General features: G+C 60.5%; 111 protein-coding genes, 1 tRNA gene and 2 pseudogenes (2 of these 114 running past the window's edge). 67 read left to right on the top strand and 47 right to left on the bottom strand.

Translation table 11 applies throughout. The features are described 5' to 3' along the window. A protein-coding gene (gene nadB, locus BLU46_RS09000) for an L-aspartate oxidase (RefSeq protein WP_063032633.1) crosses the window boundary here: on the bottom strand, nt 1-1377 show its 5' portion. The gene continues 240 nt to the left of window position 1, outside the view; only the first 1377 of its 1617 coding nucleotides appear in the window; it begins with the start codon at nt 1375-1377; its stop codon lies beyond the left edge, outside the window. 467 nt (nt 1378-1844) lie between these two features. Here nadB and rpoE point away from each other — a divergent pair, with 467 nt between their 5' ends. The 4 genes from rpoE (at nt 1845) to BLU46_RS08980 (ending at nt 5701) form a co-directional block, all read left to right on the top strand. Next, the gene (gene rpoE / locus BLU46_RS08995; RefSeq protein WP_003172477.1) at nt 1845-2426 is read left to right on the top strand and encodes an RNA polymerase sigma factor RpoE; all 582 of its coding nucleotides are present in this window, start codon (nt 1845-1847) and stop codon (nt 2424-2426) included. 31 nt (nt 2427-2457) lie between these two features. Beyond that, the gene (locus BLU46_RS08990; protein WP_003172479.1) at nt 2458-3045 is read left to right on the top strand and encodes a sigma-E factor negative regulatory protein; all 588 of its coding nucleotides are present in this window, start codon (nt 2458-2460) and stop codon (nt 3043-3045) included. Nucleotides 3046-3061: 16 nt separating this feature from the next. Further along, nucleotides 3062-4018: a MucB/RseB C-terminal domain-containing protein gene (locus BLU46_RS08985; protein ID WP_093200750.1), complete on the top strand. Its 957-nt coding sequence runs from the start codon at nt 3062-3064 to the stop codon at nt 4016-4018. Nucleotides 4019-4264: 246 nt separating this feature from the next. Next, entirely contained in the window at nt 4265-5701 is a 1437-nt protein-coding gene (locus BLU46_RS08980; protein ID WP_093200747.1) for a DegQ family serine endoprotease, read from the top strand. Between the two features lie 67 nt (nt 5702-5768). Here the strand turns inward: BLU46_RS08980 and BLU46_RS08975 are convergent, their stop codons facing one another. Further along, entirely contained in the window at nt 5769-7202 is a 1434-nt protein-coding gene (locus BLU46_RS08975; protein WP_017479253.1) for a M48 family metalloprotease, read from the bottom strand. A 95-nt stretch (nt 7203-7297) separates the two neighbouring features. On the opposite strand from BLU46_RS08975, the gene BLU46_RS08970 reads away from it, so the two are divergent. Together BLU46_RS08970 and BLU46_RS08965 are read left to right on the top strand one after the other, a co-directional pair. Next, nucleotides 7298-7537 (top strand): sulfurtransferase TusA family protein, encoded by a 240-nt coding sequence (locus BLU46_RS08970; RefSeq protein WP_003211989.1) that lies wholly within the window; start codon nt 7298-7300, stop codon nt 7535-7537. Nucleotides 7538-7577: 40 nt separating this feature from the next. After that, nucleotides 7578-8648, top strand: coding sequence for an AI-2E family transporter (locus BLU46_RS08965; RefSeq protein ID WP_003211986.1), 1071 nt, complete (start codon nt 7578-7580; stop codon nt 8646-8648). Nucleotides 8649-8779: 131 nt separating this feature from the next. Here BLU46_RS08965 and BLU46_RS08960 read toward each other — a convergent pair whose 3' ends face one another. Further along, a complete protein-coding gene (locus tag BLU46_RS08960) occupies nt 8780-9253 on the bottom strand; it encodes a peroxiredoxin (RefSeq protein ID WP_063032625.1) in 474 nt (157 codons plus the stop codon). Nucleotides 9254-9263: 10 nt separating this feature from the next. Continuing rightward, on the bottom strand, nt 9264-9824 hold the full coding sequence (locus BLU46_RS08955; protein ID WP_003172487.1) for a glycine cleavage system protein R: 561 nt from the start codon (nt 9822-9824) through the stop codon (nt 9264-9266). Nucleotides 9825-10085: 261 nt separating this feature from the next. Between BLU46_RS08955 and dapA the strand changes: the two genes are divergently transcribed. The 5 genes from dapA to BLU46_RS08930 all read left to right on the top strand — a co-directional run bounded on the left by dapA (nt 10086) and on the right by BLU46_RS08930 (nt 13775). Further along, nucleotides 10086-10964 carry a 4-hydroxy-tetrahydrodipicolinate synthase gene (dapA, locus tag BLU46_RS08950; protein ID WP_063032623.1) on the top strand — a complete coding sequence of 293 codons (879 nt, stop codon included), beginning with the start codon at nt 10086-10088 and terminating at the stop codon, nt 10962-10964. A gap of 17 nt (nt 10965-10981) precedes the next feature. Further along, nucleotides 10982-12097 carry an outer membrane protein assembly factor BamC gene (gene bamC / locus BLU46_RS08945; RefSeq protein ID WP_017479250.1) on the top strand — a complete coding sequence of 372 codons (1116 nt, stop codon included), beginning with the start codon at nt 10982-10984 and terminating at the stop codon, nt 12095-12097. A gap of 4 nt (nt 12098-12101) precedes the next feature. After that, nucleotides 12102-12860: an MBL fold metallo-hydrolase gene (locus BLU46_RS08940; protein ID WP_093200744.1), complete on the top strand. Its 759-nt coding sequence runs from the start codon at nt 12102-12104 to the stop codon at nt 12858-12860. Nucleotides 12861-12888: 28 nt separating this feature from the next. Next, nucleotides 12889-13602: a phosphoribosylaminoimidazolesuccinocarboxamide synthase gene (purC, locus tag BLU46_RS08935; protein ID WP_003211975.1), complete on the top strand. Its 714-nt coding sequence runs from the start codon at nt 12889-12891 to the stop codon at nt 13600-13602. A gap of 83 nt (nt 13603-13685) precedes the next feature. Further along, a tRNA-Ser gene (locus BLU46_RS08930) sits at nt 13686-13775 on the top strand. A gap of 56 nt (nt 13776-13831) precedes the next feature. On the opposite strand, the gene BLU46_RS08925 is transcribed toward BLU46_RS08930, so the two are convergent. Further along, nucleotides 13832-14203 (bottom strand): helix-turn-helix domain-containing protein, encoded by a 372-nt coding sequence (locus BLU46_RS08925; protein ID WP_063032619.1) that lies wholly within the window; start codon nt 14201-14203, stop codon nt 13832-13834. A gap of 3 nt (nt 14204-14206) precedes the next feature. Continuing rightward, a complete protein-coding gene (locus tag BLU46_RS08920; protein ID WP_063032617.1) occupies nt 14207-14509 on the bottom strand; it encodes a type II toxin-antitoxin system HigB family toxin in 303 nt (100 codons plus the stop codon). Nucleotides 14510-14746: 237 nt separating this feature from the next. Here BLU46_RS08920 and BLU46_RS08915 point away from each other — a divergent pair, with 237 nt between their 5' ends. From BLU46_RS08915 to BLU46_RS08900, 4 genes are read left to right on the top strand one after another with little or no spacing between them, the layout of a single operon-like run. Further along, a complete protein-coding gene (locus tag BLU46_RS08915) occupies nt 14747-15304 on the top strand; it encodes a cytochrome b (RefSeq protein ID WP_063032615.1) in 558 nt (185 codons plus the stop codon). Nucleotides 15305-15347: 43 nt separating this feature from the next. Then, the gene (locus BLU46_RS08910; RefSeq protein ID WP_017479232.1) at nt 15348-15899 is read left to right on the top strand and encodes a tetratricopeptide repeat protein; all 552 of its coding nucleotides are present in this window, start codon (nt 15348-15350) and stop codon (nt 15897-15899) included. 59 nt (nt 15900-15958) lie between these two features. Continuing rightward, on the top strand, nt 15959-16456 hold the full coding sequence (locus BLU46_RS08905) for an RNA polymerase sigma factor (RefSeq protein WP_050555085.1): 498 nt from the start codon (nt 15959-15961) through the stop codon (nt 16454-16456). Further along, nucleotides 16453-17220 carry an anti-sigma factor family protein gene (locus BLU46_RS08900; RefSeq protein WP_063032613.1) on the top strand — a complete coding sequence of 256 codons (768 nt, stop codon included), beginning with the start codon at nt 16453-16455 and terminating at the stop codon, nt 17218-17220. The genes BLU46_RS08905 and BLU46_RS08900 overlap by 4 nt, the downstream gene beginning before the upstream one ends. 2 nt (nt 17221-17222) lie before the next feature. Here the strand turns inward: BLU46_RS08900 and BLU46_RS08895 are convergent, their stop codons facing one another. From BLU46_RS08895 to BLU46_RS08885, 3 genes are all read right to left on the bottom strand, one after another. Further along, entirely contained in the window at nt 17223-18251 is a 1029-nt protein-coding gene (locus tag BLU46_RS08895; RefSeq protein WP_063032611.1) for an AraC family transcriptional regulator, read from the bottom strand. A 26-nt stretch (nt 18252-18277) separates the two neighbouring features. Continuing rightward, nucleotides 18278-19099: an SDR family NAD(P)-dependent oxidoreductase gene (locus BLU46_RS08890; RefSeq protein WP_063032609.1), complete on the bottom strand. Its 822-nt coding sequence runs from the start codon at nt 19097-19099 to the stop codon at nt 18278-18280. Nucleotides 19100-19211: 112 nt separating this feature from the next. Further along, on the bottom strand, nt 19212-20153 hold the full coding sequence (locus BLU46_RS08885; RefSeq protein ID WP_063032607.1) for a LysR family transcriptional regulator: 942 nt from the start codon (nt 20151-20153) through the stop codon (nt 19212-19214). 159 nt (nt 20154-20312) lie between these two features. Between BLU46_RS08885 and BLU46_RS08880 the strand changes: the two genes are divergently transcribed. The 5 genes and pseudogenes from BLU46_RS08880 to BLU46_RS33495 all read left to right on the top strand — a co-directional run bounded on the left by BLU46_RS08880 (nt 20313) and on the right by BLU46_RS33495 (nt 25717). After that, nucleotides 20313-21623 carry an MFS transporter gene (locus BLU46_RS08880; RefSeq protein WP_063032605.1) on the top strand — a complete coding sequence of 437 codons (1311 nt, stop codon included), beginning with the start codon at nt 20313-20315 and terminating at the stop codon, nt 21621-21623. Between the two features lie 22 nt (nt 21624-21645). Further along, nucleotides 21646-22875: a Zn-dependent hydrolase gene (locus BLU46_RS08875; RefSeq protein ID WP_093200740.1), complete on the top strand. Its 1230-nt coding sequence runs from the start codon at nt 21646-21648 to the stop codon at nt 22873-22875. 11 nt (nt 22876-22886) lie between these two features. Further along, nucleotides 22887-23912, top strand: coding sequence for a histone deacetylase family protein (locus BLU46_RS08870; RefSeq protein WP_063032601.1), 1026 nt, complete (start codon nt 22887-22889; stop codon nt 23910-23912). A gap of 155 nt (nt 23913-24067) precedes the next feature. Then, nucleotides 24068-24859: pseudogene (locus tag BLU46_RS33500) on the top strand (MCP four helix bundle domain-containing protein); the annotation flags it as partial. Then, nucleotides 24854-25717, top strand: coding sequence for a methyl-accepting chemotaxis protein (locus BLU46_RS33495; protein ID WP_408003275.1), 864 nt, complete (start codon nt 24854-24856; stop codon nt 25715-25717). The pseudogene BLU46_RS33500 and the gene BLU46_RS33495, both read left to right, overlap by 6 nt. On the opposite strand, the gene BLU46_RS08860 is transcribed toward BLU46_RS33495, so the two are convergent. From BLU46_RS08860 to BLU46_RS08850, 3 genes are all read right to left on the bottom strand, one after another. Beyond that, entirely contained in the window at nt 25686-26537 is an 852-nt protein-coding gene (locus BLU46_RS08860) for an SMP-30/gluconolactonase/LRE family protein (protein WP_063034043.1), read from the bottom strand. The genes BLU46_RS33495 and BLU46_RS08860 overlap by 32 nt on opposite strands. A 127-nt stretch (nt 26538-26664) precedes the next feature. Further along, on the bottom strand, nt 26665-26985 hold the full coding sequence (locus tag BLU46_RS08855; protein WP_063032596.1) for a type II toxin-antitoxin system RelE/ParE family toxin: 321 nt from the start codon (nt 26983-26985) through the stop codon (nt 26665-26667). Beyond that, nucleotides 26982-27263, bottom strand: coding sequence for a ribbon-helix-helix domain-containing protein (locus tag BLU46_RS08850; protein ID WP_063032594.1), 282 nt, complete (start codon nt 27261-27263; stop codon nt 26982-26984). The genes BLU46_RS08855 and BLU46_RS08850 overlap by 4 nt, the downstream gene beginning before the upstream one ends. A gap of 194 nt (nt 27264-27457) precedes the next feature. On the opposite strand from BLU46_RS08850, the gene BLU46_RS08845 reads away from it, so the two are divergent. Then, nucleotides 27458-28360: a LysR family transcriptional regulator gene (locus tag BLU46_RS08845; RefSeq protein ID WP_093210143.1), complete on the top strand. Its 903-nt coding sequence runs from the start codon at nt 27458-27460 to the stop codon at nt 28358-28360. Here the strand turns inward: BLU46_RS08845 and BLU46_RS08840 are convergent. Continuing rightward, entirely contained in the window at nt 28352-29110 is a 759-nt protein-coding gene (locus BLU46_RS08840; RefSeq protein ID WP_063032592.1) for a substrate-binding domain-containing protein, read from the bottom strand. The genes BLU46_RS08845 and BLU46_RS08840 overlap by 9 nt on opposite strands. Nucleotides 29111-29122: 12 nt before the next feature. Continuing rightward, nucleotides 29123-30415, bottom strand: a complete 1293-nt coding sequence (tcuC, locus tag BLU46_RS08835; protein WP_010176562.1) for an MFS transporter — start codon at nt 30413-30415, stop codon at nt 29123-29125. A gap of 198 nt (nt 30416-30613) precedes the next feature. On the opposite strand from tcuC, the gene BLU46_RS33050 reads away from it, so the two are divergent. Beyond that, on the top strand, nt 30614-30760 hold the full coding sequence (locus BLU46_RS33050) for a hypothetical protein (protein WP_003211914.1): 147 nt from the start codon (nt 30614-30616) through the stop codon (nt 30758-30760). 133 nt (nt 30761-30893) lie between these two features. Here BLU46_RS33050 and BLU46_RS08830 read toward each other — a convergent pair whose 3' ends face one another. Continuing rightward, nucleotides 30894-31283 carry a VOC family protein gene (locus BLU46_RS08830; RefSeq protein WP_093200734.1) on the bottom strand — a complete coding sequence of 130 codons (390 nt, stop codon included), beginning with the start codon at nt 31281-31283 and terminating at the stop codon, nt 30894-30896. A gap of 134 nt (nt 31284-31417) precedes the next feature. Between BLU46_RS08830 and BLU46_RS08825 the strand changes: the two genes are divergently transcribed. From BLU46_RS08825 to BLU46_RS08800, 6 genes are all read left to right on the top strand, one after another. Then, nucleotides 31418-32140, top strand: coding sequence for a GntR family transcriptional regulator (locus BLU46_RS08825; RefSeq protein ID WP_003211913.1), 723 nt, complete (start codon nt 31418-31420; stop codon nt 32138-32140). Beyond that, entirely contained in the window at nt 32137-32925 is a 789-nt protein-coding gene (locus tag BLU46_RS08820; protein WP_017479221.1) for an SDR family oxidoreductase, read from the top strand. The genes BLU46_RS08825 and BLU46_RS08820 overlap by 4 nt, the downstream gene beginning before the upstream one ends. A gap of 83 nt (nt 32926-33008) precedes the next feature. Continuing rightward, nucleotides 33009-33941 (top strand): BKACE family enzyme, encoded by a 933-nt coding sequence (locus tag BLU46_RS08815; protein ID WP_093200731.1) that lies wholly within the window; start codon nt 33009-33011, stop codon nt 33939-33941. Between the two features lie 69 nt (nt 33942-34010). Next, nucleotides 34011-34889, top strand: coding sequence for an SMP-30/gluconolactonase/LRE family protein (locus BLU46_RS08810; protein ID WP_093210142.1), 879 nt, complete (start codon nt 34011-34013; stop codon nt 34887-34889). Between the two features lie 74 nt (nt 34890-34963). Then, nucleotides 34964-36286, top strand: coding sequence for an MFS transporter (locus tag BLU46_RS08805; RefSeq protein ID WP_003211904.1), 1323 nt, complete (start codon nt 34964-34966; stop codon nt 36284-36286). A 59-nt stretch (nt 36287-36345) separates the two neighbouring features. Continuing rightward, entirely contained in the window at nt 36346-37671 is a 1326-nt protein-coding gene (locus BLU46_RS08800; RefSeq protein ID WP_093200728.1) for an MFS transporter, read from the top strand. Here the strand turns inward: BLU46_RS08800 and BLU46_RS32830 are convergent. Beyond that, complete coding sequence (locus tag BLU46_RS32830) at nt 37626-37871, bottom strand: hypothetical protein (RefSeq protein ID WP_023659101.1); 246 nt, start codon at nt 37869-37871, stop codon at nt 37626-37628. The two genes, BLU46_RS08800 and BLU46_RS32830, sit on opposite strands and share 46 nt — an antisense overlap. Before the next feature lie 61 nt (nt 37872-37932). Between BLU46_RS32830 and BLU46_RS08795 the strand changes: the two genes are divergently transcribed. The 3 genes from BLU46_RS08795 to BLU46_RS08785 all read left to right on the top strand — a co-directional run bounded on the left by BLU46_RS08795 (nt 37933) and on the right by BLU46_RS08785 (nt 40515). After that, nucleotides 37933-38868, top strand: coding sequence for a LysR substrate-binding domain-containing protein (locus BLU46_RS08795; protein WP_063032584.1), 936 nt, complete (start codon nt 37933-37935; stop codon nt 38866-38868). A gap of 26 nt (nt 38869-38894) precedes the next feature. Beyond that, nucleotides 38895-40082 carry a low temperature requirement protein A gene (locus BLU46_RS08790; RefSeq protein WP_093200725.1) on the top strand — a complete coding sequence of 396 codons (1188 nt, stop codon included), beginning with the start codon at nt 38895-38897 and terminating at the stop codon, nt 40080-40082. Between the two features lie 70 nt (nt 40083-40152). Further along, complete coding sequence (locus BLU46_RS08785; protein WP_063032580.1) at nt 40153-40515, top strand: 5-carboxymethyl-2-hydroxymuconate Delta-isomerase; 363 nt, start codon at nt 40153-40155, stop codon at nt 40513-40515. A gap of 47 nt (nt 40516-40562) precedes the next feature. Here BLU46_RS08785 and BLU46_RS08780 read toward each other — a convergent pair whose 3' ends face one another. From BLU46_RS08780 to BLU46_RS08765, 4 genes are all read right to left on the bottom strand, one after another. After that, nucleotides 40563-41498, bottom strand: coding sequence for a LysR family transcriptional regulator (locus BLU46_RS08780; RefSeq protein WP_063032578.1), 936 nt, complete (start codon nt 41496-41498; stop codon nt 40563-40565). A 137-nt stretch (nt 41499-41635) separates the two neighbouring features. Continuing rightward, on the bottom strand, nt 41636-42823 hold the full coding sequence (locus BLU46_RS08775; protein ID WP_093200721.1) for a cyanate transporter: 1188 nt from the start codon (nt 42821-42823) through the stop codon (nt 41636-41638). Between the two features lie 232 nt (nt 42824-43055). Beyond that, the gene (locus tag BLU46_RS08770) at nt 43056-44498 is read right to left on the bottom strand and encodes an aldehyde dehydrogenase family protein (RefSeq protein ID WP_093200718.1); all 1443 of its coding nucleotides are present in this window, start codon (nt 44496-44498) and stop codon (nt 43056-43058) included. Next, nucleotides 44495-46120 (bottom strand): 5-guanidino-2-oxopentanoate decarboxylase, encoded by a 1626-nt coding sequence (locus BLU46_RS08765; protein WP_093200716.1) that lies wholly within the window; start codon nt 46118-46120, stop codon nt 44495-44497. Before BLU46_RS08765 ends, BLU46_RS08770 begins: the two co-directional genes overlap by 4 nt. Nucleotides 46121-46231: 111 nt before the next feature. On the opposite strand from BLU46_RS08765, the gene BLU46_RS08760 reads away from it, so the two are divergent. Next, a complete protein-coding gene (locus BLU46_RS08760; protein WP_093200713.1) occupies nt 46232-47110 on the top strand; it encodes a LysR substrate-binding domain-containing protein in 879 nt (292 codons plus the stop codon). Nucleotides 47111-47227: 117 nt separating this feature from the next. Here the strand turns inward: BLU46_RS08760 and BLU46_RS08755 are convergent, their stop codons facing one another. Together BLU46_RS08755 and BLU46_RS08750 are read right to left on the bottom strand one after the other, a co-directional pair. After that, entirely contained in the window at nt 47228-47842 is a 615-nt protein-coding gene (locus BLU46_RS08755) for an NAD(P)-dependent oxidoreductase (protein WP_093200710.1), read from the bottom strand. A 34-nt stretch (nt 47843-47876) separates the two neighbouring features. After that, the gene (locus tag BLU46_RS08750; RefSeq protein ID WP_093200707.1) at nt 47877-48749 is read right to left on the bottom strand and encodes an MBL fold metallo-hydrolase; all 873 of its coding nucleotides are present in this window, start codon (nt 48747-48749) and stop codon (nt 47877-47879) included. A 104-nt stretch (nt 48750-48853) separates the two neighbouring features. Here BLU46_RS08750 and BLU46_RS08745 point away from each other — a divergent pair, with 104 nt between their 5' ends. Together BLU46_RS08745 and BLU46_RS08740 are read left to right on the top strand one after the other, a co-directional pair. Next, the gene (locus BLU46_RS08745; protein ID WP_093200699.1) at nt 48854-49759 is read left to right on the top strand and encodes a LysR family transcriptional regulator; all 906 of its coding nucleotides are present in this window, start codon (nt 48854-48856) and stop codon (nt 49757-49759) included. Between the two features lie 19 nt (nt 49760-49778). Further along, nucleotides 49779-50036 carry a hypothetical protein gene (locus BLU46_RS08740; protein WP_063032562.1) on the top strand — a complete coding sequence of 86 codons (258 nt, stop codon included), beginning with the start codon at nt 49779-49781 and terminating at the stop codon, nt 50034-50036. Here BLU46_RS08740 and BLU46_RS08735 read toward each other — a convergent pair. Further along, a complete protein-coding gene (locus BLU46_RS08735; protein WP_063032560.1) occupies nt 50020-50916 on the bottom strand; it encodes a helix-turn-helix domain-containing protein in 897 nt (298 codons plus the stop codon). The two genes, BLU46_RS08740 and BLU46_RS08735, sit on opposite strands and share 17 nt — an antisense overlap. A gap of 189 nt (nt 50917-51105) precedes the next feature. On the opposite strand from BLU46_RS08735, the gene pobA reads away from it, so the two are divergent. Together pobA and BLU46_RS08725 are read left to right on the top strand one after the other, a co-directional pair. Continuing rightward, nucleotides 51106-52290, top strand: coding sequence for a 4-hydroxybenzoate 3-monooxygenase (gene pobA, locus BLU46_RS08730; RefSeq protein WP_172834580.1), 1185 nt, complete (start codon nt 51106-51108; stop codon nt 52288-52290). Between the two features lie 73 nt (nt 52291-52363). Then, the gene (locus BLU46_RS08725; protein WP_093200692.1) at nt 52364-53875 is read left to right on the top strand and encodes an MDR family MFS transporter; all 1512 of its coding nucleotides are present in this window, start codon (nt 52364-52366) and stop codon (nt 53873-53875) included. A gap of 819 nt (nt 53876-54694) precedes the next feature. Here BLU46_RS08725 and BLU46_RS08705 read toward each other — a convergent pair. From BLU46_RS08705 to BLU46_RS08695, 3 genes are read right to left on the bottom strand one after another with little or no spacing between them, the layout of a single operon-like run. Continuing rightward, nucleotides 54695-55534 carry a cache domain-containing protein gene (locus BLU46_RS08705; protein WP_093200680.1) on the bottom strand — a complete coding sequence of 280 codons (840 nt, stop codon included), beginning with the start codon at nt 55532-55534 and terminating at the stop codon, nt 54695-54697. A gap of 55 nt (nt 55535-55589) precedes the next feature. Next, on the bottom strand, nt 55590-56060 hold the full coding sequence (cynS, locus tag BLU46_RS08700) for a cyanase (protein ID WP_003210659.1): 471 nt from the start codon (nt 56058-56060) through the stop codon (nt 55590-55592). Nucleotides 56061-56089: 29 nt separating this feature from the next. Beyond that, nucleotides 56090-56731: a carbonic anhydrase gene (locus BLU46_RS08695; RefSeq protein ID WP_063032552.1), complete on the bottom strand. Its 642-nt coding sequence runs from the start codon at nt 56729-56731 to the stop codon at nt 56090-56092. 112 nt (nt 56732-56843) lie between these two features. Here BLU46_RS08695 and cynR point away from each other — a divergent pair, with 112 nt between their 5' ends. Beyond that, the gene (gene cynR / locus BLU46_RS08690; RefSeq protein WP_093200675.1) at nt 56844-57710 is read left to right on the top strand and encodes a transcriptional regulator CynR; all 867 of its coding nucleotides are present in this window, start codon (nt 56844-56846) and stop codon (nt 57708-57710) included. On the opposite strand, the gene BLU46_RS08685 is transcribed toward cynR, so the two are convergent. Then, entirely contained in the window at nt 57685-58461 is a 777-nt protein-coding gene (locus BLU46_RS08685) for a transporter substrate-binding domain-containing protein (protein WP_093200672.1), read from the bottom strand. The two genes, cynR and BLU46_RS08685, sit on opposite strands and share 26 nt — an antisense overlap. Nucleotides 58462-58847: 386 nt before the next feature. On the opposite strand from BLU46_RS08685, the gene BLU46_RS08680 reads away from it, so the two are divergent. From BLU46_RS08680 to BLU46_RS08655, 6 genes are all read left to right on the top strand, one after another. After that, nucleotides 58848-60221: a glutamine synthetase family protein gene (locus tag BLU46_RS08680; RefSeq protein ID WP_017479194.1), complete on the top strand. Its 1374-nt coding sequence runs from the start codon at nt 58848-58850 to the stop codon at nt 60219-60221. Nucleotides 60222-60366: 145 nt separating this feature from the next. Further along, nucleotides 60367-61017: a class I SAM-dependent methyltransferase gene (locus BLU46_RS08675; RefSeq protein WP_093200667.1), complete on the top strand. Its 651-nt coding sequence runs from the start codon at nt 60367-60369 to the stop codon at nt 61015-61017. 122 nt (nt 61018-61139) lie between these two features. Continuing rightward, a complete protein-coding gene (rnd, locus tag BLU46_RS08670; protein ID WP_063032544.1) occupies nt 61140-62273 on the top strand; it encodes a ribonuclease D in 1134 nt (377 codons plus the stop codon). Next, the gene (locus BLU46_RS08665) at nt 62270-62563 is read left to right on the top strand and encodes a YcgL domain-containing protein (protein ID WP_003210667.1); all 294 of its coding nucleotides are present in this window, start codon (nt 62270-62272) and stop codon (nt 62561-62563) included. Before rnd ends, BLU46_RS08665 begins: the two co-directional genes overlap by 4 nt. A gap of 116 nt (nt 62564-62679) precedes the next feature. Then, the gene (locus tag BLU46_RS08660; RefSeq protein WP_063032542.1) at nt 62680-63612 is read left to right on the top strand and encodes a D-2-hydroxyacid dehydrogenase; all 933 of its coding nucleotides are present in this window, start codon (nt 62680-62682) and stop codon (nt 63610-63612) included. A 121-nt stretch (nt 63613-63733) separates the two neighbouring features. Further along, nucleotides 63734-67207: an OspG family effector kinase gene (locus BLU46_RS08655; protein WP_093200662.1), complete on the top strand. Its 3474-nt coding sequence runs from the start codon at nt 63734-63736 to the stop codon at nt 67205-67207. 76 nt (nt 67208-67283) lie between these two features. Here BLU46_RS08655 and BLU46_RS08650 read toward each other — a convergent pair whose 3' ends face one another. Beyond that, on the bottom strand, nt 67284-67883 hold the full coding sequence (locus BLU46_RS08650) for a nitroreductase family protein (RefSeq protein WP_063032540.1): 600 nt from the start codon (nt 67881-67883) through the stop codon (nt 67284-67286). A gap of 152 nt (nt 67884-68035) precedes the next feature. On the opposite strand from BLU46_RS08650, the gene BLU46_RS08645 reads away from it, so the two are divergent. Further along, complete coding sequence (locus BLU46_RS08645; RefSeq protein ID WP_010176530.1) at nt 68036-68485, top strand: YcgN family cysteine cluster protein; 450 nt, start codon at nt 68036-68038, stop codon at nt 68483-68485. 12 nt (nt 68486-68497) lie between these two features. Further along, nucleotides 68498-69733 carry a hypothetical protein gene (locus BLU46_RS08640; RefSeq protein ID WP_093200657.1) on the top strand — a complete coding sequence of 412 codons (1236 nt, stop codon included), beginning with the start codon at nt 68498-68500 and terminating at the stop codon, nt 69731-69733. A 106-nt stretch (nt 69734-69839) separates the two neighbouring features. On the opposite strand, the gene BLU46_RS08635 is transcribed toward BLU46_RS08640, so the two are convergent. The 3 genes from BLU46_RS08635 to BLU46_RS08625 all read right to left on the bottom strand — a co-directional run bounded on the left by BLU46_RS08635 (nt 69840) and on the right by BLU46_RS08625 (nt 71265). Beyond that, nucleotides 69840-70190 (bottom strand): YgaP family membrane protein, encoded by a 351-nt coding sequence (locus tag BLU46_RS08635; RefSeq protein ID WP_063032538.1) that lies wholly within the window; start codon nt 70188-70190, stop codon nt 69840-69842. 69 nt (nt 70191-70259) lie between these two features. Beyond that, a complete protein-coding gene (locus tag BLU46_RS08630) occupies nt 70260-70727 on the bottom strand; it encodes an RNA methyltransferase (protein WP_063032537.1) in 468 nt (155 codons plus the stop codon). Nucleotides 70728-70890: 163 nt separating this feature from the next. After that, nucleotides 70891-71265 (bottom strand): YajD family HNH nuclease, encoded by a 375-nt coding sequence (locus BLU46_RS08625; protein ID WP_003210675.1) that lies wholly within the window; start codon nt 71263-71265, stop codon nt 70891-70893. Nucleotides 71266-71414: 149 nt separating this feature from the next. Here BLU46_RS08625 and BLU46_RS08620 point away from each other — a divergent pair, with 149 nt between their 5' ends. Next, nucleotides 71415-72329, top strand: a complete 915-nt coding sequence (locus BLU46_RS08620) for a ParB/Srx family N-terminal domain-containing protein (RefSeq protein ID WP_063032536.1) — start codon at nt 71415-71417, stop codon at nt 72327-72329. Between the two features lie 575 nt (nt 72330-72904). Further along, entirely contained in the window at nt 72905-73789 is an 885-nt protein-coding gene (rarD, locus tag BLU46_RS08615; protein WP_093210141.1) for an EamA family transporter RarD, read from the top strand. A 22-nt stretch (nt 73790-73811) separates the two neighbouring features. Here rarD and BLU46_RS08610 read toward each other — a convergent pair whose 3' ends face one another. Continuing rightward, nucleotides 73812-74498, bottom strand: a complete 687-nt coding sequence (locus BLU46_RS08610) for a spermidine synthase (protein ID WP_063032534.1) — start codon at nt 74496-74498, stop codon at nt 73812-73814. A 78-nt stretch (nt 74499-74576) separates the two neighbouring features. Between BLU46_RS08610 and BLU46_RS08605 the strand changes: the two genes are divergently transcribed. After that, nucleotides 74577-74864, top strand: a complete 288-nt coding sequence (locus BLU46_RS08605) for a hypothetical protein (RefSeq protein ID WP_017479183.1) — start codon at nt 74577-74579, stop codon at nt 74862-74864. Here BLU46_RS08605 and BLU46_RS08600 read toward each other — a convergent pair. Together BLU46_RS08600 and BLU46_RS08595 are read right to left on the bottom strand one after the other, a co-directional pair. Next, entirely contained in the window at nt 74861-75334 is a 474-nt protein-coding gene (locus BLU46_RS08600) for a cyclic nucleotide-binding domain-containing protein (protein ID WP_017479182.1), read from the bottom strand. The genes BLU46_RS08605 and BLU46_RS08600 overlap by 4 nt on opposite strands. An 82-nt stretch (nt 75335-75416) precedes the next feature. Then, nucleotides 75417-77471: a S9 family peptidase gene (locus BLU46_RS08595; protein WP_063032528.1), complete on the bottom strand. Its 2055-nt coding sequence runs from the start codon at nt 77469-77471 to the stop codon at nt 75417-75419. 21 nt (nt 77472-77492) lie between these two features. On the opposite strand from BLU46_RS08595, the gene BLU46_RS08590 reads away from it, so the two are divergent. Genes BLU46_RS08590 through BLU46_RS08580 form a run of 3 tightly spaced genes read left to right on the top strand, consistent with a single transcriptional unit; the run spans nt 77493 to nt 79402 of the window. After that, entirely contained in the window at nt 77493-78041 is a 549-nt protein-coding gene (locus BLU46_RS08590; RefSeq protein ID WP_017479180.1) for a hypothetical protein, read from the top strand. A 30-nt stretch (nt 78042-78071) separates the two neighbouring features. Further along, entirely contained in the window at nt 78072-78848 is a 777-nt protein-coding gene (locus BLU46_RS08585) for a class II glutamine amidotransferase (protein WP_003210683.1), read from the top strand. 11 nt (nt 78849-78859) lie between these two features. Next, a complete protein-coding gene (locus tag BLU46_RS08580) occupies nt 78860-79402 on the top strand; it encodes a DUF2937 family protein (protein WP_017479178.1) in 543 nt (180 codons plus the stop codon). A gap of 110 nt (nt 79403-79512) precedes the next feature. Here the strand turns inward: BLU46_RS08580 and BLU46_RS08575 are convergent, their stop codons facing one another. After that, nucleotides 79513-80451, bottom strand: coding sequence for a LysR family transcriptional regulator (locus BLU46_RS08575; RefSeq protein ID WP_063032526.1), 939 nt, complete (start codon nt 80449-80451; stop codon nt 79513-79515). A 176-nt stretch (nt 80452-80627) separates the two neighbouring features. Here BLU46_RS08575 and BLU46_RS08570 point away from each other — a divergent pair, with 176 nt between their 5' ends. Genes BLU46_RS08570 through BLU46_RS08560 form a run of 3 tightly spaced genes read left to right on the top strand, consistent with a single transcriptional unit; the run spans nt 80628 to nt 82992 of the window. Then, a complete protein-coding gene (locus tag BLU46_RS08570; protein WP_093200652.1) occupies nt 80628-81371 on the top strand; it encodes a 5-oxoprolinase subunit PxpA in 744 nt (247 codons plus the stop codon). Next, the gene (gene pxpB, locus BLU46_RS08565; protein WP_093200645.1) at nt 81368-82072 is read left to right on the top strand and encodes a 5-oxoprolinase subunit PxpB; all 705 of its coding nucleotides are present in this window, start codon (nt 81368-81370) and stop codon (nt 82070-82072) included. Before BLU46_RS08570 ends, pxpB begins: the two co-directional genes overlap by 4 nt. Then, complete coding sequence (locus tag BLU46_RS08560) at nt 82069-82992, top strand: 5-oxoprolinase subunit C family protein (protein WP_093200641.1); 924 nt, start codon at nt 82069-82071, stop codon at nt 82990-82992. Before pxpB ends, BLU46_RS08560 begins: the two co-directional genes overlap by 4 nt. A 136-nt stretch (nt 82993-83128) precedes the next feature. Here BLU46_RS08560 and BLU46_RS08555 read toward each other — a convergent pair whose 3' ends face one another. From BLU46_RS08555 to BLU46_RS08545, 3 genes are all read right to left on the bottom strand, one after another. Next, the gene (locus BLU46_RS08555) at nt 83129-84307 is read right to left on the bottom strand and encodes a vWA domain-containing protein (protein ID WP_003210689.1); all 1179 of its coding nucleotides are present in this window, start codon (nt 84305-84307) and stop codon (nt 83129-83131) included. Between the two features lie 11 nt (nt 84308-84318). Continuing rightward, on the bottom strand, nt 84319-85164 hold the full coding sequence (locus BLU46_RS08550; RefSeq protein WP_093200637.1) for an AAA family ATPase: 846 nt from the start codon (nt 85162-85164) through the stop codon (nt 84319-84321). Between the two features lie 142 nt (nt 85165-85306). Continuing rightward, the gene (locus BLU46_RS08545) at nt 85307-86383 is read right to left on the bottom strand and encodes a DUF748 domain-containing protein (RefSeq protein ID WP_063032518.1); all 1077 of its coding nucleotides are present in this window, start codon (nt 86381-86383) and stop codon (nt 85307-85309) included. Between the two features lie 123 nt (nt 86384-86506). Between BLU46_RS08545 and cysK the strand changes: the two genes are divergently transcribed. Then, nucleotides 86507-87481: a cysteine synthase A gene (gene cysK, locus BLU46_RS08540; protein ID WP_063032516.1), complete on the top strand. Its 975-nt coding sequence runs from the start codon at nt 86507-86509 to the stop codon at nt 87479-87481. A gap of 186 nt (nt 87482-87667) precedes the next feature. Continuing rightward, nucleotides 87668-88606 carry an aspartyl/asparaginyl beta-hydroxylase domain-containing protein gene (locus BLU46_RS08535; protein ID WP_017479171.1) on the top strand — a complete coding sequence of 313 codons (939 nt, stop codon included), beginning with the start codon at nt 87668-87670 and terminating at the stop codon, nt 88604-88606. A 42-nt stretch (nt 88607-88648) separates the two neighbouring features. Here the strand turns inward: BLU46_RS08535 and BLU46_RS32825 are convergent, their stop codons facing one another. Further along, the gene (locus BLU46_RS32825; RefSeq protein WP_157721293.1) at nt 88649-88828 is read right to left on the bottom strand and encodes a hypothetical protein; all 180 of its coding nucleotides are present in this window, start codon (nt 88826-88828) and stop codon (nt 88649-88651) included. A gap of 43 nt (nt 88829-88871) precedes the next feature. Then, nucleotides 88872-89414, bottom strand: a complete 543-nt coding sequence (locus BLU46_RS08530; protein WP_093200632.1) for a hypothetical protein — start codon at nt 89412-89414, stop codon at nt 88872-88874. Between the two features lie 448 nt (nt 89415-89862). On the opposite strand from BLU46_RS08530, the gene BLU46_RS08525 reads away from it, so the two are divergent. Beyond that, nucleotides 89863-90723 (top strand): DMT family transporter, encoded by an 861-nt coding sequence (locus BLU46_RS08525; RefSeq protein WP_093200628.1) that lies wholly within the window; start codon nt 89863-89865, stop codon nt 90721-90723. Between the two features lie 30 nt (nt 90724-90753). On the opposite strand, the gene BLU46_RS08520 is transcribed toward BLU46_RS08525, so the two are convergent. Both BLU46_RS08520 and BLU46_RS08515 read right to left on the bottom strand, forming a co-directional pair. After that, nucleotides 90754-91650, bottom strand: a complete 897-nt coding sequence (locus tag BLU46_RS08520) for a DMT family transporter (protein WP_063032512.1) — start codon at nt 91648-91650, stop codon at nt 90754-90756. Nucleotides 91651-91722: 72 nt separating this feature from the next. Beyond that, nucleotides 91723-93348 (bottom strand): annotated as a pseudogene (locus BLU46_RS08515) (methyl-accepting chemotaxis protein). A 411-nt stretch (nt 93349-93759) separates the two neighbouring features. Between BLU46_RS08515 and aceK the strand changes: the two are divergent. From aceK to BLU46_RS08480, 7 genes are all read left to right on the top strand, one after another. Beyond that, a complete protein-coding gene (aceK, locus tag BLU46_RS08510) occupies nt 93760-95481 on the top strand; it encodes a bifunctional isocitrate dehydrogenase kinase/phosphatase (protein ID WP_093200623.1) in 1722 nt (573 codons plus the stop codon). A 70-nt stretch (nt 95482-95551) separates the two neighbouring features. After that, a complete protein-coding gene (gene hrpA, locus BLU46_RS08505; protein WP_093200618.1) occupies nt 95552-99463 on the top strand; it encodes an ATP-dependent RNA helicase HrpA in 3912 nt (1303 codons plus the stop codon). A 228-nt stretch (nt 99464-99691) separates the two neighbouring features. Continuing rightward, the gene (locus tag BLU46_RS08500; protein ID WP_063032504.1) at nt 99692-100813 is read left to right on the top strand and encodes a beta-ketoacyl-ACP synthase III; all 1122 of its coding nucleotides are present in this window, start codon (nt 99692-99694) and stop codon (nt 100811-100813) included. 25 nt (nt 100814-100838) lie between these two features. Continuing rightward, nucleotides 100839-101453 (top strand): RNA polymerase sigma factor, encoded by a 615-nt coding sequence (locus BLU46_RS08495; protein ID WP_017479164.1) that lies wholly within the window; start codon nt 100839-100841, stop codon nt 101451-101453. Beyond that, a complete protein-coding gene (locus BLU46_RS08490; protein ID WP_093200614.1) occupies nt 101447-101680 on the top strand; it encodes an anti-sigma factor family protein in 234 nt (77 codons plus the stop codon). Before BLU46_RS08495 ends, BLU46_RS08490 begins: the two co-directional genes overlap by 7 nt. 339 nt (nt 101681-102019) lie before the next feature. Beyond that, nucleotides 102020-103354, top strand: coding sequence for an OprO/OprP family phosphate-selective porin (locus tag BLU46_RS08485; RefSeq protein ID WP_093200609.1), 1335 nt, complete (start codon nt 102020-102022; stop codon nt 103352-103354). Between the two features lie 230 nt (nt 103355-103584). After that, nucleotides 103585-104709 carry a GNAT family N-acetyltransferase gene (locus BLU46_RS08480; RefSeq protein WP_063032500.1) on the top strand — a complete coding sequence of 375 codons (1125 nt, stop codon included), beginning with the start codon at nt 103585-103587 and terminating at the stop codon, nt 104707-104709. Nucleotides 104710-104720: 11 nt separating this feature from the next. On the opposite strand, the gene aqpZ is transcribed toward BLU46_RS08480, so the two are convergent. The 5 genes from aqpZ to BLU46_RS08455 form a co-directional block, all read right to left on the bottom strand. Further along, entirely contained in the window at nt 104721-105419 is a 699-nt protein-coding gene (gene aqpZ / locus BLU46_RS08475) for an aquaporin Z (RefSeq protein WP_093200604.1), read from the bottom strand. Nucleotides 105420-105598: 179 nt separating this feature from the next. Continuing rightward, nucleotides 105599-107431, bottom strand: a complete 1833-nt coding sequence (locus BLU46_RS08470; protein WP_093200600.1) for an ABC transporter ATP-binding protein — start codon at nt 107429-107431, stop codon at nt 105599-105601. Nucleotides 107432-107514: 83 nt separating this feature from the next. Further along, on the bottom strand, nt 107515-108078 hold the full coding sequence (locus BLU46_RS08465; RefSeq protein WP_063032494.1) for a peptidylprolyl isomerase: 564 nt from the start codon (nt 108076-108078) through the stop codon (nt 107515-107517). Nucleotides 108079-108081: 3 nt separating this feature from the next. Then, nucleotides 108082-108885, bottom strand: a complete 804-nt coding sequence (locus BLU46_RS08460) for an alpha/beta fold hydrolase (RefSeq protein ID WP_093200597.1) — start codon at nt 108883-108885, stop codon at nt 108082-108084. 13 nt (nt 108886-108898) lie between these two features. Then, nucleotides 108899-109822, bottom strand: coding sequence for a LysR family transcriptional regulator (locus BLU46_RS08455; RefSeq protein WP_003210710.1), 924 nt, complete (start codon nt 109820-109822; stop codon nt 108899-108901). Between the two features lie 49 nt (nt 109823-109871). Here BLU46_RS08455 and BLU46_RS08450 point away from each other — a divergent pair, with 49 nt between their 5' ends. The 3 genes from BLU46_RS08450 to BLU46_RS08440 all read left to right on the top strand — a co-directional run. Further along, nucleotides 109872-110186 (top strand): hypothetical protein, encoded by a 315-nt coding sequence (locus BLU46_RS08450; RefSeq protein WP_063032490.1) that lies wholly within the window; start codon nt 109872-109874, stop codon nt 110184-110186. Nucleotides 110187-110337: 151 nt separating this feature from the next. Continuing rightward, nucleotides 110338-110937: an FMN-dependent NADH-azoreductase gene (locus tag BLU46_RS08445; RefSeq protein WP_063032488.1), complete on the top strand. Its 600-nt coding sequence runs from the start codon at nt 110338-110340 to the stop codon at nt 110935-110937. Nucleotides 110938-111140: 203 nt separating this feature from the next. Next, nucleotides 111141-111242 carry the 5' end (the start) of a carboxylate/amino acid/amine transporter gene (locus BLU46_RS08440; RefSeq protein ID WP_063032486.1) on the top strand. 780 nt of this gene lie beyond the right edge of the window, so the window shows 102 of its 882 coding nt (coding positions 1-102); it begins with the start codon at nt 111141-111143; the stop codon falls past the right edge of the window.

Here is a 111242-nt window from a genome sequence, read left to right as displayed (position 1 = left end):
GCGTTTGTTGGTGCGCACGATCCCCACGTAGTCCCACATGAAGCGCCGCAGCTCGTCCCAGTTGTGAGCGATGATCACGTCTTCGTCCGAATCGGTGACCTGGCTGGCGTCCCAGCGGGGCAGGGCAGCCGGCACCGGGATGCGCGGCAGTTGTTCAAGGATGTCGGCGGCGGCGGAGCGGGCGTATACGAAACATTCCAGCAGCGAGTTGCTGGCCATGCGGTTGGCACCGTGCAGGCCGGTGAAGCTGGTTTCGCCGATGGCGTACAGGCCGGGTACGTCGGTGCGCCCGTGCTGGTCGACCATCACGCCGCCGCAGGTGTAGTGCGCCGCCGGCACGACCGGGATCGGGCCTTTGGTGATGTCGATGTTGAACGCCAGGCAGCGCTCGTACACTGTTGGGAAATGGGTCTTGATGAAGGCTTCGGGCTTGTGGCTGATGTCCAGGTAGACGCAGTCGATGCCCAGGCGCTTCATTTCATGGTCGATGGCCCGGGCGACGATGTCTCGTGGGGCCAGCTCGGCTCGTGGGTCGAAGCGCTGCATGAAGCGTTCGCCGTTGGGCAGTTTCAGGTGCGCGCCTTCGCCCCGCAGGGCTTCGGTGATCAGGAAACTCTTGGCTTGCGGGTGATACAGGCAGGTGGGGTGGAACTGGTTGAACTCCAGGTTCGCCACCCGGCAGCCGGAACGCCAGGCCATGGCGATGCCATCACCGCAGGCGCCGTCGGGGTTGCTGGTGTAGAGGTAAACCTTTGCTGCGCCGCCCGAGGCGAGAATCGTGAAGCGGGCGCCGTAGGTGTCGACTTCGCCGCTGGCGCGGTTGAGTACATAGGCGCCGAGGCAGCGTTCGCCCGACAGGCCCAGGCGTTTTTCGGTAATGAGGTCGACGGCGACCCGCTGTTCCAGTAGTTCGATGTTGGGGCGTTGCCGCGCTTGGTCGAGCAGGGTCTTGAAGATTGCGGCGCCGGTGGCGTCGGCGGCGTGGATGATCCGTCGATGGCTGTGGCCGCCTTCGCGGGTCAGGTGGAACTCGAAGCCGCCGTCGTCGGTGCCGGAATGTTCATCCCGGGTGAAGGGCACGCCTTGGTCGATCAGCCATTGGATGGCTTCGCGGCTGTGCTCGACGGTAAAGCGCACGGCTTCTTCATTGCACAGGCCTCCGCCGGCATTCAGGGTGTCTTCGACATGGGATTGCACGGTGTCGGTGTCATCCAGCACCGCGGCGACACCGCCTTGGGCCCAGAATGTCGAGCCATTGGCCAGGTCGCCCTTGCTCAGAACGGCTATGCGCAGGTGGCTCGGCAGCGTCAGTGCAAGGCTCAAGCCCGCGGCGCCGCTGCCAATCACCAGGACATCGTGTTGAAACTGTTGGCTCATTTGAAGGATTCCGCAAAAAGCGATCCGAAGGGGGCGCAAACAGGACGCCTGGATCGGCGAATCAAAGGGTCACACGGCCCACTAGTATATAGAGGGGGGGAGCGGCACAATAGCCGGGCATTCGTGGCATTGTGAGACTACGGTCGACGAACTGCACGGCTTTCGTGAAACTGACAGCGATTTGGATGGGAACTTTTTGCATAAGCCCCGACTCAATAGCAGGATGCCCGAAAGCTGGGAACACGCTGGATTTGCTGATCGGCGCCTGTGTCAGGTGCGTCAGGAAACTGGCGACAGATTATTCGCGCAGCCGGCATAGCCCGCGCTGCGTTTTTCGTGTGTGCCAAATCAGTGCGTACCGGAAACTTGCTTGGAGGGGGAGAACTTTTGCGAAAAGCCCGAGTCTATGTTTGCAAGCCTGATCGATTAGTTATGCAAGCCTCCTTCAAGTACAACGAGGAGTGTTCATGCTAACCCAGGAAGAGGATCAGCAGCTGGTCGAGCGCGTTCAACGCGGTGACAAGCGGGCATTTGATCTGCTAGTGCTGAAATACCAGCACAAAATTCTCGGGTTGATCGTGCGGTTTGTGCACGACACCCATGAAGCGCAGGACGTTGCACAGGAAGCCTTTATCAAGGCGTACCGTGCACTCGGTAATTTTCGCGGTGATAGTGCGTTTTACACGTGGCTCTACCGCATCGCCATTAACACGGCGAAGAACTATCTGGTTTCACGCGGTCGCCGCCCGCCGGATAGTGATGTTAGTTCGGAAGATGCTGAATTTTATGATGGTGATCACGGCCTCAAAGATCTCGAGTCGCCGGAGCGTGCATTGCTGCGCGACGAGATCGAAGGAACCGTCCATCGCACTATTCAACAACTGCCAGAAGATTTGCGTACCGCGTTAACTTTACGTGAATTCGATGGTCTGAGTTACGAAGACATTGCGAGCGTCATGCAATGTCCGGTGGGTACCGTACGTTCCCGGATTTTCCGGGCTCGGGAAGCCATCGATAAAGCCCTGCAGCCGTTGTTGCAGGAAAACTGAGACAGCGGCGACAGCCAAGAGAGGAACCGCCATGAGTCGTGATGCCCTGCAGGAATCGCTGTCCGCAGTGATGGATAACGAAGCGGATGAACTGGAACTTCGTCGAGTGCTTAATGCATTTGATGATGCCGAAACCCGTGATACCTGGTCTCGTTACCAAGTCGCTCGGGCGGTGATGCACAAGGATCTTCTAATCCCTCGTCTGGATATTGCTGCGGCCGTTTCTGCTGCGTTGGCTGATGAAGCCGTTCCGGCAAAAGCTGCTCGCGGTCCTTGGCGTAGCCTTGGCCGTCTGGCAGTCGCTGCTTCGGTGACCGTCGCTGTTCTGGCAGGTGTTCGCCTGTACAACCAGGACGAAATCGCCGGTGCCGAACTGGCCCAGCAGACCCAGCAACCGGTCATGGCCGGTCCGCAGGTCAAGGGTCCAGCCGTACTGGCCGGCTACAAGGAAAGCTCCGATACCACCGGGCCTATGGCCAACGGTGTACTTCAAGGGCAATCCGGCTGGCAAGATCAGCGTCTTCCTGGCTACCTGCGCCAACACGCACAGGAATCGGCCTTGAAAGGCACTGAAAGCGCTCTGCCATACGCTCGTGCTGCAAGCCTGGAAAACCGCTAGTCCGCCAAGGAGCTTTATGCGCGCCATACCGCTCCTTGCGCTTTTGCTCAGTGGCTGGTTTGTAGTCCCCGCCTATGCCGACGAAGCCCAAGACTGGCTGACGCGGCTTGGGCGGGCGGAGCAGCAACAAAGCTTTCAAGGCACCTTCATCTACGAGCGTAACGGTAGTTTTTCTACCCATGACATCTGGCACCGTGTCCAGGATGGTCAGGTCCGTGAGCGGCTTCTGCAGCTCGATGGTTCTGCCCAGGAAGTTCTGCGCGTTGATGGCCGTACCCAATGCGTGAGCGGCACGCTGGTTGCCGGGCTCGGGGGCTCCCCCAACGCCACAGCACGCACCCTTGATCCGCAAAAACTCAAAGCGTTCTACGACCTTGCCGTCATCGGCAAATCGCGTGTGGCCGGTCGAAATGCGGTGATCGTCTCAGTGACTCCTCGCGATCAATACCGCTATGGTTTTGAGCTGCATCTGGATCGCGAAACCGCGCTGCCACTGAAGTCATTGTTGCTTAATGATCAGGGCCAGCTGCTGGAGCGATTCCAGTTCACCCGGCTCAATACATCGGTGCCTGACGATCGTGAATTGCTGCCCAGCGGCGAATGTACGCCGGTCGCTGTGACCAGCGCCAAGGCCCCGGAGGTCGAGATTCCTCAGGATTGGCGCCTCGATTGGTTGCCGCCAGGCTTTCAGTTAGTCAACAGCAGCGCTCATAAAGACTCCCACACCAAGGTCACTGTCAGCAGCTTGATGTATGACGATGGCCTCGCGCGTTTTTCGGTATTCCTGGAGCCGCTTAACGGCGCAACCGTGACCGAGACGCGCACCCAGTTGGGCCCGACAGTTGCCGTATCACGGCGTCTGAATACCCTGGAAGGCGAGGTGATGGTGACCGTCGTCGGCGAAATCCCGATTGGCACCGCCGAGCGAATTGCGCTGTCTTTACGCAGCGGCACCACGCCCGCCAAGCCGTGAGTTGTTAATCCTATGTTCATCCTGATATTTCAATGTTGCGCAGGAGAGAGTCGATGCCTGCCTCTACCGAGAGACATGAAATGTCTGGATCATTTTTTTCACTTGCTAAAATCTCCTATGTTTTTTATAGGTCAGGGCTTCTCGGCCCTGGCCTTGTTTTGTTCGCGGAACAAAAATGTCGGTCGCAGTTTTTTCGGCGTTTATTGAACCCTGTCGCTCAACCCTGCTCGTCGTAATGGGAGCTGTATGTCGATACCACGTTTGAAGTCTTACCTATCCATTGTCGCCACGGTGCTGGTGTTGGGTCAGGCCGTTACCGCGCAAGCGGCCGAGCTGCCTGATTTCACCCAACTGGTGGAGCAGGCTTCGCCTGCCGTGGTGAACATCAGTACTACGCAAAAGCTGCCGGATCGCAAAGTCTCCAATCAGCAGATGCCTGACCTTGAAGGCCTGCCGCCGATGCTGCGGGAGTTCTTCGAACGCGGCATGCCCCAGCCGCGCACGCCGCGTGGCGGTGGCGGCCAGCGGGAAGCCCAGTCCCTGGGCTCGGGCTTCATCATCTCGCCTGACGGTTACATCCTCACTAATAACCATGTGATTGCCGATGCCAACGAGATTCTGGTGCGCCTGGCTGACCGTAGTGAGCTGAAAGCCAAGCTGGTAGGCACAGACCCACGTTCCGACGTGGCCCTGCTGAAAATCGATGGCAAGGACCTGCCGGTGCTCAAGCTTGGCAAATCCCAGGACCTGAAAGCCGGGCAGTGGGTCGTCGCCATCGGTTCGCCGTTTGGTTTTGACCACACCGTGACCCAAGGCATCGTCAGCGCCATCGGTCGCAGCCTGCCGAACGAAAACTACGTGCCGTTCATCCAGACCGACGTGCCGATCAACCCGGGCAACTCCGGCGGTCCGCTGTTCAACCTGGCGGGCGAAGTGGTCGGCATCAACTCGCAGATCTACACCCGCTCCGGTGGTTTCATGGGCGTGTCGTTCGCGATTCCGATCGACGTGGCCATGGACGTTTCCAACCAACTGAAAACCGGTGGCAAAGTCAGCCGCGGCTGGTTGGGTGTTGTGATCCAGGAAGTGAACAAAGACTTGGCTGAATCCTTCGGTCTCGACAAGCCAGCGGGTGCCTTGGTCGCGCAGATCCAGGACGATGGCCCAGCAGCCAAAGGCGGCCTGCAAGTCGGTGACGTGATCCTGAGCATGAACGGCCAGCCGATCGTCATGTCTGCGGACTTGCCACACCTGGTGGGCGCACTTAAGGCCGGCAGCAAGGCCAAGCTGGAAGTGATCCGCGACGGCAAACGCCAGAACGTTGAGCTGACTGTTGGCGCGATTCCGGAAGAAGGCGCGGCGCTTGATGCGTTGGGCAACAGCAAACCGGGTGCCGAACGCAGCAGCAACCGCCTGGGCATTGCCGTCGTCGAGTTGACCGACGAGCAGAAGAAGAGCTTCGACCTCAAGAGCGGTGTAGTGATCAAGGAAGTGCAGGACGGCCCTGCCTCCCTGATCGGCCTGCAACCAGGTGATGTGATTACCCACCTGAACAACCAGGCCATCAACTCCACCAAAGAGTTCACCGACATCGCCAAGGCGCTGCCGAAGAACCGCTCGGTGTCGATGCGCGTCCTGCGTCAGGGTCGTGCCAGCTTCATTACCTTCAAGCTGGCCGAGTAATCCGCTAGTCCAATAAAAAGCCCCGCTCTCGATATACGAGAGCGGGGCTTTTTTGTGGCTGTAAGGTTTAGCCCATCATGTCTTTGATCATGCGTTCCTGGTCGATCAGTTCACGCTGTCGTGCATCGATGCGTGATGAGAGCGGGAAGTTGCTGCCGGCGCGACGCTTGGCGAAGTCCAGTTGCTGGATGGCCTGCTTGAAATCTCCCACCAGGGCGAAGTACTCGGCGCGGGCCTGGTGCAGGCCGATGATATTGCCCGACAAGCCACGGGTTTCTGCGACCTGGTACCAGACATCCGGATCGTCTGTGCGTGATTTAAGCAGGCCTTCCAGGGCTTTTTCCGCGTCAGCGGTACGGTTCTGCTTGAGCAGCAGGTCCACCCGCACTTGGTTCAGTGGGTAGTTGCCTGGATATTGCGTCAACATCCGGTCCGTGCGCTGCTGGGCATCCGGAAGACGATTGTTGGTCATGTCCAACTCGATCTGCGCCAGGTTGTAGGTGATGTCGTTGGGTGCCTTGGCCAGCAGCGGCTTGAGGTTTTCCCGGGCCAGGTTGAACTGCGCGCCTTTGATCTGGGCGATGGCCAAGCCATAGCGCGCCACATCATTTTTCGGGTTTTCATCCAGCTGAGCCTGGAAGCGCTTGGCTGCCAGGCCTGGAGTGTCTTCGTAATACAACTGCACGCGCGCGCGGATCAGTTGGTAGCGCAGGCTGTCTTCAATGCCGCCCGGCTTGGCTTGCTCCGCGCGGTTGCGGGTATCGGCGATCCGCGATTCGGTGACCGGGTGAGTCAGGAGGAATTCTGGTGGCTTGGCGTCAAAGCGGTACTGGCGCATCAAGCGCTCGAACATGGTCGGCATGGAGCGCGGGTCGTAACCAGCCTTCTCCAGGTTGAGAATGCCGATACGGTCAGCCTCTTGCTCGTTTTGCCGGGAAAAGCGGCGTTGCTCCTGGATGGCGGCGGCCTGGCTGCCGGCAATTGCGGCAATGCCCGCATCACCTGCACCCGCGGCGGCGGCGATGATGCCGCCGAGCAGCGCTGCCATCATCGGGATCTGCATGCGCTGCTGCGCTTCCACGCCTCGGGCGAAGTGGCGTTGGGACAAGTGAGCCAATTCGTGGGCCAGCACCGAGGCATATTCGCCTTCGGTCTGGGCATTGAGGAACAGGCCGCCATTGACCCCGACGATGCCGCCAGGTGCGGCAAAGGCGTTCAACTGCGGGCTGTTGATCAGAATGAATTCCAGGCGCCGGTCATTGACCTGGCTGGTCTCCACCAGTTTGTACACGCTGGTTTCGACGTAGTCCTTGAGTTGCGGGTCGTTGAGCTGCGAGACCTGGCCACGCAGGTAGGCCAGCCATGCCCGGCCCAAATCGTATTCCTGTTTTGGCGAGACAATGGCAGAACTGGCGTCGCCAAGTGACGGCAGGTCGTCAGCGAAGCCTGGAGAGGCCAGCAGGCAAGCCAGCGTCAGCAGGGTAGGGCGCAAAAAAGTCATGCACAAAGCCTTTCGACAAAGACCTTACTGTAGCCGGACACTGAGCTTCGGACCAGATATTCTAAGCGCCCCCGATGCCCACCCGGAGCAAAACCATGACCGACGCTGTAGCCTTCGATGCCGAACTGGATGCCAGTGGCCTTAACTGCCCGCTGCCATTGCTCAAGGCCAAGCTGGAACTCAATCGGCTGGCAAGTGGCGCGGTGCTCAAGGTGATCGCCACGGACGCGGGTTCCCAGCGGGATTTCCGTACGTTTGCCAAGTTGGCCGGTCACACCCTGTTGCATGAAGAAGACGAAGCGGGCGTCTATCGTTACTGGTTGCGCAAGGCCTGAATCGCTTGAATATGCTGTCCTTATCGCCTGAGGTTTATTGATGTTCAAAGTGTTACGTGACTGGATTCAGCGCTACTTTTCCGATGAAGAAGCCGTGGTGCTGGCCGTCCTGCTGTTTCTTGCCTTTACGGCCGTGCTCACCTTGGGCGGCATGCTGGCGCCGGTATTGGCAGGGATGGTGCTGGCGTACCTGATGCAAGGCCTGGTCTCCATCCTGGAGCGTTTGCGATTACCGGGCGGGGCTGCGGTGGGCTTGGTGTTTGCCTTGTTCATGGGGCTGTTGCTGGTGTTTATCGTGATCGTGGTGCCCTTGTTGTGGCATCAGTTGATTACCTTGTTCAACGAGCTACCGGGCATGCTCGCCAAGTGGCAGTCATTGCTGCTGCTGTTGCCCGAGCGTTATCCGCATCTGGTGTCGGACGAGCAGGTATTGCAGGCCATTGAAGTGGCCCGCGGTGAAATCGGAAAGTTCGGACAATGGGCGCTGACCTTTTCTCTTTCGAGCTTGCCGTTGCTGGTCAACATCATGATCTACCTGGTACTGGTGCCGATCCTGGTGTTTTTCTTCCTCAAGGACCGCGAGATGATCGGTCGTTGGGTGCGAGGCTACCTGCCCCGTGAGCGCGCGCTGATTACCCGGGTCGCCGAAGAAATGAATCGGCAGATAGCCAACTACATCCGTGGCAAGGTCATCGAAATCTTTATCTGCGGTGGCGTCACCTACATCGGCTTTGTCGCACTGGGGCTGAACTACGCTGCCCTGTTGGCGCTGCTGGTAGGTGTTTCAGTGGTGGTGCCATACGTCGGCGCGGTAGTGGTGACAGTGCCGGTGATGTTGATCGCGCTGTTCCAGTGGGGCTGGAGTGATCAGTTCATCTACCTGATGGCGGTGTACGGCATCATCCAGGTGCTGGATGGCAATGTGCTGGTGCCGCTGCTGTTCTCCGAGGCGGTGAACCTGCATCCGGTGGCGATCATCTGTGCGGTGTTGTTGTTTGGCGGGTTGTGGGGCTTTTGGGGGGTGTTCTTTGCGATCCCCCTGGCGACACTGTTCAAGGCGGTGCTGGATGCCTGGCCTCGGCAGGAGCCTGTTGTAGCGCCGTTACTCTGATATTTGTGGTGCCGGTGCAGGCCTCATCGCGGGCAAACCCGGCTCCACATTGACTGAGTTGTCCTGTTGAACAACGATCACAGATGGGAGCTGGCTTGCCTGCGATAGCTATTTCAAAGCCAGCAAGTGAATCAAGCCTTGTCCAGCGCTTGCGCCGCTGCCAGCACAGCATCCACATGGCCTGGCACTTTCACACCACGCCATTCCTGACGCAGCACGCCATTCTTGTCGATCAGGAAGGTGCTGCGATCAACACCCAGGTATTCCTTGCCATACAGCTTCTTCAGCTTGATGACATCAAACAGCTGGCAAACCGCTTCGTCCTTGTCGCTGATCAGCTCAAAGGGGAATTCCTGCTTGGCCTTGAAGTTCTCGTGGGACTTCACGCTGTCCCGGGACACGCCAAACACCTCGGTGTTGGCCGCCTTGAACGCTGCGTGCTGGTCACGAAAGCCCTGGCCTTCAGTGGTGCAGCCCGGGGTGCTGTCTTTCGGGTAAAAGTAGATCACCACTTGCTTGCCCTTGAGCCCGGCAAGGCTGAAGGTCTGCCCGCTGGTGGCCTGGGCTTCGAAGTCGGCTACCGGTTTGTCGATGACTACTGCCATGAAAACTTCCTTACATTGGGTTCTGTGGGCGCCAAGGCTCGATCAGTGCGTCGAGGTTCAGAGCATCGGCGAAATCCAGGAACTGGTCGCGCAGCCAGCTGATCTGCACGCCGGCCGGCAAGGTCACGGTAAAGGTGGCGTTGAGCATGGTGCCGCCGGTCTGCGGGGCCTGATAGGTGTCGCAGGTCAGGTTTTCCAGCTCGACGTTATGGTCGATAAAGAACTGGCACAGCTCGTTGACGATGTCCGAACGGTAGGCCGAGCTGACATAGGCGACATAAGGTAGAGCCTGGGGACGGTTCTCCAGGGCAGCGCTGCGGACCACGTTGACGGTGAAGTCATGCTTCTTGGCCAGGCCCGGCAGGCCGGTTTCAAGGCGAGCCAGGGCATCCCAGGTCCCGGAAATCTGCAGGACCAGCGCACTGCACTCGCCATGGCGGGTCAGGCGGGAGGTCACGACGGCGCAGCGGTTTTCATGGCTGGCGCGGCACAGGACGTTAGTCAGCTCCATGGGGTTGGCGCCAAGGGCACTGATGACAAGGAATTGTTCGCGGACTGTGGGGGTGGACATGCAGCCTTCCTAAAGCGATGAGCGGTCGATACGATGAAAGCGGTATCAATCAAAGGATGAAGGGTAGCGAAAACCATCGCCAAGGGCTAGGAGGTGGCGTTTTCATTACGTAATCAGCTTCATCAAACCCCGCTTTGGCCGAATGATGGCGTTGCTGCGAACTAAGTTGATCCAGAACGCATCCTCAGGCGGTACTTCGCTTGTACAAGCATCTTGGCGCCAGTACCATTACCGCTCTCTTTTTCCGGCAGGAGCGGTTGCATGATTGCGGGCAGTATGGTGGCACTGGTCACACCCATGGATGCACAAGGTAATCTCGACTGGGACAGCCTGGGCAAACTGGTGGACTTCCACCTGCAAGAGGGCACCAACGCCATCGTGGCGGTCGGCACCACGGGTGAGTCGGCCACACTGGATGTGGAAGAACACATCGAAGTGATCGAATTCGTGGTCAAGCGTGTTGCAGGGCGTATTGCCGTCATCGCCGGCACGGGCGCCAATTCGACCCGCGAAGCGATCGAATTGACCAGCAACGCCAAGAAAGCCGGCGCCGATGCCTGCCTGCTGGTGACCCCGTACTACAACAAGCCGACCCAGGAAGGCCTGTACCTGCACTTCCGCGCTATCGCCGAAGCGGTCGACATCCCGCAGATCCTCTACAACGTGCCAGGTCGCACCGCTTGCGACATGAAGGCCGAGACCGTGATCCGCCTGTCCACCGTACCGAACATCATCGGTATCAAGGAAGCCACCGGTGACCTGCAACGCGCCAAGGACATCCTCGCCGGCGTCAGCAGCGACTTCCTGGTGTATTCCGGTGACGACGCCACTGCCGTCGAACTGATCCTGCTGGGCGGTAAAGGCAACATCTCGGTGACTGCCAACGTCGCACCGCGCGCCATGAGCGAGCTGTGTGCCGCAGCCATTGCCGGTGATGCGGTCAAGGCCCGGGCGATCCACGAACAACTGGCACCGCTCAACAAAACCCTGTTTATCGAATCCAACCCTATCCCCGTGAAATGGGCGCTGCATGAGATGGGCCTGATGCCGGACGGTATCCGTCTGCCGCTCACCTGGCTCAGCGAAGCCTGTCATGAACCGCTGCGACAGGCCCTGCGCCAGTCCGGCGTCCTGGTTTAATTGAGGAAGCACTACGCATGAAGCGATTGGCCGGACTTTCCGCACTTGCCTTGATTATCTCCAGCACCAGTGGCTGCGGTTGGATCTGGGGCCCGGAAGGCTACTTCCGCGACCGCGGTAGCGATTACCTGGAAGCCCAACAAACCGCCCCGATGAAATTGCCGCCGGACGTCAATGTCGCCAAGCGCCTTGACCCGTTGCTGCCAATTCCGCGCAACGTGGCCGACGACACCTTCAAGGGCGAATACGAAGTGCCGCGTCCACAGCCGCTGTCGGCCGTGGCCGAGGCCAGCGACTACAGCCTGCAGAAGAGCGGCGACACCCGTTGGGTCATGGCCCAGCGCCCACCTGCCGAAGTCTGGCCGGTGGCCGTGCAGTTCTTCCAGGACAACGGTTTCCGCATTGACGAACAACGCCCGCAGACCGGTGAGTTCACCACCGCGTGGCAGCACACCAGCGAGCTGTCGGCGTCCATGGCCAAGCGCCTGCAGGCCGGCGGCGTAGCCAATGACAGCGAAGCCCGCATCCGCGTGCGTATCGAGCCAGGCGTGCAACGCAACACCAGTGAAGTCTATGTGGTGAGCGCCGAGCGTCCTGCCGGTAGCACCGCCAACGTCGACTTCACTCCACGTTCGGTCAACACCGGCGTGGACGCTGCACTGGTCGACGAAATGCTCGCCAGCATGAGCCGTATCTCCGAGAAGGGCGGTTCCGTCTCCCTGCTCGCCGCCGGTAGCTTTGACACACCTAGCCGCGTCAGCCTCAGCGAAGACGGCAGCGGTAACGTTGTGCTCAACCTGGGTGAAGACCTGGATCGCGCCTGGTCGAGTGTCGGCCGCGCGCTGGAGCACGGTGAATGGCGCGTTGAAGACATCAACCGCAGTCTGGGCCTGTACTACATCAACTTGGCCGAAAAAGCCGAGAAGAAAGACGACGAGCCAGGTTTCTTCGGCAAGCTGTTCGGCAGCAAGCCGACCAAGGAAGAGGTCGAGACTCGCGCCGAGCGTTATCAGGTTCGTTTGAGCAAGGTAGGCGAAAGCGTGCAAGTCACCGTCGAGAAGAACATCAACACCGTGGCGCCGGCAGAAGTGGCGCGCAAAGTGTTGGGCGTGATTCAGGACAACCTGGGCTGATCCGATGCGTTTTGCCGTTCTCGGCAGCGGTAGCCAAGGGAACGGCACGCTTGTAGCCCACGACGACACGTACGTCCTGGTGGATTGTGGTTTCTCCCTGCGGGAAACCGAGCGGCGCCTGCTGCGCCTGGGGGTTCACCCCGTGCAGCTGAGCGCGATTCTGGTGACCCACGAACATGCCGACCACGTGCATGGCGTGGGTTTGCTGTCTCGGCGCTACAATCTTCCGGTGTACCTGAGTCGCGGTACCTTGCGCGGGATGCGCAAACCGATCGAACCCGCAGGTTTGCTGGCCGGTGGCGAGCGATTGCAGATCGGTGCCTTGAGCATTGATGTGATTGAAGTGGCCCACGATGCCCAGGAACCGACGCAATACGTATTCAGTGACGGTGAACGGCGCTTCGGCCTGCTCACCGACCTGGGCTCCTACTGCGCCAAGGTGCTGGACGGTTATCGCGACCTCGACGCATTGATGATCGAGTCGAACCACTGCCGTGACCTGCTTGCGCGCGGTCACTACCCGGCCTTTCTCAAGCAGCGGGTCGGTGGGCAGTTTGGTCATTTGAACAACCACCAGGCGGCGTACCTGGTGTATGAGTTGGGCTGGCAAGACCTGCAACACCTGGTCCTGGCCCACCTGAGCAGCAAGAACAACCTGCCGCAGCTGGCCCGGCAATGTTTTGTCGACACCCTAGGGTGCGACCCGGACTGGCTGCAACTGGCCGATCAAGATTCAGGGCTCGACTGGCGACACATCGCCTAGCCCACCTACTTAGCAAGCGGAGCCCATCATGGAAAAACGTGAAGAACTCTACCGCGGCAAAGCCAAATCGGTTTACAAGACCGACGACGCCAACCGCTTGATCCTGCTGTTTCGCAACGACACCTCGGCGTTCGACGGCAAGCGCATCGAACAGCTCGACCGCAAAGGCATGGTGAACAACAAGTTCAACGCCTTCATCATGCAGAAACTCGAAGCGGCCGGTATTCCGACCCAGTTCGACAAGCTGCTGGGCGACAACGAATGCCTGGTGAAAAAACTCGACATGATCCCGGTCGAGTGCGTCGTGCGTAACTACGCGGCCGGTAGCCTGGTGAAGCGTTTGGGCGTGGAAGAGGGCCTCAAGCTCAATCCTTACACCTTCGAACTGTTCCTGAAGGACGACGCCAAGGGCGACCCGTTCATCAACGAATCCCACGTCGTGGCATTCGGTTGGGGCACGGCTGAACAACTGGCGCGCATGAAAGAACTGTCGCTGAAGGTCAACGACGTCCTGAGCAAACTGTTCGACGATGCCGGCCTGCTGCTGGTGGACTTCAAACTGGAATTCGGTGTGTTCCACGACGGCTCCATCGTCCTGGGCGACGAATTCAGCCCGGACGGCTGCCGCCTGTGGGACAAAGACACCCGCAAGAAGATGGACAAAGACCGCTTCCGCCAGGGCCTCGGTGACGTCATCGAAGCCTACGAAGAAGTCGCCAACCGTCTCGGCGTACCGCTGTAATCGACGCAAGCATCTGATAGCACGGAAAAAAATCGCTTTGGCGCTTTGCTTCCAGGAAACAGGCTGTTATGATGCGCGCCGTTGGAGAGATGCCAGAGTGGCCGAATGGGACGGATTCGAAATCCGTTGTACCTTCACCGGTACCTAGGGTTCGAATCCCTATCTCTCCGCCATTACATAGATAAAGCCCCGCAGTTGAATAAACTACGGGGCTTTTTCGTTTCTGGTCTCAAGCAATCTTTACCGGTTTTATCAGGCTTTCTGCCGGAATTCCAAACATCTGATGCAGCTTCCAAATCATCGGCAGCGTAAGCGCCCGCTTTCCATTCAGTACCTCATAAACCCGATTTTGTCGGCCAATAGCAGGGACCAGATCAGCCGCTGATAGCCCCGACTGCTCCATTCTGAAACGAATGGCATCCACCGGGTTGGGTAAGTCCACCGGGAAGTGCTTCGCTTCGTACACTTCAATGAGTGTAATCATCACATCCAGATAGTCGCCTTCAGGCGTCCCGGGTTCCGGCTCGTTGTCGAACAATGGCGATACAGCCTTCAGCGCGTCCCGGTAGTCTTGCTCGGTGTGTATAGGGCGAATATTCATGGCTTACTCCATTTCAACGGTATCGGCATCAATGACGTCGTACTGCTTATGCGTACCGACGAATTTGATATAGAGGGCGCCGTAGCGATAAGCCACGGCGACCACGAGCCGATAGTCGTTACCTCTGATGTTGAACACGACCCTGCGGCTTTTGAGAACGCTGGCGTGACGAAACTGAGCCTTGATATCAGCTGGAGTTTTCCAGTCTGCTTTTTTGACCTCATCAATCCAGGCGAGGAATGATTGCTCTGCATCCGGGTGTCTTTGCCAAAAGGTCTTTAGGTGGCTGACAGCTACGATTCTCATTAAAGATCCTAGTCCCGTGGTGGGACTTTTTCAAGTGCGGTTCATCCGATGGGTGATGTTCAGATAAGCCGTAAGTCTCGTAAAACGCGAAGTGGTAGGCGAGGCATTTGGTTTCTGGGTGTTTTCCTCCCAGCCTCAAAAGCGTTTTATCCGGTGGTACTCACATAAACTTTCACTCACGACTGAATAACTCCCCCCACTGCGGTGTTCACCACACAGACCACCCAGGAAACGCCCATGAACATCCCCGCCGACCGCTACGACCGCTTGACCCGCACCTTCCACTGGCTGACCGCCGCGTTGGTGATCTTCATGTTCGCCAGCGCCCATATCTGGGAAAACCTGGAAAAAGGCACTCCTTTGCGCAAGGGCCTGCAATCCGTCCATATCTCCCTGGGCATCGCCATGGCAGTGCTGATCGCTGCACGTATCCTCTGGCGGCTGTTCGGTGGTAATCATCCAAAGGCCGATAACCACCCTGCGCTTAACCTGGCCGCCAAGATCGCCCACGGCTGTCTATACCTGTTACTACTGACGCAGGTGATTCTGGGCTTCCTGTTCCGCTGGGCCCAGGGCGAGCCCTTCAACTTTTTCGGACTGTTCCCGATGCCAGCGCCTTTTGTGATTGATCACGAATTGCGCGGCACCCTGGGTGGCCTGCACAACAACGTCGCGTGGGCGATCATCGTGCTGGCGGGCCTGCATGCGTGCGCCGCGCTGTGGCATCACTACATCCAGCGCGACAGCACGCTACGCCGCATGCTGCCCGGCCCTCGGGGCGATCTTCAACACTGAGTTTGCTGCTGTACTTTCCCTATCGTTACGGAGCATGAATGCCATGAAGAATCGTCCCGAACACGCCGTTGGTTACCGCACCGCTTTGTTCTTCGGCGCCTGTATGGCCGCCGCGCTCTTGGCCGGCCAGGCCCATGCCTCCGGTGACGAATCGGCGCCGCCCAAGCCCAACTGCCCCAAAGGCCAGGTCTGGGATACCAAGACCGGTAAATGCGTGCTGCAAACCAGCAAGGCCACGTCGGACGCCGACCGCACCGACTACGCCTATCGCCTGGCCAAGGATGGGCGTTACGAAGAAGCCCTGTCACTGCTCGACACCCTGCAAAACCCGAACACCGCCAAGGCCCTGAACTACCGCGGCTACGCCACCCGCAAACTGGGGCGCACCGATGAAGGCATCAGCTACTACCTGAAGTCCGTGGCACTGGATCCCAACTACGCACAAGTCCGTGAGTACCTGGGGGAGGCCTACGTCATCAAGGGCCGTGTGGACCTGGCCCAGGAGCAACTGGTGAAGATCAAGGCGTTGTGCAGCACCACCTGCGAAGAGTACGAAGACCTGGCAGAAGCCATCGCCGCCGCGCCTCAGGCTTGAAGCTGTGAGCGAACAGTCGGGAGATCACCATCACCACAGACGCTGAGTTGCGCCGTGAGTTGAGCCAGCTATTGCCACGTTTATGGCGATACGGGTTGGTGCTGTCGCGACAAAAGCATGTGGCGGATGACCTGGTGCAAGCCACTTGCGTGCGGGCACTGGAGCGTGCAGGCCAGTTCATGGTCGGCACGCGACTGGACCGCTGGTTGCTGACGATCATGCATTCGATCTGGCTCAACGAATTGCGCTCGCAACGGGTACGGCAAGGGCAGGGGTTTGTCGATGCCGAGCAGGAGTTGTCATTCGACGGCGAAACCCTGGCTCAGGATCAAGTGCTGGCCGCGCAGGTGATCAGGCGCGTTAACGCATTACCTGAGGCCCAGCGGGAGACGGTGTTTTTGGCCTACGTTGAAGGGCTTTCATACAAGGAAATTGCCGAAGTCCTGCATATTCCCGTGGGTACGGTGATGAGCCGGCTGGCCGCTGCGCGCTTGAAACTGGCTGAAACGGCGCACTCAAGCGGCTTGTTGGATAAATCGAGCGGAGAACGACGATGACTCAAAATACACCACCGTCGGATGAACTGCTGGTGGCTTATCTGGACGGCGAGTTGGACCCTCAGCAGCGCCAGCTTATCGATAACCTGCTGGGCATCGATCCCATCGTGACCGCCCGCTTGGAGCAGCTCAAGCGTGGCGAGTTACCGTTCAAATCCGCCTTTGATTCGGTTCTCGATCAAGCCCCTGCCGAACGTTTGCAGGCGATGCTCGATGCCTTGCCGCCAGCACAAACACCCACCCTGAGTCGGCGCAGGTTTCTCGCGGTTGCGGCAAGCTTTGCGGTGGCCGGCGTGGTCGCTGATCGACTGTTCATGACCTGGCCCCGACCAGAGCCCGGTTCGGGCTGGCGTGCCTCGGTCGCTGAATACATGGCGCTCTACACGCCCCAGACCCTGGAAAACCTCAGCACTGACGCCGACTCCCATATCGCCCAACTCAGTTCGGTCGGGAGCCAACTCGGCCTGCCGTTGAGCCCGGATGCAGTGCACCTGCCCGGCGCCGAATTTCGCCGCGCACAAATCCTCGATTATGACGGCGTACTGATCGGCCAACTGACCTACCTCGACGCACGCCACGGCCCGCTGGCGCTGTGCATTACGGCGGCGAAAAAAGGTGCGGTGGCCATGGCCACCGAACAGCGCCGGGGCATGAACGTGGTGTTTTGGTCCAGCCCGTCCCATGCGTTCATGTTGATTGGCAGAAACCCGTTCGAGGATTTGCAGATCATGGCGCGCAGTGCCGAGAAGGCTTTGTCGGCATAGCTTCAATGAGACGATGAGGGCGTCTGCAACGCTCGCCACCGAGCTGGCGTTGTCCCTTCCCAGGAACGAAACGCACGATAAAACGAGTTGGTATCTTCATAGCCCACCAGGCACGCGATTTCGTCTATCTCAATCGACGGCTCGGTGAGCAGGTGCCGTACCACCTCCTGGCGCGTCTCCAGCATCAGCTGCCTGAAACTGGTGCCGGCCTCGGTAATGCGCCGTTGCAACGTGCGTTCGCTCATGCCCAGCTCCCGCGCTACCTCGACCATCTCGGGGCGGCCACTGGCCAGAAAGCGCTTGAGGGTGACCTTGACCTGATGGCTGATGCTGGCCGGTGTCGCTGCTTCGGCCAGTGCCGCCACCAGGCCGGGGTTCAGCATTTCCAGCATTTCGGGGTTGTACCCCGGAAAAGGCCGGTCCAGATCCGCGGCATCCAGCACCAGTGCATTACGCTCGGCACCAAACCGCACCGGGCAACCAAAAAACTCGGCCAATACGTTGCTGCCGTCCCCTGCGCGTGCCAGTTCGACCTTCAGAGGAACAATCGGCGTACGGGAACCCCGACGACCCAACTCGACAAACGTGGCAAACGCCGCATCCACCAGCAACGCAGGCGGCGCCTCTGGTGTGTGCAACCAGTCGATGGTCACCGTGCAGGTACGCCCATCCTCGGCAACCAGCAGGCGCTCAGGCGTGCACAGTTGTTTGAAACGGGCGAGGCGGTGCAGGCCATCGCGGTAATCCCGGGCGATAAACGCGGCAAAGCTGGAGGGCGGGAGTGCGGCGATATCCAGCCCCGTCACCAGCAAGATTCCGACCGCCGGATCAGGGTTAAGCGTGCGCACTGCCTCCCAAAGGCGAAAGAACTCCAGCGTCGTCACCTGCCGCCGGTCTCGGCGCTCGCGCAGATGCAGGGTCATGGGCAAGCGTGCCTGACGCAACACCGCCGAAGGCTCCAGGCCGAGGCTTTTCAGCGCCTGCCAAAACACGTCGGGTATGTTGAAACGGGGTTGGGTCGCGTCAGGCATTGAGCACCTTTTTCCAAACTGTGAGATTAATCCGAGGCCGACACGCTGAGGTCATGCCACTTCTTATCCGACTCGGCCAAATCTGCGGCTGCACGGGCGGCGTACTGCACGGCATCGCTGCCGATCAGCAAGCGTAGTGGGGCGTCTTTATTCAGCGCCAGCTCCAGCACGATTTCGGCAACCCGGTCCGGACCGGTGGGCAGGATGCCCGGGGAGTTGAGCAACTCAACCAGGGCGCCGACTGTTTGCTGGTAGGGCTCACTGATGGCGGGAATGGTCATGGAACTGCCCGACCAATCCGTGCGCATGCCGCCCGGCTCCAGCACGGTGACCTGGATGCCCAGCGGGGTGACTTCCTGTGCCAGCACCGTGGAAAAACCACCGACGGCCCATTTTGCGCTTTGGTACGCGGCCAGGCCTGCCATGCCGATACGTCCACCCAGCGACGACACCTGAAAGATATGCCCATTGCCTTGGGCCCGCAGCACCGGCACCACCGCCTTGCTCACGTGCACCACACCGTAGAAGTTGGTGTCGATCTGCGCCGAAAAATCCTTCAGGGTCACGTCCTCCACCGAAGCCAGATCACCGTAGCCGGCGTTATTGACCACCACATCCAGGCGGCCAAAATGTTTCACCGCAGCGTCAACCGCTTCCAGCACCTGCTGGTTGTGGGTGACATCCAGCGCGACGGGATAAACCGCATCACCGTATTCGGCCACCAGGTCATCCAGTTGCTTGGGATTGCGCGCGGTGGCAACCACACGATCACCGGCGCGCAGCGCGGCGACGGTAATCGAGCGGCCGAGGCCGCGGGAACTGCCGGTGATAAACCATATTCTGGACATTCGGACACCTCTTCGTTTGAGACCGTGGGAGCAACCTGTGAACGAATGATGGTGGACGGGCGCTTCTCATACACTAGCAAGAGGGCGCCAAGTGACTTGCGAATCACGCCATTTATTCGGCAGCCAATCGCGCCGACAGACTCTCAATAAACACCGCCTCCGCCCGGCTCATTTTCTGCTCACGGTTCCACAGCAGGTGGATATCCACGTCAGTAATCCCTTCGTCCGGCGGCAAGCGCCAGAGCAGTCCATTCTTCACATCCTCGGCCACCACATGAATCGGCAGGCAGCCCAGGCCAAACCCGGCAATCACCAAGCGCCGCACTTCCTCCAGGCTGGAGGAGGACGCCACGATGCGCCCGCTGAAGCCCTGCTGGTCACGAAAGATCGTCAACGGCGAGAGCATCCCGCCGATCTGGTCGCTGGTGAAACTCACGAAGTTCTCCGACTGCAAATCTCCCTCCGCCAGCCCGGTGCGTCCGAACAACGGGTGATGCCGCCCGCAAAAAAACGCATAACGCTGACGAAGGAACAGATGCTGCTCCAGCCGTGGCTGCGGCCGTCGATTAAGGCTTAGGCCCAACGTCGCGGTTTTCTCCAGCAGGGCAGCAACGATGTCAGAGCTGCGCATCACCTCAACGTCCAGGTCGACCCTGGGATGCTGGCGATGGAAGTCCGCCAGAAACTCATCAAAGGTGTCCGAGTTGATCCGGCTGATCATCAGCAATCGCACTTTGCCGAGCACTTCGTCGCCAGGCTTTTGCAGGGCGTTGCTCATCTGTGAGACCTGGCCATACATCTCGCCGGCGATCGCGAAGATTTGCTCGCCAGCTTCGGTCAGCACGAAACGTGGCCCGCGACGAGCGATCAGTTGGCAGTCGAGCTGCTCTTCCAGACGCTTGAGCGCCTGGCTGATGGCCGGTTGGGTCAGGTGCAGGCGCGCGGCGGCGCGGCTGATGCTCAATTCCTGGCCGATCACCCGGAAGGTGCGCAGCAGGTTCCAGTCCAGGCGGTCATTGAGCAGCGGGTGAATATCGCGGCGGTTTTCTGACATGGCGACAGCTCGATAATAAGCAGGATTTATAATCGGAATAATAAATAGAAAATTGACTAATCATAGCGCCGAGACGAAAAATCCCCCTCAACCAGCGCCATCAGAGCGCGAGCGCCAGACCTTTCTCCTGCCAAAAAAATAACCAAAGGAGCCAGCCCCATGAAGCCATCCGCTTCGCCGCAGCCTCGCCGTGCCGCGGCCGCCGCTTTCATCGGCACCATGATCGAGTGGTACGACTTTTACATCTACGCCACCGCCGCCGCGCTGGTGTTCGGTCAACTATTTTTTCCTTCCGACGACAAACTGTTCAGCACCATGGCCGCGTTCGGCACGTTTGCCGTGGGCTTCTTCGCCCGGCCGTTGGGCGGCATTGTGTTCGGGCATATCGGCGACCGTATCGGTCGCAAGAAATCCCTGGTGATCACGCTGGTGATGATGGGCGTGGTGACGGTGTGCATCGGGCTGTTGCCGACCTACGCGCAGATCGGCGTCGCGGCGCCGGTGTTGCTGGTGCTGCTGCGCATCGTGCAGGGCATCGCCGTTGGCGGCGAGTGGGGCGGGGCGGTGCTGATGGCCGGCGAACATGCACCTAAAGGCCGTCGCAACTTTTTTGCTTCCTTTGCGCAGTTGGGCAGCCCGGCGGGTTTGATTCTCTCGTTGCTGGCCTTCAGCGCGGTGACCCGTTTGCCGGAAGCCGACCTGCTCAGTTGGGGCTGGCGCCTGCCGTTCCTGGCCAGTGCGTTGCTGTTGATCGTCGGCCTGGCGATCCGTCTGGGCGTCAATGAATCGCCCGAGTTCCTCGAAGACAAAGCCAAGGCGGAAAAAGCCCGGGCCATCACCCAGGATCAGGCACCGGTGATCGAAGTGCTGAGGACTTCATGGCGCCCGCTGTTGCTGTGCATTGGTGCCAATACCTTGGGGATTGCCGGGGTGTATTTCACCAACACCTTCATGATTGCCTACACCACCCAGCAACTTAACCTGCCGCGCTCGTTGATTCTGGAATGCCTGTTTGTCGTGGCCATCATCCAGTTCTGCGTCCAGCCGCTGGCGGCCTGGGTGGCGGAGAAGGTCGGTGCCACACGCTTTTTGTGTGCGATGACCGTGCTCGCGATGGCCTCGCCGTATCCGATGTTCGTGCTGGTCAGCAGCGGCCAGGCGCCGTTGATCATCCTCGGCATCGCGCTGGCCGTGGTGTGCATGGCTTCGTTTTATGCGGTGATCGCCGGCTTCGTCAGCGGCCTGTTCGAAACCCGCGTGCGCTACACCGCCATCTCCCTGGCCTATCAAGTGTGTGGCGCGCTGGCCGGTGGACTCACGCCGTTGATCGGCACCTGGCTGGCCCATGAATACCAGGGCCAGTGGTGGCCGATGGCAGTGTTCTACAGCGCGATCGCGGCGGTTTCGCTGGTGTGCGTACTCGCGTTGTCCCGTCGTCACGCCACCGCCCACCGCCTTGAAATGGCTTGAAGCGTTTGATTGGAGAGTGTCTATGTTGAAGATTAATGGCGAGCGCCTGTGGGCCAGCCTGATGGCCATGGCCGAGATCGGCGCCACGGCCCGCGGTGGCAGTTGCCGCCTGGCGTTGAGCGCCGAAGACCAGGCGGGTCGCGCGCTGTTCAGCCGCTGGTGTGAAGATGCCGGGCTGACCTTGAGCGTCGATGCCATTGGCAACCTGTTCGCCCGCCGCGCCGGTACGGACAATGAAGCGGCCCCAGTGATGATGGGCAGCCACCTTGACACCCAGCCGGAAGGCGGGCGGTTTGATGGCGTCTATGGTGTGCTGGCCGGACTGGAAGTGATCCGCAGCCTCGACGACCACGGCATCAAGACCCGCAAACCACTGGAAATCGCGGTGTGGACCAACGAGGAGGGCGCCCGGTTTACCCCGGCCATGCTCGGCTCGGCGGTGTTCACCGGCACCTTGGCGTTGGACAAGGCGCTGGCCACCCAGGATGTCGCCGGTGTCAGCGTGGCGGATGCGTTGCACAGCACTGGCTACAACGGCGAGCGCCCCTTGGGTAGCGCGGTGGATGCGTATTTTGAAGCGCACATTGAACAAGGCCCTATCCTGGAAGACAACGCCAAGAGCATCGGCGTGGTCACCGGTGGCCAGGCGATTCGCTGGCTGGACGTGCGCGTAGAAGGCATGGCCGCCCATGCCGGGACTACGCCGATGCCGCTGCGCAAGGACGCCTTGTATGGCGCCGCGCAGATGATCCAGTCGCTGGAAAACCTGGCGGCTGATTTTGTGCCTGAAGGCCTGACGACGGTGGGCGAATTGAACATCGCCAAGTCTTCGCGCAATACCATCCCCGGCCTGCTGAATTTCACCGTCGACCTGCGCCATCACCGCGACGCCGACATCGAAGCCATGGAGCAACAAGTGCGCGTCCGTTTGCAGGATATCGCCGCGCAACGTGGCCTGAGCGTCACCGTCAGCCCGCACTGGATCAGTCCCGCCACGCCGTTTGATGCCGAGTGTGTGGCGTGTGTGCAGTCGGCGGTGGATGCGTTGGGGTATGCGCAGCAATCCATCGTCAGCGGCGCGGGCCACGATGCTATCCACCTGGCGCGGTTCTGCCCGACGGCGATGGTCTTCATCCCGTGCGTCGGCGGCTTGAGTCATAACGAAACGGAAGACGTGTTGCCCGAGGATGTTCGCCAGGGCACCGATGTATTGCTCAATGCCGTGTTGAAACGTGCTGGCCAGGTTCAGTAAGGAAAAATCCCATGCGTACTTTTTTTCATCCCGAACAACTTTTGCACCATCCTCGCAGCTACTACTCCCGTGGCCAGATGCGCACGCCGCAGGAGGTCCCGGAACGCGCCCGCAACCTGCTGCTGGCCGCCCAGACCCTGGGCTTCGAGATCCAGCAACCGCACGACCACGGCCTCGATCCACTGTTGGCTGTACACGGCGCCGCCTACTTGACCTTCCTCAAGGAGGCCCACCAGCGCTGGAAAGAAATCCCCGAAGACTGGGGCGACGAAGTCATGTCCAACATCTTCGTGCGCGAGCCCAACGCCCTGCGCGGCATCCTGGCCCAGGCGGCGCGCTACCTCGCCGACGGCAGTTGCCCGGTTGGCGAACTCACTTGGCGCTCGGCGTATTGGTCCGCCCAAAGCGCCGTCGCTGCCGCTAAAGACATCCTCGACGGCGCGCCGGCAGCCTATGCACTGTGCCGCCCGCCAGGCCACCACGCCCGTTTCGATGCTGCCGGTGGGTTTTGCTACATCAACAATGCGGCGGTGGCGGCGCAGGCGTTGCGCGATGGCTTCGAGCGCGTCGCCGTACTCGATACCGACATGCATCACGGGCAAGGCATCCAGGAGATTTTCTACGACCGTGATGACGTGCTGTACGTGTCGATTCATGGCGACCCCACCAACTTCTATCCGGGGGTTGCAGGCTTTGCTGAAGAGCGCGGCGCAACCAAGGGGGAAGGCTTCAACCTCAACCTGCCGATGGCGCATGGTGCCAGTGAAGCGGTGTTCTTTGAAAAGCTGGAGCTGGCCTTAAAGGCGGTGAAGGACTTCTCGGCGGACGTGCTGGTGTTGTCCCTGGGGTTCGATATTTACGAGCTGGACCCACAGAGCAAAGTGGCAGTGACGCGGGAAGGGTTTGCGCGGTTGGGTGAGTGTATTCGTGGGTTGGGGCTGCCGTGCGTAATCGTGCAAGAAGGCGGCTATCACCTGGAAACGCTGGACAGTAATGCGCAGGCGTTTTTTGAAAGTGCGCAGGCGTGGTCTATCTGACCTGCTGAATAAAGCGTCTCGGACTGCCTTGGAAATACCTCCAAGGCGTGTCTGTTCCGTAGGGCTTTCAGGTAGGTAATTTATATCCGCTAACTTCTGGTCAATACCCCTCAAGTCCTATCCTGGCTGGCCGAAACTCTGTCATACGATGTCGTATGCCAATAATGAGAACAATCGCCATGTCGCTTCGCAGCCTGTCCATTGCCCGCCGCGCGGGTCTCGGTTTTGCCTTGATTGCCTTGCTCGTGGCGCTGCTCGGGTTCTTTGCGCTCTCGAACATGGCGAACATCCGCGAAAGTGCCGTGCAAGTTGAAAGTGGCCTGGTGCCGAAGATGCGCCTGGTCTCGGACATTCGCGAAATCATGCTGCGCATCCGCACCATTTCCCTGCGCATGGCCCTTGATCCCAACCCGGCGAGCCTCTCGCAATACCGTAGCCAGATGGACACCCGCAGCCAGGATCTGACGAAGAAACTGGCCGACCTGAATGCGGTGATTGATACCCCCGAGGTACGCAATCTTTATGATCAGTTCCAGGTCTCCCTGCGTCAGTATCAGCAAGGTCTCACTCAGTCATTCATCCTCGCCGACAAGCAGCAGACCACCGAGCTGAACAAGTTGCTGCTGGTGGACATGAAAACCGTGGTCGACGGTTCCGGCAATCAGCTCAATGCCCTGGCCGACTACTACAACGCCCAGATAAACCTGCAGGGCCAGACGGCGCAGGCGCAGTACAGCCGCTCACGCACGATGGTCTTCGGCTTCGTGCTGCTGGCGGCGTTGAGCACGGTGGCCTTGGCGTGGTTGCTGACACGTAGCATCGTTGGCCCGCTGAGCCACGCCGTGCGTGCCGCGGAAAACGTCGCTCGGGGCGACCTGACCCAGACCGTTGAAGTCACCGGCGACGACGAAGTGACGCGCCTGCTCGTGGCATTGCAGAGTATGCAAGGCAACCTGCGCGGTACCTTGCAGTTGATTCGCCAGTCGGCCGGGCAGATGGCGGCCTCGGCCACCGACCTCAACGGCATCACCGACCAGAGCAGCCGCAGCCTGCAAAAGCAGACCGCTGAAATCGAGCAAGCCGCCACCGCCGTCAATGAGATGACTTCGGCCGCCGATGAGGTGGCGCGTAATGCCGTTTCCACCTCCGAATCCACCCGACTCTCCAATGAAACGGCCCGCGACGGCCAGCAGCGCGTCGGTGAAACGGTCAGCGCGATTCAGGCGCTGAGCACCAACATCGGCGAAACCTCGAGCCTGGTGCAAAACCTCGCCGATCAGTCGCGGGACATCGGCAAGGTGCTGGACGTGATTCGCTCTATTGCCGAGCAGACCAATTTGCTGGCGCTGAACGCCGCCATCGAGGCGGCGCGTGCCGGTGAGTCCGGGCGTGGCTTTGCAGTGGTGGCCGACGAAGTGCGTGCGCTGGCCCATCGCACCCAGCAATCGACCCTGGAAATCGACCAGATGGTGACCGCGATGCGCAGTGGCTCCAGCGAGGCACTGACCTCAATGCAATCGAGCACCCAGCGGGCCAGTAAAACCTTGATCCTGGCCGAAGGCGCCGGTGGCGCATTGAGCCAGATCACCGACTCCATCGATCAGATTCACCAGCGCAACCTGGTCATCGCCAGCGCCGCCGAGGAGCAGGCCCAGGTGGCGAAGGAAGTGGACCGCAACATCGTCAATATTCGTGACCTGTCTGCGCAGTCGTCCTCGGGCGCGGGACAGATCAATGGGTCGAGCCATGAGCTGGCGCGGTTAGCGGTGTCGCTCAATGAGGCGGTGGCGCGGTTTCAGCTGTAACGGGGTCTACCCGTGCCACGGACGGCACCAATTCCAGGATACGGTCACGGCCACCTTCGGCCACCAGGTACGTTCCCTTCGTCGTACGCACAATCGACTGTGGCGCCTTCAGGAAAGACAGAATCGTCTGCTGGCGTCCTTGCTTGTCGATCAACAACAAACGCGCTCGGTGTGTGGAATCTTCGTTGATCCATAACCCGCGTTCATCGCACATCAGGAAGGTGGGTTTGTTCAGTTGGCTCAGTACCACCGGGTCGCTAGCGTCGTTGGTCAGCTCTCGGACCACGCCCTTCTTCTTTTCCGTATAGAGCATGCGCCCATCCGTACAGCGAACAATCGACTCGCCTTCGCTGAGTTGGTCACGCACGACGCTCAGTGTCTTGTCGCTCCAACGATAGCGCAGGATCCGGGCAGCTACCTTGCGGTCTTCAATGGCGTAGAGGTACTCACCGTCGTCCCACAACCCTTGCACGCTGTCTCCCCTGAACAGCTCGGTGACGACGCCGTCCTTGAGGAAGCTGACCGGCGCGCCGTCCACTTCCTGGCTGAACACCCAACCGCCCTGAGTGGCGACCATGCCATCGGGCTTGGATAGTTTTCCTACAACCAGCTCGCGTTTTCCGTCGGGCAAGATGCGTACGATACTGCCAAGCCCATCGCTCAATTCCTGGCTCACCATCAGCGAACCGTCGGGCATCGGCATCAGTGATGCGGCCTTTGCTACGTCGCGGTGGACGACATGAACACTCCAGTCTTCGGCTGCGCTGACCGGGTAGAAGCTTTGCCAGGCGAAGAAGCCCAAAGCTGCAAGGCAGAGCAAACCCAGGAGCCACAACCCCGCTCGAGGCGCTCGATAGAGAGGCGCAGGGCTGGAAGTCCTTTTTATTGTTTCATCCATTGATTGCGTTACCGGTAGCTATTCGTGAATAGAACGATTGGAGCCGAAGTTAACCGTTGTCCTCGTTCTGCAAGAGGGCTGCGTAATCTTGCCCTCCGTAGAACACCCCTAGAATCGATACCGTTTCAGTGTCGGCATCTACTGTAAAAGCGATGATGGTGGTGTGCCGATAGTGAGTGGTACGTAGAGTGGGTAACACGTCTTCACGGCTGATGCCGCGCAGAGGAAAAAGAGACAGGTTTTCGCAGTAAGTGATGATGGCATCTACATAGCGCGCAGCGATGACGGGTGAGCCGGCCTGGGTGATATAGTCTTCAAGTTCTTCGAGTTGCGTTACTGCCTTGGGTGAAAAAGCTACCGTGTAGGTCACGACTTACGGTTGCCTTTCTGTTGGCGTTTGGCTGCCATGTGTTCGCGGACCTGAGCGGCAGACAGCGCGCTGTCTGGATCGGCCTTGAGGGCGACGGCTGCTGGAATCACTTGATCCTGAAGCCAGTTTTCCATTGCTCGGTCACGTGCCAGCAAGATTCGCAGCCCGTCGCGTATGACTTCACTTTCACTGGCATATTCGCCAGTGCTCACTTTGGCTTTGACGAGTGCGGCCATCTCAATCGGCAAGGTGATGCTCATTTGCTGGGTTGAGCGCATGGTAGCGTCCGCTTTTGCTGGGTAGGATTTAATCCTACTCAACGCTGGGCGTGTTGCAAGCGGTAACTGACCAGTGTGAGCAGTTGGCATCTCCTGAACCAAGCAGAGAGCGAGTATGTGGCCCGCGCCAATAGCATCCCGCCAGCCCCCATACGATAATGCCCGCCACATCTGCTCAACCAATGGCTGCCCCCGTGATCATCAACTTCGACCTCAACGACCTCCAAGCCTTCCGCGCCGTCGTAGACAAGGGCAGTTTCCGTGCGGCGGCCGAAGCCATCCGTATCTCCCAGCCGGCCCTCAGCCGGCGTATCGAGAAGCTCGAATCCGCCCTCGACGTCAAACTCTTTGAACGCACCACGCGCCGGGTCAGCCTGACCATGGTTGGCCGTGCCTTCCTGCCGCAGGTCGAGCGCATGCTCGATGACCTGGACATCGCCCTGATGGGCATCAGTAACGTGGCTTCAACCCGTATGGGCAATGTCACCATCGCCTGTGTGCCGTCTACGGCGTACTACTTCATGCCCCACGTGATCTCCGAATTCCACAAGCTCTATCCGAAGATTCGTCTGCGGGTATTGGACGCGAGTGCGGGCGAGGTGTGTGCGACGGTGGAAAGTGGCGAGGCGGATTTCGGCGTGAGTTTCAGCGGCAGCCTGGCGGACGGCGTGGAGTTCGAGTTGTTGTTGCAGGAGCGATATGTGCTGGCCTGTCGCCGGGATCATCCACTGGCGGACCGTGCCAGTGTGACGTGGGTCGAGGCGTACGAGCACGACTACATCACTGTGGACAAGACCTCAGGCAATCGCTTCTTGCTCGACCAGGCCCTGCGCGGGGTGCGGGTGAAGAAGCAAAGCATCTGCGAAACCCATCACGTGACCACGATGATCGGGCTGGTGGAGGCGGGGTTGGGGGTGGCGATGGTCCCGTCGATTGCAATGCCGGGCGGGAAGCATCCGATTCTGACGAGCGTGCCGCTGGTGGAGCCGGAGGTGGTGCGCAACGTGGGGCTGATCAAGCGCCGCGGGCGTACGTTGACGCCGGCGGCACTGGAACTGGAGCGGTTGACGCGGGAGATGCCGTTCCGGTCAGTGTGAGACCGAATCCAGGCCGGTAGATTGCACCACCGGTTGTGCCTGGGGCGAGGCGAGGAATTGCAGAAGCTTTTTCGCCTGCGCCGGGTGTTCGGCGTTCACCGGAATGCCGGCGGCAAAACGGGTGACGGACTGCACGTCTTCCGGGATTTTTCCGACGTAAGTCACGCCAGGAATCGGCAGCAGTTCGGACACTTGTTGCAAGCCTACTTCGTAATCACCCTTGGCCACCTGTGAGGCCACCGGGATGCGTTCGATCATGGTGCCTTTGGACGGCATGCCGAGCTTCTTGAACAGTTCCTTTTCGACGTAGACGCCGCTGGCGCTGTCCGAATACGCGACGGATTTGGCGTTGGTCAGCACCGTCTTCAGTTCGGCGTCGGTGGCAATCGAAGGCTTGGTTGCGCCTTCCTTGACCACCAGGCCGATGCGCGAATCCGCCAGTTCAACGCGGGACGCTTTGTCGACCTTGCCTTGCTTGATCAGGTCGTCCAGGGCGTAGCCGACCATGATCACCACGTCGGCGTGTTCGCCACGGGCCAGGCGGTTGGGAATCGCTTCCGGCGCCTTGCCCATCGACGGGCCGAGGATGGTGTCGAGGGTATCGCCGCTCTGGGTGGCATATTGCGCACCCAGCACCTTGTAGGCAGCGGTGAAGCCGCCGGAGGTCATGACTTTCAGCTCTTCAGCGTGGGCGACCATCCCCAGGGAACCGATCGCCAGTGCCACCAGTGTTTTCAATAGGGGGTTCATCAGCGTGACTCCTCAGGCAACTTGCAGACGGGCGCTGGCACGGCGATACAGTGCGAACGTCGCGCACAGGGCGCACAGTGCGGCGAACATCAGCCAGTAGGCCGGCGATGCCTTGTCGCCCGTCTCGTGGATAAACCACGTGGAAATCGCCGGGGTAAAACCACCGAAAATGGCGGTCGCCAAGCTGTAGGCCAGGGAGAAGCCCGCCACACGCACTTCCACCGGCATGATTTCGGTCAGGGCCGGGATCATGGCGCCGTTGTACATGCCGTAGAGGAAGGAGAACCACAGCAGGGTTTCCAGCATGTGCGCGAAGCTTGGCGCGTTGACCACGTAGGAAAGTGCCGGGTAGGCGGTCAGCACGGTCAGGGTAGTCATGGCGATCAGCACCGGCTTGCGGCCAAAACGGTCACTGAGGGTGCCGCCGATGGGCAGCCAGATGAAGTTCGACACGGCTACCAGCAAGGTCACCAGCAGGGCGTCGGAGGTGGTCAGGTTAAGCACGGTCTTGCCGAAGGTCGGCGCATACACGGTGATCAGGTAGAAGGCAGTGGTGGTCATCGCCACCATCATCATGCCGCCGATTACGATGGTCCAGTTCTTCACCAGGGTGGCCAGTACTTCGCGCATGGTGGGGCGGTGCTTGCGGTTGGCGAACTCTTCGGTTTCCTGCAGGTTGCGGCGCAGGACGAAGATGAACGGGATGATCACGCAGCCGATGGCGAACGGAATGCGCCAGCCCCAATCGGCAACCACGGCCGGTTCCATCCACTGGTTCAGGCCATAACCCAGGGCGGCCGCGACCACGATGGAGATCTGCTGGCTACCCGATTGCCAACTGGTGTAGAAGCCCTTGCGGCCCGGTGTGGCCATTTCGGCCAGGTACACCGACACACCGCCCAGTTCGGCACCGGCCGAGAAACCTTGCAACAAGCGGCCCATCAACACCAGCAGCGGTGCCCACAAACCAATGGTGTGATAGCCCGGCACCAGCACGATCAGCAGGGTGCCGCTGGCCATGATCGCCAGGGTCACGATCAAGCCTTTGCGACGGCCCACATCATCGATGTATGCGCCGAGGATGATTGCGCCCAGCGGACGCATCAAAAAGCCCGCGCCGAACACGGCGAAGGTCATCATTAATGACGCAAATTCATTAGCGGCAGGGAAGAAGGCGGCGGCGATATAGGTGGCATAGAAACCGAACAGAAAGAAGTCGAACTGTTCGAGAAAGTTGCCGGAGGTGACGCGAAAGACCGCGCCGACTTTGGAGCGGGCAGAGTCAGGCCGAGAAGGGTTTTGCATTTTTTTGTGTCTCCAGCGTTCTTTTTAAAGTGCTTGTTTCGCTTAAGACCGCGGATAGTGGCTGACACATTTGGAAATGATAAGTGAGTTGTTTACATGTATTGATGCGCCGTGGTTATCAATTGCCGGATGCACACAAAACCGCTCCCTCATCTATGCTTGCCCAGTGTGTCCAATTCTTACGGACGGGAGGTGGGTATGAGTAACGAGCAGAAGCAGCGCGAAGAGCTGGAGCAGGAGCGGGCGAGGAAGCTTCGCGAGGAAGAAAAACCGCAGACCTGGAAGCATCCGGACGATGGCACGGAGCTTTCCGAGCGCGATCAGGAGCGCCCGCTCAGGCCTTGATGCAGGCATTTCATTGTGGCGAGGGAGCTTGCTGTGGCGAGGGTGCTTGCTCCCGTTGGGCTGCGAAGCAGACCGCATATCCAGGGAGTGCTCCGCACTCCAGCGGGAGCAAGCTCCGTCGCCACATTACGATTCACTGAATCGGCGTACACAACTCCACCAGCGTGCCATCCGGGCAACGCACATAAGACACCACCTGACCCCAAGGCTTGGTGCTCGGCTCCGAGAGTTCTGTCGCACCCTCGGCCAGCGCTCTGGCGTGGGCCTTTGGCACATCCTCAGTTACGAATCCCAACTCCATCCCCAGCGGCTGGCGTGAAGCATGCGCCTCCACATGCCCGCCCTTGAAGTTCATCTCGCCCAACTCATGCGCTGCAAAAGAGAGGGTGGTATCACCGGTATCCAACTCGCCATAGGTCCCCGATTCATGCAGGAAACGGCGACTGAAGCCGAAGGCTTTTTCGAAGAATTGCAGAGATGCAGCGACGTCCGGGACGTAGACGATGGTGTAGGCAAATTTCATGGTTCAGCGGTCCTTGCTGGAGAAAGGGCTCATTAGAGTCAGCGTCGTCGATACCGTCAACGGGAAACTATTTGACATATTTGATTTGTGATCACATATTGGAGCCATAAGAACGACAACACAGGTTTTGACTCATGACAGATGGCCCGCTTCTCCTTCCCACCTTGCGCCAGGTGTCCCGCGATACCTTGCAAGACCAGGTCTATCGCCAGATCCGCGAAGCCTTGATGAGTGGTCGTTTCCAGCCCGGCCAGAAACTCACCATCCGCGGCCTCGCCGAAGCCCTCGGCTCCAGCCCCATGCCGGTGCGCGAAGCCCTCCAGCGCCTCAGCGCCGAAAACGCCTTTGAAGTCACCGAAACCTCCCGTCTGCGGGTACGCATGATGACGGTCGAACGCCTGCGGGAAATCCGCGATGCGCGGGTCGCCCTGGAAGGTTTGCTGGCAGAAAAGGCCGTATTGCTCCTGGAAAAAGCCGACCTCGACGAAATCTCCGACCTCTGCCAACAGATGCAACAGGCCGCCGACGAAGTCGACGTTTCCCGCTACCTGTGGACCAACTTCGCCTTTCACCGTCGGATTTATGCCGTGGCCCAAGCCGAATTGACCATGGCCGCCGTGGAAAACTTCTGGCTGCACATGGGCCCGTGTTTTGCCCTGGTCGCTCCCGACAAAGCTCACTTGCAGCGCTCGATGGAGGCGCATACGCGCATCGTCGAAGCCCTGGCCGCCCGCGATGGCGCCGGCGCCCGCGCTGCCGTGACCGATGACATCATGCAGGCCGCCGATTCCCTGGCGCGCCTGCTCGTCAAGAACGACCGTTCGCGGTCGTCTGTTTCAGGAGGTAAACGTGCATGAGTGTCCTACAGCGGCTGCAGCCCTATCCTGGGTTACGTGTGTTGATTTCCGGCGGGGCTGCCGGTATCGGTGAAGTGTTGGCGGCGGCCTATCTGGAGGCGGGCGCCAAGGTGCATGTGTGTGATATCAGCGAACCGGCCCTGGCGGCGTTTCGCGACAAGTACCCAGGCACTGTTGCCACCCGTGCCGACGTGAGTGATGCCGCGCAGATCGAGGCGGTGTTCCAGGTGCAGCGCGAGCAATTTGGCGGGCTGGATGTGTTGGTCAACAATGCCGGGATTGCCGGTCCCACCGGCGGCATCGACGCCATCAGCGATGCCGAGTGGCAAGCCACGATCAACATCAACCTGACGGCGCAATACCGCTTTGCCCATCACGCAGTGCCGATGCTCAAGGAATCGTCCCACGGCCATCTGCTGCATATCGCCTCGGTTGCGGGCCGTCTTGGCTACGCCTGGCGCACGCCGTATGCCGCGACCAAATGGGCCATCGTCGGCCTGATGAAATCCCTGGCCTCGGAACTGGGCGAAAGCGACATCCGCGTCAACGCCTTGCTGCCCGGCATCGTCGAAGGCCCGCGCATGGACGGCGTGATCCGCGCCCGTGCCGAGCAGGTCGGCGTACCGGAAGCCGAGATGCGCCAGGAATACCTCAACAAGATCTCCCTCAAGCGCATGGTCACCGCCGAAGACGTCGCGGCCATGGCCTTGTTTCTCTGCTCGCCCGCCGCCCGCAATGTCACCGGCCAAGCGATCAGTGTCGACGGTAACGTCGAGTACCTGTAGGCCGCGTCAGCGTTTAGCCAAGGAAGAACACACAAGCCACACCCGGGATTTTTTTTCATAAGAATAAAAGTCGGAGAATCGTCATGTCCAAAAATCGTCCTGTCATCATCACCTGTGCCGTCACCGGTGCCATCCATACGCCGTCGATGTCGCCGCATTTGCCGATCACCGCGCAGGAAATTGCCGACGCCGCCATCGGTGCCGCCGAAGCCGGCGCCGCGATTGTCCACCTGCATGCCCGTGATCCCATCGATGGCCGTCCCAGCCAGGACCCTGCGCTGTTCGCCGAATTTTTGCCGCAGATCAAAGCCGCCAGCGACGTGGTGATCAACATCACCACTGGCGGCGCGCCGACCATGGGCGTCGAAGAGCGCCTGCAACCGGTGATGCAGTTCAAGCCGGAACTGGCCTCGCTGAACATGGGCTCGATGAACTTCGGCCTGTACGAAATGCTCAACCGCTTCACCGAGTTCAAGCACGACTGGGAGCGTCCGTACCTGGAAGAAAGTGACGACCGGATCTTCCGCAACACCTTCCGCGACATTACCCACATCCTCAATTCCTGTGCCGAAAACCGCACCCGATTTGAAATCGAGTGCTACGACATCGGCCACCTGTACACAGCCGCCCATTTCCTGGAGCGCGGCCTGCTCAAGCCGCCGCTGTTTATCCAGTCGGTATTCGGTTTGCGCGGCGGCATCGGCGGCCACCCGGAAGACCTGGCCCATATGCGCCGTACCGCCGACCGGCTGTTTGGCGACGGCTACGTGTGGTCGATCCTCGGCGCCGGCCGTGGGCAAATTCCGTTGGCCACCATGGGCCTGTCCATGGGCAGCAACGCCCGGGTCGGCCTGGAAGATTCGCTGTGGGATGGCCCGGGCAAACTGGCCGCGTCCAACGCCGACCAGGTACGGCGCATTCGCACGGTGATTCAAGCCCTCGGCCACCGGGTCGCCACGCCGGATGAAGCGCGGGAAATCCTCGGGCTGAAAGGGCGCGACCAGGTCAACTTCTAAGCGATAAACCGGCCGCGTCACGGCGCGGCCATGTCCATCCCGCACAACAACAAAAAAGGGGATAACACCATGCGTATCGAAGTGCTTGTGGACGTGAAGACCACCCTGGGCGAGGGCCCGGTGTGGGACGTCGAGCAACAACGGTTGTACTGGATCGACAGCGCCGACGGCCGGATCCTGCGCTGCACCGAGGATGGCCGCGAACTGCGCGCCTGGGACGTGGGCCAGAAAATCGGCTCCATGGCCCTGCGGCAGAGCGGCGAGCAAGCCATCGTCGCCCTGCAAAACGGCGTGCACCTCCTCGACTTGAACAGCGGCGAACTGAAGCGGGTCATCGACCCGGAACCGGAACTGCCCAATAACCGCCTCAATGACGGCAAGGTCGACCGCCAAGGGCGTTTCGTCTTCGGCTCCATGGACACCCTGGAAGACAGCGCCAGCGCCAAACTCTACCGCCTCGACGCGGACCTGAGCCTGCACACCCTGGACGAAGGCATCATCGTGTCCAACGGCCCGTGCTGGAGCCCATCGGGTGACACCTTCTACTTTTGCGACACCTGGTCCGGCGAGATCTGGGCCTATGACTACGACCTCGCCACGGGGGCGGTGAGCAATCGACGCACCTTCGCCATGGTCGACACCAGCAGCGGTGGCGTCGCCGACGGCTGCACCGTGGATGCCGAAGGCTGCCTGTGGCAGGCGCTGGTCTACGCCGGAAAACTGGTGCGCTATACACCTGATGGCCAGGTCGACCGGATGATCCAGATGCCGGTGAAAAAGGTCACCAGCCTGACCTTTGGCGGGCCGAACCTGGACACTCTGTTTGTCACCTCCATGGCCAAGCCACCGTTGCCGCGTTTCCCGGCCGATGGTCAGCAGCGCGGGGCGCTTTTTGCGATCACCGGGCTGGGCGTGCAAGGAATAGCCGAGCGACGGTTCGCCAGCTAGCGCGTTTTTTTAACAAGGCACTTTCCTTTCGCAACCTTGTGTCAGTGCGCGCCCTCGCGCGCCTGGAGAAACCCATGGCAACCTTGAAAAAAGCCTCGCTGCGCAGTATTCACCGGCACTCCTGGGTGTCGCTGCTGGTGTGCTGGATGATCTGGATCCTCAACGCCTACGACCGTGAGATCGTGTTGCGTCTGGGGCCGACCATCTCCAAGCATTTCGATTTGTCGGCCGACCAGTGGGGCACCATGGCCACGGTGATCATGCTGGCCCTGGCCCTGCTGGATATCCCCGGCTCCATGTGGAGTGACCGCTACGGCGGTGGCTGGAAGCGCGCGCGGTTCCAGGTGCCGCTGGTGCTGGGCTACACGGCTATTTCGTTCCTCTCCGGGTTCAAGGCCCTGAGCGGCAACCTCGCGACCTTTATTGCGCTGCGGGTTGGCGTCAACCTCGGCGCAGGCTGGGGCGAGCCGGTGGGCGTGAGCAACACCGCCGAATGGTGGCCGGTGGAGCGTCGTGGTTTTGCCCTTGGCGCGCACCATACGGGTTACCCGATTGGCGCCATGCTCAGTGGCATCGTCGCCAGCTTTGTCATCAGCACCTTTGGTGAAGACAACTGGCGCTACGTGTTCTTCTTCGCGTTTGTGGTGGCGTTGCCGCTGATGATTTTCTGGGCGCGTTACTCCACCGCCGAACGCATCACCGCGCTGTACGTCGACATTGCCGCCAAGGGCATGACCCCGCCGGACAACGCACCCGCCAGCCAAGTGAAGGGCCATGCCTGGCGCACCTTTATCGCCACGTTGCGCAACCGCAATATCGCCCTGACGGCGGGTAATACGATGCTGACCCAGGTGGTGTACATGGGCGTCAACATCGTGTTGCCGGCCTACCTGTACAACATCGCCGGGCTGTCCCTGGCCGAGTCGGCGGGGATGAGCGTGGTGTTCACCTTGACCGGGATTCTCGGGCAGCTGGTGTGGCCGTCGCTGTCGGACATCATTGGCCGGCGCGTCACCCTGATCATCTGCGGGGTGTGGATGGCCGCCAGTGTCGGTGCGTTCTACTTCGCCAACACCCTGACCCTGATCATCGTCGTGCAACTGCTGTTCGGCCTGGTGGCCAACGCGGTGTGGCCGATCTACTACGCGGTGGCCTGCGACTCGGCCGAGCCGTCGGCGACCTCCACCGCCAACGGCATCATCACCACCGCGATGTTTATCGGCGGCGGCCTGGCCCCGGTGCTGATGGGCAGCCTGATTGCCATGGGCGGCGGCTGGACCACCTTGCACGGCTACACGGTGTGCTTCTTCGTGATGGCCGGCTGTGCCCTGGGCGGGGCGCTGCTGCAACTGTTTTCCCATCGCCCGCCGGCGCTGGTTGCGCAACTCGAACCCTAGAACAACACCGATGTGCCCCCCAGCCGCTGCGCTGGCGGGGCGCCAAGAGGAAGTGCCCGATGAAGACTGCCAACACTGCCCGTGAACCACGGGAGTTGAACAAACTGATGTTCGTCAAGTTGATGCCCTTGCTGATCATCGCCTACGTGCTGAGCTTTCTGGACCGCACCAATATCGCTCTGGCCAAGCATCACCTGGACGTTGACCTGGGGATTTCAGCGGCGGCTTACGGCCTGGGTGCGGGGTTGTTCTTCCTGACCTATGCGCTGTCGGAAATCCCCAGCAACCTGATCATGCACAAGGTCGGCGCGCGGTTCTGGATTGCCCGGATCATGGTGACCTGGGGCCTGATTTCGGCGGCCATGGCGTTCGTCCAGGGCGAGACCTCGTTCTATATCCTGCGCCTGCTGCTGGGCATTGCCGAAGCCGGCCTGTTTCCCGGGGTGATGCTGTACCTCACCTACTGGTTCAACCGCGAGCAACGGGCGCGGGCCACCGGGTATTTCCTGCTCGGCGTGTGTTTTGCCAACATCATCGGCGGCCCGGTGGGCGCGGCGTTGATGCGCATGGACGGCATCCTCGGCTGGCACGGCTGGCAGTGGATGTTCCTGCTCGAAGGCTTGCCGGCAGTGGCATTTGCCTGGGTGGTGTGGTGCAAGTTGCCGGATCGTCCGAGCAAGGCGGCGTGGCTCTCGGCCGAAGAGGCGCGCGGGATTGAACAGCGCATCGCGATGGAGACCGAAGAGGGCGCAGGCGAGGGTGGGCATTCCCTGAAGAACTGGTTGACCCCGCAGATTCTGCTGGCGATCTTTGTATACTTTTGCCATCAGATCACCATTTACACCGTGATCTTTTTCCTGCCGAGCATCATCAGCAAATACGGTGAATTGAGCACCATGAGCGTCGGCTTGCTGACGTCATTGCCGTGGATCGCAGCCGCAGCCGGAGCGGTGTTGCTGCCGCGTTTTGCGACCACGCCCACCCGTGCCCGGCGGCTGTTGATTACCGGATTGCTGACCATGGCGTTGGGGTTGGGGATTGCCTCGGTGTCGGGGCCGGTGTTCAGCCTGCTGGGCTTCTGTGTGTCGGCGGTGATGTTCTTTGTGGTGCAGTCGATCATCTTTCTCTACCCGGCTTCGCGCCTCAAGGGCGTGGCGCTGGCGGGCGGGCTGGGCTTCGTCAACGCCTGCGGATTGCTCGGCGGGTTTGTCGGGCCGTCGGTGATGGGCGCGATCGAAATGAGCACTGGTAACGCCATGAATGGTTTGAAAGTGATTGCCGTGGTGCTGGTGGTGGCCGCGTTGGCCGCCTTGCGTTTGCGCCAGGGACAGGAGCCCGATCACACCAGCAATGAGGTCGGAAACCCGGAAGCCAGCACCAGGTAAGCCACGACGGCCGCCAGGCATAAACCGACAAATACCCGTAACAGTGTCCTGGCGGTGGGATGAGCGATGAATTTGATAGCCCAGAGCAAAATCCCGGCAACCAGGACGCTCAAGGCAGAAATGACCAGCACGATGGTGTTCTCGCAAGCCTTGGAAGCTGCTTTATAGTCCCAAAGGCCCGTGTTGAACAGTGTGCGCATAGACGCAGGGCCCCGGGTGTTTCTAAACTGCGGCTTATCCAGGGCAGTGGGGCGAGCGCCGATGAATCGCAATGAATTACGCAAGGCCGACATCAACTTGATGGTGGTCTTTGAAACCTTGATGCTCGAGCGCAATGTGACCCGGGTGGCGGAGAAGCTGTTTCTCGGCCAACCCACCATCAGTTCGGCCCTCAACCGCCTGCGCACATTGTTCAATGACCCGTTGTTTATTCGCGTCGGCCACCGCATGGAGCCCACCGCGCGGGCCGAGGAAATCATCAAGCACCTGTCGCCGGCTCTCGATTCCTTGTCGTCGGCCCTGAGCCTGACCCACGATTTTGACCCGTCCATCAGCACCATGACCTTTCGCATCGGCCTGTCCGATGACGTCGAGTTTGGCCTGCTGCCGCCGCTGCTGCGGGCCTTGCGCCAGGAAGCGCCGCTGGTGGTGTTCGTGGTGCAGCATGTGGATTACTGGCGCATCCCGGACCTGCTGGCCTCCGGCGATATCACCGTCGGCATCACCCAGACCCGCGGCCTGCCGGCCAATGCCAAGCGCAAACTATTGCGGCATATCCGCCCGTGCCTGCTGCGGGCGGATGCCTCGGACAAACCCCTGACCCTCGACGAATATTGCGCACGGCCCCATGTGCTGGTGTCCCACACCGCCAACGTGTCCGGGTTTGCCGATGAGTGGCTGGCGGAAATCGGTCGCAAGCGCCACGTGGTGCTCTCGGTGCCGCAATACAGCGCATTGCCGGCGCTGCTCGCCGGCACCGACATGATCGCCAGCCTGCCGGACTACACCGCCCAGGCCATGGCCGCCGGGGGCAATCTGTTCTGTGAGCCGTTCCCGTTCGAAACCCCGACCCTGGACTTGTCGATGGTCTGGCTCAGCCACGTGGACACCGACCCGGCGGAACGCTGGATGCGTTCGCGGCTGGAGGCGTTCATGAGCGAGCGGGACATGCTGCCGGTAGTCGCCCCCAAATCTTGAGATAGGCCTTTCAGGGAGATCCACCCATGACCCCATCCCGATCCTTGCTGCGTGGGCGCGGCAGTCATGACAGCGGCAAGGTTGGCATGGTCGAGCTGTTTTTCGACCTGGTGTTCGTATTTGCCGTGACCCAGTTGTCCCATTCGCTGCTCGCCCACTTGTCCATCAGCGGCGCGGTGCAGGTGGCGCTGATGATGGTCGCGGTGTGGTGGGTGTGGATCTTCACTTCGTGGGTCACCAACTGGCTGGACCCGGAAAAAATCCCGATCCGCATCGGCCTGTTCGGCTTGATGGTGGCGGGCCTGCTGCTGTCCTCGTCGATCCCCAAGGCGTTTACCGACCGCGGCCTGTTGTTCGCCGGTGCCTATGTGTTCATGCAGGTAGGACGCACGCTGTTTGCCCTGTGGGCGGTGCGCGGCGAGCCCCTGAACATGACCCGCAATTTCCAGCGGATCCTGGCGTGGATGCTGTTTTCCGGGGTGTTCTGGATCACCGGCGCGCTGCTCGAAGGTGAACAGCGTTTGGCCTTCTGGGCCCTGGCGCTGTTGATCGAATTGATTTCTCCGTCGGTGTATTTCTGGGTGCCGGGGCTTGGGCCCTCGACGCTTACAGACTGGAATGTGGAAGGCAACCACATGGCCGAACGCTGCGGCCTGTTTGTGATCATCGCCTTGGGTGAGTCGTTGCTGGTGACTGGCGCGACCTTCGCTGAATTGCCCTGGAGCGTGGACGGGCTGGCGGCCTTCCTGGTGGCGGTAGTGGGCAGCATCGCCCTGTGGTGGATCTATTTCGACAGCGGCGCCGAGCGTGCCCACCATCGCATCGCCAGCTCCGCCGACCCGGGCCGCCAGGCGCGGATTGCCTACACCTACCTGCATGTATTGATCGTCGCCGGGATTATCGTCAGCGCCGTGGCCGACGAACTGGTGCTGGTGCACCCGGGGCATGCCAGTCAGGCGGGCGTGGTGGCGATCATCGCCGGCCCATGGTTGTTCCTGCTGGGCAGTGCGCTGTTCAAGTGGGTGATGAGCGACCGTCCGTTGCCACCGTTTTCGCACCTGGGCGGCTTGCTGATCTTGCTGGTGTTGCTGCCGCTGGGATTGCAGCAGGTGTTTTCGGCGTTGGTACTGGGGGCGTTGACGTCGGCGGTGTTGGTGATCGTGGCGATCTGGGAAAACCGCTCGTTGCGCAGCTTGACCGAAGTTTCACATTGAAAGCGGTCTGATTCGGCTCGGCCTCGTGCTATATGTATGGCTCTTTTCCTACAACAACTCGGAGCCTTTCATGCCGCATCTGCATCTGGAATACACCGCCAACCTCACAGACCTGGCCGTTGAGAAAACCTTGTTGCGGCTCAACAACGTACTGATGGCGTCCGGGCAGTTCGGTTCCGAGTTTGATATCAAAAGCCGGGCGCTGAAGGTGGAGACATTCCAGGTTGGCACGTCCATCAGCCCGCGCGCTTTTATCGCGGTGAAGCTGTCGCTGCTCAGCGGGCGTTCACCCCAGGTCAAGAAACAGTTGTCGGAAAGCCTGCTGGCAGCGCTGCAGGACCTGGGCGATTGGCCTGCAGACCTGCAGGTGCAGCTCAGTGTCTTGCTGGTCGATATGGATCGCGAGTCCTACAGCAAAGTCACCATCGGCTGAGGGGCAATACTCTGTGGCGAGGGAGCAAGCTCCCTCGCCACAGGGGGTCATAATAACCCCTGATCCGCACATACCTTCACCACTTGTTCCCTGAACCACGTGTTGGCGCTGTCCTGCGCGCTGTGTTCATTCCACTGCATATCCAGGGTAAACCCCGGCAAACCGTTCGGCGCTTCGCAATGGCCGAACACGTTCGTGTCTGCCAGCAGCTTCAGCACTCGACGGGGCAAGGTGACGATAAAGTCGGTGCCGGTGATCATCTTCAGCGCCGCGCTGTAGCTGTTGGCCCGGGCGATCACCTGGCGTTTGTGAGCCTGGCGCGCCAGCCAGCCATCGATCATGTTGGTGTCGGAACTCCAGGGCGTGGGGAACACATGGCGCCGGGCGACGAAGGATTGCAGGCTGAACGCCGGTTCCCGGGGCGCCGACTGTTTGTCGAACACGCACACCAGGTCGTCCTCCAGCAGCATCTGGGTCTTGATGTCCTTGTGCTCGCGATGAAAGTGCGGCCCGAAGCAGATCACCAAGTCCAGGCGCCCGTCGCGCAAGGCGTCGGCCGGGATCTCGGTTTCGAGCTTCTGCACATTGACGATCACCGGCAGGTCGGCGTGATCGAAGTTTTTCAGCAGGCGCGGCAGGATCAGTTGTTCGAAGTATTCGGGGGCGCAGACGTTGAAGGTCACGGCCTTCTGGGTGGGGTCGAAAGCCTGGCTGCCGGCATGGCAGAGGTTGATGCTTTCGAGGATTTTCTGCACATGCCCGTACATGGTGGCCGCTTTGTACGTAGGACGCATGCCCGCCCGGGTGTTGATAAACAACTCGTCTTCGAAGCTGGTGCGCAGCTTCTTCAGGCTGTAGCTCACGGTGGACTGGCTGACGAACAGGGTTTCGGAGACGTCGGTCACGCTGCTTTGGTCGTAAACAGCGACAAACACCATCAGGTCCTGCATATCGAGCTTTCTAAGCAAGTTGCTGTTTAGCATCCGTTCCGTCCGCAAGCGCTTTGTACCGAACTCGGTACAAGACAATACAAAATGTTAACGGAACGCTCGTACCAATAGAAAGCTCTGTCGGACCTTTCTATGTTTAAGGTGGGACAAATAATGTTTACAACACGACGTCAGCGAATATGCCGCGCGTAATACCGCGGGTCGAAGCGCAGCAGGATCAGCAACATCACCACGACGACGGCTGTCAATGACCACCAGGCCCACTCGAAGCTGCCCAGTTGGTCGCGGATCATCCCGGCAATCAGCGGCGACAAACCGGCGATCAAGTAGCCGATGCCCTGCACAAAGGCAGTCAGGCCGCCGGCGCGGCGTGGGTTGTCGAGGTGGTCGAGGGACAGGATCAGGCTCATCGGAAACAACCCGCCAATCCCCAGGCCCAGCAGGCACGGCCACAGTAGGCTCAGGTGTTGCGGGCTGAGGATCAGGCCGCAGAAGCCGGCGATGATCAGCACCAGCAGCACCGCGACCACGCCGCGCTTGTCTTGGCGGCGGTTGGCGATGGCCGGGGTGACCAGGCCGGAGACCACTTCCATGGCCGTCAGAAAGCCAAGCAACAGGCCGGCATTCTGCTCGCTCCAGCCCAACTCCACGTAGTACGGCGCCAGCCAGGCCAGCACGCAGGTATAGGCGGCGGTGCCGAGACCGAAAAAGATCGCCAGCAACCAGGCCCGGCGATTGCCGAAGAACGACTCCTGTGGGCCTGCGCCGGCTTGGGGCAGTGGCGGCAACACTGAGCGTTGGGCGTACCAGAACACCAGAGCCAACACGGCGAGAGCCGCCCAGATCGCCAGGCCAATGCGCCAACTGCCGGTTTGCACCTGGATGAACGGTGAGAACGAAGCAGCCAGGGCCGCGCCGCCCATGATCGCGGTGACGTACAGGCCCATGAACAGTGAAACGTTGTCGCTGAAGCGCGACTTGATCAAGGCGGGCATCAGCGCCTGGATCATCGCGATGCCTACGCCGGCGGCGATGGCGCTGAGGATCAGCTCAACCGCCGAGTCCAGGAACAACCGGGAGACGGTGGCCAGGCCGATCACCACCAGCGACAGCACAATACTGCGATGCTCGCCGAACCGCTTGGCCACGCCCATGCCAAAAAACATCGCCAGGCCCATGGCCATGACCGGCAGCATGGTCAACAGGGAGGCGGTGCTGAAACTCAGGGCCACATCGGCGCGAATCGACGACAACAACGGGCCGACGGCGGCCATCGACGGGCGCAGGTTGAGAGCGACCAGCACGACGCTGATCATCAGCCAAAGGGCGGTGGCGGGTGTTGCGCGGACGTTTTCCATGGGCGAGCCTTGAACTGACAAGCGCAGTATTAGGCCGGGCGAGGGGGAGGGGGGGCAAATGAGAAAGTCGTTGGGGCTATTGAAAAAATGCATCTGCTGACACGGCACAAATCAACAGGTAGGAGCTGGCTTGCCTGCGATAGCGGTGGGTCAGGCAACACATCTGTGTCTGATAGACCGCAATCGCAGGCAAGCCAGCTCCCACAGGGAACAGTGGTGCTCTTGAGTGTTTCTACACCGCCCGAATCACATGCTTGATCTCCTGAAACACCTGCAACCCCCACGGCCCCAGTTCTCGGCCGATGCTGCTCTGCTTGTAACCACCCCAGGCCGTTTGCGGGAAGATCACCTGCGGCGCGTTGATCCACACCAGGCCCACCTGCAACGCATTCGCTACCCGCTCAGCCGCTTCCAGGTTGCTGCTCAGCACGCTGGCCACCAGGCCAAACTCGCTGTCATTGGCCAGCGCCACCGCCTCGGCTTCACTGGTAAAGCTGCGCACGCACAGCACCGGGCCGAAGATTTCTTCGTTCCATAACGCGCTGTCCAGCGGCACTTCGGTAAACACCGTCGGGCGAATGAAATACCCGTGAGGCAAATCCACCGGGCGCCCGCCACCACACAGCAACTTCGCGCCGGCTTGCACCCCCCGCTCGATATGCCCCAGCACCCGCTGGTACTGCGCACGGTTGACCAGCGCGCCCATTTCCACGTCTTCGGCAAACGGGTCCGCCACGCGAATACTCTCGGCCCTGGCCTGCAAACGGGTCAGAAACTCGTCCGCCAATTCGTCGGCTACCAACACCCGGCTGGTGGCGGAACACATCTGCCCGGCGTTGAAGAAGCCACCGCCGCAGGCCAGTTCCACGGCCAGGTCGAGGTCGGCGTCCGCCAACACCAGCAACGAGGATTTGCCGCCCAACTCCAGGCTCACACCCTTGACCGTCTCTGCAGAGCGTTGCATCACCTGCACGCCCACGGCGTTGCTACCGGTAAAGGAGATTTTCGCGATCCGTGGGTCAGCCGCCATGGGTGCTCCCACTGCCAGGCCAGTGCCGCAGACCAAGTTGAACACGCCGGCGGGCAGTCCCACCGAAGCGATGATCCTGGCCAGTTCCAGCTCCGCCAACGGTGTCACTTCCGAAGGCTTGAGCACCACGCAGCAACCGGCCGCCAGCGCTGGGGCGAGTTTCCAGGCGGTGGTGACCATCGGGAAATTCCACGGCACGATCAGGCCCACCACGCCGCAGGGTTCACGGCGTACGCGGGCGCTGAAATCCTCAGTGGGCAGTGCCACCGGACGATCTTGGCTGGCATCCATTTCGTCGGCCACACCGGCGTAATACTCAAACGTGGCGATCACGTCGTCCACATCAATCCCGGCCTCAAACAGCGGCTTGCCGTTGTTGCTCGATTGCAGGTGCATCAGGTGTTCACGCTGGGCGCTCACGCCCTCGGCGATCTTGCGCAGCAGTGCCGCGCGGTCGCGCCCGGTGCTTTTCGACCAGTCCGGGAATGCAGCGCTGGCGGCACCGACGGCCTCGCTCACCGCACTTGCATCACCTAGGTTCACTTGAGCCAGCGTGGCCTCGGTCGCCGGGTTGATCACGTCCAGCACGTCATGGCCCGCACGCCAAACACCGTTGATGTACAGCCCGTTCAATACCGCGCTCATACCGCCACCTCCTTCATCCAAAGCCCTTGGTCGATTTCAATCAGCGTCGGGCCTTGGCGATCAGTGGCGGCGCGCAATGCGCTGCGTAATTCCTCAACACCCTGGATGCGCTGGGCAGCAGCGCCAAGGGCCTTGGCCACGCCGATAAAGTCCGGGGTATAGATGTCCACGCCCACCGGCTCGATGGCGCGGTTGACCATGTATTTCTTGATCTCCTCATAACCCTGGTTATTCCACAGCAACACGATCACCGGCGTGCGCGCTTCCACGGCGCTGGCCAGTTCCGGCAAGGTGAATTGCAGGCCGCCATCGCCGATCAGGCACACCACCGGCGCGCCGTTGCCGCGCCCCAGCCAGGCACCGATGGCCGCCGGCAAGGCGTAGCCGAGGGTGCCGTAGCCGGTGGAGGAGTTGAACCAGCGACGCGGGTGGTCGAGGTTCAGGGTCAGGTTGCCGGTGTACACCGGTTGGGTGGAGTCGCCTACCAGTACGGCGTCGGGCAGTTCGTCCAGGACGGTGTTGAGGAACAGGGTTTGCGCGCGGGCGGCGGCGTCCCAGGTGGGTTCCAGTTCGCTCCATAGGCGCGCGACGCGGTGGGCGCCCCAGTCGCTGTCCCGGGCGGCCAGGGACTTGTTGCCCAGTTCGGCAAGCAATGCCTGCGCAGCGATTTGCGCGTCAGCCACCAGCGCGACCTGCGGCGGGTAATTGCGCACGGTCTGGTCGGAATCGATGTCGATGCGCAGCAGGGCGCCGGGAATGTCGAAACCGCCGGCGAAGGTCACGTCGTAGTCGGTCTCTGCCAGCTCAGTACCGATCGCCAGTACCACGTCCGCCTCGGCCACCAGGGCGCGGGTGGCGACCAGGGTTTGGGTCGAGCCGATCAGCAGTGGATGGTTGGAGGCCAGCATGCCCTTGGCATTAATGGTCAGCGCCACTGGCGCGCCGAGGGCTTCAGCCAGTTGCGTCAACTCGGGCGCTGCTTCGATGGCGCCACCACCGGCGAGAATCAGCGGGCGTTTCGCCGCCGCCAGCAACTGGCTCATCTGCTTGACCGCCGACGGCGCAGCACCGGCGCGGGAAACACTGATGGGCTCGCTGCCGAGCAATGCGTCGGCGTTTTCCACCAGCACATCCAGCGGGATTTCGATATGCACCGGGCGCGGTCGCCCGGCCTGGAACAGTGCAAACGCGCGGGCCAACACACCGGGTAATTCGGCCGCCGACATCAAGGTATGAGAGAACGCCGCCACGCCCGCGATCATCGCGCTTTGGTTCGGCAGCTCATGCAGCTTGCCGCGCCCGCCGCCCAGTTGGCTGCGGGACTGCACGCTGGAAATCACCAGCATCGGGATCGAGTCGGCGTAGGCCTGGCCCATGGCGGTGGTGATATTGGTCATGCCGGGGCCAGTGATGATGAAGCACACGCCAGGCTTGCCACTGGTGCGCGCATAGCCGTCGGCCATGAAGCCGGCGCCCTGTTCGTGGCGCGGGGTGACGTGGCGGATGCTTGAGCGCGCCAGGCCCCGGTAGAGTTCCACGGTGTGCACGCCGGGGATGCCGAACACCTGGTCCACGCCGTAGCCTTCCAGCAGGTTGACCAATACTTCGCCGCAGGTCGCCATTGTCGTCGCTCTTATTGTTGATAAAGGCCCGTATTGGAACGGCTGGCCCGTAGCGGCAACAATCGATAAAAAGTCATACTAGCCATGTCCTCACGTCATGGCTGCGCCCTTATGAAACGCCTTCCGCCCTTGCCGGCCTTGCACACCTTTTGGGTCACGGCCCAGTGCTGCAACTTCACCCGAGCCGCCGAGCAATTGCACATCACCCAGGGGGCGGTGAGCCGGCAGATTGCCGGGCTGGAAAGTCATCTGGGCTATGCGCTGTTCCAGCGCCAGGCCCGTGGCTTGAGCCTGACCGAAGAGGGCCGCGAATGGTCGCTGCGGGCGCAGCAGGTGTTCGGCCTGATCGGCGAGGCGGTGGAACAGATCGGCACCCGCCGCGAGACCTTGCAGCTCAAGGCTTCCACCTGCGTGATGCGCTGGTTGTTACCGCGCCTGATGCAGTGGCAGCAAGAGCGTCCGGACGTGCCGGTGGAACTGACCACCACCGTGGCCTACACCGTCGACTTCCGCCGTGAACAGTTCGATGCCGCGGTGATCTACGCGCCGATTGCCGAGCAGTCGGCTCAGGCCCTGCATCTGTTTGATGAGCGTCTGACACCGGTGTGCTCGCCGGCCTTGCTCGGTGGTTTGCACACGCCCGCCGACTTGCAGCAACAGGTGCTGTTGCACCCTACGCGGGATGAACGGGATTGGGCATTGTGGTTGAAGGCAGCGAATACACGCTTGAGCAATCTTGCCCAGGGGCATCATTTTGAAACGCTGGATCTGGCGATGACGGTGGCGTCCCAAGGCTCGGGCGTGGCGATTGGCGACAGCGCGCTGATTGGCGAGGATCTCAAGGCGGGGCGGTTGGCGACACCGTTTGAACTGCGGGTGTCGACGGGGATGGGGTATTACCTGGTGTACCCGCCGGGGACTGAGCCCTCGGCGGGGTTGGAGCAGCTTATGGATTGGTTGGTGAGCCAGGCGCAGTCGCCGTCACAATGAAGATCAAAATGTGGGAGCGGGCTTGCTCGCGAAGGCGCTGGGTCAGCCAATACATCTGTTGACTGACACACCGCATTCGCGAGCAAGCCCGCTCCCACATTTTAGTGTGCGTCAGCCTTAGTAACCGGCCGTAAACCGCTGGCGCGAATGCTTCGGCATTTCCACTTCATCAATCAGCGCAATCGCAAAGTCGGCAAAGCTGATCCAGCTGCGGCCTTCGCTGCTCACCAGCAATTCATCCTGGCCCAGGCGGAATTTTCCGGTGCGTGCGGTCTCGACGAACTCCGCCGAAGGCGACAGGAAGGTCCAGTCCAGGTCTTTTTCCTGGCGCAGGGTGTGGAGGAAGGCACTGCCGGCGCTGGCTTCGGCTTTGTATTCTTCCGGGAAGCCCGGGCTGTCGATCACTCGGCTGCCGCCTGGCAACAGCAGCGAACCGGCACCGCCCACCACCAGCAGGCGCTTCACGCCGGCTTTTTTCACCGGGTTGATCACCGCTTCCGCAGGCAGGGTGGCGAAGTGCGCCGCGCTGATCACCACGTCGTTGCCGCGGATGGCCTGTTCCAGCGCCTGGGCATCCAGTGCATCCACTTGTTTGACGGTGACCCCAGGGCGCACGCCAATCTTGTCGGTATTGCGAGCGATGGCCGTGACGGTGTGCCCGCGACGCAGCGCTTCTTCCAGCAGTTGGCTACCGGCACGACCGGTGGCACCAATGATTGCGATCTTGCTCATGACGTTCTCCAGTACGGTTAAGGGGTGAATCAACTCACCACTGCATTTCGCCCTTGGCGACTTTGGCGCCCAATTCCAGGGTGCTTTCGTCGCCCAGGTTCGGGTAACGCTTTTTCATCGCCGCGATCAGGGCGGCGGAGTCCTTGGCCTTGGCGGTTTCTTCGTCAAACGCCTTGATGTAGTCGGCGGTGAACGCTACGGATTTGAGCGACGGTGTCCCCAGGTAGTGACCCGGAATCACGGTGTGCGGTTTCAAGTCCTGGATACGTTGCAGGGTTGCCAGCCAATCGGTGTGGGACTTCGCGGTCTGCGTATCGGCCATCCACACATGAATGTTCTCGGAGACCACCACACCACCCACCACGGCCTTGATCGACGGGATCCACACAAAGGTGCGGTCCGGCTGCGGCCCGTCCAGACCGATCACTTCCAGTTGCTTGCCTTCGAGGGTCAGGCTGTGGCCTTCAAGTACCTGGGGGATGACGGCTTTGGCTGGCTTGTCGGCCCCCAGTTTCGGGCCCCAGAACGCCAGTTTGTGTTCAACGGTGGCCTTGATATGGTCCACCACCGGCTGCGGCGCCACGACTTTGGCCTGGGGGAACGCGGCGGTCAGGGTGTCGAGGCCGAAGTAGTAGTCCGGGTCACCGTGGCTGATGTAGATGGTAGTCAGGCGCTTGCCGCTGGCGCGGATTTTTTGCACCAGTTGCTCGGCCTGGGTCTTGCCGAATTGGGCGTCCACCAGGATCGCGTCTTTGTCGCCACTGACCAGTACCGAAGTGACCGGCATCATCGCGGTCTCGCCCGGGTTGTAGGCATCCAGGGTCAGGTCGGCAGCCGTGGCGTGGGCGGCGAAGGCCAGGGTGGCGGCGGCCAGGGCCACGCGCTTGAGCGGGGAGAATCCAAACATGTGCTGCTCCAGTCATCGGTAAGGTGTGGACAGAGCTTAGTTGCACCAAACGCTACAAAAAATGCGATGCTTGGACATAGTTTGTTTCTAAAATCGGGCAAATCATGGATCGTCTTCAAGCAATGCGCGTGTTTGTGACCGTGGTGGACTTGGGCAGCCAGTCTGCAGCGGCCGACCACCTGGACCTTTCTCGCCCGGTGGTGTCGCGCTACCTGGCGGAGCTGGAAGACTGGGTCGGCGCGCGCCTGATGCACCGCACCACCCGCAAGCTCAGCCTGACCGCCGCCGGCAGCGAAACCTTGCCCCGTTGCCGGCAGATGCTGGAATTGTGCAGCGACATGCAGGCCGCCGTCAGCGAACCGGACGAAGCGCCCCGTGGCCTGCTGCGCCTGAGTGTCAGCACTTCCTTCGGCCAGGCGCAGCTGGCCGATGCCATGGCCGAATACGTCAAGCGCTACCCGCTGGTGAGCATCGACATGCAGATGCTCGATCGCACGGTGAACCTGGTGGACGAACGCATCGACCTGGCGATCCGCACCAGCTTTGAACTGGACCCCAACCTGATCGCCCGCCGCCTCACGTTGTGCCGTTCGGTGATCTGCGCTTCGCCCGCTTACCTGCTGGAGCACCCGCAGCCCCGGCGGGTCCAGGACCTGGCTCGGCACAATTGCCTGACCCACTCCTACTTCGGCAAAAGCCTGTGGCACTTCGTGGAAAACGGCGAGCCGGTGTCTGTACCGGTGCAGGGCAATATCAGTGCGAATGAGGCGAGCACCTTATTGCGGGTGACGCTGGCGGGGGCAGGGGTGTCGCGGCTGCCGAGTTATCAGGCGGGCGACTACATCCGCAGTGGCGAGTTGATCCGCTTGTTGCCCGAGGCCGAGCCGCAGCAGATGAACATCTACGCGGTGTACGCTTCGCGCAAGCATATGCCGGCGGCGCTGCGCAGCTTGCTGGACTTCTTGGTACTGAGGTTTCCGGAAGAGCCGGTGTGGGACGTCGGTCTCTAAGCCGACATAAACAGGTTGAATGTCGCCCGATAATGGCGACTTGCCTCAGCTGACCTATGCTTATCAAAGCACCTTCTTGATCCGGTCAGAGGTCAGCATCATGTCGATCAAAACAAGAAAGTACCTGATGATTTTCACCCTGTGCGCCGCCGCCACAGCGCTCTATGGCACTGCCGCCTACCGCGTCGAACAGACCCGCATGCAGCCGGGCTTCGCCTCCAGCTGCAATCATGGTCAATGCGTTGGCCACATGGCCGCCTTCAGTTCGCTTCGCTAGCGTCCTGGTCGGTTTTCAATTGCTCCCGAAACGCCTTCGGGGAGAACCCGACGCGTCGGCGAAACAGCCGTGAGAAGTTGGTCGGATCGGAGAAGCCCAAAACCTCCGACATCTCATTGATGGTCATGCTGGTGTAAGTCAGCAGACGCTTGGCTTCCAGCAACTGGCGGTCGTGCATGATCTGCAACGCGGGCTGCCCGCCCAACTCCCGACATGTACCGTTCAGGTGTGAGACCGAGATCCCAAGCTTGTGGGCCAGGTCTTCGATTTTCGGGTGTTCGCGATAGTGCTGCTCCACCAACTGGGTGAACCGACGGAAGTATTCGCGGCCCCTTGGCGCCCGTGGATGCCGGCGCTGAATGGCCTGGCGGCTGATCCACACCAGCAGTACGCTGACCAGCGCGTGCATCATCATATCCCGCGCCGGTTGATCGCTGGCGTACTCGTCCTGCAAGCGCGCAAAGAGGCTGTTGAGGTAGTCACTGTCGTTGCCGGCGGGATAGCTGCCCAAGGCGTTCAGGCCATCCAGCGCCGCGCCCAGTTGCCCTTGCAAATGCGCCATCAGCGGCGCCGCCAGGGTGACCACAAAGCCTTCGACGTCTTCGGAAAACCGAAACCCATGCACGCATAACGGCGGCAGTACCTGCAGCGTCGATTCGTTCAGGGTGCTGCGCTGGCCTTCGATCTCCAGCTGCGCCTGGCCCTTGTGCACGTACAACAACTGGCACAAGTCCGCGTGCCGGTGGGGCTGGATTTCCCACTGGTACTCACGGCTGCGCCGGGAGATGGTTTCACAGTGCAACAAATCCGGAGTCGGCCATTGCTGGCTCTCACCGTAGAGCTTGAACACTGGAATCGCGGCACTGGCAGTTTTGGTCATGGCTTCATCCGATACTTCGGGAGAGTTGTGCGGTAATCGCCCCAATTGGCGAAAAGCGCAGCTTTGGGCTCAGTTTTCACCTTCTTATGCCGGGCACTCAAGTGAAAAATGCCAGCAACAACATCAATGACAACTCTTTCACCGAATACGTTCGGGTGAAGCTTGCGGGCCATAAAAATAATGAAAACGCTGAAAACCCAAGTCGCGATCATCGGCGCCGGCCCGTCGGGGCTGCTGCTCGGTCAACTGCTGCACAACGCCGGGATTGAAACCCTTATTCTTGAGCGCCAGACGCCGGATTACGTGCAAGGTCGCATCCGTGCCGGGGTGCTGGAACAGGGCATGATCGACCTGTTGCGCCAGGCCGGCGTCAGTGCGCGAATGGACGTCGAAGGCCTGGTGCATGAGGGCTTTGAGCTGGCACTGAACGGACAGCTGACCCACATCGACCTCAAGGCGCTGACCGGCGGCAAGACGGTGATGATCTACGGTCAGACCGAAGTCACACGCGACCTGATGGCCGCGCGCCAGGCCAGCGGTGCCACTACTCTGTACGCAGCCAGCAATGTACAGCCCCATGACTTGAAAAGCGCAGAGCCGTGGCTGAGCTTCGAGCATGCAGGCGAGCAGTACCGGCTGAACTGCGATTACATCGCCGGCTGTGACGGTTTCCACGGTGTGGCGCGTCAGTCGATTCCCTCTGAGGCGCTGAAAATCTTTGAACGGGTGTATCCGTTCGGTTGGCTTGGCATTCTCGCCGACACGCCGCCGATCCACGAGGAACTGGTGTACGCCAAGCACGAGCGCGGCTTTGCCCTGTGCAGCATGCGTTCACCGACCCGCAGCCGCTATTACCTGCAAGTGCCGGCCGATGAGTCGGTCGACGACTGGTCCGACGAGCGCTTCTGGGATGAACTGAAAACCCGTTTGCCTCAGGCACTCACCGAGCAACTGGTGACAGGCCCGTCCATCGAAAAGAGCATCGCGCCACTGCGCAGCTTTGTGGTGGAACCGATGCAATACGGACGCCTGTTCCTGCTGGGGGACGCCGCCCACATCGTGCCGCCCACCGGCGCCAAGGGCTTGAACCTGGCGGCCAGTGATGTCAGCACCTTGTTCAATATCCTGCTCAAGGTGTACCGCGAGGGCAGGGTGGAGTTACTGGAGAAATACTCACAGATTTGCCTGCGGCGGATCTGGAAGGCCGAACGGTTTTCCTGGTGGATGACCTCGATGTTGCACCAATTCCCGGAGGCGGACGGCTTCAGCCAGCGCATCGCCCAGAGCGAATTGGAGTACTTCGTCGACTCCGAAGCCGGGCGTAAAACCATTGCAGAAAATTACGTCGGACTTCCTTACGAGACTATCGAATAGCCAGCTATCTAGTACACTGACGAGCATTCCCGCGGGCTTCCTTTTCCCGCGGGCCTTGCTCGCAGGTTCTGCCGTGACCAACCTCAATCAGCCCGCCACACCAGCTGTTCGCAGTGTCCTTGTCGCCTTGATGATGGCGATCTTTCTCGGGGCCCTGGACCAGACCATCGTCGCCGTCTCCATGCCGGCGATTTCCGCCCAGTTCCATGACGTCAACCTGCTGGCCTGGGTGATCTCCGGCTATATGGTGGCGATGACCGTGGCAGTGCCGATCTACGGCAAGCTCGGCGACCTGTACGGGCGCCGGCCGATGATGTTGATCGGCATGGGCCTGTTCACCATCGCCTCGCTGTTTTGCGGCATGGCCCAGAGCATGGAGCAGCTGGTACTGGCGCGGATCCTCCAGGGCATTGGTGCCGGCGGGATGATTTCGGTCAGCCAGGCGATTATCGGCGACATCATTCCGCCCCGTGAGCGTGGGCGTTACCAGGGTTACTTCAGCAGCATGTACGCGGTAGCGAGCGTGGCCGGCCCGGTGTTGGGCGGTTACATGACCGAGTACCTGTCGTGGCGCTGGGTGTTCCTGATCAACCTTCCATTGGGCGCGGGCGCCTGGTGGGTGGCCCATCGCACATTGGTAGGGCTGCCGGTGCCGCAGCGCAAGCCGGTGATCGACTATCTCGGCACTGTGCTGATGATTGTCGGTTTGACGGCGCTGTTGCTGGGCATCACCGAAATCGGCCAGGGTCATCATTGGCGCGACGATGAAGTGCTAGGGTTGTTGGCCTGCGCTCTGGTGGCGTTGACGGTGTTTGTGTGGCACGAACGCCGGGCGCGGGAGCCGTTGTTGCCGATGCACTTGTTTGCCAACCGCAGTGCGGTGTTGTGCTGGTGCACGATTTTCTTTACCAGTTTCCAGGCGATTTCCCTGACGGTGTTGATGCCGCTGCGCTACCAGACCGTGACCGGTTCCGGTGCCGACAGCGCCGCTTTGCACTTGCTGCCGCTGGCGATGGGTTTGCCGATGGGGGCGTATTTTGCCGGGCGTATGACTTCGGTCACTGGACGCTATAAGCCGATGATTCTGATTGGCGCTTTCCTGAGTCCGATCGCGATTCTCGGCATGGCCCTCAGTGCGCCGCAGGCTGTGGCAGTGACCAGTTTGTTTATGTTGCTGTGTGGGATTGCCGCCGGGATGCAGTTTCCGACGTCGCTGGTGGGCACGCAAAATTCGGTGGAACAGCGGGATATTGGGGTGGCGACCAGTACGACGAATCTGTTTCGTTCCTTGGGTGGGGCGGTCGGGGTGGCATGCATGTCGGCGCTGTTGCTGGCGTTGTTGCAGGACTCCAGTTTTGCGCACCTGGCCAGTGGGGCGTTGGTGGCTGAGGGGAGTTCCGGGAATGTGTTGCTGGATGGGTTGAATGCGGCGCCTGGGCCGGCGCAGGATGCCTTGCGGGGGGAGTTGCTGATTACCTTTCGGCATTTGCTGATGGTCAGTGCCGGGGTTTCGTTGTTGGGGTTGGCGGCGGCGATTGCCATGCCTAATCGGGTGTTGCGGGGGCGGGAAGACAAGGCCCGGTAGTTCTGGGTTTGTTTTGTTTTGTGTACATATCCGTTGCTGCGGTAACGGCGGCTTATGGTTCCGCTCTTACAGCGGGTCACTTTTGGCAAACGCCCCAAAAGTAACCAAAAGGTCTCTGCCCCACCACTCGGTGCCTCGCCTAGGCTCGGCATGCCCGCACTCCGGCCCGGCTCCGCGGGCCGCCGCGATGGGCCATCCCTGGCCCAGCGCGGCTAAACCGGCGTCCTGCCGGTTTACCCGCTCCACCGTGCCTACTTGCGGCCATCGTGGTTGACGGGGCCCGCAGATCAAAATCAAAAGCAACATCAAGATCAAAGGCACGCAGCCTCGCTGGTGCTCGACAGCTGCTACGGGCGGGGTGGCGCTGCTTTTCTGTGGGAGCTGGCTTGCCTGCGATGCAGACAACTCGGTACATCAGGTACACCCAGTTGATGCTATCGCAGGCAAGCCAGCTCCCACATTTGACCGTGCCCGCTTTAGCTTTTGATTTTGCTCTTCAACACTCAAGCCGGCCGGTAGGCCGCTGTGCTCTAGATCTGCTTTTGATCTTGATCTTAGGCGCCCCGTTAAACCACGCTGGCCGAACGCAGGCTTTGGAGCGTGGGTAACCCGGCAGGACGCCGGGTTAGCCGCGCTGGGCCAAGGATGGCCCATCGCGGCGGCCCACGGTCCAAAGCCGGAGTGAGGGCACACCGAGCCTGGGCGAGGTGCCGAGTGGTGGGGCAAGAGCGTTTTGCTTACTTTTGCGCTCTTCAAAAGTGAGCCGCTGTAAGAGCGGAACCCTAGGCGGCCGTTACCTAAATAACGGATATACACGCCTCAAGGACTGTAATACCCCACAGCCACCATGAGATGCCCGGTTTTGCGCAAGTACGCATGCTTGTTCTCGACCTTCCCCGTCACCGGATTTTTCCAGCGGTATCGATATTCCCCCTGATCCTGCTCGGCCATGACCGCCAGGATCGGCTCGCCCACTGGCTTCCCGTCGGGGTCCTTGATCTTGCTGAAATCCGTATTCACCAGCCGCGGAGTCGTACCATGGGCCACATAACGGTGGGTGTCGAGATCAACCACAAACACATACAAATCGTCTTGCAGAAAACCACCCTGCATGGTGTTGATCGCCTTGAGCGTCCCGGCCGGGTCCTTCTCCAACGCCTTGACCGCCTTGTCCCGCAAAGACTTCGCATGTTCCGGCGTGGCTCTTGGCAAGTAGTAGCCAACGGCCAAAATCCGCTGCCCAACACGCTGGTAATACACATGCTTGCGCTCCACCTTACCGTCATTCCAATTCTGCCAACGGTAATCGGCCTGCTGAATGCCACTGCCTTCAGGCACCGCCAACGCATCCTTGAACGACTTGTTCAAATCCGGCCCCAGCACCTCGGAAACATTGCGCCCGATCAACGCAGAAGAGGGCCCGCCACTTGCCAGCAGCACGCCCTTGGTGTTGACCACGAACACATAACGGTCCTGATCGACGAATTCACCCTGTCGGCTGAACGCCGCAAAGGCTTTGTCGCCATTGCTCTGGTAATACGCCAAGGCCTTTTCCAACAAGGCCTTGGCGGCTTGGGCATCCGCCTCCTCAGCGGTGGCGGCGTGCACCTGGCCAAAACACAACAGCAGCAGCCAGGTGGCTCGGAGCATTGCCTTCATTACCCGTTCCTCGTTCTTGTTGGTGTGCCAAGAGCGTAGACGGTTTACCGGAAAATCAGAACGGTTTGGTCGGCAGGTATTTGCCATCCAGGGTGATCACCGCGCGCGAGCCGCCGTCCGGGTCTTCGACCTTCTTGATGTCCAGCTTGAAGTTGATCGCGCTGATGATGCCGTCGCCAAACTGCTCGTGCACCAGGGCCTTGAGGGTCGAGCCGTAGACCTGCAGCATTTCATAGAAGCGGTACATGGTCGGGTCCGTCGGCACACCGCCGGGGAAGCTGCCACGCAGGGGCACGGTTTGCAGCAGGCGGCTGGCGTCCTGGTCGAGACCGAGCTTGTCGCAGACCACATCGGCAGCGTCTTTCGGCAGTGGATGCTGGCCGAGCAGGGCGGCGGTGACGAACGCCAGGCTCAGGCCGGTGCCGTCGGTGAGGTCCTGCCACGACAGATTCTTGCGCGCCTTGATGTCGATGACGGTGTCGGCCAGGGCCAGGCGTGGGGATTGGGCGAATTGGGATTGCAACATGATGATTTCCTCTTGGGGTTGAATAAGGTTCAGGCGGCGTGGGCGCGGGTGGTGGGGTGGTCGAGTAGGGACACGAAGCGCCCGCTGCGGCCATCCAAGGCGTCGATGCCGCCGCTTTCGATGTCGTAGACCCAGCCGTGCAGGCTCAGCCGGCCTTGTTCCAGGGCCAGGGCCACGGAAGGGTGGGTCTTGAGGTTGGCCAGTTGGGCGACCACGTTTTCCCGCACCAGTGAGTTCAGCCGGTCGGCATCGGAGGCGTGAGTACGGGCGGCGTTGATCACCTTGGCCGACTCGGCATGGCGCAGCCAGTTGGCCACGGCGGGCAAGTGATCAAGGCATTTGCAGGTGGAAATGGCGGTCATGGCGCCGCAGTCGGAGTGGCCGCAGATCACAATGTCGCTGACGCCGAGAACGGCTACCGCGTATTCGACGGTGGCCGACACGCCTCCGGGCTCTGGTCCGTAGGACGGCACGATGTTGCCGGCATTGCGGATCACAAACAGATCCCCGGGTTCCTGCTGGGTCAACAGCTCCGGGACTACGCGGCTGTCGGAACAGGACACGAACAGCGTGCCGGGGTTCTGTGTGGTCGCCAGGTGTTTGAACAGATCGCTGCGTTGGGTGAAGGCTTCACCCTGGAACTTGCGGAAGCCGTCGATGAGGTCTTGCATGGTGGTTCTCCTTGCGTCGCTGATGGGGCAAGGATGGAAGTTTTCAGCTATAGCGTCCAAGACCGGCTTATTATGGTTTCTATAAGCCATACCTATAGTTGGAGCGCCACCCATGTTGCTGCGTCATATCCGCTACCTGTTGGCCGTCGCCGAGCACCGCAATTTCACCCGGGCGGCCGAGGCGCTGCATGTGTCGCAGCCGACCTTGTCGCAGCAGATCAAGCAACTGGAAGAAACCTTGGGCGCACCGTTGCTGGATCGCTCCGGTAGAAGCGTCAGCCTCACCGACGCGGGTGAGGCCTATGTGCGGTTTGCGCGCCTGGCGTTGCAGGATTTGCAGGCCGGCACCCGCGCCATGCATGACGTGCAGGACTTGAGCCGTGGCAGTCTGCGCCTGGCCATGACGCCGACGTTTACCGCTTACCTGATCGGGCCGTTGCTGGCGCGTTTTAACGGTTTGTACCCGGGCATAACGGTGAGCGTCGAGGAGCTGACCCAGGACCGCATGGAGGCAGCGCTGACGGAGGATTTACTGGATATCGGCATCGGTTTTACCGGCGAGCATTTGCCGGATATCGAGTGTGAAGGGGTGTTTGTCGAGGCGTTGAGTGTGGTGGTGAGTGCTGGCCATGCTGATATCGGCCAACAGTCGTGGCTTCAGCAACCGCTGGTGTTGCTGAACTCAGGCTTCGCCACGCGCCGCTATATCGACGAGTATTTTCGCAGTCAGGCGGTGAAACCGCTGATTGCCATGGAGGCCAATTCCATCAGCGCGATTATCGAAATCGTACGGAACACCCGGCTGGCGACCATCCTGCCCAGCGCAATTGCCCAGGTACAAGCGGGGTTGCAGGCGGTGCCGCTAAGCCCGGCGTTGCCGCAACGCACGGCGGCGTTGCTCAGTCGCAAGGGGGCATACCGTAGTGCCGCGTGCAGGGCATTTGTTGAATTGGTCAGGGCGCAGCCAACCACTGATTGATGATGCCGTCATACACGCCCGTCACCGTGCTCAAGTGCAGCCACTGGTCCACATAACTCTTCCAGGCCACATCATCGCGAGGCAGTAAAAACGCTTTCTCGCTGTACTGCATGTACCGCTCGGGGTTCACCGCGCACAGCCCCGGCTTGAGTTTTTGCTGATACCGGGCTTCGCTGGCGTCGGTGATCATCACATCGGCCTTGTTGGCCAGCAGCTCTTCGAAAATCGTCACGTTGTCCGGGAACAACGTCAGCTGTGCCTTACCCAAGTGCGCCCGTGCGAACACCTCATTGGTGCCGCCCGCAGGCTCGATCACCCGAACCTGCGGCTGGTTGATCTGCTCCACCGTCTGATAGCGCTGCACATCGGCGCAACGCACCAGCGGGATCTTGCCGTCGACGCCCAATGGCTGGCTGAAAAATGCCTTTTTCTGCCGCTCGAGGGACACCGAAATACCGCCCACCGCAATATCACAGCGCTGGGCCAGGAAGTCCGGCATCAGGGTTTTCCAGGTGGTCGGCACCCACTTCACCTGCACCCCAAGGCTCTTGGCCAGGGATTGTGCCATGGCGATGTCGATGCCTTCGTAGCTGCCGTCCGGGCGCAGATAGGTGTAGGGTTTGTAGTCGCCGGTGGTGCAGACGGTCATTTCACCGCGCTGGAGCACTTCATCCAGGTGCGACACGGGGCCGTCGGCCTGGGCCTGGGCGGACAGGCCAGCCAGCAGGGAAAGGGTCAGCAAAGCTTTCATGCGGTCGGGTCCTTGGGCATGGGCAGGGCCGCCATTATTTGCAAATGTTTAGCCATGGCACAACCAAACTCCGTCAAGACTGGATTTAACGGCTTAACCTCGCGTGTGAGGCTGCCCGGCATCTCTTCACTGTGATTTGCGCATGGACGGTTCCCCCGACACACACCCTGAGACATCGCCAGGCGCCACCGCGTCCAGCCGTCCGGATCGTCGTCGGATCACCGCTGATGCGCTTCCCTCCGAGCTCGCCTTCTGGGCGCTGTGGCACTGCCGCCACGCACGCCCACCGGACACCTTTCTCCTACGTTGATTTGCCCCATGGATGCCCCGCGCATCTGCCCGGCAGCGCCTGTGCGCCTGCCTGACGCGAACGTATGAGAATGCCCATGAGCACGCCCTTTGCCACCTTGCACGAAGCCCACTCCTTTCTTGAACAGAACCCGGATATCGAGATGTTCGAGCTGTTCATCCTCGATAACAACGGGGTACCCCGGGGCAAGCTGTTGCACCGCGATGAACTGTTGGCGGTGTATGAAAGTGGCCGGCCGCTGCCGAGTACCATCCTCGGCCTGACCATCAATGGCGACGACGTGGAGAACTCCGGGCTGGTCTGGGAAGTCGGCGATATCGACTGCCGTGCCTACCCGGTCAGCGGCAGTTTGCAGCGCATGCCGTGGCGGCTGATTCCGACGGCGGCGGTGCAAGTCAGCATGCACCCCACCGAAGGCATGCCCGCCACCGTGGCCGATCCCCGGCACTTGCTGGCCAAGGTGATCGACGACCTCAAGGCCGACGGCTATTACCCGGTGATGGCGGCGGAGTTGGAGTTCTACTTGCTCGACCAGAAGCCCGACAGCAACGGCCGCCCTCAACCGGCGCGGGATGTCGATGGCGGTCGCCCACGCTCGACCCAGGTCTACGGCCTGCGAGAACTGGAGCAGATCGAACCGTTCCTCGCCGACCTCTACAGCGCCTGCAAACTCCAGGGCATCCCGGCGCGCACGGCGATTTCCGAATACGCCCCGGGCCAGGTGGAAATCACCCTGGAGCATCGCAGCGATGCCCTGCAAGCCATGGACGAGGCGGTCCGTTACAAGCGCCTGGTCAAGGGCGTGGCCCACAAGCACGGGATGACCGCGTGTTTCATGGCCAAGCCTTTCGATGACCTGGCCGGCACCGGCATGCACATGCACGTCAGCCTGGCGGACCGCGACGGCAATAACCTGTTTGCCAGCGAAGCGCCCGACGGCACGCCGCTGTTGCGCCATGCGGTGGGCGGCATGCTCAGTACGTTGCTCGACTCGTTGCTGATGTTCTGCCCGAACGCCAACTCTTATCGGCGCTTCCAGACCAACAGCTACGCGCCGCTGGCCGCCACTTGGGGCGTGGACAACCGTACCGTCACGCTGCGAGTACCCGGCGGGCCGGCGTTTTCCCGGCATATCGAGCACCGTATCTGCGGTGCCGACGCCAACCCGTACCTCGCGGCAGCCGCGATTCTGGCCGGTATTCACCGGGGCATCCGCGAACAGCGCGACCCCGGCGCGCCGGTGGAGGGCAACGGTTACGCCCAGGCCAAAGAATTGCTGCCGACCGATTGGCTGACCACCTTGCGTGCGCTTGAAGGCTCGGCTTGGGCGCGGGAGGCGTTTGGCCGCGAATTCCTTGGCGTGTACCTGGCGGTCAAGCGGGCCGAGTACCGCCAGTTCATGGGCGAGGTGGGCGAGCAGGACTGGCGCTGGTATTTGCACCAGGCCTGAAGATGAAGGCGTTGATCACAGACAGTTAACAGACAGGCTGCGCGCTGGATACTGGATCGGTATGAACGGTGAACAATCCTTCGACCTTTTTTTCACGAGCCAGTGGTTAAGCTGCGAATGTCTGATCCATTAACAGAGTCGTGTGATGCCGTCGCAACCGCCGTCTTCCATCGAGATTGAATTTGCCGAACGCACAGGCCAGGAGCATGCCCGGGTCTGCGCGGACACACGTCCGCCGGGTCTGCTGCGGCGCCTGGGGTTATGGCGCGATGAGCGGTTGGTGCGCCGCGCGCTGAAAATCGCCGGCGAGCCGGGGCTGATCCTCGACCTGGCATGCGGTACCGGGCGGTTTTGGCCAGTGCTGGCCGAGCACAGCAACCGGGTGATCCTCGCGTCGGACAACTCCCAGGACATGCTCGACCACGCCCGCACTCACCACGCGCCGGGCTTGCTCAAGCGGATCAAGACCTTCCAGGGCTCGGCGTTTTCCATCGGCCTGTCGGCCAACGCGGTGGATTGCATTTTTTGCCTGGAGTTGTTTCGCCATGTGCCCACGCCAGAAGGGCGCCTGGCCCTGCTCGGGGAGTTTCACCGGGTGAGCCGTGACACGGTGATCGTCTCGGTCAACAGTGACAGCGGCTACCGGGCTGTGCAGCCCGCACTGGCGGCAGTTACCAGCCATCGGGCGCAGGTGGAAGCGGAGTTTCGCCAGGCCGGTTTCAAGGTCCTCAATCAACAGGAATTCCTGCCCGGCTCGGCCATGTGGCGCGTGTACGTCCTGCGCAAGAGAGGATAAGCGCCGGCTGTCGGACTATTCTTCAGCTCCTGTAAGAGTTTTCATGGCGGATGCTGTACTGCGAATGCTCGCAACTCCCTTTCGCGATATATACTGCGCGCCATTCTTCAAGGGAGAGCCGTGTGGCCATCGATATTCACTGGATCTGCGACAACGATAGCCTCGGCCAGCACTGCGCCGAATGGCAGCAGTTGCCATTCGTCGCCCTCGACACCGAATTCATGCGGGTCGACACCTTTTATCCCATTGCCGGGCTGATCCAGATTGGTGATGGCGTTCGCGCTTACCTGATCGACCCCCTGACCATCGACAACTGGCAACCCTTGGCCGCCTTGCTGGAAAACCCGGCGGTGATCAAGGTGGTGCACGCCTGCAGCGAAGACCTGGAAGTGTTGCTGCGCCTGACTGGCAGCCTGCCGGTGCCGTTGTTCGACACGCAACTGGCGGCGGCCTACCTGAACCTCGGTTTTTCCATGGGCTATTCGCGGTTGGTGCAAGCCGTCCTCGATATCGACCTGCCCAAGGGTGAAACCCGCTCGGACTGGCTACAGCGGCCGTTGTCCGAGACGCAAATCAGCTACGCCGCCGAAGACGCGGTGCACCTGGCGGAGGTCTACACACGCCTGCGCCCGAAACTGTCCGACGACAAATACGCCTGGGTCCTGGAAGACGGTGCCGAGCTGGTGGCCAACCTGCGCCGTGAAGTCGACCCGTATGAGGTCTACCGCGACGCCAAGCTGGCCTGGAAACTGTCTCGTGCCCAACTCGCGGTATTGCGCGAACTGTGCGCCTGGCGTGAACAGCAAGCCCGCGCCCGGGACCTGCCGCGCAACCGGATCATTCGTGAACACTCGTTATGGCCCCTGGCCAAATCCCAGCCGGATAACCTCGCCGCGTTGGGCAAGATCGAAGACATGCACCCGCGCACCGTGCGCCAGGACGGCGAGTTCCTGCTGGGCCTGATCAAGCGTGCCGGTAGCGTCCCCATGGACCAATGGCCACCGGCGGTTGCCGAGCCATTGCCGGTGGACGCCGCCACGCTGATCAAGCAACTGCGCGCCCTGGGCCAGGCCGAGGCTGAACGCCTGGACATGGCGCCGGAACTGATGCTGCGCAAGAAAACCCTAGAAGCCCTGGTCAAGAGCGGCTACCCCGAGGGGCCATACCAATTGCCAGATTCGCTGCGTGGCTGGCGCCGCGAATTGATGGGCCAGGCGCTGCTCGACAGCCTGGCCACTGCCGGAGAACAGCCTTGAAACGTATTTGCTCCATCTATCGCAGCCTCAAACGAAACGAGATGTACCTCTACGTGCTGAAAAGCGATGCACTGGAGCGCGTGCCGGAAAGTCTGCTGGCTGCCTTCGGCAAGCCGCACCATGCCTTTGACCTGGTGCTGAGCCCGGAGCGCAAGCTGTCCCGCGAGGACATCACCGTGGTTCTGGAGAACCTCGAAAAGCAGGGTTACCACCTGCAAATGCCGCCGGCCGAGGACGAGTACATCGAACACTTGCCCGAAGAGCTGCTGCGACGTAATGACCCGATGTGATCGGTCAGTGCCCCGTCCGGGGCACATCATCAATGGAATTCAATTTTTGGCGGTGGCCGCAACGGACAGCGAACTGCGCCGGCGGCCGCCTGCAGTGTTTTTGAAAGGTTTGAACCATGCGCGTTCTGATTGCTGAACACGATCACCCGCTGTACGCCCGGCTGCTGCGCGAAGCGGCGCCGGACCTTGAGGTCATGACCAGCGGCGACTCCGCCGAATTGTCGCGCCTGGCGGCCGATTGCCCGGTGTGGCTGGGCCAGCCGGACCTGCTGGCCACCTTGCTGCGCCAGGGCCACCAGCCACAATGGCTGCAGTCCACCTGGGCCGGCATCACGCCGCTGCTGGCCGAAGGCCTGCCCCGGGATTATCGCCTGACCCGCGCCGTAGGCATTTTTGGCCAGGTGATGGCCGAATACGTGCTGACTTACATGCTCGGCCATGAGCGTGAAGTGCTGGCGCGGCTGGTCAGCCAGGTTGAGCGCAAGTGGGATAACCGCATGGGCCAGAGCCTGGCGGGGCGCAAGGTGCTGATCGTCGGTACCGGCGATATCGGCCGTAGCGTTGCGCAATTCCTGCTGCCGTTTGGTGTTGAGTTGTATGGCATCGCCAGCGAAGCCCGCGAGCAGGCGCCGTTTATCGAAGTCGCCGGGCTCGAAGAGTTACCGCGCCTGGTGGGCGAGGTGGACTATGTGGTCAACCTGCTGCCCAACACGCCGAACACCCATGATTTGTACGACGCGGCGTTGTTCAAGCAATTCAAGCCGACCGGGTTGTTTATCAACGTCGGGCGCGGTGTAGCGGTGGTCGATGCGGACCTGGTGGAAGCGTTGAAGGAAGGCCATCTGGCCGGCGCGGTGATTGACGTTTGCCGTCAGGAGCCATTGCCCCAACGCCATCCGTTCTGGACCGCCTGGGGCTTGCTGCTCACCGGCCACAGCTCGGCGCCGACTTCGCCGGGGATGATGGTGCAGTTGTTTGTCGAGAATTTGCGGGCGTATCAGGCGCAGGAAACGTTGCGCGGGGAAGTGAGTTTCGAGCGCGGTTACTGATAGTGCGCTAGCCCGGCAGGCATGTTGCCGGGCGTTTACAAATTTCTGCAAACACTAATCAGATGTCGGTTTTACAGGTCCTATGTGAGTCTCGTACCCCTCTTTAGATGGGTACATTCTCATGTTGAATGCTGGCACTGTGTCTCTCCCTCCACGGGTCACTCCGCAACTTTCCCTGCTTTCCACCGAGCCGGCGGTGCTCCCTCTATTGCCCTCTGCTCTGGTCGCCGCGGCCGATTTCAACGCGCAGGCCCGCGCGCCAGTCCCCCGGCAATCCGGTCTCACCGCGGCGTTGGGCGACCGCGAGAATCTGCGGACACTGGGCCAGAAGCTCAACGAAATCGCCAGCCGTCTTGGCGTGAATGCCAGCCCTCAAGCGGTGCTGGCCGCGCTGCAAACGACACCGATGCAAATACACCCCGACTCGTCCTACCCGATCCGGGCGGGTAAAGCGGCGACGGTAGAGACCTTTCTCAGAAGTATCGGCTTGGGGTTGCCCACCAATCATTTTCAACTGACCGGTCATGCCCACGCGGTGAGTGACAGGGCACTGGAGCATCCGCTCGGCAATTTTGGCGGCGGGTTGTCCTGGCCTGTTCCCATGAGCGCCGGTGAACAGCGCAGGGTGCTGGCGGCGGCTACCGACCATGGCAGCCAGAACCCCAATGCACCGCACATCGGCGCAAGCGTGGGTATACTGGAATATCTGAACGCGAACCGGCCGTTGTCGGACGAGGCATTGGCTGATCCTGCCAAGGCACTCGAAACCCTCGTCAGCTCCACCCGCGGGCAGGCACTGGGGCAAGCCATCCAGGATCAGCTCGGGGGCGTCGCAACCGATACCAGCGTGAACGAATACGCACTGAGCGCAATCCACCTGCTGCTGGACCCCGAGTCCATTACGGCGCCGCACCGAAACCATGTGGCAGGTTTCGACCTCGCGCAACACGCCCACTGGGGCAGGCCGGCTTCGACAGTGCTCGAGCGCCTGAGCACTTACCTGCACGAAAATTACAAGACCAGTCCCGAGATGGCCAAGGCCGGCGCCTATTTGTTACTGGCACGAAAGTCCCCCGAGTTTTTGATCAAGGACATTCCCGACCGCGTGACTTACGGCAGCCCGGCCTGGGTAAGCCTCGCGGCCGCAGCTGCGGCCATAGAAGCGCAGTTCCCCGGGAAGGTGGCGCACATGACCTTTGCCCAGGTCATGTCCAGCGCTGAAAACGCGATCGTGACGAATCGAGCGGCCGCCGAACACGCACAGAAGGCGGCATTGGTGGACTGGGGCGTGGCCAACGGGATTGTCACTCGGCAGCCCAGTGACAGTTACAGCGACGTCGAGATAGACCGTGCAAGGACGGCATTCAACGCACAACTGAAGTTGACGCTTGCGGCTACCGGGTTATTGGAAGCCGATATCCCAAGCCGTAAAGACATTGCACTGGTCCACCTGAAAGAGCGGTTTGGCGAGCATGTACCCTTTGAAGAGAAACGACTGAAGGTCGTTGACTCGAAACAACCGTCAGCCCAACCGCTTTACGATCCGAACCGGGCACCCGCCGGGCTTTACTCGTTGCTGGACATCGCCATGAGCGGACTTGGCCACTACACATGGGAAAGCAGGGACCCGCACATTGCAGAGGCGATCAAAGGCAAGCGCCTTGATTTCGGCGTGAACAAAGTCTTCAACGAACAGTTCGAGCAAGCGATCGCCTCTCGCAAGCAAGGGGTTCGCAGCGCTATCAGGCACCTTGTCGCAACACTTCCATTGGCCGACAGAGAAAACCTTGAGTTTGGAAAACTCGAGTTTTTTCAGAAAAACACCTATGAACTTGGCGTCGACTTCACCTCAAAAAAAAGGCGGGGGGCGGACAATAAGTTGTGGGTCAAGGCGACCGGAAGAAATGGCGACACCGTTTATGAAATTGACTTGAAAGCAGCTGCTATCAGCGCGGTGCCAGCTTCTGAATTAACAACAAAACGAGAGCGGCAAGCCAACAAAACGTTCAAGACGGAACACTTCAATCCCAAGGCCGTGAATGAGGCTGCCCTTGGCCCGAAAAACCAGGCGGGCTTATCGACGCCGCCCATCAGTTTTTCCAGTACGCGAACGCAGCACATCGCCGACGCTTTTGTTGAGCACCTCGATCTCGACAGTGATGACGTCAAGGCTTATGCCCGGGGCGTGACCTCGTTCGATAAGCAGATGGCAACCGAGTGGAACGTCACCAACTTTTTTCTCGACCTGATTCCGCTTAGGTCAGCCATTGCGAACTTTTCCAAGGGCAACCACCTGGAAGGTGCCAGTGACCTGGCGCTGGATGTGTTTGGTTTCGTCACGGCGGGCGCGGGTGTGGCGGCGAAAGTGACGAAGGCGGGGGCCAAGGTCGCCAGCGCTGCCGCCAAGGCCATTCAAGTGGCAAAGGTCATCGGTGTGGCGGCCATTCAGGCATTCAACCCGTTGGATGGCTTCAGCGATCTGGTCGCTGGCGGTGCCCGACTGCTGGGCAAAGGCGCCAACCTTGTACGCGCGACGGGTGCAGAGGTGGTCAACAAGCTCAAGGGCGCGAGTGGCAGCTATGACCTGTTGAAAGCGGCCAGCAAACACCATGACGCAGCGGCGACGGGTACTTTCAAGGTCGCGGGGCAAAACGTTGATGGAGGTGCGGTACTCCAGAACGGTCGATGGTATGCGTTTGATGTGGATAGGATGCGGCCGTACGGCAGCCCGCTTGAAGGTTTCACCGCAAAAACGAGTGCGATGGATGGCGCGATTATCACGACGCCTGCCGAGTCAGGCAGCGCCCTGAACAACCGGTTGTTTGGCGACTACGGCGTGGCTGAATCGAACATTTCCGGGCTTGCGCGCGACAGTCAGGGGATCTATGCGGCGGCAGACGGTCACGTGTCTCATATCCGCCATACCGATACCGCCGGCAACACGGCGGTCTACGAAGTACGGCAAGTGACTCGCACCGCCGACGGTGCCGTGCAGGCACGGATTTATCACAATAATCGGCAAACGCCGCTGTTGGTGCAGCACCTTCAGGGGGACCAATGGCAGCGCCTGGGTGCCCGCGGCGGCAACCCGCCTTCGGTGGCATCGGACCTGGGCCCAAAAATTGGCGGGGGCGGCGAGGGGACGATCTACGAAAGTCTCGACGGTAAAAGTGTTTATAAGGACTATGGCCCTTCATCCATGACGGCTGCCGACGACTTTGTCGATAACGAGACCCTGTGCCTGAACAGCTATTACGGTGACGGCTTTGCAACGACGATATTTGAGGATGGTCGTCGTTATTTGAAAATGGGCAAACTGGACGGGGTGGACGTTAATACCCTGGCGAGGGGAAGTTTGCCCCCAGAGGCGCGGCTTTTACTGGATGACGCGTTTCGGCGTATGGAGCAGAAAAATCTTTACCACAACGATCTGCAGCTGAGCAATTTCCTGTATTCGGCGAGGGATAATAAAATTTATCCAGTGGACTTGAACGCCAACGGGCTTGAAGACATGACACCGTTTCTCGCCAGTTTGTACAAGCGTGATAGAGACGAGCTGCGCAGGGCCTATTACGCGCTGGTCGCCAAGGCGTAGCTACACTTGTGGCGGGTGCACCCTGCTGTGATGGCAGCAGGGTTTTGAAGCGACCGTCAAGGGTTGTCAGAGCGTGTCAGTCCTGGTGATTGAAGTCGCCTTCGGACACCAGCTCGTTCAATGGACGACGCGGGCTCGGGGTTTCCCGGGCTTGCAGGTAGTCGGGCAGGGTCGACTTGTCCCCCAACTTGCCAATCGCCACGGCTGCGTGCAGGGCGTAACCTTCAGGAATCTTCAGTTCCTTGCGGGTCAGCTCCTGGTCGAAACCGGCCATGCCGTGGGTGTGCCAGCCGCTGAGGCTGGCTTGCAGCGCCAGGTGGCCCCAGGCCGAGCCGGTGTCAAAGGTGTGCCACAGCGCCGGGGTTTCTTCGGTGGCGCCGGGGACGGTGAAGGTCGTCTTCGACGCGACGATTACCAGGGCCGAGGCATGCTGCGCCCAGCCACGGTTGAATTCGTTCAGCAGGCCTAGGAAACGCTCCCAGTTTGGCGTGTCGCGACGGGCGTAGAGAAAACGCCATGGCTGAGAGTTGTAGGCCGAAGGGGACCAGCGCGCGGCTTCGAAGAAGCTCAACAGGGTCTCCACCGGGATGCTTTCGCCGGTGAAGGCGCGCGGCGACCAGCGGTCGGTGAATTGTGGGTGGATCGGGTAGTCGGCGACGCGAGGGTTGCTGCTCATTGGGCTGATCCTGATGAAAAACGGGCTTCAAAACTACTTCGCCGCCGGATGGCTGACAAGTCTTGTTGTACCGACAGTCGTAAGCGCTTGGCCCCGGGAGCCGTGGGCACTAGACTGGCGGCCTTTTAACATACCGATATTGATGTAGAGCCATGGCCGCCAAAGTCGAACCTTTCTGGATCCGCAAAACCCTCGAACAACTCGACCAGGATGAGTGGGAGTCGTTGTGCGACGGCTGCGGCCTGTGCTGCCTGCAAAAGCTCGAGGATGAAGACGACAACAGCGTCTACTACACGCGTATCGCCTGCAAACTGCTGGACCTGAAAACCTGCCAGTGCACCGATTACCCCAACCGTCGCGACTCGGTGCCCGATTGCATCCAGCTCACTCCGGGCCAGGCCGACCAGTTCAAATGGCTGCCGCCTACCTGCGGTTACCGGTTGGTGAGTGAGCGCAAGGACTTGCCGCTGTGGCATCACCTCGTCTGCGGCGATCGCGACGCCGTGCACCAGGAACGCATTTCCCAGTCCGGACGCATGCTCAGCGAAGGCAGCGTGCCCGAGGATGACTGGGAGGATTACCTGATTTTTCGCGCGGGCTGAGAAGGAGTGTGTATGACGGTTGGAGCCAGGCTGGCGGCAAGCCTGCTGTTATTGGCATTGAGTACGTCGGCTTGGGCGAAGAAAGTCGACCTGGACTACCACGTCAAGCTGCTGCCCCAAAGTGATCAGGCAGAGGTGCGCCTGAGCCTGTCCCAGGGCTCGGCGGTGCGCAGCCTCAACTTCGACCTGGGCCGCGACGGCGACTACAGCGATTTCAAGGCCGATGGCCAGTGGCAAGTGATGCCGGGCAATACGCCGGGCGCCAGCCGTGGTCTATGGCAACCCAGTGCCGACAAGGCCAGCCTGACCTACCGCGTTCGCCTGACCCACGCCCGCAAGAAGGGCGTTTACGAAGCACGCATGACCCCTGGCTGGGCGCTGTTTCGTGGCGAAGACCTGGTGCCCACCGCGCGTCTGGATCAGCAGGACGGCATTGAACTGGTGTCGCGCCTGGTGTTTGAACTGCCCGCCGGCTGGAAAAGCGTCGAGACGTCCTGGCCGCGCATCGGCAAGAACAAATTCCGCATCGATAATGTTTCCCGCCTGTTTGACCGGCCCACCGGCTGGATGCTCGCGGGTACGTTGGGCAGCCGGAGGATGCGCCTGGGGGAAACCGAAATCACCGTGGCGTCGCCCAAAGGGCAGGGGATGCATCGCATGGATGTGCTGACCTTGCTGACGTTTGTCTGGCCGCAAGTGCAAGCGGCATTCCCGCGGCACCCGGCGAAACTCCTGGTGGTGGGCGGCAGTGACCCGATGCGGCGCGGTGCGTACTCGGCGCGGGACTCGATCTACCTCAACAGCCGAACACCGCTGGTCAGCGAAAACGGCAGCAGCCCGTTGATTCGCGAAGTGGTGCAGGCCATCGGTCGCTTCAACGACCAGCAGGGCAGCGACTGGATCAGCGAAGGTTTGGCGCAGTACTACGCCATTGAATTGATGCGCCGTGCGGGCGGCATCAGTGACGACCGCTATGCCGCGCTCCAGACCCGGCTGGCCAAGGAAGGCAGGGACGTGACCACCCTGCGGGTCGAGCACGCCAGTGGCGCGACGGTGTCACGGGCAGTGGTGTTGTTGCAGGAGCTGGACCGCGAGATTCGTGTGAAAACCCACAACAAGCGTTCGCTGGATGATTTGACCCAGGCGGTGATGCGCATGAACAGCATCAGCACAAAGGAGTTTGTGCAGCTGGGGGAGAGCATTATTGGCGAGTCGTCGGTAGTACTCGATACTAAACTGCTGCACTGAAACCAAGGTGGGAGCGGGCTTGCTCGCGAATACGATGTATCAGAAACACATTCAGTGACTGACACTCCGCTTTCGCGAGCAAGCCCGCTCCCACATTTGATCGAGGTTAACCCACAGTTTTGCTGGCGTTTTCAGCCGCCACTTCAGCCTTGGTCTTGAGGTTTTTCAATTCCTCACCGGCGCGTTCAATCTTGGTCCGCACGGTGTTCATTTCCTGGCGGCTGCGCTCCAGCAACTCTTTCGCAGAGCTGTGCCCGCTGATCCCGCGTGCCAGGGCCACGCCGCCAATCGCCACCTGGATCAAACCGAAAAAGCCACCACGGCGCAGGCCTTTGCCCATCATCACCACGCCGCCGGCCAGGGAGCCGATGCGTTCCCAGCCCTGGACGTTTTGCGTGGGTTGGCGCTCGAACGGTGTGGACCGGATAACGGGTCGCAGGGTTTTGCTGTCGCTCATGATCTGTCTCCAACAAGGGCTTATTGATATGCAGCTGACTGCACACAGGCCGTGGATGTTCCCGGAAAATCAGTATTTGGGGCCTGAGCGGGTGTTGTTGCCCTTGGCCAGGCGGTCGTAAAGCACCACGTTGACGGTGGCGGCGAGGTTCATGCAACCGGTGGTCGGGATGTAGACCACGTCTTCACACCAGTCACGAATCTCCTTGTCCAGGGAGCCGTCTTCCGGGCCGAAGATATACAGCGCGCGGTCGGGGTGGGTGTATTCGGGGAGAGGGCGGGCGCCTTCCACCAGCTCGACGGCGACGGGGATGCAGCCCAGAGGCAGGATCTTTTTCAGGTCGTCGATACCGATCAGCGGAATGTCGTGGTGGACCTTCTTGGTGTCGGTAATAAAGTCCCGGGCCCGCTCATAGCGCTTGCCGGTGTAGAACACCGAGGCCACGCCGTAGCAGCCGGCGGCGCGCATCACCGAACCGACGTTTTCGGGGGATTTGGGGTTATACAGACCGATGCAGCTGTAGCGTTTATTGCCCACGGGAAAGGGTGCCTTCGAGAAAAGCGGCGATTATACGGCCTCGGGCTAATGTATTGCTTGGGCGATCGCTATCGCGGGCAAGCCCGGCTCCCACATTTGGAATGCAATCCCCTGTGGGAGCCGGGCTTGCCCGCGATGAGGCCGTCACATTCAGCGAAGATACTCAGTCGTCTTTCTTCATCAACCCGGCCAGCGCCGCAAACGGGTTATGCGTCGCCTTGGCAATCGTCGGGCTGCTGGTGGAGCCTTCGCCGAAATACTGCTGGTCGGTATAGCGCGAGTGTTCGTTGTCGTGGCAATACAGGCACAGCAACTCCCAGTTGGAGCCGTCCTGGGGATTGTCATCATGGTTGTGGTTACGGTGGTGCACGGTCAGTTCGCTCAGGCGCTTGCCGGCGAATTCACGGGCGCAGCGGCCGCACACGTGGGGGTACATCTTCAGGGCTTTGTCGCGGTAGCCCATTTCCCGGTCGCGCTGGGCATCGGCGAGGATGCGATCCAGCTTGGCGGTGTGGGAGGGCGGGTTGGTCGAGCTCATCATGGCTCCTGTCTTTTAGTGGATCACGGATAGTGTTGATTCTAGCTGCTTGCGGGGTAATAAACCTCCGGCTTTTTCAGCTGCAGTACGCGCAGGTGGTGGGGATTGTTTGTAGTATCGGCGAACTGAATTCATAAGGAGCGGTACTCATGCGGATGCATACAGGATGGTGGGCGTTGCTGTTATTCGCCGTCAGCGTCCAAGCCCAGGCGTTTTCCACGCCCCAGCCGGGCCAGGTGATTGATGTGGCGCTGGAGCAGCTCCACCCTACCCAGGCGGTGATCGGCTTTGATCAGATCCATTACAAGCTGGGGGTGTTTGCCGAATCACCCAAGAAGGTGTTCGACGAATACTGTGAAACCAATGGCCAGGGTGAAGCCAGCAAGGTGCCTAAAGATGCCGACCTGCATAAACCAGGCAGCTTTACCTGCAAAGACCCGGTGGGGACTCACCCGGCGGACATGAAAACCGTGGTGGTCGGCCCTGCTGGCCAGCTGTACCTCACTGACGGCCACCATTCGTTCAGCACGTTGTGGGAGCAGCCAGGGGCCGGCGCCAGACTGAAAATGTGGGTGCGGGTCACTGATAACTTCAGTGACAGCCCTGACCTGGCTACGTTCTGGAAGCGCATGGAGCAGGGGCGCAAGGTCTGGCTCAAGGACGGCCAGGGCAAAACCATCACCCCTGAGCAGATTCCGGCGCACCTGGGTTTCAAGGATCTGGGCGACGATATGTTCCGCAGCCTGGTGTATTTCTCCCGCAAGGCATCCTACGGCAAGCCGACCTCTGGCGCGGTAGTGCCGGAATTCCTGGAGTTTTACTGGGGAGGGTGGTTGCGCACGCAGATTGACCTGAGCGCGTTCAACCTGAACAAGCAGGGCGGGTATGAAAAGGCCATTGAAGCGCTAGCCAAGCGCATGGTCAGTCTGGCGCCCGATGCGCCGGTAGGGGACAGCGGCTTCAACGCCGGGCAGTTAGGGGGATTTACTTCACTCAACCGCAAAGAGCTGGATGACACCTTCAAGAAGAAAGTGCCCTACGTTATCGACAGCAGGAGCAAGTAAGTGACGAACCGACAGGGGCGGCCTGGCGCCGTTTCTGTCGGGCGTATAGCGGCTGAATATACAGTAATGGTTGGGCAAATATCGATTTAAATGCCCTCGGGGATTTAAATGGGATTTGGGTAATAAAGTGTTGGACTAACTTTGCCGGTTTCTTTAATGTGGCGCCTCTTGGCCAGCTGCCGTTAGTGTGTTCTGCAGTAGCGCCAGATGTTCAATGCCTCAGGTCTTTCCTGACGACTGTTAGTTTCCCGTCAACCGGGTTCCCCTTCACGATATCAACCCCATGTGGCGGATGTTGTGGCGTTTCAAATCAGAGTCGCTCGTCCAGAGCGCGCTGCTTCAAATAACCGAAGTCGGGTAGGTTGAAGTGTCTGATGATCGTCGTACGAACAATAAAAAATTCGACGAGTTGCCCTGCTTATATAACTTGCAGGTTCAGGCTCATTGTCCTGCGTAAGTTATGAAGTTATGGCGCTCGTTAATAAACTTCTGATGTTCATCTCGCTGATATTCGCGCTACGTGAATACAACTGCCTGCTTCAATCAAACATATGCAATTTTTTGTAGAGGCTGTTGTGTCTAAAGGTGTTGTTCTGGCGGTTTCCGCTTCCTTCCTGTTTGGCGTGCTGTATTTCTTTACCTCCCTTCTTGAACCCTTGGATGGTCAGCAGATATTTGGCTGGCGAATGCTCATTTCGCTGCCCTTCATGACGTTGCTGCTGTGCCTCTCCGGAGACTGGAAGTGGGTGCCGTTGATCTACAAGCGGCTGCGGGAGAAACCCGCGCTGCTGCCCTATGTCGTGGTCACCAGTGCGCTGGTGGGGGTGCAGTTGTGGATCTTCATGTGGGCGCCACTCAATGGTCACGGCCTGGATGTGTCGCTGGGCTATTTCCTGTTACCGCTGACCATGGTCATCACCGGCCGCATCGTTTACGGCGAACGCCTTTCACATCTGCAAAAGATTGCCGCAGCGCTGGCGGCGGTGGGTGTGGCCAATGAGTTGTATCGCACGGGCGGGTTCTCCTGGACCACCCTGGTCGTGTACGTGGGTTATCCGCTGTATTTCGTACTGCGTCGGCGCTGTGGCACCGATAACCTCGGCGGACTGTGGCTGGACATGGTGCTGATGATCCCGGTCGCGCTGTGGTTTGTCCTCGGTGGCGAACCCATCGGCGAGACCCTGGCGCAACGCCCGGCGCTCTATTGGCTGGTGCCACTCATGGGATTGGTCAGTGCGGCGGCGGGCTATTCCTACATCCGGGCCAGCCGGCTGTTGCCGTTCAGCCTGTTCGGTTTGCTCAGTTACGCGGAGCCGGTGCTGCTGGTGGCCGTGTCGTTGATGCTTGCAGACAGCCTCAAGCCGGGACAATGGATGACCTACCTGCCGATCTGGCTAGCGGTGGTGGTGTTGGTGCTGGAAGGCTTGAGGCATTTGAATCGACTGCGCCGGTCGATCTGACGGCAACCCGCGCAGTGAATGTTTAGCCCTTGAGCTTCTCGGCAATCCAGATGGTATGCCGCGTGCCCTTGTTGCCATGGGCAAACACCTGCACTTCCTCGGCCTTGAAGCCGGCCTTGCGCAGTTTGTCGCTGAACTGCTTGTCGGCGCTGGCCGACCACACCGCCAGCACGCCCTTGGGCCGCAGGGCCTTGGCGCAGGCGCTGAGGCCACCGGCGGAATACAGCCAGCTGTTGGCTTTTTGCGTCAGGCCTTCGGGGCCGTTGTCCACATCCAACATGATCGCGTCAAAGCCCTGGGGCTCGGCCTGCAGCACCTTGGCCACGTCTTCCATACGGATCACGGTGCGCGGGTCCAGCAGCGGGCGGCCGGACTTTTCCCCCAGAGGCCCACGATTCCATTCCACTACGCCGGGCACCAACTCGGCGACCACCACTTCGGCAGTCTTGCCCAAATGCTTGAGCGCCGCCGCGAGGGTAAAGCCCATGCCCAGGCCGCCAATCAATACCCTGGACCCGGGCCGACCGGCGACTTTACGGCATGGAATCTCCGCCAGCGCATCCTCGGAACCGTGCATGCGCGTGTTCATCAACTGGCCACCGTCACCGCCCTGAATCTTGATGACAAAATCCTCACCGTATTCGAACAGGCACAAGGCACCGCCGTTGTCGGGGATCGGAGTGGTGTCCAGCAGAACGAAACGTTTCATGGAAATCTCATTGGGAAGGGCATTCTTGCGCGGTTGGGAGTAGCCTTACGACTTTACGGTCAGGCCATGGAGCCATCGATGAAGTGCAGCATTCTAACGGTCATTGTGTGGAGCGCGCTCGCCCTTGGCGGGGTGGCCCAGGCTCAGGAGTCGCAAACCGTACCGATTACCCCAGCGCCGACGGCGGGTTCGCCGGGTACTGCAACGCCCACACCTTACCCGCAAGTCACGCCACCGGCGACGCCAAAGGCGGCCGGCAGCGGTGAGCCATTGTTGGCGCCGATCGTGCTGCCCACGCCGCCGAAGGACCAGACGATCCCGGGCTTGCAGCAAAACGATATCAAGCCCAAGACCCCAGGCGGCTAAAACTGCTGGGACAGCAATTGCCCGTCCGCCATGCGCAGGCGCCTGGACAGGGCGATAGCAATCGCACGAATGATCTTGGCCGCGATTTTCGGTGCGTCGTTGAGCATCTTTTCCAGGGAATCCTTGCCCAGGTTCAACAGCACGCAATCGCTGGCCGCCACACAGCTGGCGGAACGGCGCTCGCCATCCAGCACGGCCATCTCGCCAAACGCCCGCCCACTGCGCAAGGTGGCGATGGTCAGCCGCTGGCCTTCATGGTTGGTCTTTTGCACCGCCACCTGGCCTGAGTGGATGATGCACATGAAGGTGCCGGCGTCCCCTTCGAGGAATATCACTTCATCGCGGGCGATGCTGCTGATGTTGAAATAGCCCGCCGCCACATGGAAGTCTTCCGGCAGCAGCGGGTCGAAGAGGCCGCAATCCATCAGCATGTCGCGGATTTCGTTATTGAGTAAGGTCGGTTCTGGCATGAGGCTTACAGTCTTTGTCCATAAATCGTGCAGGGCGCGCCCGGCGGTCAGGTGTTCAGACCCGCCCGCCAGGCGGAGTTCCTTAAATCAGCCCCAGCGCCTTGAAAACAAATGCATATTCGAGTGCTACGTCACGTAATCCCTGGTAACGCCCACTCATGCCGCCGTGGCCCGCACCCAGCTCGGTCTTGAGCAGTAGCAGGTTATCGTCGGTCTTGGTGTCGCGCAGCTTGGCCACCCACTTGGCCGCTTCCCAATATTGCACGCGGCTGTCGTTGTAGCCGGCGATCACCAGCGTGGCCGGGTAGGCCTGGGCGCTGACGTTTTCGTACGGCGCGTAAGCCTTGATCCGCTCATACACCTCCGGCTCTTCAGGGTTGCCCCATTCGTCGTACTCGGTGATGGTCAACGGCAATTCAGGGTCGAGCATGGTGTTGAGCACGTCGACGAACGGCACTTCGGCAATCGCCGCCTGGAACAGCTCCGGGCGCTGATTGAGCACTGCACCGATCAACAGGCCGCCGGCGCTGCCGCCGCTGATAGCCAGTTGCTTGGAGGTGGTCAGGCCTTGGGCGATCAGGTGTTCGGCGCAGGCGATAAAGTCGCTGAAGGTATTTTGCTTGTGCTCCTGCTTGCCGGCGCGGTACCAGGCTTCGCCCAGTTCGCCGCCCCCGCGTACATGGGCAATGGCAAAGGCCACGCCACGGTCCAGCAGGCTCAGGCGCGCGTGGGAGAACCACGGGTCGAGGCTCTGGCCATAGGCGCCGTAGCCGTACAGGTACAGCGGCGTCGGCTTACCCAACTGGTCGCGGCGGACGACAAGACTGATCGGCACCTGAGTGCCATCGGCCGACGTCGCCCACAACCGTTGGCTGACGTAGTCGTCGGCGTTGAACACACCGAGCACCGGGGTTTCCTTGAGCACCTGTTGCGCGCCGCTGGCCAGTTCCAGCTGGCGCACCTGGGCCGGGCGGTTCAGGGCCTCATAGCGCAGGCGGATCTTGTCGCTGGCAAATTCCAGGCTGTTCTGCACATAGAGGCTGTAGGCCGCGTCCGGCAATTCCACCCGATAAGGTGCTTGGCCTTGTGGGTGCACTTCGATGATCGGCAAACCACCGATGCGCAGGCTCAGGGTCATGGCCCGGGCGTTGAGGCTCACGCCATCCAGCATCACTGCGTCGTCGTGGGGGATCAGGTTCTGCCAGTCGTCCTGGGTCGGCACGCTGCCGGTGTCGGCGGCCTGGAACAGGGCGAAGTTGATGCCGTCGCGGTTGCTGCGGATAAACCAGGTCCACTGGTCGTCCAGCTTGCCGTGGTCGACGTCGTATTCATGGCCTTCGACCCGTGGCGCCAGGCAGGTAAAGGCCTGCTGCGGCTGCTCGGCGTCCAGGGCCCAGATCTCGCTGGTGGTCTTGCTGCCCAGGGCCAGCAGCAACTGGCGCTCGGAACTTGAGCGGTAGCAATGCAGGAAGAAACGGCCGTCGGGCTCGTGGAACACTTCTTCGGCGGCGGTGCCGTCCAGGCGATAGCGATACAGTTTGTGCGGGCGGTGGGTGTCGTCCAGTTCAGTGAAAAACAAGGTCAGGCTGTCGTTGGCCCAGGTCATGCTGCCGTCGCAGTCTTCGAACTCCAGTTCGCTGACCTTGCCGGTGGCCAATTCCTTCACGTAGAGGGTGTAAATCTCTTCGCCGTTGGTGTCCAGGCTGTAGGCCAGGCGCTGGTGGTCGGGGCTGATGCTGAAGGCGCCAAGGGAGAAAAAGCCGCCATTGGCAAGCACGTTCGGGTCCAGCAGCAGCTCTTCCGCGCTTTCGTCGACCTGTTGGCTGTCATCCGCCGGGCGCGGGCAGCGGTAGTGGCGGGCATATTCGTCACCGGCGGTGGTGCGGGTGTAATACAGGTACGGGCCCCAAGGCGAGGGCAGGGACAGGTCGGTTTCGAGGATGCGGCCCTTGATCTCTTCGAACAGGGTTTCGCGCAGCGCCTGTTGGTCGGACAATTCTGCTTCTTGCCAGGCATTTTCCGCCTTGAGGTAATCGAGCACCTCGGCGCTGTCCCGCGCTTGCAGCCAGGCGTACGGGTCGGTGCCGGGGGCCTTGCGGGCGATCGGGGCGGCAGTGATGTGGGTCGCTGGGGGCATGGATCACTCTCTGTCTGGCGGTTGGCCGACGGCATTGCAGCCTCGGCACTGAAAAGCCGTTATCATAGCGGCCTGTTTGCCTACCTTGCCATGGACACCATGACCGAGAACGACTATCTGATCGCTTGGGGCCTCTACGCCTTCGCAGCCCTGGGTTGCCTGTTGGTGTGGTTTGCCATGACCCGCTGGATGTGGCGCTGGCTGCGCGAACCGCTGCGGCTGCTGATGGCGGTGCTGCTGTTCAGCCCGACCATTGTCGACCCGGTGAAGACCCAGTTCGCCCCGGCCGTGGCCATCACCGCCCTGGACCTGGTGCTCAAGGTCGGCAACAACGCCTGGCGGGCGATTTCCGATCTGTTCATGTATTCCATGATCGCGTTTGGCGTGTACCTGGTGTTTGTGCTGATCCGCTGGCCCATCGAGCGTGCCTCCAGGGCCCGCCGTGAGCAGAAGGCCGCCGCTGCGGCAGCCGCTGCCGCCGAGCCGGAGGATGACGACGAACCCTTCGCCGATGAGCGTTACGGTCGCCCGGCACCTGTCAGCGGTATGCGGGTCGAACCGCGCCTTTAACGTTGTACGCCCTGTATCGAGAAGCCTGGCATGTGTGAATTATTGGGCATGAGTGCCAACGTACCGACCGATATCGTGTTCAGCTTTACCGGGCTGATGCAACGCGGCGGACGGACCGGCCCCCACCGCGACGGTTGGGGTATCGCCTTCTACGAGGGCCGTGGCCTGCGGTTGTTCCAGGACCCGGCGGCCAGCAGCGAATCGGAAGTCGCGCTGCTGGTGCAGCGTTATCCCATCAAGAGTGAAGTGGTGATTGGCCATATCCGCCAGGCCAATGTGGGCAAGGTGTGCCTGTCCAATACCCACCCGTTCGTGCGTGAACTGTGGGGCCGCAACTGGTGCTTCGCGCATAACGGCCAACTGGCGGACTTCAACCCCCGCGCCACGTTCTACCGCCCGGTGGGTGATACCGACAGCGAGGCGGCGTTCTGCGATTTGCTCAACCGAGTCCGTGAAGCGTTCCCGGAACCGGTGGACATCGAACAGGTGCTGCCTGACCTGATCGCCGCCTGCAGCGAATACCGCAGCAAGGGCGTGTTCAACTGCCTGCTCAGCGACGGTGACTGGCTGTTCTGCTATTGCTCGACCAAACTGGCACAGATCACCCGGCGCGCGCCGTTTGGCCCCGCACGGTTGAAAGATGTCGACGTGATCGTCGATTTTCAGGCCGAAACCACCCCCAATGACGTGGTGACGGTGATTGCCACCGAACCCCTGACCGAAAACGAGACCTGGACCCGCTACGAACCGGGCCAGTGGAGCCTGTGGCGACGCGGCGAATGTGTCAGCCAAGGCAAAACGGAATAAGGACGTCGAATATGTTGCTCAGCTATTTGCGACTGGTGTTGTTTGCCGTGGGTCTGTTGGTCGGTGTGCAGGTACCGGGATTCATCAGTGACTACGCCAAGCGCGTCGAAGCCCATCTGATCGAGGCCCAGACCGGCCTGCGCGGCTTTGATGCTACGGCGCAGCAGTTCTTCAACGGCGATTTGCAGGCGCTGGTGGCTCATTACCGTGCCAGTGACGACCCGGTGTTTCGCAGCGATGCCAACAGCCTGGGCACGTTGCTCGACCGCCAGGTAGCGCTGGATAAACAGTTCCAGGCGATGCAAGGCCCGTGGTACATCCGCGCGCTGCAAGTGGCCGTGGCTGCCGACCCGGCAATTCGCCAGGAAACCTGGAACGGCTACAGCTACATGCTGTTACTGACCCCGGAAGCCATGGGCTGGGGCCTGGGTGGGGCGATGCTGTTGTCGTTTGGCCTGGAATGCCTGTTCCGCCTGATCGACTGGGTGGTGTTGGGCGGCAAGCGCCTGCGCCAGAGCCGGCCGATTGAAGAGCGGGACCTCAAGGGGCTTTAAAGGCTGACGCGGTCAAATTGTGGGAGCGGGCTTGCTCGCGAATGCAGTGCGTCAGTGACATATAGGTTGGCTGGTACACCGCATTCGCGAGCAAGCCCGCTCCCACAGTTTTAAATCGGTTCCTTCAGTGGCATGGGTTTGCTCAGCACCATCAAACCCTCGCCGACCTTCTGCGCATACCGCTCCACCACGCTCTGGCACAGCGCCACAATCTCCTCCACCAACTCCACGCCTATTCGCCACGACACCACCACCTGCAAGTTCGGTGGTCGTTGCTCCATGGGCAGCATGGTCAATTCTCCTCGTGCCAACTCTTCGCTGACCAATACGGGCGGAAACGCACCAATCCCGAACCCGTCCCGCAGCAGGCGGGTGATCGCCGACACCGAGTTCACACAGCTCATTCGTGGCGCGGCTACGCCGTTCGCCTGCATCAGGCTGAGCACGTCCTGGTGCGGACAGGAGTTTTTCGAGTAGGTGATGATGCGCTCCTGGGCCAGTTCGGCGAGGGACGCGTAGTCGCGGTTGTAGATCGAGTGGCTGGCGACGATCCAGCCCATGGGATGGCTGGCAAGTTCCAGGCTGCGCACGGTTTCCTGGCGCAGCAGGTCGGTTTGCAGGATCAGGTCGAGAAAGCCTTTTTGCAACTGATCGCTGAGGTTCAGCGCGGTATCGGCGACCAACTCGATTTCCACCCGTGGGAAGTGGTCCGTCAGTTCTGCCACCAGCGCGCTTAGCCAAGTGTGGATCACCGTGTCCATCACCCCGATGCGGATACGCCCGACCTTGCTGCTGGTGGTTTCCAGGGACTGCTTGAGCCCTTGCATGGTCGCCATCATCTGCTCGGCATAATCGAGCACCTTCAAGCCCTCCGGCGTCAGGCTCACCCCCCGGGAGTCGCGCAGGAACAGCTTCACCCCCAGCTCGCTTTCCAGCACGGCGATGCGGCTGGAGATCGAGGCCTGGGTCGTGAACAGCTTCTCCGCCGTCAGGCGAAAGCTCTTGAGCTTGGCCACCCAGACGAAGGTTTCGAGGAACTTCAAATTCATGGGATCAACTTTTCTTATGCATGGATCGGTTTTTATTAGTTGGACGCAGCGTGTCGCAAACGCCAAAAATCGAGCTGTCTCACGATAAGCGTCGTTGGGGTTCAGGACAACATCGTTGCGAGATCTTGGTAAAAGATCCCACACTACAAAAAAACAAAGCCTACAGGAGCCCTACCGTGAGCCGCCTGCTATTGAACTGCGACATCGGAGAAAGCTTTGGCAACTGGACCTTGGGTCTGGATGCCGAGGTCATGCCTTTCATTGATTGCGCCAACGTTGCCTGCGGCTTCCACGCCGGCGACCCGAGCATCATGCGCAAGACCGTCAGTCTGGCCTTCAAGCATGGCGTGCAGGTGGGCGCACACCCGGCGTACCAGGACTTGCAGGGTTTCGGCCGCCGCTCCATGGCCTACACCCCGCAGGAAATCCAGGACCTGTTGCACTACCAGATCGGCGCCCTCGACGGTATTTGCCGGGCCCAAGGCGGGCGGGTCAGCTACGTCAAGCCCCATGGCGCGATGTACAACGACATGATGGCCAAGCCGGCGCAATTGCGTGCGGTGATCCAGGCCGTGGCGGCCTACGACGCCAGTCTGCCGTTGATGCTGATGGCCACCCGCGACAACAGCGCTGCCCAGGCCCTGGGCGACGAATATGGCGTGACCCTGTGGTTCGAAGCCTTCGCCGATCGTGCTTATGACAGCGCTGGCCATCTGGTCTCCCGCCAGTTGCCGGGGGCGGTGCACCACGATCCGGAAAAGATCATCCAGCAGGCCTTGATCATCGCCCGGGGTGAGCATCTGGTCGCCAGCGACGGCAGCCCGTTGCACCTGCAGGCCAATACCTTGTGTGTACACGGCGATAACGCCAGCTCGGTGGCCGCCGTGCAGCGCATCCGCGAGGCGTTGACCCCAGCATGAAACCACGGATTGAAGTCGTAGCCATCGACAGCCTGATGGTGCGCCTGTTTGATGTGATCGCCGAGGACAACATGCCCTGGATGCTCGCCGCCACCCGCCGTTTGCGGGAAGGTTTTGGCCCGGCGCTGGTGGACCTGGTGCCGTCCTACACGACCCTGATGGTGCATTACGACCTGATGGCGCTGAGCCCGGCCCAGGCGCGGGAGTTGATCGATCAGGCGCTTGAAGCGCTGCAGCCAAAGCCCAAGGGCAGCGGGCAATGCCATGTGTTGCCAGTCTGGTATGACCTGCGCGTCGGCCCCGAACTGCCGTTGCTCGCGCAGCGCAGTGGGCTGGCGGTGGAGGAGGTGATCCGTCGCCACAGCCAGCACGAATATCAGGTGTTCGCCTTGGGCTTTGCCCCGGGGTTTGCCTTTATGGGCCTGGTGGACGAACTGCTCGCAGCTCCACGGCTCAATACGCCGCGCAAGCGGGTGGCGGCCGGCAGCGTGGGGATCGCCGAGCGGCAGACGGCGGCCTATCCGGTGGTATCGCCGGGTGGCTGGAACCTGATCGGCCGCACACCGGCCAAGCTGTTTGATCGAGAGCGCGAGGGCTACAGCCTCATGCAGCCGGGGGACACCGTGCGTTACGAAGCGGTGAGCCATAGCGAATTCATCAACCTGGGTGGCGATGACACACCGTTGGAGGCCCAGGCATGAGCCGCTTGTTGATCGAGGCCAGCACCCCGCTGTGCTTGTTGCAGGACGCTGGACGTTTTGGCGTAAGGCACTTGGGCGTGACCCAGGGCGGCGCGCTGGATTGGGTGTCGATGTCGTGGGCCAATTGGTTGCTGGGCAATGCCCTGGATGCGCCCGTGGTGGAAATCACCTTGGGTGGCTTCACCGTGCAAGCCGAGGACTATTGTCTGCTGGCGCTGGCCGGGGCGGATTTGGGCGCTTATGTCGATGAAAGAGCGATCAGCCCGGGGCGCAGTTTTATTCTGCAAAAAGGCCAGCGTTTGCGGTTTACCCAGCCGTTCAGCGGCGCGCGGGCCTACCTGGCAGCGCCGGGCGGGTTTGATGCGCCGCAGGTGCTGGGCAGTTGCGCTACGGTGGCGCGTGAAGAACTGGGCGGGCTGGATGGCTTTGGCCGAGCGCTGGCTGAAGGTGCGCAGTTGAGCTATTCAGGTGTGGGCGGTGCGATGCGGGTGTTGTCTGCGGAGCAATTGCCGAAACTGGATTCGAAGGCGCCACTGGAGGTGATCCTCGGGGCGCAGATCGGCCAGTTCGGCGGGCAGAGTCTGTTTGACGTGTTCAACAGTGAATGGACCCTCGACAGCCGTGCCGACCGCATGGGCATGCGCTTGCTCGGCACACCGCTGGAATATCAGGGACCGTCGCTGATTTCGGAAGGCATCCCGCTGGGCGCGATCCAGGTGCCACCGGATGGGCAGCCGATTGTATTGCTCAATGATCGGCAGACCATTGGCGGTTATCCGCGACTGGGTGCGTTGACGCCATTGGCGCTGGCGCGGCTGGCGCAGTGTTTGCCGGGGGAGAAGGTGAGGTTGGCGCCGGTGATGCAGGAGACGGCGCATCGGCAGCAGGTGGAGTATTTACGCCGCTTCGCCAGAAACTAAAGACCACCGCAGGACAAAGTGTGGGAGCGGGCTTGCTCGCGAAAGCGCAGTGTCAGTCACCGAATATATTGGCTGATACACCGTCTTCGCGAGCAAGCCCGCTCCCACATTTGATCGTGGTTGTCTGGGAAACAGGTTACTTCGACAAAAAGCGCATCCCTTCCTCAAGCCCACGCAACGTCAGCGGAAACATCTGGTCCTCGATCAAGTCCCGGACTATCCCGGTGGACGCCGTATAGCCCCAAGTGTCTTTCGGGTACGGATTAATCCAGATCAGCTTCTTGTACTTCTCCATGAACCGCTGCATCCACACATACCCGGGCTCTTCATTCCAGTGCTCGACGCTGCCGCCAGCCTGGGTGATTTCATACGGCGCCATGGCCGCATCGCCGATAAAGATCACTTTGTAGTCGGCGCCGTACTTGTGCAGCAGATCCTGGGTCGAGGTGCGTTCCGAGCCCCGGCGCATGTTGTTCTTCCACACCGATTCATAAATGAAGTTGTGGAAGTAGAAATACTCCAGGTGCTTGAACTCGGTCTTGCACGCGGAGAACAGCTCTTCGCAGGTCTTCACATGGGCATCCATCGAGCCGCCGATGTCGAACAGCAACAGCAGCTTGATGGTGTTACGCCGCTCCGGGCGCATCTGGATATTCAGCAACCCGGCATCGCGTGCCGTATGGTCGATGGTGCCGTCGATGTCCAGCTCTTCCGCCGCCCCCTGACGCGCGAACTTGCGCAGGCGGCGCAGGGCGATCTTGATGTTGCGGGTGCCCAGTTCCACCGAATCATCGAGGTTCTTGTACTCGCGCTGGTCCCAGACCTTGACCGCTTTGCCCTGGCGCTTGCCGGCATCACCCACGCGAATGCCTTCGGGGTTGAAACCGCCGGAGCCGAACGGGCTGGTGCCGCCGGTGCCGATCCATTTGTTGCCGCCGGCGTGGCGTTCCTTCTGTTCTTCTAGACGCTTCTTGAACTCCTCGATGAGCTTGTCGAGACCGCCGAGGGACTGGATCTGCGCGCGCTCTTCGTCGGTCAGCGAGCGTTCAAATTCCTTGCGCAGCCAGTCTTCGGGAATCAGTGCTTGCAGGTGATCGTCGAGTTTTTCCAGGCCATTGAAGTAGGCGCCGAAGGCCCGGTCGAACTTGTCGAAATGCCGTTCGTCCTTCACCAAAATCGCCCGGGCCAAGTAGTAAAACTCGTCCATGTCGGCGAAGGTCACGCGCTGTTTCAGCGCGTTGATCAGGTCCAGCAGCTCACGCACCGAGACCGGCACCTTGGCTGCACGCATTTCATTGAACAGGTTGAGCAGCATGGCAATCGCCCTTATCGGTTACCGCGACGGCTCATGAACGCCAGGCGCTCCAGCAACTGCACGTCCTGCTCGTTTTTCACCAGGGCACCGGCCAGGGGCGGGATGGCCTTGGTGGGGTCGCGCTCGCGCAGTACCGCTTCGCCGATGTTGTCGGCCATCAGCAGTTTCAGCCAGTCCACCAGTTCGGAAGTGGACGGTTTTTTCTTCAGGCCCGGTACCTTGCGCACGTCGAAGAACACATCGAGTGCCTCGCTGACCAGGTCCTTCTTGATGTCCGGGTAGTGCACGTCGACGATCTTTTGCAGGGTGGTGCGGTCCGGGAAGGCGATGTAGTGGAAGAAGCAGCGGCGCAGGAACGCGTCCGGCAGCTCTTTTTCGTTGTTGGAGGTAATGATGATGATCGGGCGTTTCTTGGCCTTGATGGTCTCGTCGATTTCGTAGACGTAGAACTCCATCTTGTCGAGTTCTTGCAGCAGGTCGTTGGGGAATTCGATGTCGGCCTTGTCGATTTCATCGATCAGCAAGATGACCCGTTCCTCGGACTCGAAGGCTTCCCAGAGCTTGCCCTTTTTCAGGTAGTTGCGTACGTCATGCACCTTGTCCACGCCCAGCTGCGAGTCCCGCAGGCGGCTCACCGCGTCGTACTCGTACAGGCCCTGATGGGCCTTGGTGGTGGACTTGATGTGCCAGGTGATCAGCTTGGCGCCAAAGGTTTCGGCCAGTTGCTCGGCGAGCATGGTCTTGCCGGTGCCCGGTTCGCCCTTGACCAGCAGTGGCCGCTCCAGTGTGATGGCGGCGTTGACGGCCAGTTTCAGGTCATCGGTGGCAACGTAGGCCTGGGTGCCTTCGAACTTCATCTATCAATCCTCGAACGTGACGCCGAACGGTCGGGGACCGAAGCGGGCGAGTAATCAGCTTTGCCCGACTATACCGCGCAGCCCCGGCGACTGTGAACGCAGACGGGCTATTCAGTCTCTGAATGGGCAGTCACGTTGAAGATCAATCTGTCGAGGGCTTGGGCTGTTCATAGCGGGCGTTGAAAGCCTGGACGAAACCGTTGCGCAAAATCTGCAAAAACGCCTGGAACGCGCTGATATCTTGCTGGTGCACGTTGCCGCTCAGCTCCACGCGGGTGGCAAACTGGTTTTTGTTCTGGTTTTTCAACACGGTCTCGCTGGCGCCCACCACGGCCTCCCAGATCGAGCGGAAGATGCTCTTGTCCTTGTTCTCGACATCCTGTTGCCAGTTGAACACCTCGACGTTGCGCAGCAAAGGCTTGATGTAGCCGGTCAATTGGCCTTTTTCGGCCTGGGCTTCGACCACCAGATCGCCGGTGCCCGCATTGAAGTCAAATTTGCCGTAGGCCGAGGCGAAGTCATTCATGCGCTTGAGTTGGATATCCCGGGCCCGGAAGCGGAATTCGAAGTTTTCGAAATTGCTCAAGGGGTCAAACGTCGCGGTGGCTTCCAGCGGCGCCTGGCCCAAAAACAGTGCCTTGCCATCGAAACGCGCGTCGCGCTGGCCTTTGACGTCCACCACGTTGGTCAGGTTGTAGAAGGTCGCGTTGACCTGAGTGGCATACATGTTCACCGGCGGTTTCGAGCTGAAGTTATGGAAGGCGATTTTCCCGTCGTTGATGTGCACCTCATTGAGGGTGATCGGCAACAGTTTGCCCAGTTGTTCCCGCCAGTCGGTGCCCTGACCGGTCTGGGATGCCTGCTTGTTGGTGCCGCCGTCGACGAAATTCAGTTCCGGCTTGATGAACTGCGCCTCGGCCACCACCGCGTGGTCGTACCACAGCGAATGCCAGCTGACCGACAGGTCGATCACCGGCGCCTTGACGAACGGTACCGGCACCTTGCCGTCGACCTTGACGATCTGCAACCCGTTGATTCGATAGGCGCCGCGCCACAGTGCCAGGTCGACATCGGTGACTTGGCCGCGGTAATCGCCCATGTCGGCGAGTTTGTCATTCAGGTAGTTGCGCACCAGATAGGGCAGGGCGATATCCAGGACGACCAGCAGTACCACGACCCCGGCGAGGGTCCAGAGGGGCCAACTGTAGCGACGTTTCATGGGAATTTTCTCCATCCGTGTAGGCGATTGACTGCTGCCGTCGCCGGACGTTCGCTTGACTGGACGCCTCGCAACACGAGGCATACCCTTGGGGCCTTCCTGAAATTGCCTTAAGGACCCGTCATGAGCCGCATTTTTGCAGACAACGCGCACTCCATCGGTAACACGCCCCTGGTTCAGATCAACCGCATCGCCCCGCGTGGCGTGACTATCCTGGCCAAGATCGAAGGGCGTAACCCGGGGTATTCGGTGAAATGCCGGATTGGCGCAAACATGATCTGGGACGCCGAAGGCAGCGGCAAACTCAAGCCGGGCATGACCATTGTCGAGCCGACGTCCGGCAATACCGGCATCGGCCTGGCGTTTGTTGCCGCCGCTCGTGGTTACAAGTTGTTGCTGACCATGCCCGCTTCCATGAGCATCGAGCGCCGCAAGGTGCTCAAGGCCCTCGGCGCCGAACTGGTGTTGACCGAGCCGGCCAAGGGCATGAAGGGCGCGATCGAAAAGGCCGGCGAAATCCTCGCCAGCGACCCGGCCAAGTATTTTATGCCGGCCCAGTTCGAAAACCCGGCCAACCCGGCGATCCACGAGAAAACCACCGGTCCGGAAATCTGGAATGACACCGATGGTGCCGTGGACGTGCTGGTAGCAGGCGTAGGCACCGGCGGCACCATCACTGGGGTGTCGCGCTATATCAAGAACACCCAGGGCAAGCCTATCTTGTCGGTGGCGGTGGAGCCCATCAGCTCGCCGGTGATTACCCAGGCGCTGGCCGGTGAAGAGATCAAGCCCAGTCCTCACAAGATCCAAGGCATTGGCGCCGGTTTTGTGCCGAAAAACCTCGACCTGTCGATGGTCGACCGAGTCGAACTGGTCAGCGATGAAGAGTCCAAGGCCATGGCGTTGCGCCTGATGCAGGAGGAGGGGATTCTCTGCGGTATCTCCTGTGGCGCGGCAATGGCCGTGGCGGTGCGCCTGGCGGAGAAGCCGGAAATGCAGGGCAAGACCATCGTCGTTGTGCTGCCTGACTCCGGTGAACGCTACCTGTCGAGCATGCTGTTCGCCGATTTGTTTACCGATCAGGAAAACCAGGCTTGATTCAAATCAGCGCGATGGCGCGGCCCTTATGCATAATTGGCCCGTTATCGCGCACCGCTAGATGCTGATTGTTGGAGTGCGCGGGTTTTTCCCGAGGCCCGGAGTGTTTATCATGGCCGGCTGCTACGTCTGGTTTCCCGATAATGGGAGGCTAATGGCCAGACGCCTATTTCCAGGAGTTGCTGCATGACCTTTTCTTTGGCCGCCAAACTGTCGGTGTTGCTGCTGTTTATCGGCAGTACGCTGTACGTGCATTTGCGTGGCAAGGCCCGCTTGCCGATGTTGCGTCAGTTCGTCAACCATTCGGCGCTGTTCGCCCCGTATAACGCCTTGATGTACATCTTCTCCGCCGTGCCGTCCAAGCCGTACCTGGACCGCAGCAAGTTTCCGGAGCTGGACGTGCTCAAGGACAACTGGGAAGTGATTCGCGAAGAGGCCATGCACCTGTTCGACGAGGGTTACATCCGCGCCGCCGAGAAGAACAACGATGCCGGTTTCGGCTCGTTCTTCAAGAAGGGCTGGAAGCGGTTCTACCTCAAGTGGTACGACAAGCCGTTGCCGTCGGCTGAACTGCTGTGCCCGAAAACCGTGGCCCTGGTCAGCAGCATTCCCAACGTCAAGGGCGCGATGTTTGCCCTGTTGCCCGGTGGCAGCCACCTCAACCCGCACCGTGACCCGTTTGCCGGTTCCCTGCGTTACCACCTGGGCCTGTCCACGCCGAACTCCGACGACTGCCGTATCTTCGTCGACGGCCAGGTGTATGCCTGGCGTGACGGTGAAGACGTGATGTTCGACGAGACCTACGTGCACTGGGTGAAGAACGAAACCGAGCACACCCGGGTAATCCTGTTCTGCGACATCGAACGCCCGCTGAGCAGCCGCCTGATGACGCGCATCAACCGTTGGGTCAGCGCCCAACTGGGCCGCGCTACCGCGCCGCAGAACCTGGATGACGAACGCGTTGGCGGGATCAACCAGGCGTATGCCTGGAGCAAGCGCTTCAGCGACAGCTTCAGCGGTGTGGTCAAGCAGTGGAAGCGCAAGCATCCGAAGGCTTATCGCATCCTGCGGCCGGTGCTGGCAGTGGTAGTGCTGACGGCGTTGGGGTATTGGTTGTTTGGTTAAGGCTTTTGCAGGCATAAAAAAACCGCTCGATTGAGCGGTTTTTTATGCTTTTGATTTGTTGGGGTTGCCCGCTAAAAGGCTGGGCTCATCAACGCTGGTCGTCATGGCTGCACTGAGAAAACGGCGCTGATTGGCGGTGAGTGCTAGTGCTGGTACTCCAGACTCTTTTATTGGCTTCGATGATGATTTTTGGCTGACGGAGTTTTTAGGAACTGCTCCCATATTAGCCTCCACTGTTGATCATTAATTGAACATGGTTACGATGCTAAGCCTTCTCTACTGCTATCACAAGCCTCCCTTGGGAGTCGAAGTCAAAGCCTAGATTCCTGTAGACGGGAATTGCACCAGGCGCGGGTTCTTGAATCTCTATCCACTGACTGCCGATGATCTGTGCGTAATGATCAACGGCGATCATCGTCAGCGCAGCGATACGGCTTTTCAATGGATGGGTTTTTCCGGGTTTGCCTTCTAGTCGGATGATTTTGATCCGCAACCGACTTTGATTTGGGTTGGCAAAGCACAACCCACATAATTCGACGTCGAACCAAATGGACAGGTCAACCGCCAGTGGCTCATGCGCTTTCCACGTTGCAATCTCCTCCCAGTTAAAGTGTGGGGCCTCATCCCATTCTTGATAGGCAATCAATGCCTCGGTGTTGATGGGCTCAAATCGCACCTTGGTCAAGTCGACGTCATTGCTTTCATCCTGTTTAAGGGCTTCGTACCACTGCCTTGTAGAGGCTTTCGCAAGGTGTAGCGCCTTTGAGCGGTATAACTGATAGCGCAGAGAATCGCGTTTTTTTGGCATTGGTCATCATGAGTTAAAAGCCCCCCGGATTCGGAGCGGATTGGTTTTTCCCAAGGCTAGTGGTGTTGACCCAAGCTGTCCTTACTGGCCTTTTGGCGAAGTCATTGCAAAGCATGTCCCCAGCTGGTTATAGTCGACCGCAGGTGTTTTCAGACACCTGTCCATCCCTTCAAAAAAGATCAGCACATGCCAGCTTCCTTGCGCATAGCGGTAGTCGATTCAGCGGTCAACGCTGCGGTCGTGCCGTGCGGGAACCAGCAGCCTGTGCAGATCAGTCACTACCCCCCACCTGTCAGTAGCACGCCGGTGTACGCAGTCGTATCACCGCCGGGTGTTGGCATTTCGGGCTGATCAGCTGATGGCTGTTCCCCCTGTGCCCGCCTGAAAAAAACCTACTGAATTTCAGCCTTTGCTGAGTTGGCTTTTTGCCTGATTACAGGTGGTATCCATGTCTGTTATTTCGAAACAATCCGTGGCCGCGGCGGCCTCGACGAGCCTGTTTGTCTTGCTGTGGAGCAGCGGGGCGATTTTCTCCAAATGGGGCCTGGCCCACGCTTCGCCCTTTGCGTTTTTGCTGATCCGTTTTGCCATCGCCCTGGCGGGGTTGGTGATACTGGTCCCGATCCTCAAGCTGAAGTTGCCGCGTCCCGGCAAGCCGATGCTTTACGCGGCGGCCACCGGGCTGGTGCTGTTGGGGGCTTACCAGATTTTTTACCTGCTGGCCCTGGACCTCAAAGTCACGCCCGGCATGATGGCTACCATCATGGGCGTGCAACCGATCCTGACCGTGGTGTTGATGGAGCGTCAGCGCTCCTGGAGCCGGATGTTCGGCCTGGCGCTGGGGTTGGCGGGGTTGATCATGGTGGTGTACCAGGGCATCGGCATGTCCGGGATGTCCCTGGCGGGCATACTTTTTGGCCTGTTGGCCCTGGCCAGCATGACCTTCGGCTCGATCATGCAGAAGCGCATCACCGATAACCCGCTGGGCACGCTGCCGGTGCAGTACTTCGCAGGCTTGTTGTTGTGCTCGGTGTTTGTGCCGTTCCAGCCGTTCCACTTTGAACACAGCAGCGGCTTTTTCGTGCCGGTGCTGTGGATGGGCTTGGTGGTGTCGCTGCTGGCGACGCTGTTGCTGTACCGGCTGATCGCTCGGGGCAACCTGGTGAATGTCACCAGCTTGTTCTATCTGGTGCCCGCGGTGACGGCCGTGATGGATTACCTGATCTTCGGCAACAAGCTGGCAATCCTGAGCTTGCTGGGGATGGGCCTGATCATTGTCGGATTGGCTTTTGTGTTCCGTAAGAGCTGATCAACCCCAGCTGTAGGAGCCGAAACGCTCCTACAGCTTCCCGGCCAATTTCCCTGGCCGAAGCACCAGCCACAATGCCCCCGCAATCAACAGCCCACCATACAGATGCGCCATGGACAGCGGTTCATCCAGGAGCAATGCACCCCATAACACCCCGAACGGCGGAATCATGAAGGTCACGGTCATCGACTTCACCGGGCCGATGGAGGTCAGTAAGCGGAAGTACAGGATGTAGGCAAACGCCGTACATACCAGCCCCAATCCGAGCAACGACAACCACACAGGCCAGCCACCCCAACTGGCCGGTGGATGGCTGATGGCACTCCAGGCAAACAGCGGCAGCAGGAACAGCGTGGCCCCGAGCATGCTGCCCAAGGCTGCGAGACGACTGTCCAGCCCGCCCCGTTGATCGAGCCAGCGCCTTGCCAGGAAGCCCGCAAAGCCATAACAGGTAGTCGCCAACAAGCACGCCAGCGCGCCCATCAGCAGTTCCATGTCGAAGGCCACCGGCCCGGCGCGGGTCAGGATGCCAACGCCGAACAGCCCCAGGCACACGCCGGCAATTTTCGACGGCGTCAGACGCTCACTGAAAAACAGCCCGCCAATCAGCACGCCCATCAGCGGCGTCGTGGCATTGAAGATCGCCGAGTAACCGGCCGGCAGCACTTGGGCCGCCACCGAATACATGGTCGCGGGAATGCCCGAGTTGATGACGCCCAGCAACAGGACCGTCTTGAACTTGCCTTGGAAATCCCAGCTCACCCGCATCATGGCGAGGATCACCAGCAGGCCGGTGGCGGCAATCGACACCCGGAAAAATGCCGTAGGAATGGTGCCGATTTCCGGCGCGATAATTCGCATGAACAAAAAACTCGCGCCCCAGATAGCGGCCAGCACCAACAGGTGGAGGGTGTCGACAGGTCTCACGGAAAAACTCCTGTTTGATAAGGGCGGAAGTGTTGCCCACGGACCTGTCTGACACAATCGCTAATACATGTTTTACAGCACGAAGCGCGTTACCAAGCCATTGAGGTCCACCGCCAGCCGCGACAGTTCCTGGCTGGCCGCCGAAGTCTGGGTGGCACCGGCGGCGGTTTGTGTCGACAGGTCCCGAATGTTCACCAGGCTGCGGTCCACCTCTCGGGCCACCAGTGCCTGCTGCTCGGCGGCGCTGGCGATCACCAGGTTGCGCTGGCTGATCTACGAGATCGCCGCAGTGATTTTCTCCAGCGCACTGCCGGCGCTGTTGGCCCGCTGCAAGGTCTGGCCGGCGTGTTCGGCGCTGCTGTTCAAGGCCCCGACGGTGTCCTGGGTACCTTGCTGGATGCCGTTGATCATCTGCTCGATTTCTTCGGTGGAGTCCTGGGTGCGCTGCGCCAGGGAGCGCACTTCGTCCGCCACCACGGCAAAACCGCGACCGGCCTCGCCTGCGCGGGCCGCCTCAATCGCCGCGTTGAGCGCCAGCAGGTTGGTCTGACCGGCAATCCCGCGAATCACTTCCAGTACTTTGCTGATGTCCTGGGCCTGCACCGCCAGGCCTTCGGCCTTGGTAGAGGCCCCGAGCACTTCGTCCACCAGGTTCTGGATCGAGCTGATGGTCTCGCTGATCTGGTAATGGCCGTGCTTGCTGTCTTCGTCGGAGGCCTTGGACGCTTCGGCGCTGGACACCGCATTGCCCGCCACTTCGTCTACTGCTGCGCTCATCTGCGTCACCGCGGTGGCAGCCTGTTCGATTTCATCGTTCTGCGCCTGCAGGCCGCGGGTGCTCTGTTCCATCACCGAGCTCATCTCTTCGGCCGCCGAGGCCAACTGCTGCGACGATTCGCTGATGCCACGGATGGTGTCCTGCAGGTTGGTCTGCATGGTGGCCAATGCGCTGAGCAATTGCGCCGGCTCGTCTTTGCCTTCCACAACGATCGGCCGGCTCAGGTCGCCGGAGGCGATGGTACGGGCCACCGTCAGTGCCTGGCCAATGGGCGCGGTGATGCTGCGGGTCAGCAGCCAGGCCAGCAACAAGGTGGCGAGCAGGGCGGTGACGATGATGCTGCCGACCACCCATTGGGCGCTGGTGTACATCTGCGCCGCCGACTCTGCGGCGCCTTCCACACCTTTTTGATTGAAGGTGATCATGTCTTCCAGGCTTTTATTGAGGACCATGCCTTGGGGCGCCAGCCGGCTGTTGAGCAGGTCCATGGCGTTTTGCTGCTGGTCCTGGTCGACCAGTTGAATCATCTGGGCGACGATCGTCATGTAGGTCGCAACGTTGGCTTTCAACTGCTTGAGCAGGTCGCGTTCTTGCTCGTTGCTCAGCAAGGTTTCGTGACGCTTCAGCAGTTCTTCAAGGTCGCCACGTTGGCGGGTGATCAGGTTTTTGCTGTTGTCGCGCACCCGGGACTCATCGGTGGTGAGCAAGCGCAACGCTTCCAGGCGGATGCTGGCGACATAGGCGGCGCTGTCGTGAATGTTTTCAATACTCGGCATCCACGACTCTTCGATGATCAGCGCGCTTTCCCGCAGCTTGGCCATCTGGCCTAAACCAAATAGGCCGACCACGATCAACAGGCTGGCCAACACCCCAAAACTCAGACTGGCGCGCAGGCCGATCCCCATATTCCTCAATGACATCTCAATGCTCCTTGGTCGATTAGAACCTGTTCCCGGACCGGTCTTCTGACCTTGTTAGGTGGGAGAGGGCGCGCTATATAGCAAAGAGCCATCATGAAGGTAATAAGGGTTTCCCTTACGTTGGATCCAATGCTCCAAAGGGAAGTGAGGTCCAGCGTGCTAGAGCAAATACTCGGGTTTTCCAGGGGCTCCCGGGGGAGGCCCGTGGTTAAAGGCCTTCAGATGAAACGTTTAACTTGGCTGAACTGACTTCTAGGTTTTTTATTGACCGAATGGTCGACTTAATAAAACTGAAAATAAATGTACAAAATGAACAAACCTGTACAAGGCTGAACGAAAAAATGTCCCTTCTCCTGTTCCTGCACACTGGCTAAGCTCAGCTCACTCCAAATGCCCGCAGAGGTTTCCCAAATGCCGCAGCAAACGCCCGCCCTCGACATTGCGCAGATGATCCTCGACGGCTTCGACGACTACCGCGAGCACTTCCGCCAGATCACCGATGGCGCCCGGGAGCGTTTCGAAAAGGCACAGTGGCAGCAAGGGCAGGCGGCCTCGGCGGCGCGCATCAACCTGTATGAAGACAAGGTCAGCGAAGTCACGGCGCGGCTGCGGGCGGCCTTCGATGAAGCCGTGTTACTCGACATTGCCGCCTGGCCGCTGGTGAAAAGCGCCTACATCAGCCTGATCGACCTGCGGTTTGACGATGAGCTGTCCGAGACCTGGTACAACTCGACGTTTTGCGGGCTGTTCAGCCATGACCTGATCAGCGACGGCTGCATGTTCATTCACACCACGCGGCCGAGCCTGCGCCGCGCCCGGGCGGCGCAGACCCGCACCTACAAGCCGGGCGGCAAGCTGGCAGGCATGCTGGAACAGATTTTCGCCGACTACCGTTTCAGCGAGCCCTACGCCGACTTGCCCGCCGACCTGCGCCGCCTGGAAGCGCAATTGCGCGAAAACCTGCCGGACTGGGTCTGCAAAGACCCGGACCTCAACGTCGAACTATTCTCCTCGGTGCTGTACCGCAACAAAGGCGCGTACCTCGTAGGGCGCATCTACACCCGCGACGAACAGTGGCCGCTGGTGATCCCGCTGCTGCATCGGGAAGGGCGCGGCATCCAGATCGACGCGCTGATCACCGACGAAGCCGACGTGTCGATCATCTTCTCGTTCACCCGCTCCTATTTCATGGTGGACGTGCCGGTGCCGGCGGAGTTTATCGGCTTCCTCAAGCGCATCCTGCCGGGCAAGCACATCGCCGAGTTGTACACCTCCATCGGCTTCTACAAACACGGAAAATCCGAGTTCTACCGGGCGCTGATCAACCACCTCGCCACCACCGACGACCAGTTCATCATGGCCCCGGGCGTGCGCGGCATGGTCATGAGCGTGTTTACCCTGCCGGGCTTCAATACCGTGTTCAAGATCATCAAGGACCGGTTTTCGCCGTCGAAGAACGTCAATCGCGCCACGGTGATCGAGAAGTACCGGCTGGTGAAAAGTGTCGACCGGGTAGGGCGCATGGCAGACACCCAGGAGTTCGCCGACTTCCGTTTTCCGTTGAGCAAGTTCGAGCCCGAATGCCTGGCCGAGCTGCTTGAAGTCGCCGCCGGCACCGTCGAAGTGGAAGGCGATACGGTACTGATCCGCCACTGTTGGACCGAGCGGCGCATGACCCCGCTCAACCTCTATCTCGAAAACGCCAACGAAGCCCAGGTCCGCGAGGCGCTGGAAGACTACGGCCTGGCGATCAAGCAACTGGCGGCGGCGAATATTTTCCCTGGCGATATGTTGCTGAAGAATTTTGGCGTCACCCGCCATGGTCGCGTGGTGTTCTACGACTATGACGAAATCTGTTTCCTGACCGAGGCCAACTTTCGCCACATCCCGGCACCGCGTACTCCGGAAGATGAAATGGCCTCCGAGCCCTGGTATTCCATCGGCCCACTGGATGTGTTCCCGGAGGAATTCCCGCCGTTCCTGTTTGCCGATGCTGGCCAGCGCCGGCTGTTCGACGAACTGCACGGCGAGTTGTACAACGCCGACTACTGGAAAGGTCTGCAAGAGGCGATTCGCGCCGGCAAGGTGATCGATGTGTTTCCTTACCGGCGCAAGGGCCTGGACAATGAATGAGGGGAGCGCGTGGCGGCGCTTTTCTGCGACAATCCGCCCCCTGCCTACATAGACGACCTTTGCGTACCTGATGACTGACCAAGCGCCCGCTATCGACCAACTGCTGAAAAACCTCGATCACGCCATGCTCGCCGACCGCCACCGCTTGCGGCGGCAACTGCTTGAGCTGCGCAAGAAACCCGATGAGGAAAAACTTGCGCAGTGGGTGACGCGGATGCAGGCCTCCTGCGCCCAGGTGACGGCGCGGCGTGCCAGCCTGCCGGTGATTCGCTATGACGACAGCCTGCCGATCGCCGCCAAGCGCGACGAAATCAAGGCGGCGCTGCTCAAGCATCAGGTGCTGATCATTGCCGGTGAGACCGGCTCGGGTAAAACCACCCAGTTGCCGAAAATCTGCCTGGAAATCGGCCGCGGCCAATACGGCCTGATCGGCCATACCCAGCCGCGCCGGATTGCGGCGCGCAGCGTGGCAAGCCGGGTCGCGGAAGAACTGGCGACACCGCTGGGATCCCTGGTGGGTTACCAGGTGCGGTTTGAAGATCAGAGTGATTCCAACACCCTGATCAAGCTGATGACCGACGGCATCCTGCTGGCCGAAACCCAGAACGACCGCTACCTCGAACGCTACGACACGATCATCGTCGACGAAGCCCACGAGCGCAGCCTGAACATCGACTTCCTGCTGGGCTACCTGAAAACCCTGCTGCCGCGTCGTCCGGACCTCAAAGTCATCATTACTTCGGCGACCATCGACCTGGAGCGCTTTTCCAAGCACTTCGACGATGCGCCGATTGTCGAAGTGTCGGGCCGCACCTTCCCAGTGGAAACCTGGTACCGCCCGCTGACCCTGGAGCAGGACGAAGAGGGCAACCGCGTCGAGGACGACCTGACCGTCGACCAGGCGATTCTCGCCACCCTTGATGAGATCGCCGCCTTTGAACGCAGCGAACGCAAGAGCCCCGGCGATGTGCTGGTGTTCCTGCCCGGCGAGCGCGAGATTCGCGACGCCGCCGACATGCTGCGCAAGGCCCAGCTCAAGCACACTGAAATCTTGCCGCTGTATGCGCGCCTGTCGCCGGCGGAGCAGCAGCGGATTTTCCAGTCCCATCCGGGCCGACGCGTGGTGCTGGCGACCAACGTCGCGGAGACCTCGCTGACCGTGCCGGGCATTCGTTATGTAATCGACAGCGGCACCGCGCGCATCAGCCGTTACAGCTACCGGGCCAAGGTCCAGCGCTTGCCGATCGAGGCGATTTCTCAGGCCAGCGCCAACCAGCGTAAAGGCCGCTGCGGGCGGGTTGAGCCGGGGATTTGCGTACGCCTGTACAGCGAAGAAGACTTTATCGGTCGTCCGGAATTTACCGACCCGGAAATCCTGCGCACCAACCTCGCGGCCGTGATCCTGCAGATGCTGCACCTGCGCCTGGGCGAGATCACCGATTTCCCGTTTATCGAGCCGCCGGATGGCAAGGCCATCAGCGACGGTTTCAACCTGCTGCAAGAGTTGTCGGCCGTCGACCGTAACAGCCAGCTCACCGCGATGGGCCGCCAGTTGGCGCGTTTGCCGGTGGACCCGCGCATGGGCCGCATGTTGCTGGAAGCTGCCAAGCTCGGCAGCTTGCAGGAAGTGCTGATCGTCGCCAGCGCCATGTCGATCCAGGACCCGCGCGAGCGTCCGCCGGAACGCCAGCAAGCCGCCGACCAGGCTCACGCACAGTGGAAGGACCCGGATTCGGACTTCGCCGGGTTGGTGAATCTGTGGCGTGGTTTTGAAGAGCAGCGCCAGGAATTGACCGCCAGCCCGTTGCGTAACTGGTGCCGCAAGAACTTCCTGAATTACCTGCGCCTGCGGGAGTGGCGTGATTCCCACCGTCAGTTGAGCCTGATCTGCCGCGACATGCAGTTGACCGTCAACAAGGAGCCGGCGGATTTCCCGAAACTGCACAAGGCGGTGCTGTCCGGCCTGCTGAGTCAGATCGGCCAGAAGACCGAAGAGGGCGATTACCTCGGCGCGCGTCAGCGGCGTTTCTGGATTCACCCTTCCTCGGGCATCGGCAAGAAGCGCCCGCAGTGGCTGATGACTGCGGAACTGGTGGAAACCACCAAGCTGTATGCACGGATGGTGGCCAAGATCGACGCCGACTGGATCGAGCCGTTGGCCGGGCATTTGATCAAGAAAAACCACTTCGAACCCCATTGGGAGAAGAAGCGTGGCCAAGTGGTGGCGTTTGAGCAGATCACCCTGTTCGGGTTGATCATCGTCGGGCGTCGGCCGGTGCATTACGGGCCGATTGATCCGGTGACGTCCCGCGAGCTGTTTATCCGTGAAGGCCTGGTGCGCGGCGAGATTCAGTCCCGGGCCCGCTGCCTGACGGCCAACCAGCAACTGCTGGAACAGCTCGACGAGCTGGAAGCCAAGGCCCGCCGGCGCGACATCCTGGCGGACGAGGAAACTCTGTACGCCTTCTACGACGCGCGCCTCCCGGCCGAGATCCACCAGACCGCGACCTTCGACAGTTGGTACAAGGTCAACAGCCAGAAAGACCCGCAGCTGTTAATCATGCGCGAAGAAGACGTGCTGGCCCGCGAGGCCAGTGAAGTCACTGCCGCCCATTACCCGGACACCTTGCACCTGGGCGACCTGGCCCTGGCCTTGAGTTATCACTTTGAACCCAACCATCCCCGGGACGGCGTGACTTTGCGCGTGCCGGCGCCGCTGTTGCCGGCCTTGCCGCCCGAGCGCCTGGAGTGGCTGGTGCCGGGTGTGATCGAGGCCAAGTGCATTGCCCTGGTGCGCAACTTGCCCAAGGCCCTGCGCAAGAACTTCGTGCCGGTACCGGATTTCGTCAAGGCCGCCCTGCAACGCATCGAATTTGGCCAAGGCTCGTTGCCCCAGGCATTGGGGCGCGAGTTGCTGCGCATGACCGGGGCACGGGTCAGCGATGAAGCCTGGGCCGAGGCCGCACAACAGGTGGAAAACCACCTGAAGATGAACCTGGAAGTGGTCGACGGCCAGGGCAAGTTCCTCGGTGAAGGCCGCGACCTGGCCGAGCTGACTGCACGTTTCGCTGAAGCCAGCCAGGCCGCATTGGCCGTACCGCAGACCGCGAAAAGCCAGCAGCCGGTGGAAGCCAAGGTCTTTGCGGCGGTGGCCGAGAAAACCCAGCAAAACATCGCCGGCCTGTCGATGACGGTGTATCCGGCATTGGTGGAAGAAAACGGCACGGTCAAGGAAGGACGTTTCTCCACCGCCGCCGAGGCGGAGTTCCAGCACCGTCGGGCCTTGCAGCGTTTGCTGCTGCAGCAACTGGCCGAGCCGGCAAAATTCCTGCGGGGCAAGTTGCCCGGCCTGACCGAGTTGGGCCTGATGTACCGCGAGCTGGGGCGTATCGAGGCCCTGGTGGAAGACATTCTGTTGGCCAGCCTCGACAGCTGCGTGCTGGAAGGCGAAGCCAGCCTGCCACGTGACGGCGCCGGCCTGGCCGCCTTGGCCGAGCGCAAGCGTGGCAGTTGGACCGAACATGCCGAGCGCCAGGCGCGCTTGACCCTCGAAATCCTGAAACTGTGGCATGGCCTGCAAAAACGCTTCAAAGGCAAGATTGACCTGGCCCAGGCCGTGGCTCTCAATGACATCAAGCAGCAATTGAGCAACCTGGTGTATCCCGGTTTCGTGCGGGAAACCTCGGCGCAATGGTTCAAGGAGCTGCCGCGTTTCCTCAAGGCTATCGAGTTGCGCCTGGAGAAACTGCCGAGCCAGGTGCAGAAGGATCGGGTCTGGAGTACCGAACTGAGTGGGTTGTGGAGCCAGTATCAGAATCGCCTCAACAAGCACGCCCAGGAAGGCAAGCGCGACCCTCAGTTGGAGCTGTATCGCTGGTGGCTGGAGGAATACCGGGTATCGCTGTTTGCCCAGCAGTTGGGCACCAAGGTACCGATTTCCGACAAGCGCCTGAGCAAGCAATGGAGCCTGGTCGAAGCGTGACCACAATCCCGGGGACAGGCGCCCGTCGAGCAAATGGCGCCAAACCCCAGGCTTTATGGCAAACTTCGCGGTTATAAATGCCGGGATCGTCGAATTGGGCTGGCGCAGCCATGGCGCGATGGAATAAAGCGTTACCAGTTTGAAGGCCGCTGGGCGGCATAAAACTACTTACGGTTTGGTACGACGGTACCAATACCCTTCTGCCTGAACAGATTTAGAGGAACGACCGTGCATAACGTCGTCATCAGCGGCACAGGCCTGTACACCCCGGCCAACAGCATCTCCAACGAAGAGCTGGTGCAGTCTTTCAATGCTTACGTGCAACAGTTCAACCTGGATAACGCCGCAGCCATCGAACGCGGTGACGTCGAGCCGCTGACCGAATCCAGCGCCGCCTTCATCGAAAAGGCCTCGGGCATCAAGAGCCGCTTTGTCATGGACAAGGCCGGCATTCTCGACCCACAGCGCATGGCGCCACGCCTGCCTGAGCGCTCCAACGACGAGTGGTCGATCCTCTGCCAGATGGCCGTCAGTGCTGCCGAGCAAGCCTTGCAGCGCGCCGGCAAGACCGCCGCCGACATCGATGGTGTGATCGTCGCCTGTTCCAACCTGCAGCGGGCGTATCCAGCGATTGCCATTGAAGTCCAGGAAGCGCTGGGTATCCAGGGTTTCGGCTTTGACATGAACGTGGCCTGTTCCTCGGCGACCTTCGGCATCCAGAATGCCGCCAACAGCATCCAGCTGGGCCAGGCCCGGGCGATCCTGATGGTCAACCCGGAGATCTGCACCGGCCACCTGAACTTCCGTGACCGCGACAGCCATTTCATCTTTGGCGATGCCGCCACCGCCGTGATTCTCGAGCGGGCCGACCTGGCCACTTCCGAGCACCAGTTCGACGTGGTGAGCACCAAGCTGCTGACCAAGTTCTCCAACAACATCCGCAACAACTTCGGTTTCCTCAACCGCGCGGCGGAAGAGGGCATCGGTGCCCCCGACAAGCTGTTCGTGCAGGAAGGCCGCAAAGTCTTCCGTGATGTCTGCCCGATGGTCGCCGAGTTGATCGGCAAGCACCTGTCGGAAAACCAGCTGAATGTCGGCGACGTGAAGCGCTTCTGGCTGCATCAGGCCAACCTCAGCATGAACCACCTGATCGTCAAGAAACTGCTGGGCCGTGAGGCTTCGGTGGAAGAAGCGCCGGTGATCCTCGATACTTACGCCAACACCAGCTCCGCGGGTTCGGTGATTGCGTTTCACACCTACCAGGACGACTTGCCCAAGGGCGCTGTGGCCGTGCTCAGCTCGTTTGGCGCCGGGTATTCGATCGGTAGCGTGATTCTGCGCAAACGCTGATCATGTTTTGAAATCGAGGTCTTGAATGGCAGCAGCGGACGACGCGCACCTGCTTGAACGATTGCTCAAGGGTGAGCAGCGGGCCTACAAGGAGTTGGTCACCACCTACCAGAGCGCGATGCGTGCCGTGGCCTATGCCATCGTTGGCCAGCGCCATGCCGATGAGGTGGTCCAGGACGCCTGGCTGTCGGTGGTGCGCAACCTGGCGAAGTTCGAGGGGCGCTCCAGCCTCAAGACCTGGCTGCTGACCATCACGGCCAACTCGGCCAAAGGCCGCTACAAGCAGAATCGCCGGGAAGTGCTGCTCGATGACCTGCCATCGCCCCACGGCACCATCGGCGATGACCGCTTTGTGCCTGACGATGGCCACTGGGCCGTCGCGCCGTTTGCCTGGCATCAGGACACTCCCGAAGCGCTGCTCACCGAAGACGAGCTGCGCAAATGCCTGGAACACACGCTGGCCAGTCTTTCCGAGCTGCAAAGCAGCGTACTGCTGCTGCGCGAACGTCAGGGGCTGGAGTTGGAGGAGATTTGTAATCTTCTGACACTATCGCTCTCCAATGTTCGTGTGCTGCTGCATCGAGCACGGCTTAAAGTCTTCGCCACGGTGGAGCATTTTGAGGAAACCGGCGAATGTTGACCTGTAAAGAACAAGTGGCGCGTTCCAGTGACTATCTCGATGGGCAACTGACCTTTCGCGAACGTCTGCTGGTGCGTCATCACCTGATGTTCTGCCCCAACTGCCGGCGCTTTATCCGGCAGATGCGCTTGATGCAGGCGACCCTGAAGATCCTGCCCGAGCCGCCCATCGACGATGTTGATGCGTTGGCCGAACGCCTGGCCGCCGAGCGTTCCCGCGACCAGTAATACCCGTCACTTTTCACACAAAAACGAAGCCCGCATCGATAAATGATGTGGGCTTTTTTTTGCTCAAAAAATAAACGACATGAAAAAATATTCATTTTTCTCGATTGTTTTTACATTTCGCAACATCTGGCATTTTTACCATTTTTATAGGCTGAAGCCTTGATTTACGTAGGCTTCGTCTTATTTCGAATGGCTATTAAAAAGTTCCCGAGTAACAAAATCTTTATGTTCCAGCAACCCGGCTGAAATATCCCCTCGCCAAGATCGCCCCCCAACACCAGCGGCTCTAAACCGCGTGTTTTACCAATGCACAAGACCATCAATTAGGGGAATTCTTCGATGATCCGTAAGCACTTCGCCGGTTTCGCGGCCAGCGCCTTGGCCCTGGCTGTCACCGCCCAGGCTTTCGCCGGTACTGTCACTACTGACGGCGCCGATATCGTTGTCAAAACCAAGGGCGGCCTTGAGGTTGCAACCACCGACCAGAATTTCAGCTTCAAGCTGGGTGGTCGTTTGCAGGCCGATTACGGTACGTTTGATGGCTTTTACACCAAGAATGGTGACTCGGCTGACGCGGCCTATTTCCGCCGTGCCTACATCGAGTTCGGCGGCACCGTCTACAAGGACTGGAAGTACCAGGTCAACTACGACCTGTCCCACAACTCCGGCAACGCCGATGATGGTTACTTCGACGAAGCGTCCCTGTCCTACGCCGGCTTCAAGCCTGTCGTGATCCGTGCCGGCCGCTTCGACGAAGACTTCGGCCTGGAAAAAGCCACCAGCTCCAAGTGGGTGACCGGCATCGACCGCAACGCGGCGTATGAAGTCGCTGACTGGATTCACTCCCACGCCAACGGCATGGGTATCCAGGCCAGTTCGGTCGTCGGTGACATGGCTTACCTGTCGGCCAGCGTTTCTTCCAAGGACATCAACGACAAGAACGGCAAAGGCGTGAAGCAATTCAACGCCCGTGCGGTGTTCGCACCGATGCATGACACCGGCAACGTGCTGCACCTGGGCCTGGATTACGCGGTACGTGACCTGAAAGACACGGCCTTCGACTCGCGTATTCGTCCACGTCTTGGGGTTCGTGGCGTTTCCACCAACGGCGGCAACGATGCCGGTGCCAACGGCAACCGAGCGACCTTTGGTGGCGGTGTGGGCCTGGATTCCGGCAGCCTGACGGCGAACGACGCCTACGACACCGACACCGTGTTCGGCGGCGAATTTGCATTCGCCCGTGGTCCGTTGTCCCTGCAGGGCGAATACCTGAACCGCAAGCTGAAGGCCGACAGCAGTGCCTATCAGGACGTGAAAGCCAGCGGCTTCTACGGCCAGGTGGCGTACACCCTGACCGGCGAATCCCGTGTCTACAAACTCGACGGGGCCAAGTTCGACACCATCAAGCCCGAGAACAAGCAGTACGGCGCGTGGGAAGTGTTCTACCGCTACGACAACATCACCGTGGATGACAAAAACGTGGTGCGCAACACCGCCACTCGGGAAGTGGGCGATGCCAAGGCCAACCTGAACATCATTGGGGTGAACTGGTACGCCAACGAAGCGGTGAAAATCTCTGCCAACTACATCAAGGCCAAGACCGACAAAATCGTCAACGCCGCCGGTGACGACAGCGGTGACGCCATCGTGGCCCGCGTGCAGTACGTGTTCTAAGCAACCCGCAATACCGCTCCAAAGCGCTTTTTCTTCATCCGTCAAAGCGCTCCTCATTTGGTTTGCCCCGCCGTTTGGCGGGGCTTTTTTTTTGCGTCGAGTCTTGTAGGCGCGAGCTTGCTCGCAAAGAACCAGAGATCACCGCGTTCTGTCAGAATGCTCGCGTTATCGTTAACGACCATCGCGAGCAAGCTCGCTCCTACACAAAGCCGTGACCGTCGGGGAATGGGATGCCGTTACAACGTTTGAATAACCTGTCCGAGATTGCGCCCGATGAATGGAATGGGTTGGTCCCCGCTGATCAGCCGTTTCTGCGCCATGCATTCCTCAGTGCCCTGGAAGACAGCGCCAGCATCGGCCCGCACTCCGGGTGGCAGCCGGAGCATTTGCTGCACTATGAAGGTGGCCGGCTGATTGCCGCGTTGCCCAGCTATCGCAAATGGCATTCGTACGGCGAATACGTGTTCGACCACGGCTGGGCCGATGCCTGCGAGCGGGCGGGCATCGACTATTACCCGAAATTGCTGACGGCCGTGCCCTTCAGCCCGGTCAGCGGCCCGCGCCTGTTGGCCGCCCGCGCCGAGGACGGCTTCGAACTGCTTAAAAGCCTGCCCGGTTACCTGGAAATCGAAGGCCTTTCCAGTGCCCATATCAACTTTACCGACGCCCTGACGGATACCGCGCTGGCTCAACAGCCAGGCTGGCTGCAACGCCTGGGCTGCCAGTTTCACTGGCAGAACCGGGGTTACCGTGACTTTCAGGATTTCCTCGATGCCCTGAGTTCACGCAAGCGTAAACAGATGCGCAAAGAGCGCGAACAGGTAGCGGGGCAGGGCATTGAGTTCGAATGGTTGCAAGGCCATGAGTTGAGCGAGGCGCAGTGGGATTTTGTCTACGCCTGTTACGCCAACACCTACGCCATACGCCGACAATCGCCGTACCTGACCCGGGCGTTTTTCAGCCTGCTGGCCGAGCGCATGCCCGAGGCGATTCGCGTGGTGCTGGCCAAGCAAGGTTCACGGCCGGTGGCCATGGCCTTCAGCCTGATCGGCGGCGACAGCTTTTATGGGCGTTACTGGGGCTGCCTGGCCGAGTTCGACCGGCTGCATTTCGAGACGTGTTTCTATCAGGGCATGGACTACGCGATTGCTCATGGCCTGCAGCGCTTTGACGCGGGTGCCCAGGGCGAGCACAAGTTGATTCGCGGGTTTGAGCCGGTGATCACGCATTCCTGGCATTACCTGCGACATCCGGGTTTGAAGACCGCGGTGGCGGATTTCCTGGAGCGCGAAAGCGTGGGGATCCTGGCGTATGCCGAGGAGGCGAGGGCAGCCCTGCCTTACCGGCAGGGCTGAACCCGTTTGGCTCAGGCGGGTTTTTCCGTGCCCAGCCATCGATAGGTAATGCCGCCGACCACTGCACCGAGGATCGGCGCCAGCCAGAACATCCACAACTGCTGGAGCGCCCAACCGCCGACAATCAGCGCCGGGCCGGTACTGCGCGCCGGGTTGACCGAGGTGTTGGTGACCGGGATCGAGATCAGGTGGATCAGCGTCAACGCGAGGCCGATGGCGATCGGCGCGAAACCCGCCGGCACGCGGCGGTCGGTGGCGCCGAGGATGATCAGCACGAACATCGCCGTCATCACCAGCTCACACACAAAGCCTGCCGTCATTGAATAACCACCGGGTGAATGCTCGCCGTAGCCGTTGCTCGCCAGGCCTGAGGCCAGTTCGAACCCTGGCTTGCCGCTGGCTATGAAGTACAACAACGCAGCGGCGACGATGCCACCAAATACCTGAGAGATGATGTACGCCGGTAACTCCCTGGCCGGAAATCTTCCGCCCACTACCAGCCCCACTGACACTGCCGGGTTTAGGTGGCAACCGCTGATGTGCCCGATGGCAAATGCCATGGTCAGTACCGTGAGCCCGAACGCCAGGGCCACACCGAGCACCCCGATCCCGACGGGCGACGATGCGGCCAGTACCGCACTGCCGCAGCCACCCAACACCAGCCAAAACGTACCCAGTCCTTCCGTAACGGAACGCTTGAACAGTGACATGAACACATCCTTAGTAGATTGCTCTATCTGATTAACGGGTCTGTGACGCTTCCCTGCTGCCTTAAATCAGGGCCCTCCTGGGGCCTGATTGGAGTACAGCAGGATTGTGTCGCAAGACCAGTGAGATAGAGAAAACTGTCAGAATTGTTCGGAATTGAGGGTACAGTTAACCAACGGAATCAGTCTATTCCGACGAACCCCCCGGTCTGGTGTTGCCACAATCGCGCATACAAACCGCCCTGTGCGAGCAATTCGGCATGGCTGCCGCTTTCGGCAATCTGGCCTTTTTCCAGCACCACCAGCCTGTCCATTCTGGCAATGGTGGAAAGCCGGTGGGCGATGGCGATTACCGTCTTGCCCTGCATCAGGGTTTCCAGGCTTTCCTGGATTGCCGCTTCCACTTCCGAATCCAGCGCGGAGGTGGCTTCGTCCATGATCAGGATCGGCGCGTCCTTGAGCAGCACCCGCGCGATAGCGATCCGCTGGCGTTGCCCGCCGGAGAGTTTGACCCCGCGTTCACCGACGTGGGCGTCCAGGCCGGTACGGCCCTCGGCGTCCGACAGTAACGGGATGAACTCGTCGGCGCGAGCCTTGTGCACCGCGGCCCAAAGCTCTTCATCGGTGGCGTCCGGCTTGCCATACAGCAGGTTGTCGCGGATCGAGCGGTGCAGCAGCGAGGTGTCCTGGGTGATCATGCCGATCTGTTCGCGCAGGGTTTCCTGGGCGACTTCGGCGATGTTCTGGCCGTCGATCAGGATGCGTCCGCCTTGCAGGTCGTACAGGCGCAACAGCAGGTTGACCAGGGTAGATTTACCCGCGCCGGACGGACCGATCAGGCCGATTTTTTCACCCGGTTTAATGTCCAGGTTCAGACCGCTGATGATTCCGCTCTTCTTGCCGTAGTGGAAGTCCACCTGATCGAACCGCACCTCGCCATGGTGCACTTCCAGGCGCGGGGCATTCTCGCGGTCGGTCACTGCCAGCGGTTGGGCGATGGTTTTCAGGCCGTCCTGAACCATGCCGATGTTTTCGAAAATGCCGTTGACCACCCACATGATCCAGCCGGACATGTTCACGATACGAATCACCAGTCCGGTGGCCAGGGCAATGGCGCCCACTGAAATCAGGGATTGGGTCCACAGCCACAGGGCAAGGCCGGTGGTAAAGACAATCAACAGGCCGTTCATGGTGGTGATCACGATGTCCATGCTGGTCACGACGCGGCTGGCCAGCTGGGTTTTCTCGGTTTGCTCGACGATGGCTTCCTTGGCGTAGTTCTGCTCGTAATTCGTATGAGCGAACAGCTTCAAGGTGGTGATGTTGGTGTAGCCGTCGACAATCCGTCCCATCAATTTGGAACGTGCCTCGGAGGAAATCACCGAGCGTTCCTTGACCCGTGGCACGAAGTACCGCAGGGCCAGGCTGTAGGCGATGATCCAGGTGATCAGCGGGATCATCAGGCGCCAGTCGGCTTCGGCGAACAGCACCAGGGCGCTGATGGCGTAGATCGCCACGTGCCAGATCGCGTCCACGGCGGCCACTGCGGAGTCGCGCAGGGAGTTGCCGGTTTGCATGATGCGCTGGGCAATGCGCCCGGCGAAGTCGTTCTGGAAGAAGTTCAGGCTCTGCTTGAGCACGTAGCTGTGGTTCTGCCAGCGGATCAGGCTGGTCATGCCCGGGCTGATGGTCTGGTGCACCAACAGGTCATGCAGGGCGCCGAAGATCGGGCGCAGCAGCAGGGCGACCACGGCCATCCAGATCAGCTCATTGGCGTGGATCTGGAAGAAGTTGGCGGGCGGCGTGCCCTGAGCCAGGTCGATGATGCGGCTCAGGTAGCTGAACAGCGCCACTTCGATCAGCGCGCCGATCAGGCCCACCACCAGCAAGGCGGCAAAGCACGGCCATACCTGGCGCAGGTAATAGATGTAGAAGGGCAGGACTTTATCGGGAGGGGCCGCGCTGGGAGCGTCGCGGAAGATGTCGATCAGTTGTTCAAAACGACGATAGAGCATTAGGTATGACGCCCGCGCGGCGGGCTCTCCTGTTCAAATGTGCGCGGTGCCTTGGGGGCACCGCGCGAAACTCCCTGTAGCCTTCAGTCGATGCGCTTGGCCGACTTGATCAGGACAGGATCGATTGGCACGTTCTGCATGCCCTGTTTGGTGGTGGTTTGCGAGTTGACGATGATGTCGACCACGTCCATGCCCTTGACCACTTTGGCAAATACCGCGTAACCCGCATCACGGCCCGGGTCGAGGAAGGCATTGTCTGCAACGTTGATGAAGAATTGGCTGGTGGCGGAGTTCGGGTCGTTGGTACGCGCCATCGACAGGGTGCCGCGCACGTTATGCAGGCCGTTGCTGGCTTCGTTCTTGATCGGTGCTTCGGTCGGCTTTTGCGACATTTGCGACGTGAACCCACCGCCCTGCACCATGAACCCCGGGATTACCCGGTGAAAAATGGTGTTGGTGTAGAAGCCTTTGTCGACATAGGCCAGGAAGTTCTTGGTACTGATCGGGGCCTTGACCGGGTCCAGTTCGATTTCAATGTCGCCATTGGTGGTGGTGATCAAGACGTGAGGTGCCTTGGCGGGTTCGGCCGCCATCAGGTTGGCAGCGAACAGTACGGAACCGGCAAAGAAGGCGATTTTTTTCAGCATGGGTCAGTGATCCTGGGTTGTGGTTTCGACTGTCTTGAGAAAATCGAGCAGGGTGTTATTGAAGTGTTCGGGTTGATCCAGCGGCGTGGCATGGCGGGAATCTTCGATCACCACCAGCCGCGCATCGGGCAGCAGTTTTACATAGATTTCTTTCTGCGCCACGGGGGTGTAGTCGTGGTCGGCGCTGATGACCAGGGTTGGACAGGAGATTTTCGAAAGTTGTTCCTGTACGCCCCAGCCAACAATTGCATCGAAGCTGGCGAGGTGAGCACGTTTGTCGTTTTTTGCCCAGCGTTCAGCCATCTTGCGCCGCAGTTCGGCTTGTTCGGGCTTGGGAAACAGCATGTTGCCCAGGGCTTTGCCGATGGTGCTCAGGCTTAGGGCGCGTGCCAGGCTCCAGCGCTTGGCCCACTGCCAGTAATCGCCGGCCGTGCGAACCTTGACCTGAGGCGCACTGTTGACGATGCACAGGCTCTTGAGCATTTGCGGTTCATCCACCGCCAGTTGAAAGGCAATCATGCCACCCATGGACAAGCCGACCACGTGGGCCGGGGGCAGTTGCAGGTGTTCGATCAAGGCCACCAGGTCGGCGGTGAAGCCGGCGATGCTGTAGCGCTCCCGGGGTTTGTCGGAGCGTCCGTGACCACGCACATCCACCACGATCAACCAGTAGTGCTGTGACAGTACCGGCACTTGCAGCTCCCAATCTAGGCAACTGGAGCCCAGGCCGTGGATCAGGATCAGCGGAGCGCCATGGCCATATTCCTCGTAATGCAGGGTGCAACCTTCATGTTCGAAATAGGCCATGGGAACTCCTTGTTCAGGCTTGCTGCGGTGCGGCGAACGGCGCGTCCAGTGGGGCAGTGTCGAAGGTGCGCAGCAACTCGACAAGAATCTGCGTGGCCGGGCCCAGGGGTTTGTCCTTGTTCGAGTAAAGATAGAAGGTCGGGTTGCGGCTGCCACCTCGTTCCAGGGGGAGTAGCTTGAGCAGGCCTTCCTTGAGTTCGCGTTCGATCAGGTGCCGGGGCAACCAGGCGAAGCCCAGGCCGCTGCTGACAAAGGTCGCTGCGGTGGGCAGGCTGCCGACGGTCCAGCGTTGCTCGGCGCCGAGCCAGCCGACGTCCCGTGGCTGCTGGCGGCCGGAGTCGCGGATCACCACCTGCATATGGCTTTCCAGGTCCTGGAAGCTCAGTTCGCGGTGCAGTTGGTGCAGCGGGTGTTCGGGGTGGGCCACGGCGACAAATTCGACGTCGCTCATTTCCGTCCCCAGGTAACCCGGAATGATGAACCCGCTGATGGCGAGGTCGGCCATGCCGTCCATCAACAGTTCCTCGACACCGGACAACACCTCCTCGCGCAGGCGTACCCGACAGCCACGGCTTTGCGGCATAAAGGCGGTGAGGGCGCGCACCAGGCGGGCGTTGGGGTAGGCCGCGTCGACCACCAGCCGCACCTCGGCCTCCCAGCCTTGTTCCATATGGTGGGCCAGGTCTTCAAGCTGGCTGGCGTTTTTCACCAGTTGCCGGGAGCGGCGCAGCAGCACTTCACCCGCTTCGGTGAGCACCGCCTTGCGCCCGTCGATGCGCAGCAGCGGCACGCCGAGTTGGTCCTGCATACGGGCCACGGTGTAGCTCACCGAGGATTGCGAGCGGTGCAGCGCTTCGGCCGCCTGGGCGAAGCCGCCATGGTCGACCACGGCTTGCAGGGTGCGCCATTGATCAAGGGTAACGCGGGGCGCTTTCAAGATGAGCTCCTCTTGTCCTAAGCTGGCGGTCCTTATTGGAGACTGCCGAATGAGAAAATTCTGTTGTGTGCTGCTGACGCTGCTGCCGTTGAGTGCGTTTGCATTCAGTACCGATGTGACGAAAGACATTCAGGGCGTGAAGATCGATTACAGCGCGTCGGACGTCGACAGCAACATCAGTTCGATCCAACTCACCAACTACGGCCCCAATGACGCGGAGTGCAAGGTACGCTTTACCAATGGTCCGGAAGCGCCGCGTACCCGCAAGGTCACGGTCGCAGCAGGGAAAACTACCAACACCACGGTCAATTTCAGCCGTGCCATTATCAAGATGCGTATCCAACTGACCTGCGCACCGAAATAAGGCAAAAGCGGAGGACGCCTACAGCAATACTCCGCTTATAAACAAATTTCTAGATGGGTTATAGCAATTTTTTACGCTTTTTAATCGAACGGGCTCTGATTAACCTTCACTCCATCGCCTTACAGCATTCACCGATGGAGCTTACATAATCATGGCCCGTGTTCTGATCATCGAAAGCAGCGCCCGTCAGCAGGACTCAATCTCCCGCCAACTGACCCAACAATTCATCAGTCAATGGAAAGTCGCTCACCCGGCTGATCAGATCACCGTACGTGACCTCGCCATCAACCCCGTGCCGCACCTGGACGCCAACCTGCTGGGTGGCTGGATGAAACCTGCCGAACAGCGCAGCACGATCGAACAGGCTTCCCTGGATCGCTCCAACGAACTGACCGATGAGCTGCTGGCCGCCGATGTGTTGGTGATGGCCGCACCGATGTACAACTTCGCGATTCCCAGCACCCTAAAGGCCTGGCTGGACCATGTGCTGCGTGCCGGTGTGACCTTCAAGTACACCGCCACCGGCCCCCAGGGCCTGCTGACCGACAAGCGCGCCTTTGTACTGACCGCCCGCGGCGGCATTCATGCCGGCGGCAGCACCGACCACCAGGAACCGTACCTGCGTCAGGTCATGGGCTTTATCGGCATCCACGACGTCACGTTCATTCACGCCGAAGGGGTGAACCTGGGCGGTGACTTCCAGGAAAAGGGCGTGAACCAGGCCAAGGCACTGCTCGCCCAAGTGGCGTGAGATGTTAATCGTCAGATAATCGCCCGCTGTTTAGATAGCTCCACGCAACCCTTCAAGTACGCGTATCGAACCTCCCTTTGCACTTTTTGCTCCTGAGTGCTCCCGCCCGACTGACGCTTTTAGCGAGGTCGGGTTTTTTTTGCCTTGAGTTTCGTAAAGCCCCGAAAACCGCTAATGTCGCGCCCATTCAAAATGAGGCGAGCATGGGCTATCTACTTGTTGTGACGCTGATCCAGGCGTTTTCCTTCAGCTTGATCGGCGAATACCTGGCCGGTCACGTCGACAGTTACTTTGCGGTGCTGGTG

The organism is Pseudomonas yamanorum (genome assembly GCF_900105735.1).
GTDB classification, from domain to species: Bacteria; Pseudomonadota; Gammaproteobacteria; order Pseudomonadales; family Pseudomonadaceae; genus Aquipseudomonas; species Aquipseudomonas yamanorum.
This window is presented reverse-complemented; position numbering and strand designations above follow the sequence as displayed.

Bases quoted from the DNA above. Each gene is read 5' to 3' on its own strand.
- BLU46_RS08680 (WP_017479194.1), top strand. From the start codon at position 58,848: ATGAGCACGCCCTTTGCCACCTTGCACGAAGCCCACTCCTTTCTTGAA.
- BLU46_RS08485 (WP_093200609.1), top strand. From the start codon at position 102,020: ATGATCCGTAAGCACTTCGCCGGTTTCGCGGCCAGCGCCTTGGCCCTG.
- rpoE (WP_003172477.1), top strand. From the start codon at position 1,845: ATGCTAACCCAGGAAGAGGATCAGCAGCTGGTCGAGCGCGTTCAACGC.
- BLU46_RS08910 (WP_017479232.1), top strand. From the start codon at position 15,348: ATGAAGAATCGTCCCGAACACGCCGTTGGTTACCGCACCGCTTTGTTC.
- dapA (WP_063032623.1), top strand. From the start codon at position 10,086: ATGATTGCGGGCAGTATGGTGGCACTGGTCACACCCATGGATGCACAA.
- BLU46_RS08755 (WP_093200710.1), bottom strand. From the start codon at position 47,842: ATGAGCAAGATCGCAATCATTGGTGCCACCGGTCGTGCCGGTAGCCAA.
- BLU46_RS08655 (WP_093200662.1), top strand. From the start codon at position 63,734: ATGTTGAATGCTGGCACTGTGTCTCTCCCTCCACGGGTCACTCCGCAA.
- BLU46_RS08775 (WP_093200721.1), bottom strand. From the start codon at position 42,823: ATGGAAAACGTCCGCGCAACACCCGCCACCGCCCTTTGGCTGATGATC.
- BLU46_RS08980 (WP_093200747.1), top strand. From the start codon at position 4,265: ATGTCGATACCACGTTTGAAGTCTTACCTATCCATTGTCGCCACGGTG.
- BLU46_RS08580 (WP_017479178.1), top strand. From the start codon at position 78,860: ATGTTGCTCAGCTATTTGCGACTGGTGTTGTTTGCCGTGGGTCTGTTG.
- cysK (WP_063032516.1), top strand. From the start codon at position 86,507: ATGAGCCGCATTTTTGCAGACAACGCGCACTCCATCGGTAACACGCCC.
- BLU46_RS08740 (WP_063032562.1), top strand. From the start codon at position 49,779: ATGTCGCCCGATAATGGCGACTTGCCTCAGCTGACCTATGCTTATCAA.
- BLU46_RS08585 (WP_003210683.1), top strand. From the start codon at position 78,072: ATGTGTGAATTATTGGGCATGAGTGCCAACGTACCGACCGATATCGTG.
- BLU46_RS08795 (WP_063032584.1), top strand. From the start codon at position 37,933: ATGAATCGCAATGAATTACGCAAGGCCGACATCAACTTGATGGTGGTC.
- BLU46_RS08675 (WP_093200667.1), top strand. From the start codon at position 60,367: ATGCCGTCGCAACCGCCGTCTTCCATCGAGATTGAATTTGCCGAACGC.
- BLU46_RS08595 (WP_063032528.1), bottom strand. From the start codon at position 77,471: ATGCCCCCAGCGACCCACATCACTGCCGCCCCGATCGCCCGCAAGGCC.
- BLU46_RS08970 (WP_003211989.1), top strand. From the start codon at position 7,298: ATGACCGACGCTGTAGCCTTCGATGCCGAACTGGATGCCAGTGGCCTT.
- BLU46_RS08695 (WP_063032552.1), bottom strand. From the start codon at position 56,731: ATGCAAGACCTCATCGACGGCTTCCGCAAGTTCCAGGGTGAAGCCTTC.
- aqpZ (WP_093200604.1), bottom strand. From the start codon at position 105,419: ATGTCACTGTTCAAGCGTTCCGTTACGGAAGGACTGGGTACGTTTTGG.
- BLU46_RS08975 (WP_017479253.1), bottom strand. From the start codon at position 7,202: ATGACTTTTTTGCGCCCTACCCTGCTGACGCTGGCTTGCCTGCTGGCC.
- BLU46_RS08550 (WP_093200637.1), bottom strand. From the start codon at position 85,164: ATGAAGTTCGAAGGCACCCAGGCCTACGTTGCCACCGATGACCTGAAA.
- BLU46_RS08900 (WP_063032613.1), top strand. From the start codon at position 16,453: ATGACTCAAAATACACCACCGTCGGATGAACTGCTGGTGGCTTATCTG.
- BLU46_RS08885 (WP_063032607.1), bottom strand. From the start codon at position 20,153: ATGTCAGAAAACCGCCGCGATATTCACCCGCTGCTCAATGACCGCCTG.
- BLU46_RS08620 (WP_063032536.1), top strand. From the start codon at position 71,415: ATGCGGATGCATACAGGATGGTGGGCGTTGCTGTTATTCGCCGTCAGC.
- BLU46_RS08465 (WP_063032494.1), bottom strand. From the start codon at position 108,078: ATGCTGAAAAAAATCGCCTTCTTTGCCGGTTCCGTACTGTTCGCTGCC.
- cynR (WP_093200675.1), top strand. From the start codon at position 56,844: ATGTTGCTGCGTCATATCCGCTACCTGTTGGCCGTCGCCGAGCACCGC.
- BLU46_RS08450 (WP_063032490.1), top strand. From the start codon at position 109,872: ATGAGAAAATTCTGTTGTGTGCTGCTGACGCTGCTGCCGTTGAGTGCG.
- BLU46_RS08560 (WP_093200641.1), top strand. From the start codon at position 82,069: ATGAGCCGCTTGTTGATCGAGGCCAGCACCCCGCTGTGCTTGTTGCAG.
- BLU46_RS08525 (WP_093200628.1), top strand. From the start codon at position 89,863: ATGTCTGTTATTTCGAAACAATCCGTGGCCGCGGCGGCCTCGACGAGC.
- BLU46_RS08660 (WP_063032542.1), top strand. From the start codon at position 62,680: ATGCGCGTTCTGATTGCTGAACACGATCACCCGCTGTACGCCCGGCTG.
- BLU46_RS08785 (WP_063032580.1), top strand. From the start codon at position 40,153: ATGCCGCATCTGCATCTGGAATACACCGCCAACCTCACAGACCTGGCC.
- BLU46_RS08895 (WP_063032611.1), bottom strand. From the start codon at position 18,251: ATGCCTGACGCGACCCAACCCCGTTTCAACATACCCGACGTGTTTTGG.
- hrpA (WP_093200618.1), top strand. From the start codon at position 95,552: ATGACTGACCAAGCGCCCGCTATCGACCAACTGCTGAAAAACCTCGAT.
- BLU46_RS08850 (WP_063032594.1), bottom strand. From the start codon at position 27,263: ATGCGCTCAACCCAGCAAATGAGCATCACCTTGCCGATTGAGATGGCC.
- BLU46_RS08760 (WP_093200713.1), top strand. From the start codon at position 46,232: ATGAAACGCCTTCCGCCCTTGCCGGCCTTGCACACCTTTTGGGTCACG.
- BLU46_RS08925 (WP_063032619.1), bottom strand. From the start codon at position 14,203: ATGAATATTCGCCCTATACACACCGAGCAAGACTACCGGGACGCGCTG.
- BLU46_RS08495 (WP_017479164.1), top strand. From the start codon at position 100,839: ATGGCAGCAGCGGACGACGCGCACCTGCTTGAACGATTGCTCAAGGGT.
- BLU46_RS32825 (WP_157721293.1), bottom strand. From the start codon at position 88,828: ATGGGAGCAGTTCCTAAAAACTCCGTCAGCCAAAAATCATCATCGAAG.
- BLU46_RS08985 (WP_093200750.1), top strand. From the start codon at position 3,062: ATGCGCGCCATACCGCTCCTTGCGCTTTTGCTCAGTGGCTGGTTTGTA.
- BLU46_RS08955 (WP_003172487.1), bottom strand. From the start codon at position 9,824: ATGTCCACCCCCACAGTCCGCGAACAATTCCTTGTCATCAGTGCCCTT.
- cynS (WP_003210659.1), bottom strand. From the start codon at position 56,060: ATGTTGCAATCCCAATTCGCCCAATCCCCACGCCTGGCCCTGGCCGAC.
- BLU46_RS08645 (WP_010176530.1), top strand. From the start codon at position 68,036: ATGGCCGCCAAAGTCGAACCTTTCTGGATCCGCAAAACCCTCGAACAA.
- BLU46_RS08770 (WP_093200718.1), bottom strand. From the start codon at position 44,498: ATGAGCGCGGTATTGAACGGGCTGTACATCAACGGTGTTTGGCGTGCG.
- BLU46_RS08650 (WP_063032540.1), bottom strand. From the start codon at position 67,883: ATGAGCAGCAACCCTCGCGTCGCCGACTACCCGATCCACCCACAATTC.
- BLU46_RS33050 (WP_003211914.1), top strand. From the start codon at position 30,614: ATGAGTAACGAGCAGAAGCAGCGCGAAGAGCTGGAGCAGGAGCGGGCG.
- BLU46_RS08490 (WP_093200614.1), top strand. From the start codon at position 101,447: ATGTTGACCTGTAAAGAACAAGTGGCGCGTTCCAGTGACTATCTCGAT.
- BLU46_RS08990 (WP_003172479.1), top strand. From the start codon at position 2,458: ATGAGTCGTGATGCCCTGCAGGAATCGCTGTCCGCAGTGATGGATAAC.
- BLU46_RS08875 (WP_093200740.1), top strand. From the start codon at position 21,646: ATGTTGAAGATTAATGGCGAGCGCCTGTGGGCCAGCCTGATGGCCATG.
- BLU46_RS08610 (WP_063032534.1), bottom strand. From the start codon at position 74,498: ATGAAACGTTTCGTTCTGCTGGACACCACTCCGATCCCCGACAACGGC.
- BLU46_RS08750 (WP_093200707.1), bottom strand. From the start codon at position 48,749: ATGTTTGGATTCTCCCCGCTCAAGCGCGTGGCCCTGGCCGCCGCCACC.
- BLU46_RS08915 (WP_063032615.1), top strand. From the start codon at position 14,747: ATGAACATCCCCGCCGACCGCTACGACCGCTTGACCCGCACCTTCCAC.
- BLU46_RS08445 (WP_063032488.1), top strand. From the start codon at position 110,338: ATGGCCCGTGTTCTGATCATCGAAAGCAGCGCCCGTCAGCAGGACTCA.
- BLU46_RS08460 (WP_093200597.1), bottom strand. From the start codon at position 108,885: ATGGCCTATTTCGAACATGAAGGTTGCACCCTGCATTACGAGGAATAT.
- BLU46_RS08745 (WP_093200699.1), top strand. From the start codon at position 48,854: ATGGATCGTCTTCAAGCAATGCGCGTGTTTGTGACCGTGGTGGACTTG.
- BLU46_RS08705 (WP_093200680.1), bottom strand. From the start codon at position 55,534: ATGAAGGCAATGCTCCGAGCCACCTGGCTGCTGCTGTTGTGTTTTGGC.
- BLU46_RS08960 (WP_063032625.1), bottom strand. From the start codon at position 9,253: ATGGCAGTAGTCATCGACAAACCGGTAGCCGACTTCGAAGCCCAGGCC.
- BLU46_RS08530 (WP_093200632.1), bottom strand. From the start codon at position 89,414: ATGCCAAAAAAACGCGATTCTCTGCGCTATCAGTTATACCGCTCAAAG.
- BLU46_RS08535 (WP_017479171.1), top strand. From the start codon at position 87,668: ATGACCTTTTCTTTGGCCGCCAAACTGTCGGTGTTGCTGCTGTTTATC.
- pxpB (WP_093200645.1), top strand. From the start codon at position 81,368: ATGAAACCACGGATTGAAGTCGTAGCCATCGACAGCCTGATGGTGCGC.
- BLU46_RS08685 (WP_093200672.1), bottom strand. From the start codon at position 58,461: ATGAAAGCTTTGCTGACCCTTTCCCTGCTGGCTGGCCTGTCCGCCCAG.
- BLU46_RS08470 (WP_093200600.1), bottom strand. From the start codon at position 107,431: ATGCTCTATCGTCGTTTTGAACAACTGATCGACATCTTCCGCGACGCT.
- BLU46_RS08765 (WP_093200716.1), bottom strand. From the start codon at position 46,120: ATGGCGACCTGCGGCGAAGTATTGGTCAACCTGCTGGAAGGCTACGGC.
- BLU46_RS08870 (WP_063032601.1), top strand. From the start codon at position 22,887: ATGCGTACTTTTTTTCATCCCGAACAACTTTTGCACCATCCTCGCAGC.
- BLU46_RS08820 (WP_017479221.1), top strand. From the start codon at position 32,137: ATGAGTGTCCTACAGCGGCTGCAGCCCTATCCTGGGTTACGTGTGTTG.
- BLU46_RS08790 (WP_093200725.1), top strand. From the start codon at position 38,895: ATGACCCCATCCCGATCCTTGCTGCGTGGGCGCGGCAGTCATGACAGC.
- BLU46_RS08920 (WP_063032617.1), bottom strand. From the start codon at position 14,509: ATGAGAATCGTAGCTGTCAGCCACCTAAAGACCTTTTGGCAAAGACAC.
- BLU46_RS08600 (WP_017479182.1), bottom strand. From the start codon at position 75,334: ATGCCAGAACCGACCTTACTCAATAACGAAATCCGCGACATGCTGATG.
- BLU46_RS08810 (WP_093210142.1), top strand. From the start codon at position 34,011: ATGCGTATCGAAGTGCTTGTGGACGTGAAGACCACCCTGGGCGAGGGC.
- BLU46_RS08605 (WP_017479183.1), top strand. From the start codon at position 74,577: ATGAAGTGCAGCATTCTAACGGTCATTGTGTGGAGCGCGCTCGCCCTT.
- BLU46_RS08480 (WP_063032500.1), top strand. From the start codon at position 103,585: ATGCCGTTACAACGTTTGAATAACCTGTCCGAGATTGCGCCCGATGAA.
- BLU46_RS08890 (WP_063032609.1), bottom strand. From the start codon at position 19,099: ATGTCCAGAATATGGTTTATCACCGGCAGTTCCCGCGGCCTCGGCCGC.
- BLU46_RS08545 (WP_063032518.1), bottom strand. From the start codon at position 86,383: ATGAAACGTCGCTACAGTTGGCCCCTCTGGACCCTCGCCGGGGTCGTG.
- BLU46_RS08635 (WP_063032538.1), bottom strand. From the start codon at position 70,190: ATGAGCGACAGCAAAACCCTGCGACCCGTTATCCGGTCCACACCGTTC.
- purC (WP_003211975.1), top strand. From the start codon at position 12,889: ATGGAAAAACGTGAAGAACTCTACCGCGGCAAAGCCAAATCGGTTTAC.
- BLU46_RS08625 (WP_003210675.1), bottom strand. From the start codon at position 71,265: ATGAGCTCGACCAACCCGCCCTCCCACACCGCCAAGCTGGATCGCATC.
- BLU46_RS08575 (WP_063032526.1), bottom strand. From the start codon at position 80,451: ATGAATTTGAAGTTCCTCGAAACCTTCGTCTGGGTGGCCAAGCTCAAG.
- BLU46_RS08805 (WP_003211904.1), top strand. From the start codon at position 34,964: ATGGCAACCTTGAAAAAAGCCTCGCTGCGCAGTATTCACCGGCACTCC.
- BLU46_RS08965 (WP_003211986.1), top strand. From the start codon at position 7,578: ATGTTCAAAGTGTTACGTGACTGGATTCAGCGCTACTTTTCCGATGAA.
- aceK (WP_093200623.1), top strand. From the start codon at position 93,760: ATGCCGCAGCAAACGCCCGCCCTCGACATTGCGCAGATGATCCTCGAC.
- BLU46_RS08555 (WP_003210689.1), bottom strand. From the start codon at position 84,307: ATGCTGCTCAACCTGTTCAATGAAATGCGTGCAGCCAAGGTGCCGGTC.
- bamC (WP_017479250.1), top strand. From the start codon at position 10,982: ATGAAGCGATTGGCCGGACTTTCCGCACTTGCCTTGATTATCTCCAGC.
- BLU46_RS08800 (WP_093200728.1), top strand. From the start codon at position 36,346: ATGAAGACTGCCAACACTGCCCGTGAACCACGGGAGTTGAACAAACTG.
- BLU46_RS08780 (WP_063032578.1), bottom strand. From the start codon at position 41,498: ATGCTAAACAGCAACTTGCTTAGAAAGCTCGATATGCAGGACCTGATG.
- BLU46_RS08830 (WP_093200734.1), bottom strand. From the start codon at position 31,283: ATGAAATTTGCCTACACCATCGTCTACGTCCCGGACGTCGCTGCATCT.
- BLU46_RS08815 (WP_093200731.1), top strand. From the start codon at position 33,009: ATGTCCAAAAATCGTCCTGTCATCATCACCTGTGCCGTCACCGGTGCC.
- BLU46_RS08640 (WP_093200657.1), top strand. From the start codon at position 68,498: ATGACGGTTGGAGCCAGGCTGGCGGCAAGCCTGCTGTTATTGGCATTG.
- BLU46_RS08825 (WP_003211913.1), top strand. From the start codon at position 31,418: ATGACAGATGGCCCGCTTCTCCTTCCCACCTTGCGCCAGGTGTCCCGC.
- BLU46_RS32830 (WP_023659101.1), bottom strand. From the start codon at position 37,871: ATGCGCACACTGTTCAACACGGGCCTTTGGGACTATAAAGCAGCTTCC.
- BLU46_RS08940 (WP_093200744.1), top strand. From the start codon at position 12,102: ATGCGTTTTGCCGTTCTCGGCAGCGGTAGCCAAGGGAACGGCACGCTT.
- BLU46_RS08735 (WP_063032560.1), bottom strand. From the start codon at position 50,916: ATGACCAAAACTGCCAGTGCCGCGATTCCAGTGTTCAAGCTCTACGGT.
- tcuC (WP_010176562.1), bottom strand. From the start codon at position 30,415: ATGCAAAACCCTTCTCGGCCTGACTCTGCCCGCTCCAAAGTCGGCGCG.
- BLU46_RS08880 (WP_063032605.1), top strand. From the start codon at position 20,313: ATGAAGCCATCCGCTTCGCCGCAGCCTCGCCGTGCCGCGGCCGCCGCT.
- BLU46_RS08840 (WP_063032592.1), bottom strand. From the start codon at position 29,110: ATGAACCCCCTATTGAAAACACTGGTGGCACTGGCGATCGGTTCCCTG.
- BLU46_RS33495 (WP_408003275.1), top strand. From the start codon at position 24,854: ATGCAAGGCAACCTGCGCGGTACCTTGCAGTTGATTCGCCAGTCGGCC.